This window comes from Novosphingobium anseongense, assembly GCF_037482895.1.
Lineage (GTDB): Bacteria > Pseudomonadota > Alphaproteobacteria > Sphingomonadales > Sphingomonadaceae > Novosphingobium > Novosphingobium anseongense.
Genome location: NZ_JBBHJZ010000002.1, coordinates 111,385 through 225,741, shown reverse-complemented (window position 1 = coordinate 225,741; position 114,357 = coordinate 111,385). Strand labels below are relative to the sequence as shown.

Genomic DNA, 114,357 nt, shown 5'->3' with positions numbered 1-114,357 from the left:
CCCAGGTCGCAGAGGATGAATGCCTGTTCCCCGTCTTCCGGGCCGGCCTCGATCTCGACGCAGCTCGTCGCGCCGCCATAGGTGCCGCTGACCGCGAATTCGAGTTCGTCGTCGGCGAAGGCGCGCGCCTCGTCGAGGTCGGAAAAGCGGCGTCCGTCGGCCGCGACGAGCGCGGCGGCGATCTTGTCGCGAATGGCCGCGGCCTTCTGCGCCACCGGCAGCGAGCCGCGCGTACCCCAGAACCGGACTTTCATCCCCCCTCCTGACTGTGACTGGCCGCCTGCGAGTGCCCCCCGTGCGGTTCAAACGTCATCGATGTCGTCGAAGACCTGGAAAACCTTGTCGTAGCGGCTGATCGCCAGGATCTCGCGCATGATCTGGTTGGGCCGCGCGAGCACGATTGTGATGCCGCTATCGGCCGACTGGCGCTGCGCCAGAGTCAGGCCGCGTAACCCGCGCGACGACATGTAGTCGATGCTGGCGAGGTCGATCGCCAGGCGGGTCAGGCCATCGCCCGCGGCGCCGCCGATCTCCTGCGCCAGGCGTTCGGCGAATTCGGTGGCGGTCGTCTCGTCCACGCGCCCGATCGGGGCGATCAGGCGCAGGCCCTCGCGCGTCTCGATCGTCCAGTCCAGATTGCCCCGCGTCATGCGGCAAGGTTAAGCGATCGCTAGGCACTTGGAAAGCGCCGGCTTGCCCGTCGCGTGGCCGGGTACCCCGGATCGGGACAGGCTTTAGCGGGGCTTAGGCGGAGGTGCGGGTGCGGCATCGTCCTCGCGCGGCAAGCCGGTATCGCGCGCCTCGCCCTCGATCACCAGGTCGGGCCGTCCGGTGAGCTCGCCGAGCGCGCGCTGGACCTTGCCGATCACCTTGTCGATCGCCTTCGTCGGTTTCGCTTTGGTCATGTCCGATCAACCGCGAGGACCCGACGAAAGTTCCGTCCACACGTTCTGCGGAACGGCAAAGCGGAAATGCGGTGAACTGCGGGACATCGCATTGACGTCGCAGGCATTTTGTTACGGATTCGTGATGGGATGAGTGGGTTCACTTTGCGAGGGGTCGCGGGATCATGAATCGAGACAGATTGCCGGAAGGCAGGGATGCAGCGCTTGCGGATCATCGCGATCTGGCGCTTTTCGTGGCGACGCTGTTCGAGCGTCTGGGCGGCCGGCTCGAGATCGATCGCCACGGGCGCCGTCACGTCCGCCGGCTCGAACACTCGCACCTGCGCCGCGGACCGATCCCGCAACTCGCCGATGCCGCGCCATCCGAGCGCTTCGCCTCGGTCGAGGAATGGGAAGGCGCGGTGAAGCTCGCCGAATACTGGCTGGCGCGGCTCGGAGACGCCGATCGCGAATATGTGTTCACCCTGCTCGGGCGTACCGAACTCGATCTTCCGCACCGCTTCGACTTTCGCGAGAGGCTCTAGCGATTGCCAGCGATACCGACGTTTTTTCTCTGGCAAGGCAACACAGATTAATGTCGCATGCGCGCATGATCCCTAAGCAGGGGCAAACGGGCGCGGGAATGACATGAGGCAAAAGGATATCGACGTGCTCCGCGGAGTGCGGATTCTGATCGTCGAGGACGAACCACTGCTGTCGATGGCGATGGTCGACGAGATCGAAGAAGCCGGCGCGCGGGTGGTTGGCCCGGTCGCTTCGGTCGAAGGGGCGCTGGAGATCCTGGCCACGACGCCGGTCGATGCCGCCATTCTCGACGTCGAACTGCAGAAGCAGTTGGTCTATCCCGTCGCCGATCGCCTGATCGAGCGGGACGTGCCTTTCGTGCTGACCACGGGCCACGATGCCGACGGCCTGCCCGAGCGCTATGCCGCGGTGCCGCACAGCGCCAAGCCGGCACCGGCGAGCGAGGCGCTTACGATGCTGGCGGACCTGCTCAGCCGGCGCTGAAGCCAATCAGGACGGCAGCGCCGGGTCCACGGGAACCGAGCCGATCGAAGCCAGGATGACGTCGATCACCTTGTCGGAGAAAGCGACGATCTCTTCGTCCTCGACATGGCGCTGACCGCTCTCGGCGCGGTGCCAGCCCGATATCGCCGAGTGGAACAGCTGGGCGAAGAAGCTCCAGTCGATATTGGGATCGCCATAGGCGGCCATGTCGCGCTGCAGGGCTTCGACCGAGCGCCGGGTGATGATCTCGTCCCATTCGCGCGCCAGATCGGGAAAGGCGCGAGCGGATTCTGTCAGCAGCGTCGCGATCCGGCGAAATTCGGGCCAGCTCTGCACTTTGACGATCGCACGCGCGTACTGGCGCAGGCGTGCTTCCAGGTCTTCCGGAACGGGTCGAGTCTGCGCCGAGGACCGCTGGCCCCATTCCTCGAGCTGCTGCTCGAGAATCGCGCGGAACAGCGGCTCCTTGCTCTCGTAGCGCGCATAGAGCGTGCCCTTGGAAACCTTCGCCGCGGCGGCGATGGCGTCCATGCTCGCGGCCTCGAAGCCCAGCTCGACGAACAGTTCGAGCGCAGCAGCCCGGATCTCGGCGTCGATCGCGGCGACACGCTCGGCCGTCGGACGGCCGCGCCGGCTCGGCGCCGGCTTGCCGGACGCGTCGGTCGACTGATCGGCCGGCTGCACCATCGTCTGCTCCTAGATCTTGCCCTCGCGCAGGAATTCCACGGCATGGTGGGCGGCCCGCGCGCTCAGCGCCATGTAGGTGAGCGAGGGATTCTGGCAACCGCTCGATGCCATCGCCGCGCCGTCGGTGATGAACAGGTTGGGCACCTCATGGGCCTGGTTGAACTTGTTGAGGACCGAGGTCTTGGGATCCTTGCCCATGCAGGCGGTACCCATCTCGTGGATGCCCAGGCCCGGCGTGCCGGGTTCGGTCGCGGTGCTGACGACGAAACCGCCGGCGGCCTGGATCATGGCCTTGCCATCGTCGAGTATCTGCTTGGCCATCTTCTGCTCGTTCGGACCGTGCGCGCAGTTCACCTCGACGAGCGGGATCCCCCACTGATCGACCTTGCTGGTGCTCAGGGTCACGCGGTTCTCGGGGTTGGGCAGCATCTCGCCGAAGCCCGAGATATAGGTGAACCATGGGCCGAGCTTGCGCGTACGCGCCTTGAGCTCGGCGCCGATCCCGGGCTGGCCGATGCCCGCGCGCCAGCTCATGCGCGAAACCCCGCCCTGATAGCCGTAGCCGCGCAGGAAGCCTTCGCCCGGTTCGGTGACGTTGCGGAAGCGCGGGATGTAGAGCCCGGTCGGACGGCGACCATGATAGAAGCTGTCCTTGGGGCCGTTCGGCAGCAGACCCGCCACCGAAAGCGCGAACAGGTGATCCATCAGGTTGCGGCCGACCATGTCTGAGCCATTGGCGAGCCCGCGCGGCATGGCCGCCGATTTCGAGTTGAGCAGGATCTGCGCGGTGCCGATCGTCGAGGCGTTGAGGAAGACGACCTTCGCCTCGTAGGTCTTGCCCGCCTTGGTGTTGCTGTCGATCACGCGCACGCCGCTGACCTTGCCGGTCTTCGGATCGTGGACCAGCGAGTGAACGATGGCGTCGGTGACGATCGTCAGGTTGCCCGTGCGATCGGCGGCCGGCAGCGACGAGGACAGGCTCGAATGATAGGCGCCATAGGTGCAGCCGCGGTCGCAGAGCGAGCGCGCCTGGCAGGTCATGCGACCCAGCTCCTCGTGGTGCGGCTGCGCCTGCGACAGGTTGGCGGTGCGCCCGGGGATCACCTTGCGGCCGGGGAAGGCCTTCTCGATCGCCGCCTTGAACTGCAGCTCGCCGTCGTTGAGCGCGAAGGCGGGCAGGAAATCGCCGTCGGGCAGCTGCGGCAGGCCTTCCTTCGAGCCGGCGACGCCGATGAACTTCTCGACGTGTGAATACCAAGGCGCAAGGTCGTCATAGCGGATGGGCCAGTCCGAACCGTGGCCGTCCTTGGCGTTGGCTTCGAAGTCCTGCGCCGAGAGGCGGTAGGACTGGCGCCCCCACATGATCGAACGGCCGCCCAGGTGATAGCCGCGGATCCAGTCGAACGGCTTGTCCTCGGGGGTGACGTAAGGGTGCTCGTCGTCCTTGACCCAATACTGCTGCGTCGCCCCCTGGATGAACGAATGGCCCTGAATCTTGTAGTGCCGCGCGAGATCCTCCTCGGGCACCATGCCGGCGTTGGGCACTTCCCAGGGCTGAAGATTGTCGGTGTAGGATTCGCCGTGCACGAGCTTGCGCCCGCGCTCGATGACGAGGACCTTGAGCCCCCGCTCGCAGAGTTCCTTGGCGGACATGCCGCCGCTCATGCCGGAGCCGACCACGATTGCATCGAACATCGTCATAGCCTCCTCAGAACATGCCCAACCCGCCGGTGGCGCGGGTCTCGGGGGTCACCTTGATCGACGGGGTCCAGTCGCCGGGCGAATGCTCGTAAGTCAGCTCGGTGGTCAGGGCCTCTTCCGAATAGTAGTAGAGCACGACGATCAGCTCCTTGAGCTTGGCATAGCCGGGATCGGCAACGGCCGGGCCGGCCATCATCGCCTGCATGCCCGTGAGCTTGTCGGTCCGCGGCACCGGCTTGAGCGCCGCGACGTCGTGGGCGACGAGCAGTTCCTTGCGCTGCTCGGGCGTCAGCGCGACGAAGCCCTGACCCGTCTTTTCGCGCGCCAGGCGGTCGATCGTGGCGAGCGCCCCGGTCAGCTCGGTGCGGCGCTTGGGCGCGGCCCAGTTGACCAGCAGGGCGTCGAACTTGGCGGGCACGCGCGCGTCGACCGCGCCGGGCGTATCGGTCCGGGGAATGATCGTGTCCGCAACCGCGCTCAGCAGCGCGAAGTCGCCCGCCGGGAGCGATGGCTTGGGGCTGGCCGCCGCCTTCGCGAAGGCATCGGGGCTGAAGCCCGCGGTCGCGGTCACGCCCAGAAGCAGCAGCGCGCCTTCGAGCAGCGACCGCCGATCCATGCTGGTTGTCGTCATGTCTGGCCTTTCCCATCCCGTGTGTTTTGCCGTGGCATAAGCCTGGGCAGCGAGGCCTACAAGAGAAAACGAACGAGATCGTTCGATTACCTGTTGCTGCGTTATCCCGCGATCGGTATTCGTTGAGCAACCGCAACAAGTCGGGTGAGGAAAAGTCTAATGGTCGAGGCAGTCAGCCGTCGTTCGCTGCTCGCGGGCATGGCCGCAACGGGAGCTTTCGCCATGTTCGAAGGGACCGCGCTTGCGGCCAAGGGGCGAACCTTCTTTCAACGCGTCGGGCTGCCCATAGGCTTGCAGGTCTATACCCTGGGCGACGAGGCTGGGCGTGACATCGACGCCACTTTCGCGCAGATCGCGGCGATCGGCTATCGCGAGATAGAGCTGCCCAGCCTCTACAACCGCAAGCCCGCCGATCTGCGTGCGGCCGCCGACAAGGCCGGTCTGGCGATCAGCAGCCTGCATATCCCGCCGGTGATGCGCGGCATGGGCGGGGCTGGGCTCACGCTCGGCAGTGCTCCGGCGGAGATCGCCGATGCGCTCGGCGCGCTCGGTGCCAAGCGTGCGGCCCTGCCGATCGCGCCGTTTCCCGACAACTTCCGGCCGCGGCCGGGCGAGGCGATGCAGGCGACGATCGGCCGCACTTTCGCAGAGGCGGGCGCCGATCATTGGCGTCGCACCGCCGCGCAGCTCAACGCGAAGGGTGCGGCCCTGAGGCCGCTCGGCGTGGCGCTCGGTTATCACAACCACAACATGGAATTTGCGCAAATCACCGATAAGACTGGCGGCGAGACCACGGGTTGGGACATCCTGGTCAAGGAGACCGATCCCGCCGCAGTCCATTTCGAAGTAGACGTCGGTTGGGTCGCGACGGCCGGGCTCGATCCCGCCGCGTTCCTGCGCAGGCACCGCGGCCGAGTGGCGCAGCTTCACGTCAAGGACGTGGCGGCGGGCAACGAGACCAATTTCGCGCTGTCGATGAAGCCGGCCGAAGTCGGATCGGGTACGCTCGACTGGGCGAAGATCCTGCCAGCCGCGCACGCGGCCGGCGTGCGCCACTTCTACGTCGAGCAGGAGCCGCCCTTTGCGATCCCGCGCATCGAAGCGGCGCGCAAGGGCTACGCGTTCCTGGCGCAACTGCGCGCCTAGGCCTCTTGCCAGGCGCGGCGGATGAGGTCGAAGCCCTCGGTGTAGACCTCTTCCTCGCTCGCGAAGAAATCGCGCCAGACGCGCGTCGCCGCGGCAAGGTCGGGCACGCCGCGGCCGAAGGCCTCGATTGTCAGCCAACCATCGTAGCCGAGCGCCTTGAGCGCGTGGATCGTCTCGCGGATCGGCGCGTGGCCGCGCCCCGGCGTGCCGCGATCGTTCTCCGAGATGTGGACATGGCTGAGCTGGCCCGAGGCGTGGAGCGCGTGGAGCGCGGCCAGTGGGTCCTTCTCCTCGATATTGGCGTGGAAGGTGTCGTAGAGAATGCCGATGCCGCCTTCTCCGACGCGCTCGGCATAGGCGATCGCCTGGTCGCAGGTGTTGAGCAGGTGGGCCTCGAAGCGGTTCAGCGGTTCGAGGCCGGGGGTGATCCCCGCCGCGCGCATCGCCGGCAGGACCTGGCGGTGGACCTCGGCGCAGCGGTCGAGCTCGGCCTCGCTCGGCTTCTCGCCGGTGAACACGCCGAGCGGCTGGAACCAGGGGCCTGCGACGATCTCGCCGCCGAGCGCGGCCGAGCAGTCGATCACACGCTTTAGATGATCGACCGCGCCCTGCCGCGCCGCGGCGTCGGCCGAGATGGGGCTGTGCGCCTCATCGGGAATGATCGCGACGACCGTACGTTCGAGCCCGATGTCGTCGAGCACCTTGGCAAGATCGCGGTAGTGGCCGACATCGCTCACGTCGAACACCGGGACTTCGACCCCATCGAAGCCGGTGGCCTTGAGCGCCTTGAGGATACCGTGGTGCTCCTGGGTGACGTGGCCCGTCCACAGCAGCAGGTTGATGCCGATTTTCATTCTGCAGGCTCCACGGAGTTGGTGCGGGTGATCGCGCGCGACCGGCGTTCGGCCACCCAGACCGCGCCGAAGATGACGAAAAGGACGAGCGGGATCACCGCGATCGCCTGGAACGACTGCTCGGCGGCATAGGCGAGAACCTGACCGAGCTCGGGTCCGGGCTGCAGCGCCGCGAAGGCGCTTTCGCCGCCGGCCTTCTCGAGCTTGGCGCGGTCGTAAATCGCGCCGATCTGCGGCAGGACGAAATAGATCGCCATGGCGCCGGCGAAGCCGACGATGCCGATCGACCACGAGCCGCCGCGCGGGAACCTGCGCGAGGCTGCGGCAAGCATCGTCGGCCACAGGAAGCAGACCCCGAAGGCCCAGAGCGTCGCGGCCAGTAGCGCGGTGAGCGGCGACGATGCGATCGACAGCCCGTAGAGCCCGATCGCCGCGGGCACGGTCGAGAAGAACAGCAGGCCGATATCGGAGAAACGCTTTTCGAGCGCGCCGGCGAAGTGGCGCATGACGAACATGATCGCCGAGACGTAGACCAGCACGAGGATGCCCGGCATGCCCACGGTCTGCGTCAGCGCGATGTCGACCCACGAACCCGGCGCGAGCTCGGCCGATGCGGTCAGGAACATGATCGCGGGGAAAATCCAGAAGCTCGGCCGCTTGAACGGCTCGGCGATCATCTGCGTGAACGGCACGCCCATCGCGCTGCTCTCGGTCTCGGGAAAGGGCTGGCGCAGTGCGAAGAGCGCGCAGGCGATCGCCGGCACGGGGATCAGCGCGACCGTGGCCTGCCAAGGCAGTTCCAGCTGGCTCAGTAGCAAGACCGACAGCAGCCCGCCGACGATCAGGCCGGCTGGCCACCAGGCATGGAGCGTGTTGAGCCGGTGGGTCTTGTCGTCGGGATAGAGCGCCGCCGTGACCGGGTTGACCGAGGCTTCCATCGCACCCCAGCCGAGCCCGCAGACGACCATGCCGATATTGAGCATGCGATAAACCGCGTCGATCCCGCTCATCTCGGGCGAGAGCAGGATCAGGCCGGGGCCGAGGATGAAGCAGGCGGACGAGAACAGCACGACGCGCTTGGCGCCGATCATGTCGAGCAGCGGGCTGATCGCCAGCAGGCTCAGTGCGAAGCCGAGGAAGGCGTTGCCCAGCGCGGCGGCGATCATTTCGCCCGAATGGAGCGGGGCCGGGCCGTCGAGCAGCGCCGCCTTGATCGCGCCCGAAGCGCCCGTGCGGATCGAGAACGACAGCGCCGCGGTGAAGACCAGCAAAGTGCAGATCCAGAACAGTGATCTGCGGTTATAGCCGTCGCCGGCCTCTGTCTTATCCATGTCGTCCCCTCCCGTTCTTGTTTTCTTCAGCTGAGGCCGAGCACCCTGTCGATCAGCGCCTTGTCCGCGCCGGTGCCGGCAAAGTCGTCGAAGGCCTTTTCGGCCCTTCTGATCATGTGTTTGGCGATGAACGGCGCGCCTTCGGCGGCGCCCTGTTCGGGATGCTTGAGCGCGCATTCCCACTCGAGCACGGCCCAGCCGTCGTAGCCGTACTGCGTCAGCTTGGAGAAGATCGCCGAGAAGTCGATCTGGCCGTCGCCGAGCGAGCGGAAACGACCCGGACGATCGACCCAGCCCGAATAGGAGCCGTAGACGCCGGCGCGGCCGGTCGGGCGGAACTCGGCGTCCTTGACGTGGAACGCCTTGATCCGCTCGTGGTAGATGTCGATGAACGCCAGATAGTCCATCTGCTGCAACACCATGTGCGACGGATCGTAGAGGATGTTCGCGCGCGGGTGGTTGCCGACCGCTTCGAGGAAGCGCTCGAAGGTCACGCCGTCGTGGAGGTCCTCGCCCGGGTGCAGCTCGTAGCAGGCGTTGACGTCGTTCTCGTCGAACACGTCGAGGATCGGCTTCCAGCGGCGCGCGAGCTCGGCAAAGCCTTCCTCGATCAGGCCCGCGGGACGCTGCGGCCAGGGATAGACCGTGTGCCACAGCAGCGCGCCCGAGAACGTCGCGTGGCTCGTCACGCCGAAGCGGCGGCTGGCCCTGGCGGCGAGCTTGAGCTGGCCGATCGCCCAGTCGGTGCGCGCCGCGACGTTGTCGTGGAACTGCGGCGGTGCGAAGCCGTCGAACTGGATGTCGAAGGCCGGATGGCTGGCGACGAGCTGGCCCTGAAGGTGGGTCGAGAGCTCGGTCACCTCCACGCCGTTCTGCGCGCAGATGCCCTTGACCTCGTCGACGTAGTCCCGGCTCTCGGCGGCCTTTTCCAGATCGAACAGGCGGCTGTCCCAGGTGGGGATCTGCACACCCTTGTAGCCGAGCGAGCCCGCCCACTTGGTGATCGCGTCGAGCGAGTTGAACGGCGCCTCGTCACCGGCGAACTGGGCGAGGAAGATCGCGGGACCCTTCATGTGCAGTCCTTTCAGAGATCGGTCCAGACCGCGCCGTCGCGGCTGGACTGGAGCGCGGCGCGCAGGAAGTTCATGCCCGAGAGGGCGTCGTCCATCGTCGCATAGCCGGGATCGGCGCCGGCGACCGGACCGCTGCGGATCTGTTCGCCAAAGGCGCGGTAGATGTTGGCGAAGGCTTCGAGATAGCCTTCGGGATGGCCGCCCGGCGTGCGCTGGATCGCGAGGATATCGCCGGGGACATAGGCGCGGTTGGCGCCTGCGTGGTGGACTTCGTCGGGCCGGTCGCGACGCTTGATCGTGAGGGTGTTGGGCTGCTCCTGACGCCAGTGTAGCCCGGCTTCGTCGCAATAGACGTCGATCGCCAGGTCGTTCATGTCGCCGACGCAGACCTGGCTCGCGGTCAGGGTGCCCTTGCCGCCGCCCGACAGGCGGAACAGCGCGGCACCGTCGTCGTCGATGCGGCGTCCGGGCAGCATGGTCAGCTCGGCGCAGATCTGCGCGATGCGCTCGCCGGTGATGAATTCGACGAGGTTGGCGGCGTGGGTGCCGATGTCGCCAAAGGCACCGGCCTGGCCCGACTGTGCGGGATCGACGCGCCAGGCGGCCTGCTTGTTGTCGATCAGGTCCTCGGGACGCGACAGCCAGTCCTGCACGTACTTGACCATGACGCGGCGCACCGCGCCGAACGCCCCGCCAGCGACGAGCTTGCGCGCGAGCTTGACCAGCGGATAGCCGGTATAGGTGTGCGTCACCGCGATACGGCGGCCGGTGCGCGCGGCGGCATCGATGATCGCGCGCGCGTTCTCGAGGCTGTCGGCGAGCGGCTTGTCGATGATCACGTCGAAGCCGGCCTCCATCGCGGCAATCGCGGGCGGCGCGTGCATGTGGTTGGGGGTGACGATCGCCACCGCCTCGATCCGCTGGCCGGCGGGCAGCGCCGCTTCGCGTTCGAGCATCTCGGCCCAGGAGCCGTAGGTTCGGTCTTCGGGCAGTCCGATCTCCACGCCCGAGGCCCTGGCCTTGTCGGGCGTCGAGGACAGCGCGCCGGCGACGAGCTGCCAGTTGCCGGCGATCGCCGCGGCGGTCCGGTGGACGCCGCCGATGAAGGCACCCTGGCCGCCACCGATCATGCCGTAGCGAATGGGGCTCACTTGACACCTGCCTTCTGCGCCGGATTGGCGCCGCATTCGCTGCCGTTCAACGCCCAGCCAACGGCATTCGTCAGCATCGCGCGATATTCGGGCTCGGCATAAGCGCCGGCCTGGTGGCCCATCGCCGAATAGAGCACGCGGCCCTTGCCACTGCAGTGCCACCAGGCGATCGGATGGTTCGCGCCCATGGCGATGTCGCGGCCCATGATCTTCTTGTTCGGATAGGTCCGCTCGTCGAGCGTCAGCAGGACGTGATAGCCGGGCGCGCCGACGGCCTTGTCGAACGAATACCATTCGTCGGTGCGCTGCCAAGCCTTTGGCAGGCCCTGCGTCGCCGGATGCGTGGGGTCGGCGACGTTGACCGTCGCGCGCTGGAATTGCGGGTTCAGCGGATGGCCCGTGAACTGCGCGCCGATCAGGTGATCGACGTACCATTTCCAGTCGTAGGAGAAATCGCCGCCAGCGCCGTGCACGCCGACGAAGCCGCCGCCGTTCTCGATGAAGCCCTTGAGCGCCTCGCGCTGCTTGGGCGTGAACACGTCGCCGCTGACGTTGTTGAACACGACCGCGTCGAAGCGCGACAGGATCGCCGGGTCGAAGGTGGCGCCGTTTTCGGTCTGGAAATGGCCCCAGCCCCGGTCTGCCGCCATCTTGGCGAATAGCGCATTGGCCGCGGGGATCGCCTCCTCGTGGCGGAAGCCGTTGGTCTTGGAGAAAATCAGGATCGCGGGCCGCTTGATCTCGGCGGGGAGCGGCGGGGGCGTGGTCTCGTAGACGTGCAGACCGCCGAGCATCGTGCGCTGGATCGTGTCCCAGTTGCGCGCGATCTGGATCGCGAACAGGACCAGCAGCGCGAGCAGTGCCCAGAGAACCCAGCGGATGATCTTTCGGGCCATGTCCCTTTCCCCGCTTGCCGTCAGCGTCGCGAGGCGAGGTAGTCGAGCACGGCCGCGCGTTGCGCCGGATCGGTCAGGCTGATGACCATCCGCGTGCCCGGAACGGCGCGTCCGGGCGCGGTCAGGAAGCGGTCGAGCGTCGCCCGGTTCCAGGTCAGACCCGAAGCCTTGAGCGCGGGCGAATAGGCGAAGGGCGTCGCCGCCGCCTTGCGCCCGACCACGCCGGTCAGGTTCGGCCCGAGCGGCGAAGGACGCTGCGGCGTGCCGTGGCACGACTGGCAGCGCTGGCGGAACACCGCCTCGCCATCGGGCTTGTCGGCGGCGACCGCGGGCATGGCGAAAAGCGTCGATGCGACGACGACAATGATGGAACGACGGAATGTCACGAGCCGGCTATCCTCTGGGCGACCGCCGCTGGACCTCATCGGCCCGCACGCGGAATCTTTATCGAACGATATCGTTCGTTTTATCGCATCGAGGCCGGAGTGCAAGCGCGATGAGCGTGCGGTTCCGCAAGATCAGTCTGCGATGATCAGCTCCACCCCGGATTTCCGCACGATTTCAGCCATGTCCGCAGGGATGCCGGCATCGGTGACGATGACGTCTACCTCGTCGAGCGCGCAGACGATCGCTCCGGCCGCGGTGTTGAACTTCGAGCTGTCGACCAGCAGAATCAGTCTCTCGGCGCGGTCGATCAGCCGTCGTTCGGCGGCGACGAGGATGACGTCCTGCTGCATCACCCCCTGCGGTCCGACCGTCGCCGCGCCCATGAACAGCTTGGGCGCGTGGAAGCGCGGCATCGATTCCTCGCCGGCGGGGGCGAGGATGATGTTTTGCTCGCGGAAGATCACCCCTGAGGGCACGAGCAGCCGCGTGCCCGACTGCGGCAGCAGCGCGTCGATGATGTGCAGCGAATTGGTCAGGACCTGCAGGTCGAGCCCGTCGAGATGCGGGCACATCTGCAAGGTCGTCGTGCCGCCGTCGATCATCACCGCCTCGCCCGGCTCGCAGAGCGCGGCGGCGGCGCGGCCGATCGCCTGCTTCTGCGCGAGGTTCTGGGTGATCGATTGCTCGAACGGCGTGCCGGCCAAGCCGGTGCGGCCGTTCTTCGCCTCGGTCGCGGGTTTGGCGCCGCCGTGGACGCGGACGATGGCGCCCGCCTTTTCCAGTCGGGTCAGGTCGCGGCGGATCGTCGCGGGCGATGCGTCGAGGCGCGCTTCGAGATCGCGATAGGCGATGAAGCCGCTGGCTTCGATCGCTTCGAGGATCAGGCGTTCGCGTTGTTCGGCGTGCATTGTTCTAATCCCGGTCGCACGATCAGGCCGCGCCGTGCTGCGCACAAAAGCCTATGGCCGGGATGTGCCGGGAAATCCATGGCCAGGCTATGTTGCGCTCGCCGCGCGCCAGCGCGCGCGATAGGCGCCGAGGTCGCCGGCCAGCGGCGCGACCCGCGAGAGCGAGCCCTGGGGGCGCAACTGCGGATCGACCAGCCGCAGCGCGCCGAACGACACGTCGTTGTGGGCATTGGCCGTATAGACCGTGGTCCCCGGCCGCAGCGCCGCCAGCGCGCGGACGAAGACTTGGGCCTCGGCGAAGCGGCCTTCGACCAGCAAGCGCTCGTGCGCACCGATCAGGTCGAGCGACACGTCGGCGACGAGCGCGGCATAGAGCGAGGCTGCGGCGCGGCGTTCGAAGGGATCGTCGGGCTCGGCGATCCAGCGCGGCCGGGCGTCGGGGAAGGGGCCGCAGCCCGGCGCGAGCGTCGGCAGCATCATCGCGCCGGTGGCGAGCACTGCGGGCACGGCGGCGAGCAGCGCCGGCTGATCGGGCTTGATGTCGATGCGACGCGTGTCGAATTCGATCAGCGTCTCGATCTCGCGCCCGCCCATGAATCGCGCCGAGGGCACGGGGCGGCCATGGACGTCGACATTGACCAGGCAGTCGCGCGCCTCGGGCAGGTCGGCCAGCGCCAGGGGTTCGGCTGAATCGCGCCCGGGCGTTCGTAAGGCTATGAACCAGGTGCCCGTCGACAGCACCGTCGCCTCGTTCTCGGCGATCTCGGCGAAGCCGCGCGCGGCCAGCAGCGCCGCGTTCGAATCGTGCAGCCCGGCGAGCACTTTGGCCGTTGCGGGCAGGCCGGTGCGCGCGGCCAGTTCGGGGCGCAGGGGGCCGATTGCATCGCCGGCCGCGGCCATCGGGGCAAAGCGCGCTGCCCAGCGGCGCCGCTCGGCCATTGGCGCGAAGCCCTGCCGCGACGGATCCCAGAGGTCGCTGTGACAACCGAGACTGGTCACTTCGCTGACCGCGCGGCCCGAGAGGAACCAGGCCCAGTATTGCGCCCAAGGCAGCAGCGTTGCGCCGTCGAGCGTGGCGGGATTGCGCGCTTCGAGCCAGTCCAGCTGGGCCGCAAGGTTGAGCCCGTTTGGCAGGGCCGGCGAGCCCGTGATCGCGAAAGGATCGCGCTGGCGGCGATAGGCGGCGAGCACGGTCTCGGGGATCGCCTGCTCGTAGTCTAGCGGCGCAAAGGCCAGTGAGCCGTCTCGCAGGCCGACGACACCTGCACCGTGGCCCACCGGGATCAGGTACGCGATCGGTTGACCGGCATGGCGGGCCAGCGTTTCGACCAGCCAGTCGCCGATCCCCGCCACGTCGAGCCGACGCAATCCGTCCTGCTCGACCACGGCATTGGCGCGCACTTGTCGGTCGAGCAGCCTGCCCGCGCGCGACCACAGCGTGACCTTGCTCATGGTCTTGCCGATATCGACGACGATGGCGAAAGCTTCGCTCAATTTGGCCCCTCAATGCGCGTTTATGATTGTTTGTTATCGAAAGAGATTGATTGCACAAGGCAAAATCGCTACCGCCCTAGCATGAACGTCCTGACCGTGCCGTCCCAAGCCGCCATCCCTTTCGCCGTTCCATCCAGCCGCTGGGACGATGCGATGGCCGCGAGCCTGTCGCCAGCCGAACTGCTGCTATATCGCTCGAACCTGCTCGGCTCGGATCTGACCGTGACCAATTTCGGCGGCGGCAACACCTCGGCCAAGCTGTCCGAGGTGGATCCGCTGAGCGGCAAGGCCGTCGAAGTGCTGTGGGTCAAAGGTTCGGGCGGCGATATCGGCTCGATGAAGCTCGATGGTTTTGCGACGCTCTATCAGGACAGGCTGCTATCGCTCGAGGCGCACTACGCGGGCCCGGGCGACGACGACAAGATGGTCGGCTACCTGCCGCACTGCACGTTCAACCTGAACGGCCGCGCGGCCTCGATCGACACGCCGCTGCATTCGCTGCTGCCCTTCGCCCACGTCGACCACGTCCACCCCGACGCGATCATCGCGCTTGCCGCGAGCTCCGGCGGCGAGGCGGCGACGTGCGAGATCTGGGGCGGCAAGATCGGCTGGCTGCCGTGGAAGCGCCCGGGCTATACGCTCGGCGTCCAGCTGCGCGACTATGTCGCGGCCAATCCGGGGCTCGAGGGCGTGATGCTCGCCGGGCACGGGATCATCTGCTGGGGCGACAGCGCCAAGGCCTGTTACGAACATACGATCGATCTGATCGCCCAGGCGGCAACCTATCTCAACATCAAATTCGCCGGGAAACCGGCGTTCGGCGGCGTGGTCGATTCTCTCTCCGCCTTGGATCGCGCCGCCGCCTCGGCCGACCTTATGCCCCGCCTGCGCGGTCTGATGACCGGCCAAAAACCAGGTTCTGGGCGTAAGGTCGGTCATTTTTCGGATGATGCCGAGACGCTCGAATTCGTGAACTCGCGCGATTTCCTGCGCTTGGCCGCGGTCGGCACTTCGTGCCCCGACCATTTCCTGCGCACCAAGATCGCGCCGCTGACGCTCGATGCCGCGCGGCTGACCGACGACGCCTATCTCGGTGAGCAGCTCGAAGCCTATCGCGCGCGCTATGCCGCCTATTACGAGCGCTGCAAACGCGCCAATTCGCCGGCGATGCGCGATCCCAATCCGGTGGTCGTGCTGGTTCCCGGCCTCGGTCGCATCACTTTCGCCACCGACAAGACCACCGCGCGCCTCGCGGGCGAGTTCTACGGTAACGCGATCAACGTGATGCGCGGGGCCGAGGCGCTCAAAGAAGACGGGGGCGCCGGCTATATCGGCCTCGACGAGCAGGAAGCCTTCGACATCGAATACTGGCTGCTCGAGGAAGCCAAGCTCCAGCGCATACCCGCGCCCAAGCCGATGGTCGGCCGGATCGCACTGGTCACCGGCGGCGCCGGCGGCATCGGCGCGGCTTCGGCGGCGCGGCTGCTGGCCGATGGCGCCTGCGTCATGCTGGCGGATCGCGACGCGGCGGCGGTCGAAGAGGTCCGCGCCGGTTTCGCCAAGCGCTTCGGCCAGGACGGGGTCCGTGCCGTGGTCTGCGACGTGACCGACGAGGGTCAGGTCCAGGCCGCCTTCGACGCCTGCGCGCGCGAATTCGGCGGGCTCGACATTCTCGTCGCCAATGCCGGCATCGCCTCGTCGGCGGCGATCGAGGACACCACGGTCGACCTGTGGAACCGCAATTACAGCGTTCTCGCCGAGGGCTATTTCCTGACCAGCCGCGCCGCCTGGCCGCTGCTCAAGCGGATGAAGCTGCAGGGCGGCACTTCGGTCGTGTTCATCGGCTCGAAGAACGGCGTCGCCGCGGCGACCAATGCCAGCGCCTATGCCTCGGCTAAGGCGGCGGCGAACCACCTCGCGCGCTGCCTCGCGCTCGAAGGTGCGCCCGAAGGCATCCGCGTCAACGTGGTCAATCCCGATGCGGTGATCCGCGGCTCGAAGATCTGGGACGGCGACTGGCGTCAGGAACGCGCGGGCGCTCACGGCATCGATCCGGGCGCCGAACTCGAAGCGCACTATCGCAACCGCTCGATGCTGGGGCGCGACGTCCTGCCCGAGGATATTGCCGAAGCCGTCTATTTCCTCGCCAGCGATGCATCGGCAAAGTCGACCGGCAACATGATCAACGTCGACGCGGGGAACGCGCAAGCGTTCACCCGCTAGCGACGCAAGCCGGGAGAGAAGAACCATGAGAAAAGCGACGATCTGGACGATTTTGGTAGCGCTAGCTTGCCCCGTGGCGGCTGCGGCGCAGAGCCTCGCGCCGATCGAGCCGCTGGCCGATCCGGCCGCGATCGCCCTGCCGGCGTCCAAGGGGGCGAGCCGTTCGAGCGAGGTCTGGAACATGCTCCAGGCCGGCAACCCGGTGGTCCGCAACGTCACCCAGCCGACGCTGACGCCCGTGCTGCCCGATCCGGCCAAGGCGACCGGCGCGGCGGTGATCGTCGCGCCCGGCGGCGGCTTCCTGATGCTGTCGATGCAGACCGAAGGCTTCGCCGTGGCCAAGGCGCTGGCCGATCGCGGCATCGCCGCCTTCGTGCTCAAGTATCGCCTGGAAACCACGCCGGTCGAGGGCAAGGCCTTCCTCGCCGCGATGATGGAGCGCTTCCGTTCGGCTCCGAACGATCCGGCGGCCGTCCTGGCCGTTCGGCATCCCGATCCGACCGCCGATGCCCTGGCCGCGCTGCGGCTGGTCCGCAGCCGGGCCGCCGAGTGGAAGGTCGATCCCGCACGTGTCGGTCTGATCGGCTTTTCGGCCGGCGCGATGACCGCGCTCGAACTGGTCCAGACTGTGCCGCAGGCCGAGCAGCCGGCCTTCTTCGGTTACGTCTATGGTCCTCAAGCGGTCGAGACCGTGCCCGCTGGCGCACCGCCGATGTTCGACGCAATCGCTTTCGACGATCCGCTGTTCCGCCCCATGACCTTCCCGATCGCCGCCGCCTGGCAGCGGGCCAAGCGCCCCGTCGAGCTCCATGCCTACCAGAAGGGCGGCCACGGCTTCGGAGGCCTCGGCGCGCCGGGCACGACCACGACCCTGCTGCTCGATCAGTTCACCGCCTGGCTCGCGATGCAGGGCTTTCTCAAGAAGGCCGACCGATGACCGTGCTTTCCGAAGACCTGATCGCCGAAGCCAATGCGCGCGAGATCGCCGCGCTCGACGAGGACTATGACGCGCTCGGCCGCAAGCTCGCACGCGGCGGCCTGGCGATCGACGCGATCAAGGACCGCGTCGCCGCCTTCTCGGTCGCCGTGCCGAGCTGGGGTGCGGGTCGCGGCGGTACGCGCTTCGCCAAGTTCCCGATTCCCGGCGAGCCGACCAACATCCACGAAAAGCTCGAGGACTGTGCGGTCATCCAGCAGCTGAGCCGCGTCACCCCGCGCGTCAGCCCGCATTTCCCCTGGGACAAGGTGGGCGACTACAAGGGTCTGCGCCAGGAAGCGGCGGCGCTCGGCCTCGGCTTCGACGCGGTCAATTCGAACACCTTCCAGGACCAGCCCGGCCAGGCGCGGACCTATGCCACGGGCTCGTTGTCCTCGACCGTCGCTGCCACGCGCGCCCAGGCGGTCGAGCACAACATCGAATGCATCGAGATCGGCCAGCAGCTGGGCTCGCGCGACCTCACCGTCTGGGTCGGGGACGGCACCAATTTCCCCGGCCAACAGGACTTCGCGCGCAGCCTCGATCGCTATCTCGACGCGGCGAGCCAGGTCTATGCGGCGCTGCCCGGCGACTGGCGCATGCTGCTCGAACACAAGATGTTCGAGCCGGCGTTCTATTCGACGGTGATCTCGGACTGGGGTTCGTCGATCCTCGCCGCGCAGGAGCTCGGCCCCAAGGCCAAGTGCCTGGTTGACCTCGGCCACCACGCGCCGAACGTGAACATCGAGCAGATCGTCGCCCGGCTCCACCGCTTCGGCAAGCTCGGCGGCTTCCACTTCAACGACAGTAAGTACGGCGACGACGATCTCGATTCGGGCTCGATCAACCCGCACCAGCTGTTCCTCGTATTCAACGAGCTGGTCGAGGCCGAGGCGCACCCGCGTGACGGCTTCGACCCCAGCTACATGATTGACCAGTCGCACAACGTGACCGACCCGATCGAATCGATGCTGTCCTCGGCCGAGGCGATCACGAGCTGCTTCGCCAAGGCGCTGCTGGTCGATCGCGAGGCGCTGCACGCGGCGCAGGAGGCCAACGACACGATGATGGCCTTCCAGGCGCTGCGCCGCCCTTACACCATCGACGTCGCGCCGATCCTGGCCAGGGCACGGGCCGAGGCCGGCGGCGCGATCGACGTGCTCGCGACCTATCGCGCCAGCCGCTGGCGCGAGCGCAAGGCGCAGGAGCGCAAGCCCGTCGGGCTCGGCGCCGGGATCGTCTAAAACCGGCGATAGATAAGAAGGCAGCAGGGAGAGGGCAGTGGCGGAACAATTATCCAGGCGGACGATGATCGCGGGGGCGTTGGCAGCGGGGGGGGCAGTGCCCCTCCTGGGGATCGGGACGGCAGCGGCCCAATCGCCTGCTGCGCTTACCGACGAGGAATACGTCACGCGCTACGTCCATCCCGAGTTGCGGGCGATGGCGCGGCAGTTCGTCGCGATGGGCAAGATGATGCCCGGCTTCACTGCCGCCAACCTGCCGATGATGCGCAAGGGCATGGAAGCGCAGCCGATCAAGAAGCTGGCAACCCCGGCTATCGAGAAGCGCCAGATCCCCGGCGGCCCGGGCCAGCCGCCGGTCACGGTCCATCTCATCAACGCCAGACCGGGTGCGAGCCGCCCGGTCATCGTCCACATGCATGGCGGCGGCTACATTATCGGCAACGCCACGCAAAACTATGCGGACCTTCAGGGCATCTGCCAGGCGCTCGATTGCGCGGCGGTCAGCGTGGACTACCGGCTTGCGCCCGAGACCGGCTACGCCGGCTCGACCGCGGACAACTACGCCGCGCTCAAGTGGACCCACGCCAGTGCCGCCGAATTGGGCATCGACCCGGCCCGCATCGCTGTAATGGGCGAGAGTGCGGGCGGCGGTCATGCTGCGATCCTGGTGATCGTCGCGCGCGATCGAGGCGAGGTGCCGGTTGCGTTTCAGTGCCTGGTCTATCCGATGATCGACGATCGCACCGGTAGCACCCGCCAGCCCGCGCCGCACATCGGTCGCCTGCTGTGGACGCGTGAGCGCAATGCGTTCGGCTGGCGCAGCTTCCTGGGCATGGAGCCCGGCGGTCGGCGCGTGCCGGCCGCGGCCGTGCCCGCGCGCGTGACGAACCTGGCCGGCCTGCCGCCCACCTGGATCGGCGTCGGCTCTCTTGACCTCTTCTACGACGAGGACGTCGACTATGCGCAGCGCCTCAACGCTGCCGGGGTCACGTCGGAGCTGATCGTCGTTCCCGGCGCGTTCCATGGTTTCGACACGGCCGATTCGCCCGTGTCGAAGCGCTTCGCTTCCGCCAAGATCGATGCCCTGCGCCGAGGACTTGGAATCGGCTGACGCTGGCTTCTGGCAACGAATTTCAACCAAAGAGTAGCTGGGAGTACAGGCATGAACCGTTCGATCGCGATCCGCCTTGGCCTGATCGCAGCCACGGCGTTGTCGCCGCTGCTGGCCATGGCGCAGGAAACCGAAAAGGGGGCTGCGCAATCTTCTGCCACACCCTCGCTCGAAGACCAGTTCCGCGATCCGCCGAACGCGGCGCGGCCACGCGTCTGGTGGCACTGGATGAACGGCAACGTCACCAAGGACGGCATCGCCAAGGACCTAGCCTGGATGAAGCGGGTCGGCATCGGCGGGATGCAGAACTTCGACGCCAACCTGATGACGCCGCAGATCGTCAAGGACCGGCTCGTCTACATGACGCCCGGCTGGAAGGACGCCTTCCGCTTCACCGCGAGCGAGGCCGACCGGCTCGGACTGGAACTGGCGATCGCCGCCTCGCCGGGCTGGTCGGAAACCGGCGGGCCCTGGGTCAAGCCCGAGGACGGGCTCAAAAAGCTGGTCTGGAGCGAGACCGAGGTCGCTGGCGGCAGGCCTTTCGCGGGCAAGCTCGCCGCGCCGCCCGCGGTCACCGGGCCGTTCCAGTCGCTGCCGAAAGCGAGCGGCCCGGGCGAGATGATGCAGGGCATCGAGCGCAAGGTCCCCGGCGCTGAGCACTATGCCGACGTCGCCGTCCTGGCCTTTCCGATCAGCGGGAAGGCGGTACCACTGCCGACGGCGCACGACGGCGCGGGCAAGCCGCTCGACGCCGGTCTTCTCGCCGACGACGACATCACCGCCGGCGTGACCCTGACGCAGCAGAAGGACGGTCCCGCTCCGTCGATCGTCCTCGAATATGCCAAGCCGCGGACGGTCCAGGCCGCCAGCGTCTTCGTCAAGGGCGCGGCGATGATGTTCACCGGCGCGCTCTACACGGCGCGGCTCGAAGTGAGCGACGACGGCAAGGCCTGGCGGACGGTGTCGGACATCCCGCTGGCGCAGGTGCCCAGCACTTTCGCCTTCGCGCCGGTCACGGCACGGCAATTTCGCATCGCCTTCAGTCCGGTCAAGAGCCTGGGCGTCAATCTGGGCCCGCCCGCGCCGGGCATCGCCATGGACATCGGCGCGGCCTTCGCCGGGATGGGAACGCAGCCGCTCAAGGTCAACGACTTCCGCCTGTTCGAAACCCCACGCATCGATCGCTACGAGACCAAGGCCGGTTTCGAGCTGACGCAGGACTATTATGCGCTCGGCACGTCTGCGCCCGATTCCGCGGGGGTGGCGCCCTCGGCGGTGATCGACCTGACCGCGCGGCTCAAGCCCGACGGCACGCTCGATTGGACCCCGCCCAAGGGCAATTGGCGCGTGCTGCGCCTCGGCTATTCGCTGCTCGGCACGACCAATCATCCGGCGCCGCCCGAGGCCACCGGCCTTGAGGTCGACAAGTTCGACGGTGCCGCGGTGCGCCGTTATCTCGAGCACTACATCGGCATGTACAAGGATGCCGCCGGCCCGGGCATGCTGGGCGACAAGGGCGTCCGCGCGATCCTGACCGATTCCATCGAAGTCGGCGCGGCGAACTGGACGCCGCAGATGATCGCGCAGTTCCAGCGGCTGCGCGGTTACGATCCGACGCCGTGGCTGCCGGCGCTGACCGGCGCGGTCATCGGTTCGCGCGCCGAAAGCGACAAGTTCCTCTACGATTACCGCCGCACCTTGGCGGACCTCTTGGCCAGCGAGCACTACGGCACGGTCGCCAAGGTCGCGCACGAGAACGGCCTCAAGGTCTATGGCGAGGCGCTCGAGGATCATCGTCCTTCGCTGGGCGACGACATGGCGATGCGTCGCCAAGCCGACGTGCCGATGGCGGCGATGTGGACCCATTCGCGCGCGCAGGGTCCGAAGCTGACCTATCTCGCGGACATCAAGGGGGCCGCCTCGGTCGCGCATATCTATGGCCAGAACCTGGTCGCGGCGGAATCGATGACGGCGTCGATGAACCCGTGGAACTATGGCCCCAACGACCTCAAGCGAGTCATCGATCTCGAATTCGTCCACGGCGTCAACCGGCCCGTAGTCCACACCTCGGTTCACCAGCCGGTGGACGACAAGATCCCCGGCATCTCGCTGTTCATCTTCGGCCAGTACTTCAACCGGCATGAGACCTGGGCCGAAATGGCCAAGCCGTGGGTCGACTACATGGCGCGCAATTCGCTGATGCTGCAGCAGGGCCGCAACGTCGCCGACATCGGCTACTTCTATGGCGAGGAAGCGCCGCTGACCGGGCTCTATGGCGACAAGGCCGTGGCGGATGCGCCGACGGCCTATGCCTATGACTTCGTCAATGCCGACGCGTTGAACGATGCGCTGGCGAACGAGGGTAGCGAAGTGGTGACGCCAGGCGGCGCGCGGTATCGCGCGATCTACCTCGGCGGGTCGTCGCGCAAGATGACGCTGGGTACCCTGCGCAAGCTCGCCGCGCTGGTCGAGGGCGGGGCGACGGTCATCGGCATGAAGCCCGAGGGCAACCCGGGTCTATCGGGTGAGGCCGCGGCGTGGAGCACGCTGGTCGCAAAGCTGTGGTCGGGCCGTGCCGAAACCTCGGTCGGCAAAGGCCGTGTCATCGCCTCGAACGACGTCGAGGCCGGCCTGCGGACGATCGGCGTCACGCCCGATTTCCGCTTCACCGGCGGGCAGGACGGTGCGGAAATTCCTTTCGTCCACCGCAAGCTGACCGATGGCGACAGCTATTTCCTCGCCAACCGCAAGGATCGCGCCGAGACGATCGAGGCGCGCTTCCGCGTCACCGGCAAGGCGCCCGAACTGTGGCATGCCGAGAGCGGCAAGTCCGAGGCCTTGAGCTACCGCATCGAGGGCGGCGAGACGATCGTGCCGCTGACCCTGGCGGCCGACGAGGCGGTCCACGTCGTCTTCCGCAAGCCCGCGGTGGCCGATGCGCTGGCGATCAAGAAGCTGGTGCCGGCCGAAGTCGGTAAGCTGGAAGGCGCCTGGCAGGTCGCCTTCCAGGCCGAGCGCGGCGCCCCGGCGACCGCGACCTTCGCCAGCCTCGCGCCGCTTGACGAGAATGCCGATCCGGGGATCAAGTACTTCTCGGGCGTGGCCACCTACAGCAAGGGCTTCACCGCGCCGAACGGCTGGAAGCGCGGCGAGCCACTGTGGATCGATCTGGGCGAGGCGGAGGAAGTCGCCGAAGTCTGGGTCAACGGCAAGCTCGCCGGCTCGGCCTGGCACGCGCCCTATCGCGTCGATATCGGCGCTACGGCGAAGCCGGGGCGCAACAGCCTGCAGGTCCGCGTCGCCAACCTCTGGGTCAACCGCCTGATCGGAGACCAGCAGCCCGGCGCGACGAAGCTCACCTGGACGCCGCTGCCGACCTACAAGGCCAATGCACCGCTGCGGCGCTCGGGCTTGATCGGGCCGGTGACCTTGCTCGGTCAGCCGAAGTAGGAAAGCTCTTCGCGGGCGGTCGCGCGCAGCCTCAGGCTGGCCGACCGCACCGCACCCGAGGTTAGCAGCACCGGGCCGCCGGCCTCGCGATGCAGCGCGACGATCTCGACGTCGTCGAGGTCCAGCCCGAAACCGATGTCCGCGGGCAGGGCGCGTCGGCCGAGGTTGACCAGCGATAGCGTCATCGTCAGTCCGGCCGCGTCGAGGGCGAAGGCTTGGCTGGCGATGTAGGTACAGTCGCGGCCGACGTGGTGCAGCAGCAGCGTCGCCGAACACGCGCTGCTGCTGGCCACCGACCATTTCCCGCGCCAACCGTGATCGAGCGCGCGGTTGTGCGGGCCACACGATCGTCGCAGCAGGGGCCTTCCGCGCCAGTCGAACCGCGACAAGGCCCCGCCGCGCTCGGCCGCGAGCGTCAGGGCATAATCGCCGGCCGACAGCGCCAGCATCAGAAGCGATTCACGAGGTTTTCCAGCCACTCCTGACGACCGGACTTCGGTTCGGGCGCGCGATTGCTGGTGATCGCATGTTCGGCGACCGAGGCGAGCGTCGCTTCGGGCGCGTGGATCGCCTTGCCGAGTTCGCCCTGCCAGCCGGCATAGCGCTCGGCGCGGAAGGCATCGAGCTGGCCGTCCTCGACTATCGCGGAGGCGCGCAGCAGCGCGCGGGCGATCGTATCCACGCCGCCGATGTGGCCGTGGAACAGGTCGGCCGCGTCGATCGACTGGCGGCGGACCTTCGCGTCGAAATTGAAGCCGCCATTGGTGAAACCGCCGGCGCGGATGATCTCGATCAGGGCGAGGGTCAGTTCCTCGACCGAATTGGGGAATTGGTCGGTATCCCAGCCGTTTTGCGGATCGCCGCGGTTGGCGTCGATCGAGCCGAACAGGCCGAGCGCGCGCGCCATGGCGATCTCATGCTCGAAGGTGTGGCCCGACAGCGTCGCGTGGTTGGCCTCGATGTTGACCTTGACCTCGTCCTCCAGCCCGAAGCGCTTAAGGAAGCCGTAGACCGTCTGCGTGTCGAAATCGTACTGGTGCTTCGTCGGCTCGTGCGGCTTGGGCTCGATCAGGATCGTGCCGGTGAAGCCGATGCGGTGCTTGTGCTCGACCACGAGGTTGAGAAAGCGGCCGAAATTCTGCTGCTCGATGCCGATCTCGGTGTTGAGGATCGTGTCGTAGCCCTCGCGGCCACCCCACAGGACGTAGTTCGCGCCGCCGAGACGGTGGGTGGCCTCGAGGCAGTCGCGCACCTGCATCGCGCCCCACGAATAGACTTCGGGATCGGGATTGGTCGCGGCGCCCGCCATGTAGCGCGGATGGCTGAACAGGTTGGCAGTGCCCCACAGCAGCTTGCGGCCGTGCTGGCTCTGCAGCGCTTCGAGGTGGTCGACCGCCTCGGCGAAGCTGCGACGGAAGCCCGTGGCGTCCTCGGCATCGGCCATGACGTCGACGTCGTGGAAGCAGTAGAACGGCAGGTCGAGCTTCTCGACGAAGGCCAGCGCGGCTTCGCGCTTGGCGCGCGCGCGCGTCGCGTCGTTGGGGCCGGCGTGCCAGGGGCGGTTGAAGGTGCCGCCGCCGAACACGTCGCTGCCCGGCCAGCAGAAGGTGTGCCAGAAGCACACCGCGAAGCGCAGGTGGTCTTCCATGCGCTTGCCCAGGACCACGCGGTCCTTGTCGTACCAGCGATAGGCGAAGTCGCTGGTGCTGTCGGGGCCTTCGAAGCGGACGGTGTCGAAGGCGGCGAAATAGTCGGCGGACATGGGGCTTCCTTTCAGAGATCGCGGATCGCGGCATAGGCCGCGCGGAATTTTGCGAGCTTGGGGGCGAGCGCTTCGACAAGCGCGGGATCGGGCTCGATGACCTCGGCCACGGGTGGCCGCGTGCAGGCTTCGGCGGCGGAGAGGTTGAGCGCGGCCATCCGCGCGAGCTTGGCCGCGCCGAGCGCCGGGCCGACCTCGCCGCCCTCGGGATAGGCAAGCCGCACGCGCAGCGCCGCGGCGAGAATGCGCCCCCAGTAGCGCGAGCGCGCGCCGCCGCCGATGACGAGCAGTTCCTCGACGCGGGTGCCCGCCTCGCGCAGCGCGTCGAGCCCGTCGGCATGGGTAAAGGCAACGCCCTCGAGCACGGCGGCGGCGAGGCTGCCGCGCGTGGTCTCGTTGTCGAGGCGCAGGAAACCGCCGCGCACGTGCGGGTCGTTATGCGGCGTGCGTTCGCCCGAGAGGTAGGGCAGGAACAGTTCGGGTCCGCTGGCGGGGCCGGCCTTTTCGGCCTCGGCGAACAGCGCCGCGGGGCCGTCGAGGCCGGTGAGCTGGGCGCCCCAGTCGATGCAGGCGGCGGCCGAGAGGTGGACCGCCATCTGGTGCCAGGTTTCGGGCAGCGCGTGGCAGAAGGCGTGGACCGCGCGCGCCGGATTGGGACGGAAGTCGCGCGTGGCGACGAAGATCACCCCCGAAGTGCCGAGCGAGAGCAGCGCGTCGCCCCCTCCGTCTTCCTTGGCACCGATCACACCGACCCCGGCGGCGCCGGCGGCATTGTCGCCCGCGCCGGCGACCACGGGCACGCGGTCTATGCCCCAGGCCTCGGCGACCTCGGCGCGGAGCCGGCCGGTGATCTCGCTGCCTTCGAACAGTGCGGGCATCTGCGCGCGCGTCAGGTCGGTCGCGGCGAGCATGGCGTCGCTCCAGTCGCGCGCGGCGACGTCGAGCCAGAGCGTGCCGGCGCTGTCGGACAGGTCGGAGGCCTTGTCGCCGGTCATCCTGAGGCGAACGTAGTCCTTAGGCAGCAGCACCGTGCGGATCTGCTCGAACAGCGCGGGCTCGTGCTTGCGAACCCAGGCCAGCTTGGGCGCGGTGAAGCCGGGCATGGCGACGTTGCCGGTGATCGCCCGCGATCGCGGCTCGCGCGCTTCTAGCTCTTCGCATTCGGCGAAGGAGCGACCGTCGTTCCACAGGATCGCGGGGCGCAGCGGACGATCGTCGGCACCCAGCAGCGTGGCGCCGTGCATCTGCCCGGCAAGACCGATGCAGGTCACTTGCAGGCGCGTCGCAGCGTCGAGCAGGCGCACCGCGATGTCGACAGCGGCCCACCAGTCGTCGGGTGTTTGTTCGGACCACGTTGCCTGCGGCCGGGCCACCGACAACGGCGCTGACGCTTGGGCGCGCAAGGCTCCTGCCGCGTCGAGGACGACGACCTTTACGCCCGAGGTTCCTACGTCGATCCCCAGAAACATCGCTTCTTCCACTCCCAATGTCCGTGTAGTTAGCGCTAACATTGCTGGCGAGCAAGCATCCTCTGCGGCTTGCGTCATCGCCTTCCGCCGCATAGGCAAGAGCGATGGTCGAGGCGGGGCAGACGCGAAAACGCAAGCGGCGGACGCAAAGCGCGCCGACCGTGGCCGACGTCGCCCGGCTCGCCGGCGTCTCGCCGATGACGGTGTCGCGCGTCATCAACCGTGAGACTGCCGTGATGGATGCCACGCGCGACAAGGTCCGCGAGGCGATCCGCGCGCTCGACTATGTCCCCAACTCGGCCGCGCGGAGCCTGGCCGGCGGGCGGCAGAGCCGGATCGCGCTGCTCCACAGCAACCCCAGCGCATCCTATCTGAGCGAATTCCTCGTCGGCACCCTGCAGGAGGCCGGGGCGAGCGACGCGCAGCTTGTGGTCGAACACTGTGCCGCCACCGAGAGCGCCGAAGCGCTCGCCGCGCGGTTGGATGCGCATCGGGTCGATGCGGTCCTGCTGCCCCCGCCGCTTTGCGACGATCCCGCACTGCTCGCCGTGCTTCAGGCGCGCGGCCTGCCGATGGTACAGATCGCCACGGGCCGCGCCGTGGATTTCGCCCATGCCGTCACGATCGACGACGAACGCGCGGCCTATGCCATGACCCGGCATCTGATCGATCGTGGGCACGAGCGTATCGCGTTCATCACCGGCGACACCAACCAGACCGTCAGCTCGCTACGTCTCGAAGGCTATCGGCGGGCCTTGCGCGAAGCGGGCCGGGCACTCGCGCCGGACCTCGTGGTCGAGGGCGATTTCACCTATCGCAGCGGCCTGGCCGCAGCTGAGACGCTGCTCGCGCTGGCCTTGCCGCCCACGGCGATCTTCGCGAGCAACGACGACATGGCCGCCGCCGCCTCAGCGGTCGCGCATCGCCACGGCCTCGACGTGCCGCGCCAGGTGACCATCGTCGGTTACGACGACACGCCGATCGCCACGACCGTCTGGCCCGAACTCACGACGATCCGCCAGCCGATCCAGGACATGGCGCGGCGCGGAACGCAGTTGCTGATCGCGGCGATCGAAGCCAAGCGCCTGGGGCGCGCGGCATCGGTGCATCACGAATGCCTGGATTTCGAACTGGTCCTGCGCGAATCCGACGGTGATCGCCCGCACGACTGAAGTCTTTACGTCGCGATTTTCCGAGCCGGCAGGTGATGTCACCTGCCTCGCAAACACTTTAGCGGAACTGGTAGAGCTGCTCGAGCACCATCGCGGCCGCGCCGCGCGCGTAGCTGCTGTCGTCCATCTGCTTGAACGTCACCCTGTCGCCATCGCGCAGCACGGGCAGCGTATCCTCGTGGAGCGCGGCGAAGAACGGTGCCGCGACGAGGTCGATCAATTCGCGAGACTTCGCGAGGACCACGATCCGTTCGGGATCCTGCATGTTGACGTGGTTGGCTAGGCCGCGACCCAGCAGGCGACCGGCGCGCGCGAAGAGTTCGGCCATGTCCGGATCGCCGGCCTGCGCGGCGTCCACGACATCGGCGAACCGGCGACGGAGCTGGTCGATACCCGGCCGCGGTTCGCCGCGCAGTTCGCAGGCCTGAAAGACGATCGCGCTCACCGAACTGTACGCCTGGAGGCATCCCCGGCCACCGCAATGGCAGGGCCGGCCGCCCTCCGGCACGATCTTGGTATGGCCGAATTCCGCCTCGATGCCGTGGCTGCCGATCAGCAGTTGCCCGGCCTGATACCGCGTCCCGCCGAGGCCGAGATCGAAGACGACGAGCGTGAAATCATCGACGCCGCCGTCACCGAACCAGTGCTCGGAGCGCGCCAGGATGTTGTTGTTGTTGTCGATCCGCGTCGGGATGCGGAGATCGCGCTCGATCGCCTCGGCGAAGGCGAAAGGCGCGCCTTCGAAGGTCTCGAACAACTCGACCACGCCGGTTTCGCCGACCACGATCGCGGGGAGGCCGATGCCGACCTGCGAGATCTGCGCGCGCGGGATCGGGCCGGCCGCGATGGCCGTGGCGATCGTGGCCGAAAAGGCTTCGGCCAGATCGGCGAGCCGCCGCAGCGGCGGCGCATCGGCGACGTGCGACGATACGCTCTGGCCGCGCAGGTCGACGATTTCGGCCAGCAGCTTGCCGTCGTCGGACATCGTCGCGCCGACGACGAAAGCGCCCTCGGGGTTGATCCGCAGATTGACCCGCGGCCGCCCCCGCGGCGAACCGATCCGCTCTTCGACGATCAGCCCCCGCTCGACGAGATCGCGGACGATAGCGGTTATCGTGCCGCCGTTGAGCCCGGAAAGCTGCGCTAGATCGGTCCGCGAGATCGGCTCGGCCGCGCGCAGCTTCTTGAGCACCGACAGTCGGTTGTATGCCTGATCGGACAATCGCATCGCGCCGCTGTTTCCCAGACTTGGCGCGGCCTGCCAAGCCGATTGCATGTTATTTTAGAACATAAAATAAATTTGACAGGCCGGGCGCGGCGCGGTTATCGGCTGGGTCTCAGGGGACGTTCGGCGCGTCCGATCGGGCAAAGGCCCGAAGGTCGCCCGAACCGATGATAGCGCTATCGGACCAATCGATGGGCGGCGGTGTCACAAGACCCGTCAGAGGATGCAGTCAGGGAGGCAAACAATGTCCAAGTCACACGTGCGCGCGTTTCGCGGTTTCACTTTCGCGGGGGTTGCGCTCATCGCGATAGCGCCGGGGCTGGCGCTGGCGCAGAATGAAGATCAGGATGGCGGCAAGGAGATCGTCGTCACCGGCACGCTGATCCGCGGCATCGCGCCCGTCGGATCGAACACGATCGCGATCGGACAGGAGAAGCTCGAGCAGACGGCCTCGCTGACCTCTAACGAGCTGCTGGCGACGATCCCGCAGGTCACCAACTACTTCAACAACGTGCCGGCCGCCGATCTCGCGATCGCGGTGAACCAGTTCCAGGTCTCGCGCCCGAACATCCGCCGGATCTCGCCCAACAATGCCTCGAGCTCGGGCACGCTGATCCTGATCGACGGCCATCGCATCGCGTCGGCCGGTGTCTCGCAGGCCTCGACCGATCCCGACGTCATCCCCACCGGCGCGATCGAGCGCGTCGACGTGGCGACCGAGGGCGGCTCGGCGACCTATGGCAGCGACGCGGTCGCGGGCACGATCAACTTCGTCACGCGCAAGCGGTTCGACGGCCTCAAGGCCGACGCGCACTACGGCATCGCCGACGATTACTGGCAGTGGGACGCGAGCGCGACCGCGGGCAAGGACTGGGGCTCGGGCTCGCTCTGGGTGTCCTACACCTATACCAAGAACCGCGCGCTGTTCGGCGGCGACCGCGACTTCATCCGCCGGTCGAACTATTCGGTGGCGCCGGTCAACGGCGTCTATCCGGGCCGCAGCACGCAGTGCGCCGTGCCCAACATCAACATCGCGACCAATCTGCCGGCCGCCTTCGGCGGCGGGCTGGTCTCGCAAGTCACCTATCCGTACCGCGCCGGTGCCACCGGAGCCAGCCTCGTCGCCGGCACGCCGAACCGGTGCGACGAGCTGACCAACACGGCGATCGTTCCCGCGGCCGAGCGTCACGGCGCGATGGCCGGGCTCTATCAGGAGCTCGACGACACCACGACGATCACCGCGCGCGGCTTCTTCAGCCGTCGCTCGACGCTGGGCACCGCACCGAGCCTCGGAACGGTGACGATCAGCCCCAACAACCCCTTCGCCATCGCCCCCGCCGGCGCGGCGCTCGGACCGGCGACCTGCTTCGGCACGCCGAACTTCTGCACCAACAGCGAAACCGTCGACTTCAGCTTCGCGCCGCTGCTCGGCACGGCCAGCAAGCAGCAGAAGACCTTGCTCCAGGAATGGGGCGCCAATGTCGAACTCGCCAAGAAGCTCGGCGGCGACTGGGAAGTGCGCGGCCTGTTCAACTACAGCCGCAGCAATTCGGGATTCGAGCTGATCGACGCCAACACCACGCGTCTCAACGCGGCCGGGGCGGGGACGACCACCGCGACGGCGTTCAATCCGTTCAATCTCGCGCAGACCAATCCCGCGGTCATTTCGTCGATCATGAACAACGAGATCGCCGGCCAGGCGCGAGATGAACTGCTCGACTTGCGCCTGATCGCCGACGGCAAGCTGTTCGAACTGCCCGGCGGCGACGTGCGCATGGCGATCGGCGCCGAATACATGCACGACAGCTTCCAGAAGCGCTATCAGACCGACATCGCCATCGGATCGCTGAGCCGCTTCCCGTTCATCAGCTACGATCGCAGCGTCAAGTCGGTGTTCGGCGAGATAAACGTGCCGTTGATCGGCGGCAGCGGACCCTCGCTCGTGGTCTCGGCCGCGGGTCGCTATGACGATTACAGCGATTTCGGGCACACCTTCAATCCGAAGCTCGGTGCCACGTTCAAGCCGGTCGACTGGCTCTCGCTGCGCGGCAACTGGGGGACCTCGTTCACCGCGCCGACGCCGCTCGATCAGCTGGGCTCGCTGTCGAACACGATCAACGCCTTCCCCTTCGTCGCCTTCACGCGCCCCGGCGACACGCCGGCGCCCGGTTCCTACACGATCGCGCTGCAGGGCTCGGCGGCCAATCTCAAGCCGCAGAAGGCCGATACCTGGTCGGTCGGCTTCGACGCCGACCTGCCCTTCGTGCCGGGACTCAAGACCAGCCTCAGCTACTACCGCGTGGTGTTCAAGGACATCCTCTCGACCCCTGTCGTCAACTCGCAGATCTTCGCCAACTTCGGCGCGAACATCACGACGAGCGTCGCCGGGCTGAGCGCGGCGCAGCTCAACGCCTTCGCGGCGCTGGCGCCCAACGGCGCGGCGGTGATCAATCCGCTGATCGGCACGCGCCTGGTCTATGAGACCGTCGATTTCCGCACCAACAACTACGGCACGCTCAAGGTCGGCGGGCTCGACGGATCGCTGAACTATGCGACCGCGACGGGCTTCGGCGGCGTCGATTTCGCCGTCAACGTCAACTACCAGCTCCAGCGCAAGTCGCAGGTAACGCCGACCGCGCCGGTCGTCGATCTGCTGGCGAGGGACGATGGCCCCAAGCTGTTCCTGCAGGCGATCGCCGGCATCGACATCGGCGATCTGCGGACCCAGGTCACCTGGAACCACAGCGGCGGCTACGCCATCACGCCGACGGCGAGCGTCCCGGTGCAGACCCGCATCAAGGCGTTCAACGTGATCAACCTGTTCTTCAAATACGAGGTCAAGAGCGACGCCACGGCACTCAAGGACCTGAGCTTCACCTTGAACGTCAACAATGTGTTCGACCAGGATCCGCCGGTCTCGTTCCTGACCGGCCCTGCCGACAACGGCTATGCCAACGGCTTCACCTTGGGCCGGATGTTCGTGCTCGGCGTTTCGAAGAAGTTCTGATCCGCCATATGGGGAGGCCCCTGCGCGGTGCGCGGCGGGCCTTCCTGCAGACTATCGGGATAGGGAGAATGGGAATGCTGAGCATGCGCGCGCTGGCCCGGGGGCTGGCGTTTTCTTTGGCGCTGGGCGGCATCTGCGTGGCCGTTCAGGCCCACCCGGCCCCCACGCCCGCTTCGGCCCCCAAGCCCGCTCCGGGCCGCGCCGCGCCCGCGCTCTATTCGCCCGACAGCGACCCCTTCTTTGCGCAACCCTACATCGATGTCGACGAATGGCGCGACGGACCCGTGCGCCACCGCTACGTCCACGGCGGCTTCAAGGGCACCGACACACGCTTCTCGTTCTATTTCCCGGCCAAGGGCCAGTACCAGGGCCGCTTCTTCCAGCACATCACCCCGGTGCCCGACAACGAGAACCTGGCTCAGGCGATGCCGGCCGGCGAATACAACAAGATCGGTTCGGCGATTGCCGCCGGTGCCTATTTCATCGAGACCAACGGTGGTGGCAAGATCGACCTCGCCAGGGGTTCGCTCGCGCTGTCCGATCCGACCATCACCGCCTATCGCGCCAATGCCGCGGCGGCCGCCTATTCGCGCAAGGTCGCGCTAGAGATGTACGGCGGCAAGCGGCCCTACGGCTATGCCTATGGCGGCAGCGGCGGCGCCTATCGCACGATCGGCTCGATCGAGAACACCCGCGGTGTCTGGGATGGGGTCGTACCCTATGTCCCGGGCTCGACGATGGCGATCCCCAACATGTTCACCGTGCGCATGCAGGCGCTGCGCGTGCTGCGTGACAGGTTTCCCGGCATCATCGATGCGATGGAGCCGGGCGGCAGCGGCGATCCCTATGCCGGGCTGACGCCCTACGAGGCCTCGGTGCTGCGCGAGATCGAGCAGATGGGTTTCCCGATGCAAAGCTGGTTCGGCTACAGGACCATGGGCCTGCACGGCTTCGCCGCGCTCTATGGCGGCGTCGCCCTGGCCGATCCGGGCTATTTCACCGACTTCTGGACCAAGCCCGGCTATCTCGGGCACGATCATCCCGAATACTTCACCAGGGACCGCGTCCAGTTCCAGTCGACGGTGGCCGCGCCGATCACCGCCGCCGAGGCCGCGCGGCTGGGGCTGAGCACCGATCCTTTCGCGGCGAACAACCGCGGCGGGGTCGACACCGCCTACAAGGGCTCGCCCGCGGAAGCGGACAAGGTCGTCGGCTTCCGGCTGAGCAGCATGCCGCCGCCGGTCTATTTTCTCGGCGGCGAACTCGTCGTCTCGAGCGGCGCGGCCAAGGGCAAGAAGCTGATGTTGAGCACGCTGGACGGCGATGCCGTATTGCTCGGCGTCACCGATCCGCGCGCGGTCGATCTGGTCAAGGCCGGCGACGCGGTCACGGTCGACAATTCGAACTTCCTGGCGATGGAGACTTATCACCGCCACCAGGTGCCCGGACCCGACTTCGCGGTCTGGGACCAATTCCGCAAGCCCGACGGTACGCCGATCTATCCGCAGCGACCCATGCTGCTCGGCCCGCTGTTCGTGAAGTCGACCTCGGGCTCGCTGCAGACCGGCCGCTTCGAGGGCAAGATGATCGTCGCCGCCTCGCTCTGGGATCGTGAGGCCATGCCCTGGCAGGCCGACTGGTACCGCGCGCGGGTTAAGGACCATCTCGGCGCCAAGACCGACCAGAACTTCCGCCTCTGGTACAGCGATCACGCCTTGCACGGCGACGAGCCGACGACCGAGGCCTCAAGCCGGGTGGTCAGTTACGTATCCGTGCTGCAGCAGGCGCTCAGCGATCTCGCGGCCTGGGTGGAGAAGGGCACGCCGCCGCCAGCCTCGACCGCTTACCGCATCGACAAGGGCCAGGTCGTCGTTCCGCCTGCCGCGGCTCAGCGTCACGGCATCCAGCCCGTGGTGACATTGCGCGTTGCGGGATCGGACAAGGTCGAGATCGCCGCCGGGCAGACGGTCTCGTTCCGCGGCACGATCGCGGTGCCGCCTGGCGCGGGCTCGGTGGTCGCGGCCGAGTGGGACCTCGAGGGGACCGGCAATTTCGCCCGGACCTCGCCGGTCCGGCGTGGCGCGAAGCAGGCCACCGTCACCACGACCTACCGCTACGACAAGCCGGGGACCTATTTCGCGGGCCTGCGCGGCGTGTCGCAACGCCAGGGCGACGCCGCCACCCCCTACACGCGCATCGATAACCTCGGCCGGGTTCGTGTCGTCGTGAAGTGATGCGGTTGCCACGCGGCAGCGTTCCCGCTAACGATCTATTTCGAGCATAATCGATCGAAAAAGATCATTCGGGGATGATGGAATGCAGCAGGCCGAGGCGATCGCCCCTACGCTAGACGCACCGCAGGCGGGGCCGTCGCCGATGCGCGATTCCATTCTGGCAGGCCTCGCGAACTATATCGACGCGGGTTCGATTGTCGCCGGTTCGGCCGCGCTCGCGCTCTGGGCCGAACTCTACAGCATGACCCCGACGACGATCGGCCTGATCGGCGCCTTCAGCGCCAATGCGATCTCGGCCGGCGTCGGCGCGCTGATCGGCGGCGTGCTCTGCGACCGGTTCGGGCGCAAGCGCATCTACCAGTATGACATGCTGTTCTACGCCTTCGGCATGGCCTGGCTGACCTTCGCGTCGGCGCCGTGGATGATCGTGCTCGGCTTCGTCCTCGTCGGCCTCGCGGTGGGAGCCGACATCCCCGCCTCATGGTCGCTGATCGCCGAGATCGCGCCCAAGCGCGAACGCGCGCGCTACAGCGGCATCGCGCAGATCCTTTGGTATCTCGGGCCCGTCGTGGTGCTGACCCTGGGGCTGATCCTCGCGCCCTTTGGCCTGCTCGGCATCCGCTTCATCTTCGGGCACCTGCTGGTGCTCGCGCTGGTCCTGACCTTGCTGCGTTCACGCATGCGCGAATCGCGCTATTGGGAAGAAGCCCGCGCGGCTGACGATCATGCCGAGAGATCCGATTGGCGGCAGTTGCTCCAACCGAAGTACCTCAAGTCGATGCTGTTCCTCATCGGCATGTATGGCTTTTGGAACCTCTGGGCGGGCACCAACGGCTTCTTCTTCCCCTACATCCTGCGCACCGTCGGCGGGCAGAGCCAGCAGGCCAGCGTCGCGCTGCAGGCCCTGACTTTCGGGCTCGGCATCGTGTCGATCTGGTTCGTCTTCATGAAGCTGTCGGACAAGGTCAACCAGCGTGCGCTGTTCCTGGTCTCGGCGCTGATGCAGGTGGGTGGCATGGCCCTGCTCGCGGTGCTGCCGCTGACCGGCCCGGTCGCCGTGGTGCATATCGTTATCATGGCGACGGCCATGGGCTTCGGCGCGCAGTCGTTCTTCCAGCTGTGGAGCGCCGAACTGTTCCCGACCCTGCTGCGCTCGACCGCCCAGGGCGTCACCTTCGCCGTCGTGCGCATCGGCCTCGGCGTGTTCAGCTTCTTCGTGCCGATGCTGACCGCGACGGGCTTTCACACCTTGGCTTGGATACTCGTCGGGTTCTTGCTAGTTAGCGCTATCATCGGCTGGCTCGGTGCCCCGCGTAACGAGGGCAAGAGCCTCGAAGAAATAGAGGCCGAGCGCGCCTGACGCTCGGCGGCGGGAGAGAGACTATGAAGACATTTGCCGGCCTGGTTCTGGCCGCCGCGATGGTCGCTGGTGTGGCGCAGCCTGCCACCGCCCGCCCCGTGACCGACTGCCCTTTGCGCGATGCGCCGTTCTCGGTCGACTCACCACTGGTCGACATCATGCTGAGCCCCGCGGCCAAGGCCGTGCTCGAGAAAGCAGCGCCGGGCCGCTTTTCTAAGCTGCCGCCGCGCTTTGCCGGCACCACGCCGCCGACCTTCGCGGCTATCCTGAGCCTGCGCGAAGGCGGCGCGATGACCGGGATCAAGGCCGAGGCGCTGCCCGCGATCGATGCCGAACTGCAAAAGCTGCCGGTCACCGCCGCCGACAAGGTCGCGCGTTGCGCCCGCTACGACAACGACGTGCCGCGCTTCGATCTGCCCAAGGGCAAGCCGCGGCTGCTGCTGTTCGAGAAGATCAACGGCTTCCGCGACGGGCCTTCGGTCGATGCCGCGCGCGCGGCACTGACCGCGATGGCCGAGCGCAAGGGCTGGGCTTTCGTCGTCACCGACAAAGGCGGCGCCTTCAACCCGGCGACTTTGCGTCAGTTCGATGCGGTGATCTGGAATAACATCAGCGGCGACGTCCTGACCTTGTCGCAGCGCCGTGCTTTCCAGACCTGGATCGAAAAGGGCGGAGCCTATGTCGGCATGCATGGCAGCGCCGGCGATTTCATCTATTTCTGGGACTGGTATGCCGACCGTCTGCTCGGTGCGCGCTTCATCGGCCACCCGATGGCGCCGCAGTTCCAGGACGCGCGCGTGATCGTCCAGGCGCCCGATCATCCCGCCGCACGCGGCCTGCCGCGCGAATGGACGATGAACGACGAATGGTATTCGTTCCGCACCAACCCGCGCACGATCGGCGCGACGGTGATCGCGACGCTCGACGAAAGCAGCTACAAGCCCGTGGGCATGATGAACCAGAACCTGCGCATGGGTGACGATCATCCGATCGCCTGGACCAACTGCGTGGGCAAGGGCCGCATGTTCTATTCGGCGATCGGCCATCGGCCCGAGACTTATTCAGAACCGCACCATGTGGCGCTGCTCGAAGCGGCGATCGATTGGGCGGCGATTTCCGGCAAGCAGGCCTGCGCTGCGCGGCGCTGAAGCGACGATTGAATTGACAGCGAGCGATCCGGCTGGATAGGTGGCCTGACCAATTTTTGGGAGGGTTCTGTGATCGTTGGTCGTCGTGAACTGCTGCGCGGCGGACTCGGCCTGTCCGCCGCTAGCGCCCTGCCTTCCGCCGTTTTTGCAGCATCGGCGCGCGGACGTGCCGCTCTCGGCCTCGCCGATATCACGATCATGAAGGAACTCGGCCGCGACTATTCCGGTACGCTCCGTGCGATCGCGGCGATGGGCTACAGCCACTTCGGCTTCCGCCTGGCCGGTTACGGCGGCGGAAGTCGCGAACCCTCGGCGCAAGACAAGGCGCGGATGGTGCGCGACGCCGGGCTCGAAGTGGGCGTTGTCCGCCTGCCGCCGGTGCGTCCCGATCTCGATCGCCAGATCGGCGATGCCGTGGCGATCGGCGCCAAGGTCATCGCCATGAGCGCAGCCCCGCCATTCATATCCGGACGGCTCGGCGTGGCCACACGCGCGGCTTTCGACGCCTGGCTGCCCGAACTGGCAGCCCTCGGCGCCAAGTGCCGCGCCGCGGGTTTGACCCTGGCCTATCACAACCACTGGTGGGACCTGATGCCGCTCGACGGCGGTGAGAGCCCGCTCGACATCATCCTGCGCAGCATCGCCCCGGGTGATCTGGCGATCGAGCTCGACCTCGCCTGGTGCTGGTACGGGGGCGTCGCGCCGCTCGAGCTGCTGGGCCGGCTCGGACCGCGCGTCAGCTCGATGCATTTCAAGGACATCGACCGCAAGCGCGGCAAGAGCACGACGGATCATGCCGTCGTCGTCGGCGCGGGCGAGATGGACTATGCGGCGCTGCTGCCGCGCATTCGCCGGTTGACCGCCGCGGTCGGCTATATCGAGGTCGATTCCCCGCCCGACGGCCTCGCGGCGGCCGCGGCAGGCGCGCGCTTCGTGCAGGCGCACCGCTGATGCGCACGATCAAGCACTTGCGCTGGTGGATCATCGGCCTCGTGACCCTGGGCACGGTGCTCAACTACCTCGCGCGCTCGACGCTGTCGGTCGCGGCACCGACCTTGCAGGCCGAGTTCAGCATGTCGACCGAGGAGTATTCCTGGGTCGTGCTCGCCTTCCAGGCGAGCTACACGGTGATGCAGACCGTCGCGGGCTCGGTGCTCGACGCGCTGGGCACGCGGCTCGGTTTCTTCCTCTTCGCCGTAGGCTGGGCGCTGGCGAACATGGCGCACGCCTTCGCGGTCGGCTGGCCGAGCCTCGCCCTGTTCCGGGGCCTGCTCGGTGCCACCGAGGCGGCGGCGATCCCGGCAGGGGCCAAGGCCGTGTCCGAATGGTTCCCCCCGCGTGAGCGGCCGCTGGCGACCAGCGGCTTCCAGATGGGCACGAGCCTGGGCAACATGATTGCGCCGCCGCTCGTCGCCTTCTGCATCCTCTGGTGGGGCTGGCAGGAGGCCTTCCTCGTCACCGGCGCGCTGAGCCTCGCCTGGGCCGCGCTCTGGTGGTTCGGCTATCGCACGCCCGCGCAGCACAAGCGTCTCTCGGCCGAAGAACGCGCCTATATCGAGCTCGGCCGCAGCCGCGACGATCTGGCCGACAAGCCGGCGACCCGCAAGGAAGTGCTGCGCTCGCGCGGGTTCTGGGCGATCGCCCTGCCGCGTTTCCTGGCCGAGCCGGCCTGGCAGACCTTCAACTTCTTCATCCCGCTCTACCTTGTCGCGGTGTGGAAGCTCGATCTCAAGGCGATCGCGCTCTGGGCCTGGCTGCCCTTCCTCGCCGCGGATTTCGGCTCGCTCGCCGCCGGCCTGCTGCCGCCCTGGCTGATGCGCCGGGGCGCGAGCCTCGTCACCTCACGCAAGGTCACGATGACCTTGGGCGCGGTCTGCATGATCGGGCCGGCCTGCATCGGCCTGGCCGGTTCGCCGGGCATGGCGATCGCGCTGTTCTGCGTCGGCGGTTTCGCGCATCAGTTGCTCAACGGCGCGCTGGTGACCTTGGGGTCGGACCTGTTCGACAGCCGCACGGTGGCGACGGCGACCGGGATGGCCGGGTCGGCCGCCTGGATCGGCGGGATGCTGTTCACGTTTGCGATCGGCAAGAGCGCCGACCTGTTCGGCTACAATCCGCTGTTCGTCGCCCTGGCCGCGCTCGATCTGCTGGCGGCGGCGGTCTTGTGGGGCCTGCTCAGGAAGCGGCCCGAGGATCGCCTGCCGGGATTGCCCCCGGGCGCATGATCGTCCAGCCGGCGAGCGCGTGGCCGGCGCGGGCTGCTTCCGCGATCGGAGCGCCTTTGAGGCGCGCGTCGAGATAGCCGGCGTTGAAGGCATCCCCGGCGCCGCTGGTGTCGATGGGCTGGAGTACGCGCTCGGGTGCAGAAACCGTGCCGTCGGGCAGTCGGCAGCCCTCAGCGCCGAGCTTCACGATGGTTTCCGCGCAACCCAAGGCCGTCCAGTGGCGCGCCACCGCTTCGGCGTCGGCTTCGCCTGATAGTCTGGTCTCGTCTTCCAGCGTCGGCAGGCCGATATCCGCAAGCGCGATGGCTGCGTCACGCGCCTCGCGCGTTTCGGTCAAGCTCCGCCACAGGCGGGGGCGGTAGTTCCCGTCGAACGCAACGCGGCCGCCGCGCATATGTGCGCGGTCGGCGAGCGCGAGAAGCTTGGCGCGGTCTTCGGGCAGGAGGATCGCGAGCGTGATCAGCGAAAAGACGATGAGGTCCGCCTCCTCGGCCTGTGCCAGCACGCGGCTCGTTCCGGGCAGAGCGAACATCTCCCGCGCAGCGCTGGTGTCACGCCAGTAGGTGAAGCTCCGCTCGCCCGAGGCATCGGTGGTGATCGCATAAAGCCCTGCCTGTCGCGTGGGATGTGTCAGGATCAGGCCAGTGTCGACTCCTTCGGCTTGCCACTGTTCTTTCAGCTCCGCGCTGAAAGGATCGACCCCGAGCGCGGTCAGATACGCGACATCATGTCCGGCACGCGCGAGGTGGATAGCGGTGTTGAGAGTGTCCCCGCCATAGCCGAGCCGTGAGGCCGGCTCCCGGCGCGAGAGCTCGAGCATGCCTTCGCCGATGCAGACGATCCGCGCCATCGGCTCAGCGGCAGGCGCGGTTGCCGGCGCCTGCCACGGCGACGAAGACGATGCCCTTGCCGGGCACCGTCAGGCTGCCTGCGGCGGGCACGGCGTCGAGGCCGGCAAGGCTGCCGTTGGCCGAGAGGCTTGGCGCCTGGCCGTTGACCAACAGCGCCTTGCTATCGATCGCGGGCGCGGTCAGCACCCAGGCCTGCGCGCGGGGGCCGACGGCGATCTGCTGGGGGGTATCGCCCACGTTCACCGCCGCCAGGCCGACGCCGCCCTTCTTTCCGGGCAGGCAGTGGGCATAGACGCGGAACTCGGGGCTGGGCGTGACGGGCGGCGCCAGCACGGTCGTGCCCATGGTCCGCTTCCATAGCACCGCTGCCCAGTAGTTGGGACGCGGCGAGAAGTCCTTCTCGTCGAGCAGCGCATAGTCGGAGGCGGCGAGCGTGTTGTGCATGAACACGCGCACGCCCTGGCGGGCCGAGCGGCCCAGCGTGTCGACGAAGCGGAAGCTGTCGGCGAACGTCGCCGCCCAGGGGTTGCCGCCGCAGGCGCCTTCGGCGCTCTCAGTGTTCCAGATCGGCTTGCCGGGGGCGAGGCGGTCGCGGTCATGCGTGACCAGGGCGATTGCCGCGTCCACTGAATCGAGCAGGGCCGGGCTCGCCGCCTTGGCTAGCGCCGAGCCCATCATCGCGCCGCCGCACCGCAGCGAGATGGCGGAGTAGAAATGAAAGGAGAACACGTCGGGCTTGGGCGAATCGAGTGCCAGCAGCTGTTCGTTTTCCCATACGGTCTGCGACTTGCGCATGATGCTGCGCGCGGGTTCGGCGAGTTCGGCCGTGCCCGGTGCCACGATCAGCGTTTGCGGCGAGGCCTTGCGGATCCAGCCGACGAAGCGAGCATAGTCGCGGCGATAGTCTTCGGGCGTATAGCCTTTCGGCGGCTGGGTCAGCTGGATCACGCTGGGCTCGTTGACGAACTCGGCCGCGGCAATCGTGCCGCCGATCTGCCGGGTATAGGCCAGCCAGCGCGCCGCCGTGTCGGTCTGCCATACGCCAGCCGCGTCACGCGTGCCCAGGCTCGAGGCGAAGGAGGTGACGATCTTCGCGTCCGAGGCCTTGGCGAAGCTCACCGCGCTGCGCCACTGCTGGCGGGTCAGCACGGTGTCGAAGCCCGCGGGCGCCTTGGCCGGGGCCGCTTCGGCATCGGTGAACCAAGTCGCGTTGGCCCAAGTGCCGCTGTAGCGGACATAGGCCGGCGCGAGCGCCGCGGCGAGATGGCGCAGCTTGGCCGAATCGAGATCGATCGGTCCGCGATAGGCCTTCGGGCCGCCGGCCGGCGGGGCGCTGTAGGGCTTCCAGAAGTTGCCGCCGGTAACCTCGGCCATCTCGATGTTGTACGACAGGAACCGCGGGTCGACCGTACCCGTCGCCGGTAGCGAGGACAGGCCGGAGCTCCGCTGGCCGGCGCCGAGCGCGGGGGCCGTGATGCCGGCGGCCAGGAAGGCCACCAGCGCGATGCCGGTACGTCGCGTCATGTCCTGTTTCCTCTCACCAGTTCCACATCGTCCCGTCCTCGAGCCGGGCGACCGGCAGGTAGGCGGGCTTGTAGGGATATTTCGCGGCCAGCTTCTCATCGATGTCGACGCCGTGGCCCGGGGTTTCGCCGCAGAACAGCTCGCCCTTTTCGAAGGTATAGTCGTGCGGGAAGACCGCGTCGGTCTCTTCGGTGTGGCGCATGTATTCCTGCACGCCGAAATTCGGCACCCAGGTATCGAAGTGCAGCGCCGTGCCCATCGTGACAGGTGAGAGATCGGTGGCACCGTGGCAGCCCGTGCGGATCTGGTAGAGGCTGGCGAGATCGGCGATGCGCTTGAGATGCGTGACGCCGCCGGCGCCGACGATCGTGCAGCGGATATAGTCGATGAGCTGGTTCTGGATCAGGTCCTTGGCATCCCAGATCGTGTTGAAGATCTCGCCTACGGCCAGCGGCGTCACCGTGTGCTGGCGGATCAGCTTGAAGGCTTCCTGGTTTTCGGCCGGGGTGACGTCCTCAAGCCAGAACAACTGATAGGGCTCGAGCATCTTGCCGAGGTTCGCGGCTTCCTGCGGGGTGTAGCGGTGATGGCCGTCGTGGAGCAGGTGGTGGTCGAAGCCGTAAGTTTCACGCAGCTTTTCGAACAGCTTGGGCACCGTGTTCAGCGCCTTGCGCGTGTCCCATCCGGTGACCGAGGGCAGCGCCGCGTCGGCGGGCTCATAGAACAGCTTGCCGCGGCCCACGCCATAGGCGTCCTTGATGCCGGGCACGCCGGTCTGCGCACGGATCGCCTTGTAGCCCATGTCGATGTATTGGCCGACCGCGTCGACCGTCTCGGCGATATCGCTGCCGTTGGCGTGGCCATAGACCATCACGCCGTCGCGGCTGCGCCCACCGAGAAGCTGGTAGAGCGGCATGTTCGCCATCTTGGCCTTGATGTCCCACAGCGCGACGTCGACCGCGGCGATCGCGCGCATCGTCACCGGCCCGCGCCGCCAATAGGCGCCGCGATAGAGATATTGCCACACGTCCTCGATTCGCCGCGGGTCCATGCCGATCAGGCAGGGCGCGACGTGATCCTGCAGATAGGACACGACCGACAGTTCGCGCCCGTTCAGCGTAGCGTCGCCGATTCCGTAGACGCCCTGATCGGTTTCGATCTTCAAGGTCACGAAATTGCGTCCCGGGCAGGTGACGATGACCCTGGCTGCCGTGATCTTCATATCCTAGGAGAACTCCGCTTCGCTGATGTGCCGAGCAGCGGGCTCGGGCTTGACGCCTTCGTGGCTGACTGTCATGCCCATATTGGTCAGGCCAATGGAAAGCAAGATGCAGGATTTCGCTTCACGTTCGAACGACCGCTTGTACCAGGACCTCGCGCGCAAGCTGATCGCCGAGCTGGCGTCGGGCGCCTATCCCGTCGGCAGCCGGCTTCCGGCCGAGCGCGAGCTGGCGCAGCAGCACAATGTCAGCCGCCCGACCGTGCGCGAGGCCATCATCGCGCTCGAAGTGCAGGGGCTGGTCGAAGTCCGCATCGGTTCGGGCGCCTATGTCATGCGCCTGCCGGGCAAGGGCGATATCGCCGGGTTCAACATCACGGCTTTCGAACTGACCGAAGCGCGCCTGCTGTTCGAGGGCGAGGCGGCCGCGCTCGCCGCCACGCAGATCAGCGACGAAGAGATCGCCGAGATCGAGCAGCTGGTCCGCGAGATCGCGCGCGAGAATCAGGACCCTGGCGGTACGGACAAGGCCGACCGCGCGTTCCACCTCGCCATTGCCAGGGCGACGCGCAATCATGCGGTGCTCGAGACGATCGAGCGGCTCTGGGAACTGCGCTACACCTCGCCCGAAGCCGCGCTGCTGCACGAGAAGGCGCGCACGGCCAACGTCAAACCCGTGATCGAGGAGCATTCGGCCGTGCTCGAGGCGTTGCGCGCGCGCGATCCGGCGATAGCCCGCGCGGCGATGCGGACGCATCTCGCCGCCGTGCTCGACAGCCTGCTCTTCGCGACCGAAGAAAAGGCGGTAGAGGAGGCGCGCCGCGCTGTGGCCGCCAAGCGCGCGCGTTATACCCAGGCGACGCGCTGAATCGCGATGTCTCGTCCGCTTACGCTGCATCCCGACCGGCTGCTGCCCGCCGATCCGGCCACCCGCGCCGTCGCGCGTGAGCTTTATACCGCCGTTGCCGGCCTGCCGATCGTCAGCCCGCATGGTCATACCGATCCTTCGTGGTTCGCGCGCAACGAGACCTTCGGCAACGCCGCCGATCTGCTGCTGCGGCCTGACCACTACGTCTTCCGTATGCTCCATTCGCAGGGCGTCGCGCTCGAAGCGCTGGGCATCGGCAAGGCTGGCCGCGCCGATCCTCGCGAAGCCTGGCGCCTCTTCGCCGAGCGCTATCATCTGTTCCGCGGCACGCCCTCGTCGTTCTGGCTCGACTGGGTTTTTGCGGAAGCCTTCGGCATCGCGGTGCGGCTCGAGGCCGAAACTTCGGACCTCTATTTCGACACGATCACCGCGGCGCTGGCCACCGAGGCTTTCCGGCCGCGTGCGCTGTTCGACCGATTCAACATCGAAGTGATCGCCACGACCGAGAGCCCGCTCGACACGCTCGAACATCATGCTGCCGTGCACGCCGAGAACCAGCGTCCCGGGGGTTGGCAGGGCAAGGTCGTCACCGCCTATCGTCCCGATCCCGTAATCGATCCCGAGTTTGAGGGCTTCAGGGACAATCTGGTGCGCCTCTCGGAGCTGACCGGCGAGGACGCGCTGTCGTGGCAGGGCTATCTCGCCGCCCACCGCCAACGCCGAGCCTTCTTCGCGGGCATGGGCGCGACCTCGACCGATCACGGCCATCCGACCGCGCAGACCGCGGACCTGGCCCCGGCTGCGGCCGAAGCCCTGTTCCGCAAGGTGTCTGCGGACGAATTCACCGCGGCCGAGGCCGAGTTGTTCCGCGCGCAGATGCTGACCGAGATGGCGGCGATGAGCGTCGAGGACGGGCTGGTCATGCAGATCCACCCGGGATCCTTCCGCAACCACAATGCCGATGTCTTCGCGCGTTTCGGCCGCGACAAGGGCGCGGATATCCCGATGCGCACCGAATATGTCCACGCGCTCAAGCCGCTGCTCGACCGCTTCGGCAATGCGCCGGGCCTGTCGATCATCCTCTTCACGCTCGACGAGAGCACTTACGCGCGCGAACTGGCGCCGCTCGCGGGGCACTATCCGTGCCTCAAGCTCGGCCCGGCCTGGTGGTTCCACGACAGCCCCGAGGGCATGCGCCGCTTCCGCCGCGCGACCACCGAGACCGCGGGCTTCTACAACACCGTCGGCTTCAACGACGATACGCGCGCCTTCCTCTCGATTCCCGCGCGGCATGACCTTGCGCGCCGGATCGACTGCGGCTTCCTGGCCGAACTCGTGCTCGAACATCGCCTCGAGGACTGGGAGGCGGCCGAACTCGCACAGGACCTCGCCTACAATCTCGCCAAGCAGGCCTATCGGCTGTGACTCGCCTGTCCGAAATGACGCTGGACCGGCTCACGCCGGAGGTGACGCGCTTCGGCTATGACCGTGCGGCGCAGGCGACGGGCATCGTCCATTTCGGCATCGGCGCGTTCCACCGCGCGCACCAGGCCTGGTACACCGACCGGGCGATGGAGGGCGGCGCCGACACCAAGCATGGGCGCGACTGGGCGATCGCCGGCGTCTCGCTGCGCTCGGCTGGGGTGGCCGAGCAGATGAACCCGCAGGACGGGCTCTACAGCGTGACCGAATGCTCCGCCGCGGTGCCGCGGGTGCGCGTGGTTGGCGCTGTCCGTCAGGTGCTGGTCGCGCCGCAGGATCCCGAAGCGGTGGTCGCCCTGCTCGCCGCGCCGGCGACGAAGATCGCCAGCTTCACGATCACCGAGAAGGGCTATGGTCGCGCCGCTGACGGCAGGCTCGATCCCACGCTCGCGGGCGAGGGATCGATCTACCGTTACCTCGCCGAAGGCCTTGCGCGGCGCAGGGCCACGGGCCTGCCGGGGCTCTCCCTGCTGTCTTGCGACAACCTCGCCGACAACGGCGGCCAGCTCGGTCGGCTGCTCGGCGAACATGCCGCGCGCACCGACGCCGATCTCGCCCGCTGGATCGCCGACGAATGCACGTTCCCCGGCACGATGGTCGATCGCATCGTCCCCGCTACCACTGCGGACGACGTTGCCGCGGCGGAGAGGCTGCTCGGCCTGTCCGACGCGGCCGCGGTCGTCACTGAGCCGTTCAGCCAGTGGGTGATTGAGGATCGATTCGCCCAGGGCCGCCCGGCCTGGGACAAGGTCGGCGCCCAACTTGTCGCCGATGTCGCGCCTTACGAGACCGCAAAGCTCAGGATGCTCAACGGCGCGCATTCGGCCTTGGCCTATCTCGGTCTGGGTCGCGGGCACGTCTTCGTTCACCAGGCCGTAGCCGATCCGGCGATCCGCCCACTGCTCGAGCGGCTGATGCGGCAGGAAGCCGCAGCGAGCCTGACACCGGCACCGGGTCAGGATCTCGAAGCCTATGCCACCGAACTGCTGGCGCGCTTCGCCAACCCCTCGCTCGAACACCGCCTAGCGCAGATCGCGATGGACGGCAGCCAGAAGGTCCCGCAGCGCTGGCTGGAGACGCTGGCGCATCATCAGCATCGCGGGGTCGAATGTCCCGCGATCCTTATAGCGCTCGCCGGCTGGCTGCGGCATATCCGCGGCGACAACGGCGCGGTCGAGGATCCGCTTGCAGAGAAACTGCTGGCCTGCGCGCAGGCCGTGGCACCGACGGACCTGCTCGACGCGCTGTTCGGCGCCGAGGCGCTCGTCGCAGCGGTATGGACGCCGACGGAACGGGATCGGAGTTTCGTAGCGGCGCTGCTCTAGCGCGCGGGGCAGCGAAGATCGCGACCACGTAAAATTACCAATCTCGAACGATCTCCTCGCGCGACAGATTGACACTCCCAAAATTCTAAGCAAGCTTATCAATTGCTAAACTAGGTAAGTAGTTGGGAGACTATAGATGCGTAAATTCCTCGTGGCCGCAACCGCGGCGCTGTTCGTCGTGGGCGCTCCGGTCGCGGTTCTTGCCCAGGCACCGGCCGCCGCGCCGGCCCTGACGACGGGCAAGATGATCTACACCAGCGCGGGCCAGCGCCTCGCGCCGGTCTATCGCGTGAATGCCGCAGGCGATGCGCAGATCATCCTCAACGGCAAGCTCGTGACGATCCCTGCTTCGACCCTGTCCGAAGCCGAGGGCAAGCTGACCACGTCGCTGTCGCGCAAGGAAGTCAGCCAGGCTCGGTGATCGTGTTTCGCGGTGGTGCCGAAAGGTTCGGCACCACCGCTCCCGCGCACTTATCGTCCGCCTGGGAGGCGAACGGCTTGCGCGGGGCCCCGAACGGGCCGCAACCGACGCCAGCCGATGACCACGCCCGAGACCGAGACGATCAGTCCGGCCGCCGACAACAGCCACATCAGCAGATCGCGTAGCAGCCGGTGTTCCAGCAGGAACGGCAGGTCGAAGCTATGCAGCGCCGCGAACAGCCAGCGATAGGAGCGGCTGCCCGATCCTGCTCGCCCCAGCAACCGGCCCGTGGCCGGATCGATGTGCAACCAGGTCTGGTTCGCATCGTCGAACACGAGCCGCAGCACGGGCAGCGACCGCGCATCGCGACGCGGATCACCGGTGGCGTACCAGTAGCGATCGTAGTGTTCGAGGCGTTCGGTCCGCATGAGTTTGCCGTCCGTCACCGCAGACCGCGCGATCGTTTCGATCCGCGCCTTTGCGAGCGAGATGGGCTCGGCGGTTGCACCGTCGAGCAGCCGCTTGTGCTCGGGATCGCGCCAGGCGACGATGACCGGTATACCGCCGAGATGGGTGAACTCGAGCTCGCGCGCATCGCGTGCCGTACCGGCGAGGCCGCGCAGGTCGGTGGTGGCAAAGCCCGGCTTCGCGCCGACATAGCGCTCGGCGATACCCTTGTCCTCGTCGCGGAAGCCGCCCCAGGGGCTCATCGACAACCAGCCGCTGAACACCCAGGTCACCACGAAGACACCGCCGACCAGGCCGACGACATGGTGCCATTTCATCCAGCTGCGATAGGGGCTGACCGATCCCGACTTGTAGCGCTTGCTGATCCGGACCCGCAGTAACCCGATCCAGATCCCCGCGATCGCGCCGAGCATGCCCACGCCCGAGGTCCAGAGCACGGTCTGGCGCCAGGGCTCCTGATAGACGCGCAGCGCCTCGAAGTAGATCCAGTGCGGGACCGCGCCGAGCCAGTTCCAGAAGCGCTCGTGCGCCGTGGTGTTCTGCACGATCTCGCCGGTCTGCTGCATGACGTAGACGTCGGTTGCCGCAGGATCGGCCAGGCGAATGCGCCAGAACGGCGCGATCTTCTTGTAGGCGCGCGTGACGACCCACTGGTCCTGACGAACCGCGACGATCGAGGCGACCGGTGCCTGGACGAAAGCCGCAGCGATCGCGCCGGCCTGCGGCGCGTCGACCGCACGGATTTCCTGCCCGGTCTCGGCCGAGATCGCGCGGCGCCCGTCCGCGGTGGCGACACGATAGACGGGAACGTCGCCCGACATGCCCAGCCGCATCTCTTTCGGGAACGCACTCTCGCGCAAGGTCGTGAGTACGGCATCGGGCGTGACCCTGACCCGCGCCCAGTCGATCGGTACGGCCCCCGCGATCCGCTCGGGCGCGCGGAACGACGGGAACGGGACATACATCATGACGACGCCCGAAACGAACCACACTGCGAAGAACACGCACAGGACGATGCCCGTCCAGCGGTGGAAGAAATAGAGGAAGCGCTTGGTGGCGCGCCATAGCGCTCTGGTTGAAGGGGTATGGGAACGCGCCCGCGGCGCGCTCCCATCGGTGATCGCGATGCCGTCAGAAGGCGACATGGATCGTCGCCTCCACCGTGCGCGGATCGCCGAGCACCCATTGCGAGGCGCCATAGGTCGAGCGCACATAGGTCTCGTCGAACAGGTTGCGCACGCGCAGGCTGGCGCTCGCCGCTTCGACGAACTGCCAGCGAAGGCCGATATCGGTCAGCGTATAGGCCGGGATCACGCGTGTATTCGCGGCATCCTGATAACGCTTGTCGACATAGGACACGCCGCCGTCGATCACCCAGCCTTCGAGGACTTCCCAGCTGACGAAGGCATTGGCGGTCTTCGCCGCGACATTGGTCGGACGATTGCCCGCGCGCTGGAACAGCACGCCGCCGACGGATTCGGAAAAGTCGTCATAGCGCGCGCGCAGCACGGCGCCGTTGAGCGAGATGCTGACGCCCTCGATCGGTTCGAGCGAGAACGACGCCTCGATGCCCTTCGATGATTGCTGCCCGACCTGGACCTGGATCGTCGGGATCAGCGGGTCGGAGGTCAGCAGCTTCTTCTTGACGATGTCGTAGGCGGCCAGAGTCCACTGGCCGCGCCCGCCCCAGAACACGTGCTTGATGCCCAGCTCGTACTGGCGGCCCGTCGAAAGGTCGAAGCTGCTCTGTGCGAGGCTGGTCGAAACCAGCGCGCCGACCGGATCGGCGGCCGTGGCATATTGACCATAGAGCGAGAGCGTCGGGATCGGCTGATAGACCGCACCGACGCGCCAGGTCACCGCATCGGGAGTGCCCGTGAAGTTGTTCGTCGCCGTGACATAGTCGGTCTTGGTAATCTCCGGCCGGTCGTAGCGCAGCCCGCCGACGAGCGAGAATTCGTCGCTGAGCTTCAGCCGGTCCTCGGCGAAGACCGAAAACTGGCGGATCACGTTGGTATAGCGCGGCCTGGTGGTCGCGGTCGGCTGATCGATGAACAGGCCGGGCACCGGGTTCACCACGCTGATCAGTCGCGTGGCGTTGTTGCCCGAATTGCTGACGTTCTTGTAGCTGATGTGGTTGACGTCGAAGCCCACGACGACCTGGTTCTCGACCGTGCCGAAGCTCTGCTTGAGATTGGCGGTGGTCCGGTTCCCGGTCTGCTTCTGGATATGGTAGAGTTCGAGGAAGCTCGACTGGCGGATCTGCGCCGGGCTCGTCGCCGTCGCCGCGACCCAGGTCACGTTCTCGGCGTTCTGCCAGTATTTGTTGGCCCAGAGGTGATAGAAGGTGCTGCGGATCGTCAGCGCTTCGGACGGTGTCCACTCGATCTTGCCCTGGCTCCAGTTGTCGCGGAAGCGCAGCACGGCATCGGTTACGTTGTAGTTGTTTTTGCGGATCGACGTGTCGAGCGCGCCGTTGACCAGCGGCACACCGAACCAGGTGCGCGGCTTCTGCGTGCTGAAGTCGTGCGACAGCGTGATGCTGAGATCGCTCGCGGGCTTGAACCGGATCGCGCCCGACAGCGCGAGTGCGCTGTTCTCGCCGCGCGCCATCCAGCCGTCGGAACGGCGATAGCTGGCGTCGACGCGGAAGCCGACGCTATCGTTGATCGGCCCGCCGGCACCGGCCGCCACGTTGAACGTGTCGAACGAGGCGGCACCGGCGCGGCCGGCCACTTCGAGCGTGTCGCCAGGCTGCCGCCGCACGACGTTGACCGCGCCGCCGATCGCGCCTTCGCCATAGAGCACCGAGGCCGGCCCGCGCAGGATCTCGACGCTTTGGGCCATCCATGGATCGGCCGGGAAGGTCAGCGTGTTGTTGTACATGCGCATGCCGTCGTAGAGCGTCATCACCGAGTTCTGGCCGGTGAAGCCGCGCGACGAGAGGCCGAAGCCGAACACGCCCGAGGTGTTGACGATGCCCGTCGCGCGGGCCGCGGCATCCTGGATGGTCAGGTCGCCGCGCAGGCGGATCGCATTGCCGTCGAGCGTCTCGACGCTGGCCGGCGTTTCGAGCGGCGTGAGATTGAGGCGGCTGGCGCCTTCGGTCTTAACGTTGAGGCGAAGCTGGTCGACCGTGCCGACGACGACGATCGTTTCGCCTTCGGCGGCAGTGGCATCGGCTTCGCCGGCATGGGCCAGCGCAGGCGCGCAGAGAGAGAAGGCCGCGAAAGCAGCCGGTGCAAAAGTCTTCATGATACTCCCCCGTCGGCGTCTCACGACACTGGGCAGGGGCTTGCCGTTCATGAACGGTCGGCAGCGTGCACCGGCCGGACGCCCGGGGGCAACCGGCACACGAAACCGATGCAGCCCCAGCCGCTCGTTCGTCGCTCAGACGGAGTACACCGTGCCGCGGCCATCCCCTGGACCAAGGCAAGAGCGACCAGACGCCGGCAGGTCTCCTGGCTCGCGGGTCATAGCTTGATGCACGACCTTCCCAGGCCTCGCATGATTTAGCGTCCGGCCCAGTGGTTGGCGGCTCGGGATCCTACCCGTCCGCACATGTGCATCGCGCTCGCCGCTTACAGTTGCAGGGACAGCCTCGGATTCGGAAACGCAGGATCGCTCCGGCCTTCCTCACCGCGTTCCCGTTTTAAGCCTCTTGCGAGGCACCGGCGCGATCATGCGTCCGCAATCTTTGGGATCGCGAACGGCGCGGCTGATACAATGGAGATGGGCAAATCACAAGCGCCCGACGAGCGCACTGACGATGTCGCTGCGGAAAGCCGAATCTGCGGATATATGGTGCACCCGACAGGATTCGAACCTGTGGCCTCTGCCTTCGGAGGGCAGCGCTCTATCCAGCTGAGCTACGGGTGCGGGCCGCGTGCGACTAGCAGAGGGCGGCGCACATTGCCAAGCGCAATGTCGTCTATTCCGATCAGGCTGTCGCGGGATCGGCGAGTGGGGCGTCGTGGGGCGCGTCCTCGGCATCGAGATCGGGGTAGGGGCCCAGCATCAGGAACAGCAGCATCGTGCCCAGACAGGCGGGAATCTGAGCCCAGAGTACGATGTCGTAGCTCTTGGTCACGTCGTAGATGTGGTTGGCCAGCACCGGGGCGATGCCGTTGCCGAACAGCATCAGCCCGTTCATCGTACCGAACAGCGCGCCGAAGGCACGGAGCCCGAAATGCCGTGCCGCGAGATAGGCGCAGCAGTCGACCTCGGTGCCGACCGCGAGGCCGAGGATCAGGCAGGCGATCGCGGCGACGCCGGGGCCGGGGAAGGCGAGCAGCAGCAGCACGGTGACCACCGGCATGGCGACGCTCGCGGCGGCGACCTTGGCGGCGTCGAACCGGTCGAGCAGAAAGCCGCCGACGATCCGCCCGGTGATCGAGCCCAGGCCGAGCAATCCGGCGATGCCCGCGGCGCCGGCGGGGGTCAGATCGCGGGCGATCAGCACGGGGACGAGGTTGGTGGTCAGCGCGCAGATCGTCACCGAGAACAGCAAGGTCGCGCCGGCGAGCTTGAGGAACCGCGGCTGGGTGAAGCCTTCGCGCGCCGAGACGCCCTGAACCTGGCGCGGGGTTTCGGCTGCGGCGCCGGCCTTGCCGCCCTCGGCGGGCATGCGGAACAGCAGCCAGGTCACGGGGAAGGTGAGCGCCGCGCCGATCACGCCGAGGCCGACATAGGCCTGGCGCCAACCATAGTGTTCGACCAGCCAATTGGTCAGTGTCGGCACGAAAGCGGCGGCCACGCCCGTGCCGCACAGCGCGATGGCGAGCGCGATTCCGCGGTTCCGGTCGAAATAGCCGTTGATCGCCTTGGTCCAGACCGTCGGCAGGATCAGCATGTTGCCCGCGCCGAGCAGGATCCACAGCAGCCACCAAGATTCGATGCTGGTCGCCTGCGACAGCGAGGCCAGGCCGAAGGCGAAGACGAGAATGCCTGCGAGCGCGATGCGGCGCGGACCGACCTTGTCGATCGCGAGGCCGACCAGCGGCGCCGCGACCAGCGCGATCGTCGAGATGATCATCAGCCCCATCGAGGTCTGTGCGCGCGACCAGCCCATCTCGCGTTCGAGCACCGGGATCATCACCCCCAGCGAATAGCCGTGGGTCGAGCAGAGCATGATGCCGATCATGCAGGGCGGCAGGATCCGCCAGTTCTGCCGCAGCTCACCGAAGCCCGGCCGCCCGCCGTCGATCGCCATCACTCTCTCCAATTCGTATTTTCGCGGCCAATTGACCGTGCTTTGGCAGCGCGCGCAAGAGCAAGGCAGGGGCTTTTAGCGATTTGGCAAGCAAGAATGGCTAGGTCGAACAGCCATGGACGCGACTCCGATCAACTTCGATTCGGCCACGCCGCTCGGTTCGCTTGCGCTGCCGCTGCCTGGCGACCTTCCTGACGTTGCCGTCCGGAAATGGATAGCGCTGCACGACGCGGCGGCGATCGTGGCGGCCCTCGCCGGACTGGCGCCGGAAGCGCCGACCGCAGCGCTGACCGGTTTTGCCGCGGCCATCGGCCAGGCGCCGCACTGGCGCCGCGAACTCGCGGTTCAGGGCATCGAGGATCTTGCCGCCATCATGGAGCCCGGGCTCTCGGCCCTCATCGCGGTCCAGGCTGCGCGCGGCGATGCGGTCGCACCCGCGCATGCGCTGTGGCTCGAATTCGTCGCGGCCCGCGACGCGCTGCTGACGCTCTCGCTTCCGTACGACTGACTCGCCGGGCAAATCCCGGCCCTTCCCAAGTTCGCCATATGTTCCTATGAACGGGCATGGCCGAATCCGATTCCCCGCTCGCCCTTTCGCTCGACCGCATTGCTGCTGAGGCCAACCCGGTAGGTAGCGAGGAACGCCGTGCCATGGCCGTCGCGCGGGGGATCTGCCGCCTTTTCGCGCGCAACGACACCTGGTGCCTCGCCGAGATGCCGCTGCGCTGCGGTCGCCGCGCCGACCTTATGGGCATAGACGCCAAGGGCCGGATCATCATCGTCGAGATCAAGGTCAGCCGCGCCGACCTGCTCGGCGACGGCAAGTGGCCCGACTATCTCGACTATTGCGATCGCTACTACTGGGGCCTGCCGCCCGAACTCGATCGTGGACCGCTCGACACGCCCTCGTTCCTGCCCGAGCGCTGCGGCGTGATCGTCGCCGACGGCTACGACGCCGAGATCCTGCGCCCCGCCGCGCTCGTGCCGCTGGCCGCTGCGCGCCGCAAGGTCGAGACCGAGCGGCTCGCGCGCGCCTCGCTGCGGCGGCTCGTCACCGGCGCCGATCCGCACACGGTTCAATGGGGCGTCGAGGGCTAGGCGTCCATGTCGCGCCCGGCCTCGGGATTGCCGATGCCGGTGTCGGTGCCCTTGGCGACGTGGTCGGCGACCCAGGCGCCGCGTTCGCCGAGCGGCCGTTCGGGGCCACGCGTCGTGTCGCGCGCGGTCTGGTGCTCGAGCTCCGAATTGAGCTCGGCGCCGAAGATCAGGATATAGCTCGACAGGTAGAGGTAGGTCAGCAGGATCACCACGGCGGCGAGCGAGCCGTAGGTCGCGTTGTAGTTGCCGAACTTGCCGACGTAGAGTCCGAAGCCCAGGGTCAACAGCACGAAGGCCACCGCAAACAGCGCCGATCCCGGGGTCAGCCAGGTCCAGCGCGCGCGGTGGCGCGAGGGGCCGAAGCGGTAGAGCGTCGCCGCCACGGCTGCGGCCAGCATCGCCAGGAACAGGTGTGCCGCGACCTTCGAGAGGACGACCGACAGCGATGCGGGAATGAAGGCCTCGACATAGGCGAACACCGCGATCGACAGCATCGCGACGACGGCGCCGACCACCGCGCAGGCGGTGATCGCCAGGGCCAGCAGGTTAACCCTGATGAAGCCGCGCTTCTCCTGCTCCTCATAGGCGATGTTGAGCGCGGTCACGATCGCGGCAGCGCCGTTGCGCGCGCCGTAGAGCGCGATGGCCAGGGCGATCGCCACGCCGAGGCCCTTCTTGCCTTCGGACGTGTGCACCACTTCGAGCAATTGCGCCGCCACCACCTTGGCGACCTCCGCCGGGATCACCGTCATCATCGCGGTCATGTCGTCGAGCACGGTGCTGGGATCGGCGAGCAGACCGTAGGTCAGCACGATTGCGCCGAGTAGCGGCACCAGCGCGAGGAAGCCGTAGAACGAGACGCCGGCGGCGATCAGCCCGACGTTGTCGGCATCGGCCTCCTTCCAGGTACGCACGAGCACGTCTTTCCAGGCGGACAGCGGCATCTGCCACGGCGAAGTGGCATCGCGGCCGTGGGCCCGGGGTTTCGCGATGCTGGTCAAGTTGCGCGCTCCTATGTCAGGATTTCACAACGGGAGGGGGTGGGTCAGGGTTCCGCAAGTTCCTGCTGTCGTGCGACATTCCGGCCGCTAAGGTGGGGTGGGGAGACCAGCCATGCCGTCACGCCGCGACCTGATCCGCATGACGCCCGAGGAGGTACGCAGCTACCTGTCGGGTCAGCGCCGGATCGTGCTCGTCACCATCGGGCCCGATGGCATGCCGCATCCGCTCCCGATGAACTACGGGCTCGACGATGAGGGGCGGGTGCTGATCACCAGCTTCCGCAAGAGCCAGAAGGTCAAGAACCTCGAACGCGATCCGCGCGCAACCCTGCTGGTCGAAAGCGGCGAGGCCTATGCCGAACTCAAGGCGGTCGTGCTCCATTGCGATGTCGAGCTGGTCACCGATCCCGATGCCATTGCGAACCTGATGCGCAATCTACGCGCCGATGCGGCGATGGCGGAAAGCCTCAGCGCGGGCATGAGCGCGCAGGTCCGCGCCTCGCTGGCCAAGCGCGTGGTCCTGCGCTGCACGCCGTTCCGTACCGTGAGCTGGGACCACGCCAAGCTCGACGGGTTCTACTGAGCTTCGCGTTGCCGGTCCGCGAGCCGGCGCAGCAGTGCCCGCTTTTCGGGCACCGCGAGCATGGCCCAGTCGGCGATCTCGTCGAGCGTGCGCAGGCAGCCCGCGCACCAGCCCGTCGCCTGGTCGATACGGCAGACGCCGGTGCAGGGGGAGCGGGGCTGGCCAGCATGCATCGCCGCAACCCCTAGCACCACAAACCTCGCCAGTGGTGAACTACTCCGCGTAATTTTCTTGCGTTTTGCTGCAACGCAAACTAAATGGGCGGTCAGCAACCGGCGCGCGAGCCTTTTCTCGCCGCAATCCGGCGCAGCGTGAGGTCCGCGTTTCCACGCAGGACCGCCCGGCTTAGCGGTTGTACGTATTGCTAGACGCTTCCTTCGTCACGCAGGGTCGCAAGTGAACGAACCCTTGCTTCGCGCCGCGGCCATAGCCCGGCGCGCACGCGCAATTTGAAAGATTTTCATGTCCTATTTTACCGACCTTGGTCTGGCCGAGCCCATTCTCCGTGCGCTTGGCACCAAGGGCTATTCCGATCCCACGCCGATCCAGCAGCAGGCGATTCCCGCGCTGCTCGAGGGTCGCGACATCCTCGGCATCGCCCAGACCGGTACCGGCAAGACCGCAGCCTTCTCGCTGCCGTCGCTCCACCGCCTGGCCGCCAATCCGCAGCCGCGCAAGAACGCCTCGTGCCGCATGCTCGTGCTCTCGCCGACGCGTGAGCTCGCCGCCCAGATCGCCGAGAACATGCGCGGCTATGCCAAGTATCTCGACCTGACGATCCAGTGCGTGTTCGGCGGCGTGCCGATCGGCAAGCAGTCGCGCGCGCTCGTCGGCGGTGTCGACGTGCTTGTCGCCACGCCGGGCCGCCTGCTCGACCTGATCGACCAGCGCGCGCTGACCCTGCGCAACGTCGAGATCTTCGTGCTCGACGAAGCCGACCAGATGATGGACCTCGGCTTCATCGTGCCGCTCAAGCGCGTCGCCAACATGCTCCCCAAGGAGCGTCAGAGCCTGTTCTTCTCGGCGACGATGCCCAAGGCGATCGCCGATCTGGGCAAGCAGTTCATCAACAACCCGGTCCGCGTCGAAGTCGCGCCGCAGTCGACCACGGCCGAGCGCGTCGAGCAGTATGCGATCCACATCAATCAGGCCGAAAAGCAGGCGCTGCTGACGATCTCGCTGCGCAAGGGCCTGGCCTCGCAGGAAATCGACCGCGCGCTGGTGTTCACCCGCACCAAGCACGGTGCCGATCGCGTCGTGCGCCACCTCCACGCTGCCGGCGTCACCGCCGCGGCGATCCACGGCAACAAGAGCCAGGCGCAGCGCACCGCCGCGCTCGGCGCCTTCCGCAAGGGTGACTGCCCGGTCCTGGTCGCAACCGACATCGCCGCGCGCGGCATCGACGTCACCGGCGTCAGCCACGTGTTCAACTTCGAACTGCCCAACGTCGCCGAACAGTACGTCCACCGCATCGGTCGTACCGCGCGCGCCGGCGCCGACGGCGTTTCGATCAGCTTCGTCGCGCCCGACGAAAAGCCCTACCTGCGCGACATCGAGCGCCTGACGCGCGTCACGCTGGCCTCGCTGCCGCTGCCCGAGAGCTTCCTCGCCGAGGCTGCCAAGCTGCCCGCGCCTTCGCGCAAGCCCGAAGAGCAGGCCCGCGACGCCCGCCGCGACGAGCGCGATGCGCGCGGTCGTGGTGGTGCCGGTCAGGGCCGTGGCCGCGGTGGCCAGGGACGCAACAACAACGTCAGCCGTGGCGGCCAGGCGCGCGACGGCCAGTCGCGCGACCAGCACGCCCGCAACGAGCGCCAGGCGCGCCCCGAGCGTGGTCCGGTGTTCAACCCGCTGGGCAACGATGCCCGTGGCAGCGTCGACAGCCGTCAGCCGCGCCCCGAGGGCGAACGCCGTCCGGCGCGTCCCGAGGGTGATCGCCGTCCCGCGCGTCCCGAGGGCGAGCGTCGTCCCGCACGGCCTGAGGGCGAGGGCGGCCAGCGCAACTTCCGCCGTCGTGGTGGCGGTGGTGGCCGCGCTGCCGGCTAACACTATGATCGCGGCGAGGGGCAGGGCATAAGCGCGTCATGATCGACGCCGGTCCAGCGCCCCTCGCCGCGATGCTCTATTCCGCACTCGCCATGACGGCGATCGTCGCGGTGCGCTATCTGGCGACGAGCGGGCTCTTCGCATGGCTTAGCCAGCGGCTGCGGCCCGGCATCTACGCTGGGCTCGGCCCGCAGATGCGGCGCGAGGTGGCCTGGTCGCTGGCCTCTGCGGCGATCTACGGCCTGCCCGCCGGCGTCGTCGCCTGGGGCTGGCAGGCGCGGGGCTGGACGCGGATCTACACCGATCCCGGCGCGTGGCCGCTGTGGTGGCTGCCCGCCTCTTTCCTCGTCTACCTGCTGCTCCACGACACTTGGTTCTACTGGACCCATCGCTGGATGCACCGGCCCGGGCCGTTCCGCCTGGCGCACGCGGTCCACCACGCCAGTCGCCCGCCGACGGCCTGGGCGGCGATGAGCTTCCATCCGATCGAGGCGCTGACCGGTGCTATCGTGATCCCCGCGCTGGTTTTCCTCGTGCCGATCCATGTCGGCGTGCTGGGCCTGGTGCTGCTGACGATGACCGTGATGGGCGTCACCAACCACATGGGTTGGGAGATGTTTCCGCGCCGGCTCGTCCATTCGCGCCTCGGCCATTGGCTGATCACCGCCACGCACCACCAGCGCCACCACGACGAATACCGCTGCAACTATGGTCTCTACTTCCGCCACTGGGACCATTGGTGCGGCACCGACAAAGGCCTGGCAGCGGACTGAAATTCATAAGGACGAGGGTTGCGGCTGGGGGGTGCGCCGCCTAACCGCGATGGGTGGCCGATTTCGAACCGCCTGTTCCAGCGACCTTGCGCGACCGGCTGATGCAGCCCGGGGGCACGCTGGCGCCATTCCGCTCGCAGTCGTTTCGCATGATCTGGTTCGCCAACCTCTCGTCGGCCTTGGGCTCGACGATCCAGTCGGTCGGCGCGGCGTGGCTGATGACCACGCTCACCAAGTCGCACATTCTCATCGCGACGGTGCAGGTCTCGACAACGATCCCGATCATGCTGCTCGGCATCTTCGCCGGCGCGATCGCCGACAATTTCGAGCGGCGGCGCGTCATGCTCGCAGCGCAGGTCGGTATGTTCGTCGCGGCCGTGCTGCTGGCCGTTCTGACCTGGGCGGGACTGATGACGCCGGCCTTGCTGCTGGCGCTGACCCTCGCGGTCGGCACGGGCACCGCGCTCAATTCGCCGGCCTGGCAGGCCTCGGTGCGCCAGCAGGTGGGCACGCGCGATCTGCCGCAGGCGATCTCGCTCAACACCATCGCTTTCAACCTCGCACGCAGCGTCGGACCCGCGCTCGGCGGCGTGCTGATCTCGCTGTGGAACAGCTCGGCGGCCTTCCTCGCCAATGCGATCTGCGTGATGGTCATGATCCAGGTCCTGCTACGCTGGCGGCCCGCGGGCGCCGTGCCCGAACGCAAGCCGATGCTGCCGGCGATCGCGATAGGTCTGCGCTTCTGCGCCCATTCGCGACCGATCCGCCGCATCCTGCTGCGCGGCCTGGTCATCGGCTTCGGCAGCGCCGGCTACCAGGCGCTCGTGCCCGCCGTGGTGCGCGATCGACTGCATGGCAGCGAGATCGATTTCGGCCTGATGCTCGGCCTGTTCGGCATCGGTTCGATCCTGGCGGCGCTGGTCATCGGCAAGGCGCGCCAGCGCTGGGGGACAGAGAGCGTGCTGACGATCGCCACCGTGGCCTTCATCGCCGCACAGTCTTTGCTCGGCGCGGCGCATTCGCTGACCGAGGCGCTGCCCGCCACCTTCCTCGCGGGCGCGGCCTGGGTCGCCTCGCTGACGACGATCAACGTCGCCATGCAGATGCGCTCACCCGAGGAGATCATCGGGCGCTGCCTGTCGATCTACCAGGCGATCACCTTCGGCGGCATGGCGCTGGGCTCGTGGGTCTGGGGTGCGCTCGCCGACATCGAGGACCTGCCCTTCGCGCTCCACGCCGCCTCTGCCTTCCTGCTCGTGACGCTGGTGCTGATGCGCCTGTTCGCGCCGATGCCCAAGCCCCACGAGGGACGGATCGGTTAGAGTTTCTGGCGGGCGTGGGCCGGTGCCGCTTCCGAGCAAAATAGCGCAAAAGTTCCGGCGCGACTTAACCGGTAATTTACCATGTTGCGCCACTACTCGACCCACTGGGGCAGTAGGGAAAGCCAGATGGATACTTTGCGCGGTCGTTTGGATGGCGGGCAGCCGTACGGCGACGGTTACGATTCTGGCGATGACGACACCGGTCGCGATCTGCCGCCGGCCATCATCGGTCAGGACGAGCGCCGCATGCAGGTGCGCGCCTATAATTTCTGGGCGGGCATGCTCGACGACCGCACCTTCCCCTCGGTCGACCAGCTCGATCCGGACAATCTTCCCGACTTCGGTCCTTTCAGCGTGCTGCTCGATTTCACCGACGGCATCGAGAATCCCGGCATCCGCTTCCTGGGCACCAAGCTCGCCGAAGAATGCGGGGCAGAGGGCCCGATCGCGCATCTGGCCGATGTTCCGCGTCGCTCGCTGCTGTCGCGAATCACCGACCACTACATGCAGATTCTGGCCAATCAGGCGCCGATCGGTTTCGAGGCGGAGTTCGTCAACCAGCGCGGCGCGACGATTCTCTATCGCGGCATTCTGCTGCCCTTCGCCGAGAGCGAAGAGACGATCGATTACATCTATGGCGTGATCAACTGGAAGGAACTCGCCGACCAGAAGACCACCGACGAGCTCCTGCTCGAAATCGATCAGGCGCTCGACACCGTGCCCGAGATCGCACTGTCGGCCTCGCCGTTGACCGCTTGGGCCGACGGGCCGGCTGACGATACGGGCGTGCTCGATCTCGTCACTCCGCTCGATCCCACCGATCCGCTCGTCGACTGGCCCGAACCGAGCTTCGGCAGCCTGCCTTATGCCGCGGTCGAAGACGTACCGCTGCCGGGTCTGACCGCAGCCGAGCCCGACGCGGACGAGATGGAACTGGCCGATTGGCTGGCCTCGGCGCGCGAACTCGCCGAGCGTGCTCGCGTCAGCGAGGACCGGTCGCACCAGGCGCTCTACGCGGCGATCGGCCGCGCCTACGATTTCGCGCTCGCCGCCGCGGCAGAGCCCGAACAGCTTCAGGACATGCTCGAGGACGCCGGTCTCAAGGCGCAGGAGCGTGCGCCGTTGACGCCGGTGGTCAAGCTCGTCTTCGGCGCCGACTACGACAAGACGCGCCTTGCCGAATACGCTTCGGCGCTCGGCTATGCGCAGCGTCTCGACCTCGCACGTGGCACGCTCGCCGCGCATCTCGCCGCAGCTCCCGGTGGGCTCAAAGGCGTGGTCGCCGGCGAACGCCGCCTGCGCCGCGAAGAGGCCGGCAAGCTTGTCACCCCGCGTGAGACACCGCGTAAGGCGCTCCAGCGCCAGCTGCGCAAGCTCGCGCACCAGCCGCTCGCCGAAGTCTCGGCCGAAGGCAGCGAATTCACCCTGCTCGTCGCGCGCCGCCTCGACAGCGGCGAAGTGGTCCTGCTGGGCGAAGTCGGCGACGACGTATCGCTGCTCGAACGCGCTGCGAAGCAGCTGGTCGTCTAAGCCTCCAGACCCTCTTATCCCAAGGCGACAGCGTTCATCTTGTTGCCGTCGGGATCGCGCCAATAGGCGCAATACATGCCGTTGGCGCGCGGTCCCGGCGCCCCTTCGTCGGTGCCGCCATGGGCGAGCGCGGCCGCATGGACGCGATCGACCATTGCCTGGTTCTCGGCCCCCAGCGTCGCCATCACGCCATTGCCCCAGGTCGCCGGCTCGCCATTGAACGGCAGAGTCGCCGCGAAGCCGATGCCCGTGCCGGGCTTCGACCAGTAGATCGCCGTATCGGTGGCATGGCTGCGCGCGGCACCGAGCGCTTCGGCGATCGCGTCGTAGAACGTTCCGGCCTTGGCGAGATCGCGCGTGCCGAAGCAGATGTGAATGATCATGAGCCCCTCCTAGAGCGGCCGACACTGTTCCTCGAGCCAGCCTTTGGCTTCACCATCGACCAGCGGCCCGACGACTTCAAGCACGCGTGCGTGATAGGCGTTCCACCAGGCCACTTCATCGCCCGAGAGGAGATTGCGGTCGACCAGCGCGCGTTCGATCGGCACCAGGGTCAAGGTCTCGAAGCCGAGGAACTCGCCTTCGGCCCCCGCGATCTCGCGTTCCTCGACGAGGATCAGGTTCTCGATGCGGATGCCGTATTCGCCGGTCTTGTAGTAGCCGGGTTCGTCCGAGAGGATCATGCCGGCCAGCAGCTCCTGCTCGGTGCCGGCCTGGCCGCCCGCGCCTTTGGCGATGCGCTGCGGACCTTCGTGGACCGAGAGGAACGAGCCGACGCCGTGGCCCGTGCCGTGCTGGTAGTCGAGCCCGACCTGCCAGAGGAATTGGCGTGCCAGACTGTCGAGCTGGCTGCCGCGCGTGCCCTTGGGGAAGACCGCGCGGGCGAGCGCGATCATGCCCTTGAGCACGCGGGTGAAGCGGTCCTTGACCTCGGCCGGTGCCTCTCCCGGTCCGACCCAGACGGTGCGCGTGATGTCGGTCGTGCCGTCGGGGTACTGACCGCCCGAATCGACGAGGAAGACGCTGCCCGGTTCGAGCGGGCGATTGGTTTCCGGGCTGACGCGATAGTGGACGATCGCGCCGTTGGGGCCGGCGCCCGAGATCGTGTCGAACGACAGGTCGCGCAGGTCGCCGGTGTCGCGGCGGAACTGGTGGAGGCGTTCGGCCGCGGTGATCTCGTCGACCCCACCCCTGGGGCCCTCGACGGAAAGCCAGTGGAGGAAGCGTGTCTCGGCCGCACCGTCGCGTGCCTGGGCGGCGCGGTGGCCGGACTGTTCGGCCGCGTTCTTGCGCGCCTTGGGCAGCACCGTCGGGTCGCGGTGCTCGACGATCTCGGCCCCGGCGGCTTCGAGCGCGCCGAAGATCGCCTGCACGGCATTGTCGGGATCGACCGATACGCGCTGGCCCGCAAGTTGTGCCAGAGCCGGCAGGAAGCCCGATCGTGGTGCCAGACGCACCGCGTTGCCGAGATGCTGGCGCAGCTCGGGAGTGACCTTGGCCTCTTCGATGAACAGGTCGGCGGTGCCGTTGGCGCGCGCGATCACGTAGGACAGCGTCACCGGCGTGCGCTCGACGTCGCTCCCGCGCACGTTGAGCAGCCAGGCGATCGAATCGAGCGCCGAGATAACCGCCGCGTCGAGGCCGTTCTCGGCCAGCCATTCGGAAACCTGGGCGCGCTTGGCCTCGCTCGCCTGGCCGGCGTAACGCTCCTCGTGGACGAGTGCGGGCGCGCTCGAGGGAGCGGGGCGGTCCTGCCAGATCGCATCGATCGGGTTGGTCTCGACGGGAACCAGCTCGGCGCCCTTCTCGGTCAGGGCCCGGCTTGCGGCCTGGACCCAGCCCTTGCCGTGCAGCCAGGGATCGTAGGCGATCTTCGCGCCGGCGGGCACGTGCTCGCCGAGCCACTTGGCGATGCTGGTCGCAGGTACGTTCTCGTAAGCATAGAAGCGGCCGTCGACCTGGTCGCGCACCTGCAGGGTATAGCGTCCGTCGACGAACATCGCCGCCGCCGGCGTCAGCGCGGCGTCGGTCAGGACCACGGCCGTGCCGGCCGAACCGCCGAAGCCGGTCAGCCAGGCGAGCCGCTGGGCATAGCCGCCGACATATTCGCTCATGTGCTCGTCGGAGATCGGCACGACGAAGCCGTCGAGTCCGCGCACCTTGAGCTCGCGGCGCAGCGCGTCGAGGCGCTGTTCATGGGTATTCATCAGCATGGGGAAGATGTCCGGCTTGATAGCGTCATCGTGCAAACATAGATGCAGGCGATGGCCAATTCCACCCAGACTCCCGTCCAGCCCCCTGTCGCCGCGAAAAAGCCGCACAGCTTCACCCACCACGGCCTGACCGTCAGCGACGATTACGCCTGGTTGCGGGACCCCGGCTATCCGACGGTGACCGACAAGGACGTGCTCGCACACCTCGAGGCCGAGAACGCCTGGTTCGAGGCGCGAATGGAGCCGCACAAGCCGCTCGTCGACACGCTGTTCAAGGAGATGCGCGCGCGGATCAAGGAAGCCGACAAGTCGGTACCGCAGAAGGACGGCGACTACCTCTACTGGATCGAGTTCGAGGACGGCGCCGAATACAAGAAGTGGTGGCGCAAGCCGGTCGCTGGCGGCGCGGACCAGCTGATCCTCGACGAGGTCGCGCTGGCCGAGGGCAAGAGATACTTCCGGCTGGGCGCGCTGTCGGTCAGCGCCGACGGCAAGCTGCTCGCCTATGCGATCGACGACAACGGCTCCGAGCGCTTCACCGCGCGGATCAAGGACCTGACGACCGGCGAACTGCTGCCCGACGAGATTCCGGGCACGCTCTCGGCGCTGGTCTGGGTCGCGAACGACAAGGGCCTCGTCTATTCGCTCGCCAACGAGAACTGGCGCACCGACAACGCCCGGCTGCACTGGCTGGGCCAGCCGCTCGACAGCGACGTCGAGCTCTATCACGAGGACGACGAGGGGTTCCGCGTCGGGTCGTCGCTCTCGGCCAACGAGAAGTGGCTGATCGTCTCGGCCTCGGACCACGAGACCAGCGAAGTGCGGCTGATCCCGGCGCATGATCCGCTGGCCGCGCCGATCCTGGTCAGGCCGCGCGAGAAGGGCGTCGAATACGATGTCGATGAGCGCGACGACGTGCTCTACGTCCACGCCAACGACACCCACGAGAACTTCCGCCTGGCCACGGCGCCGCTCGCCGCGCCCGGAGAATGGAGCACGGTGATCGAGGGTTCGGACGCGTTCTACCTGACCGGCTTCGACCTCTTCGCCGACTTCTACGTGATCGAAGGCCGCAAAACACTGGGCGCCGGGGCCGGGCTCGATCAGATCGAGCTGCGGCATTACGACGATCCTGCGTATGTTCAGCCGATCGTGTTCCCCGAAGCGAGCTATTCGGCGGGCCTGGCCGACAATCCCGAATGGGCGGTGGACCGCCTGCGGCTGTCCTACGAATCGATGGTCAGCCCGGCGACGGTCTATGACTACCACCTGGCCGACCGGCGCCTCGAGACGCTCAAGGTCCAGGAAATCCCCTCGGGCTACGACGCGTCGCTCTACCGCACCGAGCGGCTCGAGATCACCGCGCGCGGCAGCACCGCGATCCCGGTCAGCGTGGTCATGCGGCGCGACCGGCCTGCGGGCGGCCCGCTCTACCTCTACGGCTACGGCGCCTATGGCATATCGATCGACCCGGGCTTCTCGACCGCGCGGCTGAGCCTGGTCGACCGCGGCTTCGCTTACGCGATCGCGCATATCCGTGGCGGCGACGATCTCGGCCGCGCCTGGTACAAGGCGGGCAAGCTCGACCGCCGGACCAACACCTTCAACGACTTCGTCGACGTCGCCCGCGATCTGATCGCGCGCGGTCACACAGAGGCGGGCAAGATCGCCATCTCGGGCGGCTCGGCCGGCGGCGAGCTGATGGGCGCGGTGATCAATTCGGACCCACACCTGTTCGGCGCCGTCGCCGCGCACGTCCCTTTCGTCGACGTGCTCGCGACGATGCTCGACGAGACCCTGCCGCTGACCCCGGGCGAATGGCCCGAATGGGGCAATCCGATCGAGGACCAGGCCGCCTTCGAGCTGATCCGCAGCTACAGCCCTTACGATCAGGTTTCGGCCCAGGCCTATCCGCCGCTGCTCGTCACCGCCGGGCTCAACGATCCGCGCGTGACCTATTGGGAGCCGGCCAAGTGGGTCGCGAAGCTGCGCGAGCTCAAGACCGACGCCAACGAGCTGCTGCTCAAGACCAACATGGGCGCGGGCCACGGCGGCAAGTCGGGCCGGTTCGAGTCCCTGCGCGAAACCGCCGAGGAGTTCGCCTTCATCCTCTGGCAGCTCGGAGTGAAGGCTTGAGCAACCGTCACACCATCACGCTCACCGCGCTGCCCGAGCACATCGACGTGATGGGCCACGTCAACAACGCGGTCTGGGTGCAGTGGATGGAAGCGCTCGCGACTGCGCATTGGGAGGCCGACGCCGCGCCCGAGCACGTCGCGTCCTATGCCTGGGTCGTGACCCGGCACGAGATCGACTATCGCGGCAACATCACGGTCGGCGAGAGTGTCGAGGCCGAGACCTTCATCCCCGATCCGCCGAGCGGCGCGAAGTTCGACCGGCGGATCGATTTCCGTAGGATTGGCGAGGACGGCCAGGCCGGCAAGGCCGGCAAGGTGATCGTCTCGGCGCGGTCGACCTGGGCGATGATCGATCTCAAGACCGGACGCCTGATGCGCGTGCCGCCCGAAGTGGCGGCGCCGTTCATGCCTGATTGATCAGGCGGCGCGGGGCCTGAGGCCGCCGAAACTCTGCATCTTTTCGCGCATCGTGCGGTTGCGGCCGGCATCCTTGGCTTCGTAGAGCAGGCGGTCGCAATGGCCGTAGAGCACGCCGAACTCGGCGCGCATCCCGCCATCGTCGGGCATCTCGACCAAGCCCATCGAGGCGGTGACCATGCGGTCGAGCCCCGGCACGCGTGCGGCGATGCGCGTGGCAATGGCTTGGCGGCGGCGCTCGGCGCGGTTCACCACGTCGTCGCCGCGCAGCAGAAGCAGGAATTCCTCGCCACCGAGACGGATCGCGCGGGTATCGAGATCGGGCTCGAGCGCTTCGGCCGCGGCGCACAGCACGGCGTCGCCGGTGATATGGCCATAGGTGTCGTTGACCGACTTGAACTTGTCGAGATCGAGCACGGCCATGGCGCGATAGCCCTCGGCGCGCAGCGTCTCGAAGCGGTTTTCGAGGCCGCGGCGGTTGAGCAGCCCGGTCAGCGGATCGCGCTCCGACTGTTCCTCGATGATGCGGATTTCGGCCACGGCGAGGTCGCGCTCGCGCCGGATCGCGAGCAGGCGGTCGAACACGCCGAGCGAGGTGATGACCACTTCGAGCCCCAACGCATAATGCTGCGCGACGAGCATCTCGATCGGTCCGTCGGTCAGGCCGAGCGCCGAGCCGATGCGGATCGACGCGGTCACCATCACCGGGGTCCAGGCTGCCGCCTGATAATAGACCGCGCGGCTGCCGCGCCGCCAGGCGACAACCATGACCCAGACGAAGAGCCCCATCGGCGGCAGCAACGAGCCCAGATAGAACGGCGCGACATAGGGACGAAGGCCACCGTCGACGAAGAGGTAGATCAAGGTCACCGGCAGCATCCAGAGGCCGACGCAACGCAGCAGCCGGCGCTGGATCGGATCGAGCTTGCCCGGTTCGATGAGGTCTGCGGAAAAGGCCGAGGCGGCGGCGATCCCGCCTGCGACCGAGAAGGCCGACGCGAGGCTGAGCTGAACGATGTCGAGCGTGAGGAAACGGTTGATCAGCCCCGAGGTCACCAGGGTGTGGACCAGCATGCAGGCGGTCGCGAGGACGTGCCACAATAGGAAGCGTTCGCGCAGCACGCGGAAGAAGGCGAAGTTGAATAGCAGCGGCATGCAGAGCATCCCGCAGAGCCCCGCGATCAGCAGTTCGTGCGACAGCGAGCGGCGATCCGAGGCGCCGGTCAGCTCGGCGAAGGAGATCATGCCCGTGTGACGCGCGCCCTCGATCTCGACGACGACCGTTGCGATCGGGCCGGCGATCCGCGGTAGGTCGATCGACATCATCCAGTCGTCAGTGACCGGCGTCACCTCGTGCTCGGTGACGCGGCGCGTGGCCATGGTGCCATCCTGGCCGATCACGAGAACGCGTATCGACGCGAACCGCGTCAGCCGGGTGGAGAAGGCGGTCGGCGTTTCGGTGTCCGGGTGCAGATCGAAGCGGAGGAAGCTCTTGGCCGATGCGACCGACCAGTCCGAGGTCGTGCAGTTCCAGCGGCGCGGATCGCGAGCGATCGCGGCATAGTCCTCGGCTGCATTCCCCGTGGCGTGACAGGTGGGCCGTGCGGATGGCTCAGCGGCAAATGCCGGCTGTGTCGCCGCAAGGCCAAAGGCCGCGACGAGCCACACCACCAACAGACGTATGGGCCCCCATTCCATACACGATGGGTACGCGGCCGCTGCTCAAGAACGGGTTAACCGTATGCGACTTTGGTCTAAAAAACTTCGGCGAGCGGTTTGAATTCGTAGCCCAGTTCGCGCGCGACGGCCTCGTAGGTGACGTGGCCGGCGTGGACGTTGAGCCCGGCCGCGAGGTGCGGATCGGCCTGCAGTGCACCCTTCCAGCCACGCTCGGCGATCTGCAGGACGTGCGGCAGGGTGACGTTGTTGAGCGCATAGGTGCTCGTGCGCGCCACGGCTCCGGGCATGTTGGCGACGCAGTAGTGGACGATCCCCTCGACGATGAAGGTTGGGTTGCTGTGCGTCGTCGGATGGCTCGTCTCGAAGCAGCCGCCCTGGTCGATCGCGACGTCGACGAGCACGGCGCCGGGCTTCATCGTGGCGAGCATGTCGCGCGTTACCAGCTGCGGCGCGGCGGCGCCAGGTACGAGAACCGCGCCGATCACCAGGTCCGCCTCGGCGACAGAAGCGGCCAGGTTGGCGCGGTTCGAGAAGCGGGTCTTGGCGCGGCTCTCGAAATGGGTGCCGAGGCGTTCGAGCGCGGCGGGATCGCGATCGAGGATCGTCACGTCGGCGCCCATGCCGACCGCGACCTGCGCAGCGTTGAAGCCGACCACTCCGCCGCCGATTACCGCGACCTTGCCGGGCATCACCCCCGGCACGCCGCCGAGCAGGACGCCGCGCCCGCCGTGTTCCTTCTGCAGCGCGGTCGCGCCCGCCTGGACCGACATCCGCCCGGCGACCTGGCTCATCGGCTTGAGCAAGGGCAACGCATTGCCCGGCCCGGTCACGGTTTCGTAGGCGATCGCGGTGACGCCCGAGCGGACGAGATCCGCGGTCTGCTCGGGGTCGGGGGCGAGGTGAAGATAGGTGAACAGCACCTGGCCCTCGCGCAGCTGCGCCCGCTCGCCGGGCTGCGGCTCCTTGACCTTCACCACCAGCTCGCACTGCGCGAAGATCGCCTTGGCATCGGGAGAGATCGTCGCGCCGGCAGCCTCGTAGTCGCGGTCGGAGGCGCCAATGCCGAGGCCCGCACCGCTTTCGACCCAGACCTCGTGGCCGTGTCCGGTCAGCTCACGGACGCTCTCGGGCGTCAGGCCGACGCGATATTCGTGGTCCTTGATCTCGCGAACGGTGCCGACGCGCATACCAATTCCTTTCAGCCGCTCCCCGCCTGCCAACATGGGCAGAGCGGGCCCCGGCTTCAATCGGCGCGATTCAGGCCGTGAACCGCGCGCGGTCGATCGTTAGCGGCCGCGTATAGGAGGGATCGTCGCGGCCGCGCGTCGCGGGGACATAGGCGCTGTTGCCGGCATTGCCGTCGGGCCCCCAGATCTCGTCGCGCACTTCGACCACGCAGACGCGTTCGGCGATGGCCCAGCGGCCCTCGCGCTTCTCGAAGCGATCGAGGTAGCGCCCGCTCGAGATGTTGTACCAGGGCGGCGCGCGGTTGAGGCAGCGGAACAGGTAATAGGACTCGGTGTGGGCGACATCGCCGTCGAGCTCGCAGCGGTGGTTGGTGATGTGGTGCTGCGTGAACTCCTGATAGGTCTCGTGCATCTTGAGCACGACCTCGGCGAATTCCGTGACCGGGCCGACGAAGGTGCTGCCGTGATCGTCGATCGCATCGGGGTGATAGGCCGAGAGCAGCAGCGCGCGATCAAGCCGGTCGATGCCGCGGCAATAGCGCATCACGCAGTCGTAGATCTCGTGGCGGTCTTTCATTTCGCGCGCGATCGCGGCGGCTTCGGCGTCCATGACCTGTCTCTCCCTCGCTCGTTTCGGAGAATTTAGCCACGGCTCCGGCGATGCTGCAAAGACCAATCATGCCGGCGTGCGATGCTCATCCGGCATAGGTCGAGAGCCGGCGGTGGTCGAACAGCCACTCGGCCGGCCACTCGCCGCCGGCGACCGCCGCGGTCCATTCCTCGAAGATCACGCGCTCGACCTCGTTGTAGGTGCTGCGCGGCACGCGCCACAGTGGCTGGACCGCATAGAGCACGGTGCGGTCGATCGCCGGGTCGACGACCGCGGCCGCGACCAGCTCGCCGCGCGCGACTTCGTCGCGGCAGAGCAGCGGCGGCAGGATCGTATAGCCGGCGCCGGCCGCGACGACCTGCTTGGCGAGATCGATCGAATCGACCTCGCTGGCGACGACGAACCGGTCGTCGCCGCGCGCGGCCAGCTTTTCGAGCAGGGTCGGCAGACCGTCGGGCGCGCTCGGCAGGATCAGCGGGAAGTGGTGCAGGTCGGCGAAGGCGATCGTCTCGCGCCCGGCCAGCGCCGAACCGGGGGCGCCGACCAGCAGCAGCGGTTCGCGCAGGACCTCGCTGCGGAACACGCGGTCGTCGGGAGTGACGCCGGTGAGCACGGCGATGTCGACCGCGCCGCGCAGCAGGTCGGCGGCGAGTGCGGCCGAATCGCTCTCGACGAAGCGCAGCCGCAGGTTCGGCAGGTCGCGCGACAGCCGCAGGAACAGCCGCGGGCCGAGCAATTGCATCACGCCCGGCGGCAGGCCCATGGTGAAAAAGACCTCGGCGCGCGCGGCGAGCGCGCGGACGTTCTTGAGCGCGAGATCGAGCTGGGCGAGCGGATGGTCGAGCGCCTCGCGCAGATATTCGCCTTCCTCGGTCAGCCGCATGCCCTTGGGCACGCGGCGGAACAGCTTCACCCCGAGTTCGCTTTCGAGCAGCTGGATCTGCCGTCCGAGCGCGGGCTGCGCGACGCCGAGGCCGCGCGAGGCACGCCCGAGCGAGCCTTCGTGCGCGATGCGCAGGAAATAGCGGAGCCGGCGCAGTTCCATCGCGCCAAGGCATACCATTAGGGCATTGCTGCACCACAGATATTGTAGTGGCAGCATGGGGTCGCGCGGCGCATCCTTTCCGCAACGATCCGGCCGAAGCCGGACGTCGGGAGAACGAGGATGGCCGCGTCAGCCGAGTACAACCTGGGTGAATATGCCTTTCCGCGCGGCTGGTTCGTCGTCACGAACAGCAACGAGATCGACGGCGCGCGACCGCTGAGCGCGCGCTATTTCGGCGAGGACGTCGTGCTGTTCCGCGGCGCGAGCGGCGCGGTCGGCATGGTCTCGGCCTATTGCCCGCACATGGGCACGCATTTCGGCACGTCGAACCATTCGTACATCGTCAGCGCCGGGCTCAACGTCCAGGGCGAGGGCGTGCGCTGCCCGTTCCACGGCTGGCGCTTCAACCGCGAGGGTGTCTGCGATCACATCCCCTATTACGACGGCGCGATCCCGCAGGCGGCGCGGGTCAAGGCCTGGGCGGTCGTGGAGCGCTGGGGCGTGGTGTTTTGCTGGAACGATCCCGAGGGCGGCGAACCCGATTTCGACCTGCCGGTCTTCCCCGAGTGGGACGACCCTGCCTACGTCCGCTGGCAGGGGCTCGACCATCTCGTCGATCTGCCGTGCCATCCGGTCGAGGTGTTCGACAACAATTCGGACTATGCCCACCTCAACTACCTGCACGGCGGCAAAACGCTCTACTACGAGAACGAGGTCCAGGGCGTGCTCTACCACCAGCGCCAGTCGGTGCTCTCGTACCGTGTCGATTTCGGCGAGGAGTGGCAGCGGCATCCAGGCGTGACGCCGGCCTGGGATCAGCAGGGCGAGCAGCCGCTGTCGACCGACAACGCCTATCACGGCGTCGGGCTAAACGCCGCGCGCTTCTTCGAACTCGAGGCGGCCGAACTGATCGCGGCGACGCCGATCGACGACGGCTCGTGCCGGCTCTGGCAGGGGGCCTTGGTGCGCGCGCCGGGCGGGGTGGTCGACGAGGCCGCGCGTGAGCGGGCCAGGATGCTCAACCAGATGTTCGGCCAGGGCCTCGGCCTCCACGACGGCGAGATCTGGCAGACCAAGCGCGCGGCGACGCGGATCATGCAACTGCCCACCGATGGCCCCTTCGGGCAGGCGCGGATCTGGTACAGCCAGTTCTTCAACCCGCGCGCGCGCGCCGCCGAGATCGTCGCGCGGGTCAGCGGCGTGCATCGGGTCAAGGGTGTGCCCGGTGCGCCGGCCGTACAGGCCGCGGAGTAGCCGGCCTTACCATCTGGGGATATTATCGCGTCGCGATCTGCGGAAGGTTCGCGTCGGGCGAAGGAGAGGCCTGTTGGACTATCAGGAACTGGGCCGCAGCGGCCTGCAGGTGAGCGCCTTCGGTCTGGGCGTGATGACCTTCGGCGGCCAGACGCCCGAAGCCGACGCGCTGCGCCAGCTCGACATGGCCTTCGAGGCGGGCGTGACCCTGTTCGACACGGCCGAGAACTATCCCACGCCGACCGGACCCGAGACGCAGGGGCGTTCGGAAGAGGTGCTCGGCCGCTGGATCGCCGCGAGGGGCCTGCGTGACAAGGTGGTGGTCGCGACGAAGGTCGCCGGGCCGGGCAATGCCGCGGGCGACATGACGCATATCCGTGGAGCCCAGCGCCGGCTCGACAGCGCGAACATCCGCGCGGCCTGCGAGGCCAGCCTGCGCCGGCTGGGCACCGATCATATCGATCTCTACCAGCTCCATTGGCCCGAGCGCGCGGTGACGACGCTCGGCCGCTCGCGCTATTCGCGCGTTCCCGATGCGCCCGAGCAGGTTGCGATCGAGGAGACCTTGGCGGCGCTCGGCGAACTGGTCGCCGAGGGCAAGGTTCGCGCGATCGGCGTCTGCAACGAGAGCCCCTGGGGCGTGATGCGTTTCCTCGCCGAGGCCGAGCGTGCCAGCCTGCCGCGGATCGCCTCGGTACAGAACGGCTACAGCCTGCTCGATCGCTATTACGAGCTCGGCCTCGCCGAGATCGGCCTGCGCGAGGGGCTGGGCCTGCTCGCCTATTCGCCGCTCGCGCGCGGCACCCTGACCGCCAAGTACCGCAACCGCCCGGCCGACGCGCTGGGCCAGTCCGAGAGCTTCGCCGCGCGGATGCTGTCGGAGAACCGCAAGCACGCGATTGCCGCCTATGCCGATCTCGCTGCGGCGCACGGGCTCGAACCCGCACACATGGCCCTGGCCTTCGCGCGCCAGCAGCCCTTCATGGGCGCCGTGCTCATGGCGGCAAGCTCGGTTGACCAGCTCCGCGACAACCTCGGCGCGGTCGAGCTTTCGCTTCCCAAGGAAGTCATCCAGGCGATCAACGCGATCCACGACGCCAATCCCAATCCAAAATAAGAAGCCAGGGTGAGACGATGAACTTCGGCCTGAATGACGACCAGCAGATGCTGCGCGACACTTTCGCGCGCTTCCTCGACGAGCATGCCTCGATGCCGCGCCTGCGCGCCGCGCAGGAGACAGGTGGCTTCGACCGCGCGCTCTGGCAGGGCCTGGCCGAACTCGGCACTTTCGCGATGCGCGTGCCCGAGGAGGCTGGCGGGCTCGGCATGGGCACGCTTGACGCCGGGCTGGTTGCCGAGGAGTTGGGCCGCACACTTGCCTCGGGGCCGGTGATCGAAGCCGTGCTGGCGGCGCGGCTGCTTGGCCAGCTGGGCGCCGCAGACCTGCTCGCGGGCGTGGTCGACGGTAGCGCGGTCGCCAGCCTGGCCTTGCGCGACGTGGTCGACCATTCGCTGCAATGGCTGCCCGGCGGGGCCCAGGCCGATCTCGTCCTCGCGCGCCGCGGCGAAGACATCGTGGCGATCGCGGTGAGCGAGATCGACCGCAAGGCCGAGGACAACCTCGCCGCGAACGGCATCGGCGAACTCGATCTCGGCAAGCTCCCGGCCACGGTCCTCGCCAGCGGCCAGCAGGCGGTCGAGACCTTCGCCGGCGGGCTCGAGGAGTGGAAGCTGTTGACTGCGCTCGCGCTCAACGGCCTTGCCCGCGAGGCCGTGCGGCTCGCCGCGGCCTATGCCTGCGAGCGTCAGGCCTTTGGCCAGTTCATCGGCACCTTCCAGGCCATCTCGCACCCGCTCGCCAACTTCCAGGTCGAGGTCGAGGGCGGCAAGCACTTCGCCTGGAAGGTGATCCACGAGATCTCGGTCGGCGACGAGAGCGCCGCGGCCAATGTCAGTCTGGCCTTGTGGTGGAACGCGCAGACCGCGGTGCGCGCGGGCATCCAAGGCCTGCGCACCTTCGGCGGCTACGGCCTGACCACCGAATACGACATCCACCTCTACAACCTGCGCGCCAAGGCCTGGGGCTTGATCCTCGGCGATCCGGCGCGGCTGCTCGAGGAGGCGGGGCGGCGCATCTATGCGGGCGAGGCGGCGGCCTTGCCCGATGTCGGCCCCGTCTCGATCGACTTCGACCTCGGCGAAGAGGCCGAGAGCCTGGCGCGCGAGACCGACGAATTCTTCCGCAAGACCCTGACCCCCGAGCTCAAGAAGCACGCGCACTATTCGTGGGACGGGCATCATCCCGAGGTGCACAGGAAGCTCGCCGAGGCGCGGCTGTTGTTTCCCGAGTTGCCGCCCGAGAAGGGCGGCCGCGCCGCCTCGCCCTATGCCAGCCACGCGGTCGCCTCGGTCTGGGAGGAGCACGGCTGGACCGGACACGCCAAGGGCACGACGATGATGGTCGCGGCGATGATCGACAAGTTCGGCAGTCCCGAACTCAAGGAACAGGTGCTCAAGCCCATCCTCGCGGGCGAGACGGTCTGCTCGCTCGGCTATTCGGAACCGGGCTCGGGTTCGGACGTCTTCGCCGCGCAGACCAAGGCCACGCCCGACGGGAACGGCTGGCGGATCGACGGGACCAAGATGTTCACCAGCGGCGCCAACCTGGCCGACTACGTGATCATGCTCTGCCGGACGAATCCCGACGTCGCCAAGCACAAAGGCCTGACGATGTTCATCCTGCCGCTCAAGGCCGAGGGGATCACCGTCCAGCCGGTCCACACCTTCCAGGACGAGCGCACCAACATCACCTTCTACGACGGCGTGAAAGTGCCCGACACCTGGCGGCTCGGCGAGGTCGATGGCGGGGTGAAGACGATGAGCGCCGCGCTCGAACTCGAACACCGCGGCGGCGGCTTTTCGAAGGCGCACCACGCGATGATCAAGGCGGCCGAGGTGCTCGCGCGCGAGATCCAGTTCGAGGGCCGCCCGCTGATCGAGGACCGCGGTGCGCAAGGCCGCCTGGCGCGGGCGCGGGCGCATGTCGCGATCTCGGAGATGCTCGGCCTGCGCGCGCTGTGGGGCGCCGAGGAGCGGCAGAACCTGCCCGCGGCCGGGCCGATGGCGAAGCTGTTCTCCTCGGAGAAGTTCCTCGAGGATGGCAGCGACCTGCTCGACCTGACCGCGCCACTGTCCTTGTCGAAGCGCGAAGGCGCCGCGCTGTTCGTCAACCAGTCCTACCGCCACGCCCACGGCACGACGATCTATGCCGGCACCAGCGAGGTCCACCGCTCGATGATCGCCGAGCGCGCGCTCGGCCTGCCGAGAAGCCGCGGCTGACCAAGATCCTCCCCTCGTGGGGAGGATCGTCTACGATCGATTCCTCCGCAGAATTTTTTTCACAGATTCACTTTGACTCTTGCGCCCGGCGAGACCGCTGGAAAATCGGCGCGTCGCTTGCCCCGAGTGTGAGTCCGAAAGGCCACTCAAGGCCTTCATCAACCTTTCATTATGATTAACCCTCTTGCGCGCGACTCGGAATTTGCCACTATCGGTTGTGGTTGCGGCGCAGGGGTGCATCTAAACCTTGAATCGAGCGGAGGGGTCGCCACATTGGCCCTGTCCCGCGAAATCAAGTGTCCGGATGCGTCTTCTGACCCGCATCGGCAGTGCAATGGGGGATAAGTTTTTCCCCCAAGCCACGTCGGTATCGCTAGGTTGGGCGCTTGCCCGCTGAGTCGAACGAATGTGGAACACAGGCGAAGCGCATTTTCGAAGACCGGGGGCCGAAACGTGGAATTCAGGAACGGAAACGAGGCGGATATGGACGGTGCTGAAGCGAGCCTGTTCGCGGCGGAAACGCCCACGCTGAACAAGAAGGAGGCGGGCGCCAGCCCGGCAGTCGCGATGACGCAGAAGACCGAAGCCAGCGAGACCGATCTCGTGGCCCAGCTCGGCGCAGAGGCCCTGGCCAATGCGGTGACAGGCGCGATGAAGGCGGCGGCTTCGCCCAAGGAGGATTCGAAGGCGATCGCCGCGCGTCGCTTCACGATCGTCACCGACGACAGCCGCGACGCGCTGCTGACCGATTTCGGCAAGGACACGCTCGACGATCGCTACCTGCTGCCGGGCGAGAAGTACCAGGACCTCTTCGCGCGCGTCGCCGACGCCTATGCCGACGATCAGGACCACGCCCAGCGGCTCTACGACTACATCTCGAAGCTGTGGTTCATGCCCGCGACGCCCGTGCTGTCGAACGGCGGCACCGGTCGCGGTCTGCCGATCTCGTGCTACCTGAATTCGGTGTCGGACAGCCTCGAAGGCATCGTCAACACCTGGAACGAGAACGTCTGGCTGGCTTCGCGCGGCGGCGGCATCGGCACCTACTGGGGCTCGGTGCGCGGCATCGGCGAGCCGGTCGGCCTCAACGGCAAGACCAGCGGCATCATCCCCTTCGTGCGCGTGATGGACAGCCTCACGCTGGCGATCAGCCAGGGCTCGTTGCGCCGTGGTTCGGCCGCCTGCTACCTCGACGTCTCGCATCCCGAGATCGAGGAGTTCCTCGAGATCCGCAAGCCGTCGGGCGACTTCAACCGCAAGGCGCTGAACCTGCACCACGGCGTGCTGCTGACCGACGACTTCATGGAAGCCGTCGCCGCGGGTGACGAATTCCACCTGCGCAGCCCCAAGGACGGCTCGGTCCGCGCCACGGTCGATGCGCGCAGCCTGTTCCAGAAGCTGGTCGAGACGCGCCTGGCCACGGGCGAGCCCTACATCGTCTTTTCGGACACGGTGAACCGGATGATGCCGCAGCATCACCGCGACCTGGGCCTCAAGGTCTCGACCTCGAACCTCTGCTCGGAAATCACCCTGCCGACCGGCGTCGACCATCTCGGCAACGATCGCACGGCGGTCTGCTGCCTGTCCTCGCTCAACCTCGAGACCTGGGACGAGTGGAACGGCGACGACCTGTTCATCGAGGACGTGCTGCGCTTCCTCGACAACGTGCTGCAGGACTATATCGACCGTGCGCCCGACGAGATGGCGCGCGCCAAGTATTCGGCCGCGCGCGAGCGTTCGGTCGGCATGGGCGTGATGGGCTACCACTCGTTCCTGCAGATGAAGAACATCGGCTTCGAGAGCGCCATGGCCAAGGCCTGGAACCTCAAGATGTTCAAGCACATCGCCGCCAAGGCCGACGAGGCCTCGCTGATGCTTGCGCAGGAACGCGGGGCCTGCCCCGATGCCGCCGACATGGGCGTCATGCAGCGCTTCTCGTGCAAGATGGCGATCGCGCCGACCGCGTCGATCTCGATCATCTGCGGCGGCACTTCGGCCTGCATCGAGCCGATCCCTGCGAACATCTACACGCACAAGACGCTGTCGGGCTCGTTCGTCGTCAAGAACCCCTATCTCGAGAAGCTGCTGGCTTCGAAGAGCAAGGATTCGACGAACGTGTGGAACTCGATCCTCGAGCACGGCGGTTCGGTCCAGCACCTCGACTTCCTCAGCCCCGAGGAAAAGGCGGTCTACAAGACCTCGTTCGAGATCGACCAGCGCTGGCTGCTCGAATTTGCCGCCGACCGCACGCCCTATATCGACCAGGCGCAGTCGCTGAACCTCTACATCCCGGCCGACGTCGACAAGTGGGACCTGATGATGCTCCACTTCCAGGCCTGGGAGCGCGGCATCAAGAGCCTCTATTATCTGCGCTCGAAGTCGGTCCAGCGCGCGGGCTTCGCCGGCGGCGTCGAGGCGGACAACACCGTCGAAGCGCCCAAGTACGAGCTGGCCTCGAGCACCGACTACGACGAGTGTTTGGCCTGCCAGTAAATTGGGTCTGTCAGTGAGCTAAGTTCCTCCCCCTTAGGGGGAGGGGGACCGCCGAAGGCGGTGGAGGGGTGTCCCGGCTAGCGGTTACACCCCTCCGTCAGCGCTTCGCGCTGCCACCTCCCCTTGCAGGGGAGGATCGAAAACCTACCGCCCCCGCCGATCCACCGTCGCCGTCACCGCGACGTCCATCGTGACGTTGCCCAGCGTGCGCATGAGGTCGGGCAGCATTTCCACCGCGACGAGCAGCGCCAGCGGCTCGATCGGCACGCCCATGGCCAGCGCGATCGGGCCGATCGCGGTCACGAAGCTGATCGTGCCGGGCAGCGAAACCGAACCGAGCGTGGTCAGCAGCGCGACGCCGACGCCGGCGGCCATGCTAGCGGTGGTGATCGGCGTGCCGGTGAGCCAGGCGACATAGATCGCCACGGCCAGGTTCATCGCCGGCCCGGTCGCGCGGAACAGCGCCACGGCGAGCGGCAGCACGAAGTCGGCGCGGGCCTGGCTGACGCCGAGCGTGCGACAGGCGGCGAGCATTGCCGGAAGGCTGGCGAGCGAGCTCTGGGTCGAGAAGGCGACGGTCTGCACCGGGATCATCGCGCGCGCGAAAGCGCCCAGCGAAAGCCGCGCGCCCGCTACGGCCAGGACATAGCCCGCCGCCAGGACCACCGCGCCGATCGCACTGACGAGGCCGATATAGTGGGCCAGCGCCGCGATGACCGCCGAGCCGCTCTGCGCCGCGACCGCAAACCCCAGCGCGAAGACGCCCAGCGGGGCGAGCTTGAGCACCCAACCGATCACCACCATCATGGCCGCGGCGACGGCGGCGAAAAGTCCGGCCAGCGGATCGCGCTGCGCCGGCGGCAGTCGGGTGGCCGCCAGTGCGAACAGGGTGAAGAACACGATCACCGGCAGCATCGCGTCCTTGGCGGCGGCGTCGACGATGTTGACGGGCACCAGCGAGGCGATGACCTCGGCCAGCCCCGGTACGGCACCGGGATCGGCGCGCGTCATGCCGCCCAGCGCCGCGGTCGCCTCGACCGGAATCGGGAAGGCGCCGAGCAGGGGCGGCACGACCAGGGCGGCGAAGACCGTGCTGCTCGTCAGCACCAGCGCGAAGAGCCCGAGCGTGCGTCGCGCCAGCGCGCCAGCCTGGGCGGCCGCCACGGTCTGGACCACGCCGGTGAACAGCAGCGCCGCGACCAGGGGCAGGATCGTCATCTGCAAGGCGCGCAGCCACAGCGATCCGAGCGGTCGGGCCACGGCCAGGACCGACGTCTCGGCCGCGCTGCCACGCAGCAGCAGGCCGACAAGCAGGCCGGCGATGAGCGCGATGAAGGTCCAGAGCGCCGGAACTCGGATTTCCGGAAAGCCGATACTGGTCTCTTCAGGTGGCGCCATGGGTTTCCTGTCTTGGCTGATCGGTATGGGCCGGACGGGCTTGTCTTATGCCCGCCTCCGGCACATTAACCGCCTGTCGTTACATGGCAATCGAACGCGCAGAACACGGAAACGGGCATGGCAAAGAACTACTTCGGCACCGACGGCATCCGCGGGCGGACCAACGCCGGAGTCATGACCGCGGCCGTCGCGATGAAGGTCGGCCAGGCGGCCGGGCATCGCTTCCTGCGCGGTGACCACCGCCACCGTGTGGTCATCGGCAAGGACACACGGCTGTCTGGCTACATGCTCGAGAACGCGATGGTCGCGGGCTTCACCTCGGTCGGCATGGACGTGATCCTGCTCGGACCGATGCCGACGCCGGGTGTCGCGATGCTCACCCGCGAGCTGCGCGCCGACGTCGGGGTGATGATCTCGGCCAGTCACAACCCCTACGAGGACAACGGCATCAAGCTGTTCGGTCCCGACGGCTTCAAGCTCTCCGACGAGGACGAACTGGCGATCGAGGCGATGCTCGGCGAGGAGCAGCCGCTCGCGCCCTCCGAGGACATCGGCCGCGCCCGCCGCATCGACGATGCGCGGGGGCGCTACATCCACGCGGTCAAGGGCTCGCTGCCGCACGATATCCGGCTCGACGGGCTCAAGATCGTCGTCGATTGCGCCAATGGCGCCGCCTACCAGGTCGCGCCCTCGGCCTTCTGGGAATTGGGCGCCGAGGTCCACGCGATCGGCGTCACGCCCAACGGCAAGAACATCAACGACAAGGTCGGCTCGACCCACCTCGATCTGGTCAAGGAGACTGTGGTCGCGAGCGGCGCCGACATCGGCATCGCGCTCGACGGTGACGCCGACCGCCTGATCGTCGTCGACGAGAAGGGCCAGACCGTCGACGGCGACCAGATCATGGCGCTGATCGGCAGCCAGTGGGCCGCGCAGGGGCGGCTTTCGGGCGGCGGCGTGGTGGCCACGGTCATGTCGAACCTCGGGCTCGAACGCTTCCTTCAGGGGCAGGGGCTCGAACTGTTCCGCTCGAAGGTCGGCGATCGCTACGTTCTGGAGCTGATGAAGGCGCGCGGCTGCAACTTCGGCGGCGAGCAGTCGGGCCACATGATCCTGCTCGATCACGCCACCACCGGCGACGGCACGATCGCCGCGCTGCAGGTCCTCGCCGCGCTGGTGCGCTCGGGCAAGCGCGCGAGCGAACTGCTTCACCTGTTCGATCCCGTGCCGCAACTGCTCAAGAACGTGCGCTTTTCGGGCGGCAAGCCTTTGGAGGATGCGCGCGTCCAGGCGGTCATCGCCGACGTCGAGGCTTCGCTCGCAGGCAAGGGTCGCCTGGTGATCCGACCCTCGGGCACCGAGCCGGTGATCCGCGTCATGGCCGAAGGCGACGATGCGGCGCAGGTCCAGCAATCGGTCGACGCGATCTGCGCGGCCGTGGCCGAGGCGGCTGCCTAAATCTTCCAGAGGGAAGAGGAACGAGAATTCCTTTCCTTCCCTGAACCCCGCTCGCCTAAAGGAGGCACTAGGAGACCTGGCATGCTCGAAATGCGCCCCGATTGCGAGAAATGCGGCACCGACCTTCCTGCCGAGGCGCCCGGCGCCTTCATCTGTTCGTTCGAATGCACTTACTGCGCCGAATGCGCGGAAAGCCTCGACGATCGCTGCCCCAATTGCGGGGGCGAGCTAATGGACCGCCCGACGCGCGCGAAGAAGCATCACGCCAAGAGCCCGCCCTCGACGCAGCGCAAGTTCCAGGGATGACCACACCCCCGCGCATTCTCTCGATCGCCGGTTCGGACAGCTCGGGCGGCGCCGGCATTCAGGCCGACATCAAGACGATCACGATGCTCGGCGGCTATGCGATGACCGCGATCACCGCGATCACCGCGCAAAACACCTTGGGCGTCACCGACGTGATCGCGCTCTCGCCCGAGATGGTCGGCGCGCAGATCGATGCCTGCGTCGGCGACATCGGCGTCGATGCGGTCAAGATCGGCATGCTCGGCTCGCCCGAAATCGCCGCGATCGTCGCCGATCGGCTGGCAGCGTTGGATGCGCCCGTGGTGTTCGACCCGGTGATGATCGCCACCAGCGGTTCGGTCCTGGCCGACGCCGCGACGATCGCGGGCTTCGAGCGGCTGATGGCGCTCGCCACCCTGACCACGCCCAACGTGTCCGAGCTCGAGGCGCTGGGGGGGCGGGCCGGTTTCGCCGCGCGCGGCGTGACCTATCTGGCCAAGGGCGGCGATGCCGAGGGCGACGTCGTCGAGGACAGCCTGTGCTTTCCCGGCCACGCCCCCGTCGCCTGGCGGGCGCAGCGCATCGTCACGCGCCACACCCACGGCACCGGCTGCACCTTGTCGAGCGCGATCGCGACCTACCTGGGCAAGGGCCTGGAGCTCGAGGAAGCGATCTTCGCAGCGCGCCAGTTCGTCCGCGCCGCGCTGGCCGCGGCCCCCGGCTTCGGCCAGGGCCACGGCCCGCTCGGGCATCAGGCGGTGCGACCCGACTGACGTCAGCAGTCGAGGTCGTAGAACTCGACGATCTTCTGCCAGCCGTCCTCGGCGGTTTCGACCCAGTGGAACAGCGCGGTGTCGTTCTCGTTGATCACGCCTTCCTCGGCGAGCGCCTGGAAGTTGATCACGCGGTTCCAGTATTCGCCGCCGAACAGCAGGATCGGGATCGGCTGCATCTTGCCCGTCTGGATCAGGGTCAGCAGCTCGAAGAATTCGTCGAAGGTGCCGAAGCCGCCCGGGAACACCGCCACCGCGCGCGCGCGGAGGAGGAAGTGCATCTTGCGCAGCGCGAAGTAGTGGAACTGGAACGAGAGATCGGGCGTGACGTAAGGGTTGGGTGCCTGCTCGTGCGGCAGGACGATGTTGAGCCCGATCGAATCGGCGCCGGCCTCCATCGCGCCGCGGTTGGCGGCTTCCATGATCGACGGGCCACCGCCCGAGCAGACCACGAACTGGCGCATGCCCTTCTCGACGATCGCGCAGGTGCTGGCGATATGCGCGAGCTTGCGCGCTTCCTCGTAATACTTCGACTTCGCGATCAGGCTCTCGACCACCTTGGCGCGTTCGGGCGTGGTCGCCGTGGCGCGGACGGCCTCGACATGCTCGGGCGAGGGGATGCGCGCGGAGCCGTAGACCACCAGCGTCGAGCCGATGTTCGCCTCTTCCATGAGCATCTCGGTCTTGAGCAGTTCGAGCTGGAAGCGCACCGGACGCAATTCCTCGCGCAGGAGGAAGTCGGTGTCACGGAAGGCGAGGAGGTAGGAAGGGCTTTCGGTCTGCGGCGTCGTGTTGAGCTTCGCATCGGCGAAAGAGGCTTCTTCGCCGGCCTTGTAGAAGCGGCGGTTGGTGAGTTTCTTTTCTTCGTCGGTCATTTCATCCCCAATGCTCCTCCCGACAGGCCGCGTCGAGACAAAATGGCATGGCTTTGGTGGTCGAGCCGGATCAGCTAAGCCTTAACCATGCCCGACTATTGCGACACTATCGGGGAACTGCGAGGGTTGAGAATGGCGACGCGTGAAGAGCTGCTGGCGGCTGCGGGAGCCTTGGGCACGCCGCTCTACGTCTACGACCTCGACCTGATCCGCGCGCGGCTGGAGCGTCTGCGCGACGCCTTCGGCCGCCACTTCGGCGTGAGCTTCGCGGTCAAGTCGAACCCCAACGTCGCGCTGCTCAAGGCGCTGGCGCCGCTGGTCGACAGCTTCGACGTCAGCGCCTTCGCAGAGGCCGAGCGCGCGATCGCCGCGGGCATGGAGCCCGAACGGCTGACCTTCTGCGGTCCCGGCAAGCGGCCCGAGGAGATCCGCCGCGCGGTGCGCATCGGTCTGGGGGAACTCGTCGTTGAATCGCTGCACGAGGCGCGGCTCGCCGATCGCTTCGCCGGCGAGCTCGGCACGCGCCAGACCGTGTTGCTGCGGATCAACCCGGCGACGAGCCCGCGCGCCTTCGGCGTCAACATGTCGGGCAAGCCCAGTCAGTTCGGGATCGACGAGGAGGAGATGGCGGCCGCGATCGACGCGCTGGCCGTGCTGCCGAACCTCGATCTGGCCGGCTTCCACATCTATTCGGGCAGCAACAGCCTATCGCACGAAGGTCTGGCCGAGAACTTCGGCATCCTCACCGACATTTTCCGCCGCGCCACCGCCCATTGGGGGCAGAAGCCGCGCAAGCTGGTCTTCGGCGCGGGCTTCGGCGTGCCCTACCTGCCGACCGATGCCGAGATCGACCTCGCTGCCCTGGCCGCCGAGGTCCTGCCCGGCATCGACGCGCTCAAGGCCGAGCCCGCCTTTGCCGAAACCGAGCTCGAGCTCGAACTCGGTCGCTGGCTGGTCGGTCCCTGTGGCTGGCTGCTGTCATCGATCATCGGTGCCAAGGCGAGTCGCGGCACCGAGCTGCGCATCTGCGACGCGGGCTTCAACACGCACCTCGCGGCTTATGGCATGATGGGCTCGGTGATCCGCCGCAATTGGCGCATCGCGAACCTCTCGAACCCGGAAGGTTCGATCGAGCGCTATACCGTGGTCGGGCCGTTGTGCACGACGATCGACACCCTGGCGACCAAGCTCGAGCTGCCCGCGACCTCGATCGGCGACGTCATCGCGATCGAGAACTCGGGCGCCTATGGCCTGACGTCGAGCCCGACGCGCTTCATCAGCCATCCCGAGCCGCGCGAGGCCCTGCTCGACGGCGGCAGGCTGACCGAGGTCAGCGAAAGCCTGCTCAACCACTGGCGCCTCGCCGACAATTGAGCCGTTTCGGGCTGACGCGCGAATGTCGGTCGCGGTAAACGATTCTTTACCTCGTTTTGCTAGGTAGCGCTCAGGGAGGCTCTATCCTTGCAAATGGAACGCCGTCAGTTCGATCGCGAGACAGCGACTATCGCCGCGGCATGCCGCGTGCGCGGTATCGCCTATCGTGCGCGGCTGAGCGAGGTTTCGCAGCAGGGATGCTGTGCCGAGATGGCTCGCGACGTCGCCGCACCGGGCGAGCGCGTTCTGCTTCAGCTCGGTAGCTTGCTGGTGCTGCCCGCGGTCGTACGCTGGGTGACGGGTGAAAGGACGGGTCTCGAATTCGCCCATCCGCTGCATGGCGCCATGCTGACCCAATACGCTCTCCGTCAGGTCGAACACCGGTCCGACCTGCACTGAAAATTATTTCTCTTCGGGTATCTCCCGAGGGGCGAGTTTAACCGAAATGCACTTTGGAGTGGGTATGCACGCGAACGTGGACACTTCCAATTCCTCGGGAACACTGTTGGGTATGCTGGGCCTGCGCACCAAACCTTCCGATTCCAAGTCGACCAAGTCGGACGTGATGAAGCAAGCGCGTCGGCAGGTGCTCGACGCGATCTGCGACTTCCTGCTCGACAACGACCTGGCGATCACGCCCGACAACCTGCTGGCGGCGCATGGCGCCTTCGCCGGCGGCAACCCGGGGCTTGCGCGGCAGATCGCCGCGCGGCAGCAGAGCGGCGCCCGGGTCGAACAGGACTGGCTCGACGAGGTCACCGCCAACCAGGCGACCGAGCGCAAGGACGTCGCGATCGAGCGGCTGATCGGCAAGCTCGAACAGAACCTCGATGCCTTCACCAAGAGCTCCAAGGCCGCGCACCGTGCCTCTTCGGACTACAGCACGAAGCTCGAGGCGCATGTGGTCGAGCTCGAGCAGGTCGAGGACACCGGCCAGATCATCACCGGTCTCGCCGATCTCGCCAAGGCGATGGCCGAGCGCACGCGCCAGGTCGAGCAGGAGATGCGCAAGAGCGAGGAAGAGGCCAAGTCGCTGCGCCGCCACCTCGACCGCGCCAAGCGCGATGCCGAAGTCGATCACCTCACGGGCCTGCCCAACCGCCGCGCCTTCGAAGCGCTGCTCGACAAGCATTACCGCGAGGCCCAGGCCGAGGTCGACTCGCTGAGCGTCGCGTTCTGCGACATCGACCACTTCAAGAAGGTCAACGATACGCACGGCCATGACGCCGGCGACCGCGTGATCAAGCTGATCGGCGAAGCGCTCGCGCGCATTTCGAACGACAATTGCCACGTCGCCCGCCACGGCGGCGAGGAATTCGTCATGCTGTTCCGCGGGCTCACCACCCAGGAGGCCAAGCAGCGGCTCGACGAGGCGCGCGAGGAAATGGCCGCGCGCAAGCTGATCAACCGCCGCACCGACGAGCCGATCGGCCAGATCACATTCTCGGGCGGCGTCGCCAACGTCTTCGGTTACGAGAACCCGCGTGCTGCGCTCAAGGCCGCCGACGAGGCGCTCTACAAGGCCAAGCAGGGCGGCCGGAACCAGGTCCATCTGGCCTGATACCGCTGCGGCGCGTTACAGCGCCTTGCTGAAGCCGAGCGTCATGCTTGCACCGCGCTTGCGCACGCGATCCTCGCTGCGCAGGACCGGCCCGGTGAGGTCGTTCGCGAAGAACCGCCTTAGCCGATCGTTGCGCAGGCCGTTTATCGCGTTGACCGTGAGCGTGGTCTTCACGCCGCGTATGGCCGTGCTTTCGAGGTAGGCCGCCCAGGCACCGCGTTCGCGCCGCGACGAATCCTCATCCACGAAATAGTAGTCCTCGCGCACGGTCGAGACATAGCGGACCCCCCAGGACATCTTGCCGCGGTCGAGGTCCTGCCGGAATTCGGCGTTCCACGAGGATTCGACCACGCCGTTGATCGGCCGCGACCGGCGCAGCGCGAGATCGAGGACGTCCGATCGCTGGAACAGTCCGTCGAACTTGACCTGGCCGCCGGGCACGAGAGGTCCGAGCGCCAGGGTCGCCTGCGCGCTGAGTCCCCAGACGCGGCCGTCGCCGATCGCGCCGAGTGCCTGGCCGCCGTCCGGTAAGGCGATGAAACCGAGCACGCCGCTGCGCCACTCGTGGAAGCCTTCCGCGGCGATCGCGCTGCCCGTGCCCCAGCGGTGATCGACGCGCAGCGAGGCGCGCTGCTTGCGCGTGGGACGCAGCAGGGCGTTGCCGCCGATCGGGCGGTCGTCGATGACGTTCGTCGAGGCCGCGAAGTCGCTGAAGTCGAGCTGATCGACGGTGCGGCGGATCGCCAGCCGGACCTGCGTCTTGGGCCCGGCGTTCCAGACCAGTGCCGCCGAGGGCTTGAGATAGGAGAGATCCTGGCGATTCGCCTGATCGCCGGTAACGGTGATCCGCGACAGCTCGACCGCCAGACCGGCTTCGAGCGCCAGTCCCGGTCGGAGCGTCGCGGTCAGATTGGCGAAGGCTTCGCCGCGCCATTCCGCGGCGCGTGTGTCCGCACCCGGCAGCGGAATTTCAACAAGTCCGGTGCCCGCGTCCTCGGCGTAGTCGAGCGTGCTGGCCAGCCGATTGTAGGCGATTTCACCGCCGATCTCGGGACGGACCCGGTGTTTGCCACCGCGTACCACGGTCGCGCGCATGACGGCCTCGAGCGGCTTCTGGCTCTGGCGAGAACGGCTGCGTCTGGCCCCGTCGCGGTCGTCCTGATCGATGTCGATACCTTCCTGGCGGACCAGGGCGACGAGTTTCGTCGTCCAGTCGCGACCCAGCGATCGCGTCCAGTCCGCGCCGAGTTCGGCCTCGTGATACCGTTCGGCATAGTCGAACTGCCGCGAACCGAGCACGGGGCCGTCGATCGTCCCAGCGCGGCGGACGATGGCCTGCACCGAGCTGTATTCGTCGATCCCGAAGCGGCCATTGATCGTGAAATCGCCGCCGCCGACGCTGCGCGACGCCGACGCCGCGATGGCGGCTTCCGGGCTTTTCAGCGGCAGGTTTTCGAGCAAGGTTTCGATCGGTGTTCCGGCGCCATCGCGGATGATGTAGCGGCTGTTCAACCGCTCGCGCTCGTATTCGGCGGAAAGTTCGACATTGGTCTGCCAGCCGCCGACCTTGCGGTTGTAGCTGATCGAGCCTTTGCCGCCGAGCAGCCCCCCGGGCATGAGCGTGGCCGATCCGGCGAGCGTTCCCGAGCCCGCGGCATCGGCCTTGAGCACGACATTCGCGACGAGCGCCTGGCCCGCCGCCTGGGCCACGTCGCCGCCGCCGCGGAGCAGCACGATACGTTCGACCTGCCCTGCGGGTATCCGGCGCAACACGTCGGTGATGCCGTTGCCCGCCTTGACCGTCGGCCGCTGGCCATTGATCAGGACGTTGCCTGCCGCGCCGCCGAAGCCGCGCACGTAGTCGCCGGCGTCGACCGTGAAGCCCGGTGTCCGCTCGAGCATGTCGAAAGCGGTCTGCGGCTGAAACGGCGCATAGAAGCTGCCTGGGTAGACCGGATTGTCGGCGGCGCCGGTCGCGGGCGACTCTGTCGCGGAGGCTTCCGCCGCGACGGCTTCGGCCGACCCGGCGCGCTGCCGATCCTGAGCCAGCGCTGGAGCGGTGGTGCAACCCAGGCTCATGACCAAAGCGTGGGACAGATGGAGATGGCGAGAGGCCGTCGTGCGCTGGCTAACCCGTCCTGTCATCCCGCCTTCATATCTTGCTGCGAACGATTTGCAACAAGTCGCCTAAGCGGAGCCGATCGCTTCGAGCAACTGATCGGGATCGATCGGCTTGGTCAGGAAGGCGGTCGCCCCTGCGGCGATACCCTGTTCGCGCGTTGCCGCGGTGGCATAGGCGGTCATCAGGATAACCCTATGGTGCCAGCCGCGGCGGGCCATTTCGGCCTGAAGCTCGAGTCCGGTCATCCCCGGCATGTTGATGTCGGTGACGACGCAATCGAAAGCGGCTTCGTCGGCCGCGAGCAGGTCTGCGGCGCAGGCAAAGCTGCGGCAGGCGATGCCGGCAGAGCGCAGCAGGCTGTCGAGGCTGCGTCGCACGTCGGGGTCATCATCGACGACGGCAATCACGATCGGTGAACTCAACCTTCTGCTCCGGCTGGCGTGGGACTTCGCAGTTGCGGGAATGCCCGCACTGCCAGGTCGGCGCCATCATACTCAGATGTTATAGGCCATATCGATGGATGGTCTCGTCGCGCACGCCGAGCTGCTCGGCCATCCGGACGAGGTCCGCCAGCGACTGCGCCTCCATCTTGCGCATGACGTTGCCGCGGTGGATCTTCACCGTGATCTCCGAAAGGTTGAGCCGACCGGCCACCTGCTTGTTCATCAGCCCCGTGACGACCAACCCCATGACTTCGCGCTCGCGCGGGGTCAGGCGCGCGAAGGCGCTGCGCAGGCGATCGTTGTCGCTCGCCGTGGCCCGTCGGGCGCGATCGGTCTCTATCGCCCGGAGCACGGCGGCGAGCATGTCTTCGGTGCCGAATGGCTTGGGCAGGAAGTCGATCGCGCCGGCGCGCATGGCGCGTACGGTCATGGGGATGTCGCCGTGGCCGGTCATCATCACGATCGGGATCGCGATGGCGCGTTCGGTCAGCAGATCCTGGAAATCGAGCCCGCTCTCGCCGCGCAGGCGGACGTCGAGCACCAGGCAGCAGGCGCAATCGGGCAGACCCGCTTCGAGAAACGCGCTCGGACTCTCGTAGACCAGCGCGGTCAATCCCGCCGAGCGGAACAGGCTGGCCAGGGCGCCGCGCACCTCGTCGTCGTCGTCGATCACGCAGACGCAGCGTTTGTCCGCATCGGTCATGCGCCGCTCCCCTGCAAGATAGGAAGCGTGAAGCGGAAGCTGGCGCCGCCTTCGGCGCGATTGGCCGAGGTGAGACGGCCTGCGTGCCGTTCGATGATCGCGCGGCTGATCGACAATCCCATGCCCATGCCGTCGGGCTTGGTCGAACGGAACGGTTCGAACAGCGGCTCGGTGTCGTTGGGCAGGCCGGGCCCGCGATCACTGACCGCGACGGTGACCTCGCCGCCGTCGCGCGCGGCCTCGAGCAGCAGCTCGCGCCGGCTCGCGGGGGTCTGCGTCATGGCCTGGTCGGCGTTGAGCATGAGGTTCATCAGCACCTGCTGGATCTGCACGCGATCACCCCAGAGCACGGGCAGATCGGGGGCGATCGCGGTGCGGATGACGACGTCGTGCGACTGCAGGTCGCGCTGCAGCAGGGCGACCGTCTCGCTGACCAGTGCTGCCAGGGCGAAATGGTCCTGTCGCGGCTCGGCTCGGCGCGCGATGTCGCGGATCCGGCCGATGATGTCGGCCGCCCGGGTGGCATTGGCGGCGATATGGTCGAGACAGTCGGCCGCTTCGGCGGCATCGGGTTCGGCGCGCGCCAGCCAGCGCTGGCCCGACTTGGCATAGGTGACGATGGCCGAAAGCGGCTGGTTGATCTCGTGGGCGATCGAGGCGCCCATCTGCCCGAGCAGGTTGAGCCGCGAGACGTGGGCGAGTTCGGCCTGAGCCTGATCGAGCCGCGCCTGGGTGCTGCGGCGCTGGTCGATCTCGGCCAGGTGGCGGATCGAGAGAAAGGTCGTGATGCCGTTGGCGACGAGGCTCACGGTCAGGCGCATGGCGGGGGAGCCGAGCGGCTCCGCGCTGTGCGAGATCAGATAGGCGATGGCGGCGAGGCCCGCGCCGACCGTCCCCGCGGCGATCACCAGATCGCGTTTGCCCGTGCGCGCCGCGAGCAGGACGACCGTGGTGTAGAGCACCGCGACCGCGCCCTGGAGCGGGCTCAGCACGTCTAGCGCGAAGATCGCCAGGGCAACGATCGCCGCGCCTGCCAGCCGCAGGTGGATCACCAGTCGCTGTCCCCGCGCGTCGCCGCGCATGATTGCCTCCCGCCAGATCCCGATCCGGCTGCCCCATAACGACGAGAGGCTTACCCGAGCGAGCGGGCGCGGCAACGGGAAAGATGCGAAATCGGCCTCGCTCATCGCGCGGCCACCTCGAGCACGAAGCGCGTGCCGGGCGCGGCATCGTGATAGGCGCAGGTCGCGCCGAGCCGCTGCGCGAGGAGCCGGATCAATTCGGTACCGAGCCCGGTGCCGCGTGCGCCCCGCGCGACCCCGCGGCCGCGATCGGCAACCTCGACCCGATATCCGCCCGCGCCGTGCCGGCACAGCGCCACGGCGACGCCGCCGGGCTCGTGCGCGGCATAGGCGTGCTTGGCGGCATTGTTGACGAGCTCGGACAGGATCATGCCGACGGCTCCGGCCTCTTCGGCGGGCACGGGTACCGGTTCCGCCTCGAGCACGACGGCGCGGTTGCCCATCGCGGTCAGGCCTTTGACCAGGTCCCCGACATAGGCTGCCAGATCGATCGTGCCGCCGGCCGGTCCGTGACAGAGCAGGCGATGCACCCCGGCCATGGCGGCGATGCGGCGCCCGATTCCCTGGATCGCGGCGAGCCCGGCCGGATCGGAGAGTGCCCGCGCTTCGGCGGCGACCATCGCCGAGAGCAGCTGGAGACTGTTTGCGATCCGATGATTGGCTTCGTCGGCCGGGCTCGGTTCGCGCCGCCCGGGGAGCACCGTGATCGTCGCATCGTTCGCTGCGGAGGCTGCCTGCATGATCCCTTACCTCTCGTCCGCATCCACGGTTCGTCGGGCATCATGATCCTGCGATCTGTGTGCGAAAGGTATCATACGCAGGTATGGGAAAGGTGGGCGATCGGGACCCAATACTTAGCTCGATGTTAACCCCCGGAACCTAATCACCTCTCGCCTATGAGAGGATGACCATGTTCGACGTCTTGCTGTGCATTCATGAAAAGCATGACGAGTGGCTCGTCCTCCTGGCTGCGGTTATCTGCATAATTTCGACGATGAGCGCGGTGCTGTTGCTGCGCCACGCCCGGCATTTCGCAGGGATGGTCGCCGCCAAATGGGTGGGTGGCGCCGCGGTCGCGATCGGCTTCGGCATCTGGGCCACCCATTTCGTCGCGATGCTCGGCTACGATCCGGGCGTGGTCGCCGGCTATCACATGCCTGCCACGCTGCTCTCGCTGGTTATCGCTATCGCGATGACGGCGATGTCGTTCTTCGTCTGCCTCGCCTATCCGGGCACGCGCGGACTGGCGGCGGCGAGCCTGCTGAGCGGCGGCGGGGTGGCCGCGATGCACTATCTGGGGATGTCGGCGCTCGAACTGCCTGCCGAGATCACCTGGCGCAGCGGCTATGTCGCGCTCTCGCTCGTCTTCGCGGTGCTGCCGATGTACCCCGCGCTGGCCTTCGCGGTCGGCGGGCGCAGCGTGCGCAGCGGTGTGGCGGCGGGCCTGCTGATGACGCTGTCGATCGTGCTCCTGCACTTCACCGCGATGACCGCGGTCGTGCTCGTGCCGGCGCCGCTCGACGCGCGCACGGCGATGCTGCTTTCGCCCAAGAGCATGGCCATGGCCATTGCCGCGGGTTCGATCGGGCTGCTGACGGTCTGCATCGCGGTGCTCAGCATCGCGCGGACCGCGCGCATCGCGGTCCATGCCAGCCAGCGCGATCTTGCGATCCTGGTCAAGGGCGTGACCGACTGCGCGATCTACATGCTCGATCGCGACGGCAAGGTCGCCAACTGGAACCCCGGCGCGCAACGGCTCAAGGGCTATTCCGCGGACGAGGCGATCGGCCTGCCGCTCGCGCAGTTCTACTCGCTCGAAGATCGTGAGGCCCGATTGCCCGAGAAGGCGCTGGGCATCGCGATCGAGCAGGGCAAGTTCTCGGGCGAAGGCTGGCGCACGCGCCGCGACGGCTCGCGGTTCTGGGCTCATGTCACGATCGAGCGCATTTCCGACGATGGCGGCAACCATATCGGCTTCGCCAAGATCACCCGCGACATGAGCCGCTTCAAGGAAGATCAGGACCGGCTGCAGGAGATGGCCGCACACCTCGACGCGGCGCTCAGCAACATGCATCAGGGTCTCTGCCTGTTCGACGCCGAAGAGCGGCTGGTCATGGCCAATGCGCGTTTCCTCGAGATATGGGGGCTCGACCGGTCGGCCTGCGTGCCGGGCATGACGCTGAATGCGGTGGCGCACCTCGCGCTAGCTTCGCGCACGGGCGGTCCGGTGGCGCAGGAGCGCGTCGACGACCTGCGGCTGACCTTGCGCCAGGCGCTCGACGATCACAGCTTTCCGCCGGTCGTGTCCGAATTCGGCAACGGGCTGATCGTTTCGATGATCAGCCGCCCGATCGCCGACGGCGGCTGGGTAACGACCTTCGAGGACGTCACCGAACGCCGCCGGTCCGAGGAAAAGATCGCCCACATGGCGATGCACGACGGCCTGACCGGCCTGCCCAACCGCTCGAGCTTCAACCAATGGGTCGACGCCGAGCTCGAGCAGGCACGTCATTTCCACCACAATCTGGCTGCGGTGGTCATCGATCTCGATCGGTTCAAGGAGATCAACGACACGCGCGGCCACGGCGCCGGCGATGCCGCGCTGCAGCTCCTGTCGCGCCGGCTGATCGACATTCTCGACGACGGCGAAATCGCCGCGCGTGTCGGCGGCGACGAGTTCTCCGCGGCCAAGCGCTTCCGCGACCAGGCCGAACTCGCGGGGTTCCTCGATCGCATCGAAAGCTGCTTCGCGACCCCCGTGGGCAGCGAGGACAACCGCTTCTATCTCGGCGCTTCCATCGGCGTCTCGGTGTTCCCCAACGACGGCACGCTGCGCGAGCAGATCCTCAACAACGCCGACCTGGCGATGTATCGGGCGAAGGGCAGCCTGGGCGAGCGCATCGCCTTCTATGAGCCCGAGATGGACGAGACCGCACGCGCGCGCCGGCAGCTTTCCAACGATCTGCGCCATGCTCTCGCCCGCGACGAGCTGAACCTGCTCTACCAGCCGCAATACGATCTCAGAACCGGCGAGCTCAGCGGCTACGAGGCTCTACTGCGCTGGCATCATCCCAAGCGCGGGACGGTGGCGCCCGACTATTTCATTCCGCTGGCTGAGGAAACGGGCGAGATCCTCGCCATCGGCGAATGGGTGCTGCGCCAGGCCTGCCTGGAAGCGCGCACATGGCCCGACGATCTCAAGATCGCGGTCAATCTCTCTGCCGTACAGCTCATGCAGACCGAACTCGTCGAAATGGTCAAAGGCATATTGATCGAGACCGGTCTGTCGCCGACCCGACTCGAGCTCGAGATCACCGAGACCGCGATCATATCGGACAAGCTGCGCGCGCTACACCTGCTGCGCCAGATCAAGGCGCTGGGCGTCAGCATCGCGATGGACGATTTCGGCACGGGCTATTCGTCGCTCGACACGCTGCACTCGTTCCCGTTCGACAAGATCAAGATCGACAAGTCGTTCCTGCTCAAGTCGCAGCAGAGCCCCGAAGCGCGTGCGATCATCAAGGCCGTGCTCGCGCTGGGGCAGAGTCTGAACGTGCCCGTGCTTGCCGAAGGCGTCGAGACCGAGTTTCAGCTCGGCCTGCTGCAGGAGCAAGGCTGCGACCAGGCCCAGGGCTATTATTTCGGCCGGCCGGCACAGGCGCCGAGCATTTCGGCCGAAGACGAGGAAGCGCGCCGGGCGCAACCCTAGGTTGCTGGAGACGCTCTCGATTTAGAGCGGATTGCCGTCGCGGTCGCGGTAGATGTCGCGACGGCCGACGTGGTTGGCCGGACCGACGAAACCGTCGGCTTCCATGCGCTCGACCCATTTCGACGCGGTGTTGTAGCCCACCCCCATCTGGCGCTGGATCCAGCTCGCCGAGACCTTCTGGCTCTCGAACACGAGCTGGCAGACCTGGCGGTACTTGCGCTCCTCGGGGTTGTCCGAAGCCGCGTCGATGTCGTCGAAGCCGAAGCCGCCGTCCTCGGGCTCCTCGGTGACCGAATCGATGTAGTCGGGCTTGCCCTGGGTGCGCCAGTAGTCGGCGACGCGCTCAACCTCTTCGTCGCTGACGAAAGGTCCGTGGACGCGTTTGATCGGGTCCGTGCTCGGCTTGTAGAGCATGTCGCCCTTGCCCAGCAGCTGCTCGGCGCCCTGTTCGCCCAGGATCGTGCGGCTGTCGATGCGGCTGGTGACGGCGAAGGAGATGCGCGTCGGCATGTTCGCCTTGATGACGCCGGTGATGACGTCGACCGAGGGACGCTGCGTCGCCATGATCATGTGGATGCCCGCGGCGCGGCTCTTCTGGCTGAGCCGCTGGATCAGGACTTCGATTTCCTTGCCGACGGTGATCATGAGATCGGCGAGTTCGTCGACGATCAGCACGATCTGTGGCATGGTTTCGTAGTCGAGCTGGCGGTCCTCGTAGAGCTCCTCGCCGGTGTCGGGATCGAAGCCGATCTGGATGCGGCGACCGAGCGGCTTGCCCTTGGCCGCGGCGGCGCGGACCTTCTCGTTGAAGCCCGCGAGGTTGCGCACCGAGATCTCGCTCATCATGCGATACCGGCGCTCCATCTCCTCGACCGCCCACTTGAGCGCGCGCACGGCCTTGGGCGGCTCGGTGACCACGGGCGAAAGCAGGTGCGGAATGTCGTCGTAGGACTTGAGCTCAAGCACCTTGGGATCGACGAGGATCAGGCGGCACTGCGCCGGGGTCAGGCGATAGAGCAGCGACAGCAGGATCGTGTTGAGCCCGACCGACTTGCCCGAGCCGGTGGTGCCGGCGACGAGCAGGTGGGGCATCGTCGCGAGGTCGGCGACGATCGGCTCGCCGGCGATGTCCTTGCCCAGGATGATCGGCAGCAGGCCTTTGTGGTTGGCGAAGGTCTCCGAGCCGACCATTTCCTTGAACGAGACCATCTGGCGATCGGCATTCGGCAGTTCGATGCCCATGACCGTGCGGCCGGGAATCGACGAGACGCGCGCCGAGATGGCACTCATGTTGCGCGCGATGTCGTCGGCAAGGCCGATCACGCGGCTGGCCTTGATGCCCGCGGCGGGTTCGAGCTCGTACATCGTCACGACCGGGCCGGTGCGCACCGCGGTGATCTCGCCCTTGACGTTGAAGTCGTCGAGCACGGTCTCGAGCAGGCGCGCGTTGCGTTCGAGGCTGAGCTTGTCGACCTTGGGCGCCGAATTGGGGGGCGGGTCGGCGAGCAGGTCGAGCCCGGGCAGCTCGTATTCGTCGAACAGGTCGCCTTGCTTGGCGGCAACGGTACTGAACTGCGCGGGCTTGGCCGGCTGGCCGGGTTCGACGATCTCGGTCGGCCGGCGCGGGGCTTCGTTGAATTCGACCGGCGCGGCATTCCCGACGGGCTTGGCTTCGCGGACTTTCTTCTCGCGCGGTGGCGAGATGAAGGGCACACCCTCGGGCATAGTCATGCCGCGCGCGCCGCGGAGACGGCCGGGAAGCGTGAGCAGCGCCGCCCAGTCGAGCGCGAAGACGCGGCCCGCGAGCATCGCGCCCGAGGCCAGGCAGGCGAGCGCGAGCACGAGAATCAGCCAGCCGCGGAATGCCTCGGGCAGCAGGTTGGCGACGCCGCGGATCGTGCCCGAGCCGAGCAAGCCGGCGAGCCCGCCCATGGAGGCCGGCAGACTTCCGCCGGGCTCGGTGAAGGTCAGCGACAAGACGGTGGAAAGCAGGGTCATGCCCAGAAGCAGCACGCCGATCGGGCGCCACCAGCGCTGGTCGCTGTGTTCGAGCGTGCCATCCTCTTCCTCGACCATGCGCCATAGCTTGCGCGCGAAGACGTAGAGCAGCGGCAGGAACAGCACCGAGACGGGGCCGAAGAGGAACAGCGCGCGTTCGGCCGCATAGGCGCCGAGCGGGCCCATCCAGTTGCGCACCTCGCCGCCAGCGGCGGTCGAACCCGACGGGTCGGTCTGGTGATAGCTGGTCAGGGCGAGCGCGAGGAACACCATGCCGCCGAACAGCAGTACGGCACCGCCGATCTCGGTGGACCGGCGCAGCGCACGGCGCAGCACCGCGCGCCAGTCGGGCGCGGCGATCCGTCCGCCGGTCGTTATGGGCCGTGTCGCCATGTCATTCCCCTGCTCAGGTGCGAATTATGCGCCTCGGGGTGACTCCCCGTCAAGAATCCTTGGGAATCAGCCCGTCGATTGCCGCCCAGGCCGGGCTGCCGAGGTGCCGCGCGCGGTCTCTTGTCATGCCCCCCAGCGCAATCACCGGCAGATCCGTCCGCCTTGCGAGCTGGCGAAAACGCAGTGGGCCCAGCCAGCGCCCTCCCGGATGCGATCGCGTCGCGAAGACGGGCGATAGCAGGATCGCATCGGCGCGTGCGCGCCGCGCCGCGGCGATCTCGCGCAGCGAATGCGCGGTGACGAGGCGCATGCCGGCCGGACCGCTGGCGAGCGCGGCAGGCGAACCATAGGCGCCGTCGGCACGCCAGGCGCGGGCATTCGCGATGCTCCCTGCGAGGATCAGCCAGTGGCTGCGACGGCGCGCCAATGCGGCCAGCCGTTCGAACCGCACGCGGCGCTCCGCGGGGGGCAGGTGGTGGTGACGATAGATCAACCCCGAACCGCGCGGCAGGCGGGCCAGCGCTGCTTCCAGCGCGGCATCGTTGCGCGCGTCGCTGACCAGCCACACCTCGGGCCACACGGTTGGCAATGCAGACTGGCGCTTGGGCATCGCCTCGCTATAGCAGCGCGCCATGGAGGAACCAGCCACCCTGCTCGCGGCCGTCAACGACCGCATCGCCGCCGCCGCCGGGCTCGCCCGCCGCAAGCCCGAGGACGTGACGCTCGTCGCGATCAGCAAGACGCAGCCGGTCGAGCGGATCGCGCCGCTGATCGCCGCCGGCCAGCGCGTGTTCGGCGAGAACCGTGTCCAGGAAGCGCAGGACAAGTGGCCGGCGCTGCGCGAGGCGCATCCCGATCTGGCGCTGCACCTCGTCGGCCAGCTCCAGTCGAACAAGGCCGACGATGCCGTCGCGCTGTTCGACTGCATCCATTCGCTCGATCGCCCTTCGCTGGTCGGGGCCTTGGCCCGGGCGATGGACAAGGCCGGGCGACTGGTGTCCTGCTTCGTCCAGGTCAACATCGGCGCCGAGGAGCAGAAGGGCGGCTGTGCGATCGCCGACCTGCCCGCACTGCTGACCGAAATCCGTGCGACGGCGATTCCCGTTGCCGGGCTGATGTGCGTACCGCCCGCGGGCATCGAGGCTGCACCGTTCTTCGCGCTGCTCGGCAAGTTGGCCGACGACAACGGCATTACCGGCCTGTCGATGGGCATGAGCGAGGACTTCGAGACCGCGATCACCCTCGGCGCCACCGACGTCCGCGTGGGTTCGGCGCTGTTCGGCGCGCGCGGCTAGTCGCGCGCGCTGCCGGCGGCGTGGCGCTTCAGCTCGTCGCCGCTCAAGGTCACCACGTGCAGGAGGTTCGTCGCGCCGGGGGTGCCGAACGGCACGCCCGCCAGCGCGATCAGCTTCGAGCCGGCCGTGCCGAAGCCGTGGCGCAGCGCCATGCGGCGGCCCTTGGCGATCATCTCCTCGAACGAGCCGATGTCCTTGGTCAGCACCGGATAGGCGCCCCAGAGCAGCGCCACCTTGCGCGCGGTCTTGATCGAGGGCGTCAGCACCAGAATCCGCACGCCCGGCCGCTCACGCGCGACGCGGCGCGCGGTCGAGCCCGAACCGGTGAAGACGATGACGCCGGCGATCGGCAGGGTCTGGGTGATCTGCGCGCAGGCTTCGGCCAGCGCGTCAGCGGTGGTGGCGTCGGGGCGGACCTCGGTGAAGTGGACGCGCTCGCCATAGCCGGGATCGCTTTCGACCTGGGTGGCGATGCGGTGCATGATCGTCACCGCTTCCTCGGGCCAGGCGCCCGCGGCGGTCTCGGCCGAGAGCATGACCGCGTCGGCGCCGTCGTAGACCGCGTTGGCGACATCGGACACCTCGGCGCGCGTCGGCGCCGGGCTCTCGATCATCGATTCGAGCATCTGCGTGGCGACGATCACGGGCTTGCCCGAGCGGCGCGTCGCGGCGACGATGCGCTTCTGCAGCGGCGGCACTTCTTCGGGATTGAGCTCGACGCCGAGGTCGCCGCGCGCGACCATGATGCCGTCGGCGAGTTCGATGATCTCTTCGAGCCGGTCGATCGCCGCGGGCTTCTCGATCTTGGCAACGAGCGCGCCGTAGCCGCCCATCAGGCGGCGCGCCTCGGCGACGTCCTCGGGCCGCTGGACGAAGGATAGCGCCACCCAGTCGGTGCCATGCTCGACCGCGAAGGCCAGGTCGCGGCGGTCCTTCTCGGTCAGCGCCGGCACCGGCACGACCGCGTCGGGCACGTTCACGCCCTTGCGGTCGGAGATCACGCCGCCGACTTCGGCCGAGCAGAGGATCGCGTTGTCGTCGGCGCGAATCACGCGCAGCCGCAGCTTGCCGTCGTCGATCAGCAGGCGCTGGCCTTTCTGCAGCACGCCGAACAGTTCGGGATGCGGCAGATAGACGCGCGTCTCGTCGCCCGGCGTGGGATCGCGGTCGAGCGTGAAATGGCTGCCGTGGCGGATCACCGTGCGGCTCTCGGCAAAGGTGCCGACGCGCAGCTTGGGCCCCTGCAGATCGCAGAGAATCCCGATCGGTCGGCCGAAGTCCTTCTCGGCCGCGCGAATCGCGGCGATCGTCGCGGCATGGGTCGCGTGGTCGCCGTGGCTCATGTTGACGCGGAAGGCGTCGGCGCCGGCACGCAGCAGCCGGCCGATCATCTCGGGATTGGCGCTGGCGGGGCCGAGCGTGGCGAGGATCTTCACCTTGCGGCCCGCGAGGCTCACTTCGGGGACTTCGGGCTTGGCCAAAACGCTACCTCTTTTGCAATCGCGGCGTCCTATGGCAAAGCCTGCCGCAAAGACCAAGGATGAACGGCATGAATGACACGTTGGATACGCTGGATGACGCACAGGCCGCCGCCGCCTTCCGCCGGCTCGTCCGCCACCTGCAGCACCGCCACGATGCGCAGAACGTCGATCTGATGGGCCTGGCCGGCTTCTGCCGCAACTGCCTGGCCGACTGGATCCGCGATGCCGGCTACGCGGGCGACAAGGCGCAGGCGCGCGAGCTGATCCACGGCATGCCGGCGGGCGAATGGAAGGACAGGCACCAGACCGAAGCCACGCCCGAACAGCTGGCGCGGATGGAGGAAAGCCTGAAGAAGAACGGCGGGTCTCACTGAGGCCGCGGCACTAATCCACAGGCACCGCTTTCTCCGGCAGGCTCGCCCCGCTAAAGGCGCGGGCAACCGATTCACCCTAGCTTCTGGAGACATCCCCGATGGCCGAAACCGACGACCGCCTGCGCCTTCTCATCGAGCGCATCGAACGCCTCGAGGAAGAGAAGAAGGGCATCAGCGACGACATCAAGGACGTCTACAACGAGGGCAAGGCCGTCGGTTACGACGCCAAGATCATGCGCCAGGTCGTCCGCCTGCGGAAGATGCCGCCCGACGATCGCCGCGAGATGGAAACCGTCCTCGACCTCTACAAGGCGGCGCTGGGCCTCGAATAGTTTGCCGTAAAGCCTTCACCGTCATTCCCGCTTGCGCGGGGATGACGCGAGCGGGGCGGGGGTGACGGGCAAGGCCGGATTGCCCGGAACGCCTCTCTGCGCTAGGGGCGCCTCAACGCCCCACCAGCAGACGAAAAGATCGCGAAGGCACTCAGATGGCAGGCCATTCCAAATTCAAGAACATCATGCACCGCAAGGGTGCGCAGGATAAGAAGCGCTCGGCGCAGTTTTCCAAGCTTTCGCGCGAAATCACCGTCGCCGCGAAGATGGGCATGCCCGATCCGGACATGAACCCGCGCCTGCGCGCCGCGGTCAACGCCGCCAAGGCGCAGTCGATGCCCAAGGACAACATCCAGCGGGCGATCGACAAGGCCAGCAAGGGCGATGCCGAGAACTACGAGGAAGTGCGCTACGAGGGCTACGGTCCCGGCGGCGTCGCGATCATCGTCGAGGCGCTGACCGACAACCGCAACCGCACCGCCACCAACGTACGCACGGCCTTCGCCAAGAACGGCGGCAACCTCGGTGCTTCGGGCGCGGTGAGCCACGGTTTCGAACGGCTCGGCCTGATCGAATATCCGGCCAAGGTCGGTGACGAGGAGAAGGTCCTCGAAGCCGCGATCGAGGCCGGTGCCGACGACGTCGAGAGCGATACCAGCGAAGACGGCCTGCACTCGATCTGGACCAGCGTCGAGAACCTGCACCCGGTCTCGCGCGAGCTCGAGAAGGTCCTGGGCGAAGCCGAGGCGGTCAAGCTCGCCTGGCGTCCGAGCCTCAAGGCCGAAGTCGGCGAGAGCGACGCGGCGACGCTGCTCAAGCTGATCGACGTGCTCGACGATGACGACGACGTCCAGACCGTCTGGGGCAATTACGAGATCTCCGACGAAGTCATGGAGAAGTTGGGCTGAGCCGGCGGCGCAGCCCCTTTCCATGATCATCATCGGCATCGACCCCGGCCTCACCTGCACGGGCTGGGGGCTCGTCGCCAAGGCTGGCAGCCGACTGAGCCACGTCGCCAACGGCCAGATCCGCACCGATGCCTCGGCGGGCATGGCCGACCGGCTCGTCGAACTCGACGCCGAACTGACGCGGGTGATCCTCGAGCATCGGCCCGATGCCGGTGCGGTCGAGGAGGTCTTCGTCAACGTCAATCCGCAGTCGACGCTCAAGCTCGGCCAGGCGCGCGGCGTCGCCATGCTCAGCCTCGCGCGCGCCGGGCTCAAGGTCGCCGAATATTCGACCAAGGTGGTCAAGAAGGCGCTGGTCGGCACGGGCGGCGCCGAGAAGGCGCAGGTCCAGGCCATGCTCAAGGTGCTGCTGCCCGGCGTGAAGCTCGCCGGCGCCGACGCTGCCGACGCGCTGGCCGTGGCGATCACCCACGCCAACATGATGGGTAGTCATCGCTAGATTTCCAGCTGACGCTGGGCGGCACCGACCCGCGCCGGTGCCGTTTGCGCTTCAGCCTAGGCGCCCGCCTTCTTCGCCAGCGCTATCGCCACGTCCTTGCCCGCAGCGCCGTCGGGCACCTTTTGCGCGGTGACGACGATCATCCGCGCGTCGTCGATGAAGACCGTGAGCTGATCGATGCCGGGCGCGAAGAAGGCGGCCTTGCCGAGGCCGGGAACGTCTTCGAGCGTCTTGCCGAAGGCCTTGAGCGTCGCCTCGCTGGTCGAGCGGGCCGCGGCGATCGTTTCGGCGGTGTTGTCGTTGATCGGCGACCAGCGTGCCGACAGACTGGCGACATTGCCGTCAGGCCCCGAATAGGTGCATTCGGACGTGCCCGCCTCGGCCGTGCCGGGCTCGTGCACCAGCGACAGGCCCGTCTCGCTGACGTCGCGCTTGAGAATTTCGGCGACGGTGGCCTTGTCGAGGATCGAACAGGCGTCGGTCGCCTTCCAGTTCGCCGGCACGCCGCCGCTGGTGGCCTGTCCGCCACTCGCGGCCGGCTTGTCGGCGGGCGCCTCGTTGGCGCTGCCGCAGGCCGCCAGGGCGAGAGCGCCGCCGAGCGCCGCAAGGGTTAGTATCCGGTATTGCGCCATCGTTCGTCCTTCCTGAAGCGATAGCGACCCGCGTTGTCTTGTCGTTGTGCCGCGAAACTGGCGCATGGCCCGCGGTTTGGCCAGCGCTAGCGGGCGAATTTTCCGGCAAGCGCGTTGCAAGAGAGAGATTCCCTTTTCGTTCCGACATGCTATCAGGCGCGCATGATCGCCAAGCTCACCGGCACGCTCGACGATACCGGCCCTGACTGGGCGGTGATCGACGTTTCGGGCGTCGGCTATTTCGTCCATTGTTCGGCCAAGACGCTGACCGCACTCGGCATCACCGGCGACCTGGTGACCGTGCACACCGAAATGCAGGTCAGCGAGAACGACGTGCGGCTGATCGGTTTCGCCAGCGGCGCCGAGCGCGCCTGGTTCCGCCTGCTTACCGCGGTCCAGGGCGTGGGCAGCAAGATGGCGCTGGCCGTGCTCTCGGCGCTTTCGACCGAGGAGCTGCAGCGCGCCTGCGCGGGCGGCGATGCGGCCACGGTGGCGCGCGCGCAAGGGGTCGGCCCCAAGCTCGCGAGCCGTATCGTCAACGAATTGAAGGACAAGGCCGGGGGCCTGCCGACCGCGCCGGGCGCCGTCGGTGGTGCCGTGGCGCTGCCCGCGGGCCTGGCCAGCGCCGATGCCGTCTCCGCTCTGCAGAACCTCGGCTTCAAGCCGCCGGTCGCGACCCAGGCGGTGGCGCAGGCGCTCGACGAGCTCGGCGAGGATGCCTCGCTCGACGCGCTGATCCGTGCGGCTTTGAAGAGGGCGACACGATGAGGCCCCGTGCTATCCTGTTCCGTCACCCTGAACTTGTTTCAGGGCCCATTTTTCCGCGCGCCCGGCGTCAGCGGAGGCATGCCCAGCCCCACCGCCAGATCAACCCAATGCGGATTGCCGGCATTGATCAGATTGATTTTCCATTGCCGGTGCCAGCGTTTGAGCTGCTTCTCGCGCAAGATGGCCGGTGCCATTTCGCCGAACAGCTCGTAGTGGACCAGGCAGTGCACGCCGAACCTGGCGGTGAAGCCTGGCAAGGCGTCGTTGCGGTGCTGCCACAATCGGCCGATGAGGTCGGAAGTCACGCCGATATAGAGCGTGCCGTAGGGCCTGCTCGCGAGGATGTAGACGCAAGGAACTCGCTCCTCTCGCACGGGGCTGAGCTTGCGGCGCCATGGGCCCCGAAACAAGTTCGGGGTGACGAAGAAGGGTTGGTTTTGGATTCGGTTGTCTGGATCGCTCACGATGGATGACGCGCGCCTGACCGGCCCCGAGCGCCAGCCCGAGGACGTCGACGCGGCGCTGCGGCCCAAGACGCTTGGCGAATTCGTCGGGCAGATCGCGGCCAAGGACAACCTGCGCGTGTTCATCGAAGCCGCGCGGGCGCGTCGCGAGGCGATGGACCACGTGCTGTTCTTCGGCCCGCCGGGGCTGGGCAAGACCACGCTCGCGCAGATCGTCGCGCGCGAGCTCGGCGTGGGCTTCCGTGCCACCTCGGGGCCGGTCATCGCCAAGCCCGGCGATCTCGCCGCGCTGCTGACCAATCTCGAGCACGGCGACGTCCTGTTCATCGACGAGATCCACCGGCTCAATCCCGTGGTCGAGGAAGTGCTCTATCCGGCGATGGAAGACCGCGCGCTCGACCTGATAATCGGCGAGGGGCCTTCGGCGCGCTCGGTGCGGATCGACCTGCCGCCCTTCACCCTGGTCGGCGCGACCACGCGCCAGGGCCTGCTGACGACGCCGCTGCGCGATCGCTTCGGCATTCCCGTAAGGCTCAACTTCTACACGGTCGAGGAGCTCGAGAGCGTCGTCACGCGCGGCGCGCGGCTGCTCGGCATGACGGTCGAGCCCGAGGGCGCGCGCGAGATCGCGCGGCGCGCGCGCGGCACGCCGCGCGTCGCCGGACGGCTGATGCGCCGCGTCCGCGACTTTGCCCATGTCGCCGGCAGCCAGGTGATCGACCACGCGCTGGCCGACGACGCGCTGACCCGGCTCGAGGTCGATTCGCTGGGGCTCGACGCGCAGGATCGGCGCTATCTGCGGATGATCGCCGGCATCTACAAAGGCGGACCCGTGGGGGTCGAGACCCTGGCCGCGGGGCTGTCCGAACCGCGCGACACGATCGAGGAGGTGATCGAGCCCTACCTGATCCAGCTGGGCCTCGTGGCGCGCACGGCGCGCGGGCGCTGCCTCAACGATCTGGGCTGGCAGCACCTGGGAATCACCCCGCCGAGCCGGAGCCAGACCGGGCTTTTCGATTCTCCCGGTGACGATCAATCGTAACCACGCCGGCGAGATTCCTTCGGGTTCGGGCTTCGAACAGTTCCGTTTCGGGACAGTCACATAACTATCGATGTGAATAAGGCGCCATTCTCACTTCGGGACAGGCGAATCACAGTTAACGGCGTTGTCGCATTAATCACTCTCTGCGTTTTTGGTGGCACAGGGTGTGTTGGCTTGGGTGCTTACCAAAGCCTTCGCACGGGGAAACGAAGAGAGCACGCTTATGTCGGTTCGTATGGCCATCGCGAAATTGTCCGCCGCAGTTGCGGGCGGTGCGCTGATCGGGGGTGGAGCGGTTCACGTCGCTGAGCCGCCGGCCAAAAACCCGCAATACGTCAAGCACGTGAAGCAGCCGAAGGCGCGTCGCGTGGTGCAGCGTCGGCAACCGCCGGCACGCCGCGTCGTGGCACCGCCGCGTACGGCCCGTGTCGAGCCGCCGGCGCGCCGCCAGATCGAGCCCCCGGTGGCTATGCCTTACGTTGCACCGCCGCCGCAGGTGGTGGTGACCACGTCGGGTGGCGGGGCGCCGACGATCATCGGCGGTTCGGGCGGCGGCGGCTTCGGCGGCGGCTTCTTCGGCGGCTTCTTCGGTGGCGGCAGCGGTGGCGGCGGTTCGGGCGGCAACATCGTCATCACCTCGACCAGCACCGGTGGTTCGACCTCGACGTCGAGCGGCGGTTCGAGCACCAGCGGCGGGTCCACCTCGACCAGCGGTGGTTCGACCTCGAGCTCGACCGGTGGCGTGACCAGCACGACCGGCGGCATCACCTCCACGACGACCAGCTCGTCGGGCGGTTCGAGCAGTTCGTCGTCGAGCTCGTCGTCCTCCTCCTCGTCTTCGTCGAGCTCCTCGTCGTCGAGCGGCAGCAGCGGCGGCAAGCCCGATCACCCGCATCATGGTTCGAGCGGCAGCTCGGGTTCGAGCGGCTCCTCAGGGTCTTCGGGCAGCAGCGGTTCGTCGGGTTCGAGCGGCAGCTCGGGTTCGTCGGGTTCCAGCTCCTCGTCCTCGTCGAGTTCTTCGTCCAGCTCGTCCTCGTCGTCGGGCAGCAGCGGCGGCTGCGGCAAGCACTGCGGTGCGACCTCGGGCGGATCGTCGTCGAGCTCCAGCTCGGGTTCGTCGGGTTCCTCGTCTTCGACCGGCTCCACCGGTGGGTCGAGCAGCACGTCTTCCTCTTCGTCGAGCAGCACCTCCTCGTCGAGCTCGTCCTCGACCTCGTCGACGGGCAGCACCAGCGGCGGCCACGAAGTGCCGGCTCCGCCGATGCTGATCCTGTTCGGCGCGGCAGCCGCGACGGTCTTCGCACGGCGCAAGATGGCCAAGCGCCAGGACGCCGATTGACGGCCTAGACCGTCTCATAATCGTACAAGTTGAAAAGGGCGGCCCTAGCGGTCGCCCTTTTTGCTGTGATTTCCGCGTGTTCGATCAGGCTTTTACCACGAAACCACCAAAACGGATTCTTCCCAGGGGTGCCTCGCGTCCGGCGAGGCATACACTTTTCCACAGACCGTCCAAGAACGGGCGAGTCGATGATGGGAAAGGTGATGAGCCCGGGTTTCATACCTCAGGTTCGAGCGTCTGCCTTGCAGACCTTCATGAACGTGGCGCGCTTCGTACGCCTGGATCCGTACAGCCTGCTTCGCCAGAACAAAATCCGTCCCGAGGATCTCGAAGATCCGGAGACGATGATTGCCGCCAGTGCACTGGTGAAACTCTACGAAGACAGCGCCGCGCAGTCGGGCCGCGAGGATTTCGGCCTGCTGATCGCGGGCAGCCGCAGTGTCGGCACGCTCGGACCGATCAGCCTGCTGCTGCGCTACCAGCCGACCGTGCGCTTGATCATCGAAAAGGTGATCGGCAACATGAAGCTGCTCAACGACATCGTTTCGGCCAACGTGGATGACGATGGCCATCATGCCATGATCCGGATCGAGCACCTGCCCGGCTTCGCCCAGCGGCAGATCATCGAATCGACCGTGGCGATCGCATGCCGCTCCTGGCGGGAACTCATGGCCGGCGCCTGGCAGCCCGAAAGCGTCCACTTCCGCCATTCGGCGCCGACCATGCTCAACACCCATCGTCGCGTGTTCGGCTGCCCCGTGGTGTTCGACAGCGAGTTCGACGGCATCGGCTGCAGCTCGGCTTCGCTCGACCTCGCCAATCCCTGGAGCGATCCGGCGATGGCGGCGCACGCCCAGCGCTTCATCGACATGCTCTCGCACCAGCGGCCGACGAGCTCGGTGACCGAGCAGGCGCGCCAGGCGATCTTCCTGCTGATCAGCAGCGGCAATGCCACCAAGGAAAAGGTCGCCGAAAACCTCGCTCAGCATCCGCGCGCGCTGCAGCGAATGCTGAGCCGCGAGAACACCAATTTCGGCGAACTGCTGAACGAGGCGCGGCGCGAGCTCGCGATGCGCTATCTCAACGGCTCGAAGCAGACGGTAACCGACATCGCGCTCCTGCTCGGCTATTCGACGGTCAGCTCGTTCACGCGCTGGTTCACCGAGGAATTCGGTAAGTCGCCCGCCGCCTGGCGCAAGTCCTCGCCCGAGGACAACATCACCAAGGTGACCGCGAAGGCGGCTTGAGACCTATTGTGGCGAAAGCGGCGCGTGCTCGGCCCAGCGGCCGCTCGCCGAGATGGCCGCCAGTTCGGTCAGGTGCGTGCTCGATACGGCCCGGCTGAAATAGAAACCCTGCCCATAGCGGACGCCCAGTCTGCGCAGGATGGCGACGTGCTCGGCCGTCTCGATGCCCTCGGCGACGATCTGCAGCCCCATCCGCGTGCCGAGCATCGACATGGCGGCCACGATCGAATCGTCGGTCTCGCTGCCCAGCCCGCTGACGAAGCTGCGATCGATCTTCAAGGCCGAAATCGGCAGCTGCTTGACGTTGGTCAACGAAGCATAGCCGGTGCCGAAATCGTCAAGCGACACGCGCACGCCGGCTTCGGCCAGTTCGACGAGCGCGTGGCGCACATGATCGCGGCCCGAGCCGAGCGCGACGGTTTCGGTCACTTCGACCTCGATCATCGACGGCGCGATGCCGCGCAGCGCGAGGCGGGCGAGCAGCCGGTCGGCGAAGTCGCCCGTGGCGAAATCGAACGAGGTGGTGTTGATCGCGACATGGCCGACGTCGATGCCGCGTGCTCGCGCGTCGGACAGGTCGCACAACACGCTCTCGATCATGCGATCGGTCAGCGCGATGGCGAGCTCGCGGTCCTCGAAGGCGGCGGCGATCGTGCCGGGCAGGGTGATGTCACCCTCGCGCGTGACGACGCGCAGCAGTGCTTCGTGGCCGACGAGCTGGCCCGTCTCGAGATCGACCTTGGGCTGGTAGAACGGCAGGATGCGCCCTTCCGCCAGTGCCGCGCGCGCCTGCTCGAGCATGTCGCGCTCGCTGTCGTAGGCGCGAGCGAGAGCGCTGCTGAAGGCCCGGGCACAGCCGCGTCCGGCGGCCTTGGCGCTCGCCAGGGCCTGGTCGGCCTTGCGGTGGAGCGTGGCGAAATCGTCCGCGTCCTGCGCCGCGGCATAGCCCAGGCTGATGCGGCAGTTGAGGTTCCGTCCTTCGTGCAGGAAGGGCAGATTGGCGGCGTGCAGCAGGGTACCGGCGATCTCGGCGGCTTCGACGATCGAAGGGCACTGCCGCAGCATCACCGCGAATTCGTCCCCGCCGATGCGCGCGGCCAGGGCATCGGGGCCGAGCGTCTCGCGCAGGCGATTGGCCAGCTCGGTCAGCACGAGATCGCCCGCGGCATGGCCGAAACCGTCGTTGACGCGCTTGAGGTTGTCGACGTCGATCAGGACGAGCGCCGGCGGATGCGCATAGTCGAGTGGTGCGCCCACGCATTGTTCGAACGCGCGGATCAGCTGGCTCCGGTTGCAGAGGCCGGTCAGCCCGTCGTGGTTGGCGGCGTGGTCGAGCTTGCGCGAGAGGCGGCGCTCGCGCTCGATCCGCGCTTCCTGGACGAGGATCGCCCGGCGCAGCTCGAGCTGCGCCTCGACCTGCTTGCCGAGCACGGTCAGCGTGTGTGCCTGCACGGCATCGAGGCCCTGCGGACGTGCCGCGTCGTCGACCACGCAAAGTGCGCCGAGCGGCACCCCGTCGCGCGAGAGGATCGGCACGCCGGCGTAAAAGCGCAGCAGGCCGCCGCCGCGGACGAGCGGATGATCGCGAAACAGCGGGTGCTGCGAGGCATCGGGGACAACGAAGAGTCCCGCGCCCCGGATCGTGTGGGCGCAGACCGAATGCTCGATCGGCGTCTCGCTGAGGCTCAGGCCATGGCCGGCCTTGATCCACTGGCGATCGTCGCAGACCAGCGAGATGGCGCTCATCTTGGTTCCGCAGATTTGGGCGGCGAGTTCGACGATCGCATCGAAAGCGGGTTCGGTCGGGGTGTCGAGGATCGCATATTCGGCGAGCGCGCGCATCCGCTCGGCGGCGTCGCCGGCTCGGGCAAGCCCGCGCGTGTCCTTGGCGCCGGCGGCGAGGAACTGCGAGAATGGCGCTTCGAACATGTCCGTCAGGCCCCGGGACATGCGTCCGCCGGTGTGACGATGACGCTAGGATGACGCCGACCCGCCATGGGAGGAGACGGATCGGCGCGCTATCGTGGATGGCACATCGCGCGCCCAGGCGCTCGCCAATCGCCGACAGGGCCTTAGCAGTTCGAGACTCGTCAGCCGGCGGCGGCGCTGTCCCATTCGACGCCCGGATCGGCCGTGCCGATCACGTCGGCGAGTTCCCAGACGTTGCGGTAGCCGTAGCCGTGAAGGTTGACGAAGGTCGGAATATTGAGCGCCAGCGGCGCGCTCTTGAGCGGCACCGGCGCGCGGTGGTCGCGGAAGTTGTTGTTGCAGTAGATGTAGACGGGCCGGTCGCCGGCGGGGCCCAGTGCCGCGCGCAGACTCTCGGCGGTGAAGTCGGTGAAAGGCAGGTTGATCGCACCCTTGATATGACCGCGCGCGAAAGCCGCCGGCGTGCGCGCGTCGAGCAGGATTGCGCCCTCGGCGCGGGCGCGGCGGACGAAGTCGGGCCAGGCCAGGCGATGGCTCGCACGCACCGGGGCGAGTTCGGTGACGAGTCGCGCGAAACCGTCGTAATCGACCTGGGGATTGGCGGGGGCCTGCTGGGCGAACGCCGGCGTGGCGAGGGCCAGGCTCATGAGGGCAATGGCGTGCTTCATCGCGTGTCTCCCAACCCTGAGGATGTCGGAAACTGCGGCCGGCCGGTTTTATCGGAGCTGAACGCGAAAACGCCGCCCCGGGGCGAACCCGGCGCGGCGCTTCGTCGTTCGGTCGGACTTAGGCGGCGAGCTTGCGCAGCACGTAGTGCAGGATGCCGCCGTTGTTGAAGTATTCGATCTCGTTCGCCGTATCGATGCGGCAGAGCGCGGTGAAGGTGAAGGTCGAGCCGTCCTTGCGGGTGACCTCGACGGTCACGTCCTGGCGCGGCTGCAGGCTGGCGACGCCCGTGATCGTGAAGGTGTCGTCGCCGGTCAGGCCGAGCGAGGCGCGGGTGTCGCCATCCTTGAACTGCAGCGGCAGCACGCCCATGCCGACCAGGTTCGAGCGGTGGATGCGCTCGAAGCTCTCGACGATGACGACGCGGACGCCGAGCAGGTTGGTGCCCTTGGCCGCCCAGTCGCGCGACGAACCCGTGCCGTATTCCTTGCCGGCGATGACGATCATCGGCACGCCGTCGGCCTTGTTCTTCATCGCGACGTCGTAGACCGCGCCGACTTCCTCGCCGTAGCGGCTGAAGCCGCCCTCGACGCCGGGGACCATCTCGTTCTTGATGCGGATGTTGGCGAAGGTGCCGCGCATCATGACTTCGTGGTGGCCGCGGCGCGCGCCGTAGGAGTTGAAGTCCGCCTTGGCGACCTGGTGCTCCTGCAGCCACTGGCCGGCCGGGCTGTCGGCCTTGATGTTGCCGGCGGGGCTGATGTGGTCGGTCGTGATCGAGTCGCCCAGGATCAGCAGCGGCTTGGCCTCGATGATGTCCTGCACCGGCGCCGGAGTCATCGACATGCCCTCGAAGTAGGGCGGGTTGGCGACATAGGTGCTGCCCGCGCGCCACTGGTAGGTTTCCGAACCGGTGACGTTGATCGCCTGCCAGTGCTTGTCGCCCTTATAGACGTCGGCATAGCGTGCCTGGAACATCTGGCGGTCGACCGCGCCGGCCATGGTGGTGGCGACCTCGAGGTTGGTCGGCCAGATGTCCTTGAGATAGACGTCCTGGCCGTTGCTGCCCTGGCCGATCGGGGTGGTGGTGAAATCGTCGATCACCGTGCCCTTGAGCGCATAGGCGACGACCAGCGGCGGGCTGGCGAGGAAGTTGGCGCGCACGTCGGGGCTGACGCGGCCTTCGAAGTTGCGGTTGCCCGAGATCACCGAGGCGGCGACGATGTTGTTGCCGTTGATCGCGGCGCTGATCGGCTCGGCGAGCGGGCCGGAGTTGCCGATGCAGGTGGTGCAGCCATAGCCGACGAGGTTGAAGCCGATGTTGTCGAGGTGCTCCTGCAGGCCGGCCTTCTCGAGGTAGTCGGTGACGACCTGCGATCCGGGGGCGAGGCTGGTCTTGACCCAAGGCTTGGGCTTCAGGCCGAGCTTGTCGGCCTTCTGCGCGACGAGGCCGGCTGCGATCAGCACGCCCGGGTTCGAGGTGTTGGTGCAGCTGGTGATCGCCGCGATCACGACGTCGCCGTCGCCGATGTCGTGGTCCTTGCCGGCCACGGGAACGCGCGACTGCTGCTTCTTGTAGACTTCACCCAGGTCATGGTTGAACACGTCGTCGACGTGGGTCAGCACGACCTTGTCCTGCGGCCGCTTGGGACCGGCGAGCGATGGGACGACGGTGCCGAGGTCGAGCTCGAGGCTCGACGAGAAGATCGGCTCGATCGCGGGATCGATCCAGAAGCCCTGCTCCTTGGCATAGGCTTCGACGAGCGCGATCTGGCCTTCCTCGCGGCCGGTCAGGCGCAAGTAGTCGAGCGTCTTGTCGTCGATGCCGAAGAAGCCGCAGGTCGCGCCGTATTCGGGTGCCATGTTGGCGAGCGTCGCGCGGTCGGCAAGGCTCAGCGAGGCGAGGCCGGGGCCGAAGTATTCGACGAAGCGGCCGACGACGCCGTGGGCGCGCAGCATCTGCGTGGCGGTGAGTACGAGGTCGGTGGCGGTGACGCCTTCCTGCAGCTCGCCGAACAGCTTGAAGCCGACGACTTCGGGGATCAGCATCGACACGGGCTGGCCGAGCATCGCGGCCTCGGCCTCGATGCCGCCGACGCCCCAGCCGAGCACGCCCAGGCCGTTGATCATCGTCGTGTGGCTGTCGGTGCCGACGCAGGTGTCGGGATAGGCCACGGTGACGCCGTTCTGGTCGGTCGAGGTCCAGACGGTCTGGGCGATGTTCTCGAGGTTGACCTGGTGGCAGATGCCGGTGCCCGGGGGCACGGCATAGAAGTTGTTGAGCGACTTCGAGCCCCACTTGAGGAAGTCATAGCGCTCGAAATTGCGCTGATACTCGATCTCGACGTTCTGCTCGAAGGCCTTGGGGTGGCCGAACTCGTCTACCATGACCGAGTGGTCGATGACGAGGTTCACGGGGACCAGCGGGTTGATCTTGCTGGTGTCGCCGCCGAGCGTGGCGATGGCGTCGCGCATTGCCGCGAGGTCGACCACGCAGGGCACGCCGGTGAAGTCCTGCAGCAGCACGCGCGCCGGGCGATACTGGATCTCGTTCTGCGATTCCGCGGGGTTCTTCTGCCAGTCGACCAGCGCCTGGATGTCGGCCGTGGCGACGGTGAAGCCGCCGTCCTCGAAGCGGAGCAGGTTCTCGAGCAGCACCTTCATCGAGAAGGGCAGGCGGCTGATGTCGCCGAGCTTTTCGCTCGCCTTCTTCAGCGAATAGTAGGCGATCTCCTTGCCGCCGACGTTCATGGTGCTGCGGGTGCCGAGCGTGTCCTGTCCGACCTGGGTCATGCGCCTATGTTTCCCTCGATGGTTTTTTGTCTGTCCGTGCCGTCGGCCGCGACAGCATGCTGCAACGCGGAAAGTGACGGATTCGTCGCGCCGCCGATGCGCGTTCCGGGCCGCTAGGTCAAGGGGCGCGGGGGATTTCGAGGGACATGCCTCGGGTCTCACAAGCCGCGCGATCTTGGCCCCAAATGCAAAGCGATCGTCGTGATCGGTCAAACCCGCGCGCGAAATCTCTGCTTTGAGCGGGCTATGCGGGGTTCTCTCATCCCCCTTCTCCGCATCAACCCATAAAAATCTTCTCCATCCCCCAACTCGAGTACGGGGAGAGCCCAGGCTCTCCCCGTTTCTTGTCGTGCCCCGATCGAGCCGTCGGTGCGACTTTGGTGGGTTAATTGGGCTTAACCGTCGAATTTGCCCTGGAAGTAACTGCGCCGGCCGCACCAGAGTGGCATGCGCCAGATCGCCTCCCTCTTGCTTCCGCTCTTCGCCCTGCTGCCGCAGCCATCGGCCGCACAGGTGCTGCCCTACGACCTCGATTTCGCCGAGAGCGAGCCCGCGACGGTTCCCGCTGCCGAGCCCGGCAGCGAACGCGCGGTCGACGTGGCGAAGGCGCCGGTTGCCAACAGCGAGGCCGCCTATGGTCCGTTCCGCGTGCTCGACGCCCAGCGCGTCGCGCTCGTCGGCATCACCGACAGCGACTCGGTCGCGCACTTCGAGACCCTCCTGCGTGACAATCCGGGTATCGCAACGATCGAGATGGTCGATTGCCCCGGCACCGGGGACGACCGCGCCAATCTGCGTCTCGGCCGCCTGATCCGCGCCAAGGGCCTGGCCACCCACGTTCCGGCGAACGGCTTCGTGGCTTCGGGGGCGGTCGAGCTCTATCTGGCCGGCCAGCGCCGCTCGGCCGAGAACGGCGCCGAATTCGCCGTGCACTCGTGGGAAGACGACGCCGGCCACGAGCCGAGCGACTTCGCCGCCGACGCCCCGCAGAACCGCGCCTATCTCGACTATTACCAGGCGATGGGGATGAGCGACGACGAAGCGCGTTCGTTCTATGCCATGACCAATTCGGTGCCGTTCTCGAGCGCCAAGTGGCTCTCGGCGCGCGAAATGGACCGCTGGGCGCGGTTCGACGTGCCGGCCGCAGTGCCCGCCACCGCGCCGGCCCAGGTTACCGCGCCGCAATATGCCCGCGCCGCGCGTCCGGCCTCGCTGGGCTTCCGTGCGCGAAACTACGGTCCGTTCCGCGTGCTCGACGATACGCGCGCCGCGATGGTGGGCGTGACCAACGCCGCCACCCCCGCCGCTTTCAACGCCATGCTGCGCGACCATCCGGGCATCGCGACGATCGACATGGTCGAGTGCCCGGGCACCGACGACGATCGCGCCAACCTGCGCCTCGGCCAGATGATCCGTGCCAAGGGCATCGCCACCCACGTCCCCGCCAATGGCTGGGTCGCTTCGGGCGCGGTCGAACTGTTCCTCGCGGGGGTCAAGAAGTCGGCCGAGCCCAGCGCGCGCTTCGCCGTCCACTCGTGGGAAGACGATACCGGCCGGGGGCCGAGCGACTATTCGATGAATGCGCCCAAGAACCGCGCCTATCTCGACTATTATCGGACCATGGGCATGAGCGATGGCGAGGCCCGTGCCTTCTACGCCATGACCAATTCGGTGCCCTTCTCGCGGGCGCGCTGGCTGAGCGCTGCCGAACTCGCGCGCTGGACTCGGATCGAACGCGCCAACCCGGCGCGCGGCCGCTTCGCCCAGGCCGCGATCGGTGGACGCGCCGCCTTCTGAATCGGGCGCGAGCGGAAAAAAGGATGTTCGCCGATCTGTCGGCGCAAAGACCTGATTTTGTCCCTGCGGGGGCCTTGTTTTCGGAGCTTACGACCAACGTCGCATGGAATCCGGCCATTGGGACCTAGCCTTGAGGGGCGGAGTCTCCGATTGGCAATCCGGTGTCGTTGAAAGCGAAGGTCACTCGGTCCGGCTCGGATAGTCAGACATGGTTAACGGCGAATCGCTGTCGCCGAATCAAATCCTGTGCGGAGTTCTCGGAATGGGCGTTGCAGACTACAAGGTTGCAGTACAGGGGGCAGAACAGCAGGGCTTCGCTACTGAATTCCATCAGATGTCGCAGGATCTCCGCAATCCGCTGAACTCGATCAGCGGCTTTGCCGAACTTCTTCTTCTGGACGACGGCCTCAGCCCCGCCAGCGCCGAATACGTCCGCGCTATTCTTTCCGGTAGCCAGGCGCTGACCGACGCCGTGCTGACCTATCTCGACCGCGAGGAAGCGCGTGAGCCCACGCTTGCCATTGCCGCCGCCCACAGCCCCTTCGCCGAAACCAAGGCCGCTTCGCGCCGCGCCATGTTCAAGCGCGCGCGCCACGGAAGCGCGCCGCACAAGCTTCGCAGCGTGGAACGCTGAGCGACCGAAAATGGCTGCCACGGAAGCATCCCGTCCAGAATCGGTTGTCGGCCCCATGGGGCTGCCGCTTACGCTTGCCTCGCTTCCGCCGCGTGACACCAAACGCTGGATCGCCCACCGCAAGGCCGAACTCGTGGCCGCGGTCGACGGCGGCCTGCTGACGATCGAAGAAGTCTGCGAGCGCTACGGCATCGAACTCGAGGAATTCGTCTCCTGGCAGCGCGGTGTCGAACGTCTCGGCATGCGGGGTCTTTGGGTGACTCACTCGCAAAAGCATCGCGACATGTTCGAGCGACGTCAGCGTTACTGAAGAAGAAGCGATTCGAATTGGGACGGTGCCGGATTTCACGCCGCTATCGGCTTGATGCACCCCGCGACTAGGCATAGTCTCCCCCAAAACAAGTTGGGGTGATGCTTGTACATTCACATAGTCGACGATGAACCCCAGCTTCTGGCGTCGCTATCGTTGATCCTGCGCCGCGAAGGCCATGACGTACAAACATTCTCCACTGGTGAAGCCTTTCTCGCAGAAGCCGCGGATCTGCCATCGGGCTGCGTACTGCTCGATCTGCGGTTGCCGGATCTCGACGGGCTCGAAGTGCAGAGCCGGTTGAGCGCGCTCGATACCGACCATGCCGTCGTTCTGCTCACCGGCTTCGGCGAAGTGCCGGATGCGGTTTCGGCGATGCGGGCGGGCGCGATCGACTTCCTCAGCAAGCCCTATCGCCGCGAGAAGCTGCGCGATGCGCTCACGCGAGCGAGCGAGCGCATCGAGGAAAACCGCCACCAGCGTGCCGAGCGCGAGAAGCTGGGCGCTGTGCATTCGCTGTCGGAGCGCGAACTCGAGGTGCTGCGGGCCCTCGCCACCGGCAAGCAGAGCAAGGTCGTCGCCTTCGAACTGGGCCTCAGCACGCGGACGATCGACATGCATCGCGCGCGGATCATGAAACGGCTGAACGTCGCCAACATCGGCGCGGCGCTGGTGCTCGCCAAGGAAGCGAAGCTGATCTAACCGCCCGTCAGCGCACGCCGTCCAGCGCCTGACGCAAATGCGCGGCCAGTTCCTTCTTGCGATAGGGCTTGCGCAGGAGCAGCGCGCCGAGTTCTGC

General features: G+C 67.3%; 101 protein-coding genes, 1 tRNA gene and 1 riboswitch (2 of these 103 cut by a window edge). Of the genes, 51 read left to right on the top strand and 51 right to left on the bottom strand.

Going from position 1 to position 114,357, the window contains the following annotated elements; genetic code table 11:
- From WG901_RS09740 to WG901_RS09730, 3 genes are all read right to left on the bottom strand, one after another.
- A protein-coding gene (locus WG901_RS09740; protein WP_339586874.1) for an MBL fold metallo-hydrolase crosses the window boundary here: on the bottom strand, nt 1–254 show its beginning. It extends 721 nt beyond the left edge of the window; 254 of the gene's 975 nt are visible here — the first part of the coding sequence; the start codon lies at nt 252–254; the stop codon falls past the left edge of the window.
- 48 nt (nt 255–302) lie between these two features.
- Nucleotides 303–650 (bottom strand): STAS domain-containing protein, encoded by a 348-nt coding sequence (locus WG901_RS09735; RefSeq protein ID WP_339586873.1) that lies wholly within the window; start codon nt 648–650, stop codon nt 303–305.
- Between the two features lie 84 nt (nt 651–734).
- Nucleotides 735–905, bottom strand: a complete 171-nt coding sequence (locus WG901_RS09730) for a hypothetical protein (RefSeq protein ID WP_339586872.1) — start codon at nt 903–905, stop codon at nt 735–737.
- A 179-nt stretch (nt 906–1,084) separates the two neighbouring features.
- On the opposite strand from WG901_RS09730, the gene WG901_RS09725 reads away from it, so the two are divergent.
- Both WG901_RS09725 and WG901_RS09720 read left to right on the top strand, forming a co-directional pair.
- Nucleotides 1,085–1,429, top strand: coding sequence for a hypothetical protein (locus tag WG901_RS09725; RefSeq protein WP_339586871.1), 345 nt, complete (start codon nt 1,085–1,087; stop codon nt 1,427–1,429).
- A gap of 103 nt (nt 1,430–1,532) precedes the next feature.
- A complete protein-coding gene (locus WG901_RS09720; RefSeq protein ID WP_339586870.1) occupies nt 1,533–1,913 on the top strand; it encodes a response regulator in 381 nt (126 codons plus the stop codon).
- A 6-nt stretch (nt 1,914–1,919) separates the two neighbouring features.
- Here the strand turns inward: WG901_RS09720 and WG901_RS09715 are convergent, their stop codons facing one another.
- Genes WG901_RS09715 through WG901_RS09705 form a run of 3 tightly spaced genes read right to left on the bottom strand, consistent with a single transcriptional unit; the run spans nt 1,920 to nt 4,932 of the window.
- Nucleotides 1,920–2,600 carry a TetR/AcrR family transcriptional regulator gene (locus WG901_RS09715; protein WP_339586869.1) on the bottom strand — a complete coding sequence of 227 codons (681 nt, stop codon included), beginning with the start codon at nt 2,598–2,600 and terminating at the stop codon, nt 1,920–1,922.
- A gap of 9 nt (nt 2,601–2,609) precedes the next feature.
- The gene (locus WG901_RS09710) at nt 2,610–4,295 is read right to left on the bottom strand and encodes a GMC oxidoreductase (protein ID WP_339586868.1); all 1,686 of its coding nucleotides are present in this window, start codon (nt 4,293–4,295) and stop codon (nt 2,610–2,612) included.
- A gap of 13 nt (nt 4,296–4,308) precedes the next feature.
- Nucleotides 4,309–4,932 carry a gluconate 2-dehydrogenase subunit 3 family protein gene (locus WG901_RS09705; protein WP_339586867.1) on the bottom strand — a complete coding sequence of 208 codons (624 nt, stop codon included), beginning with the start codon at nt 4,930–4,932 and terminating at the stop codon, nt 4,309–4,311.
- A gap of 159 nt (nt 4,933–5,091) precedes the next feature.
- Between WG901_RS09705 and WG901_RS09700 the strand changes: the two genes are divergently transcribed.
- A complete protein-coding gene (locus tag WG901_RS09700) occupies nt 5,092–6,078 on the top strand; it encodes a sugar phosphate isomerase/epimerase family protein (RefSeq protein ID WP_339586866.1) in 987 nt (328 codons plus the stop codon).
- Here the strand turns inward: WG901_RS09700 and WG901_RS09695 are convergent.
- From WG901_RS09695 to WG901_RS09660, 8 genes are all read right to left on the bottom strand, one after another.
- The gene (locus WG901_RS09695; RefSeq protein WP_339586865.1) at nt 6,075–6,932 is read right to left on the bottom strand and encodes a sugar phosphate isomerase/epimerase family protein; all 858 of its coding nucleotides are present in this window, start codon (nt 6,930–6,932) and stop codon (nt 6,075–6,077) included. The genes WG901_RS09700 and WG901_RS09695 overlap by 4 nt on opposite strands.
- On the bottom strand, nt 6,929–8,263 hold the full coding sequence (locus WG901_RS09690) for an MFS transporter (RefSeq protein ID WP_339586864.1): 1,335 nt from the start codon (nt 8,261–8,263) through the stop codon (nt 6,929–6,931). Before WG901_RS09690 ends, WG901_RS09695 begins: the two co-directional genes overlap by 4 nt.
- A gap of 26 nt (nt 8,264–8,289) precedes the next feature.
- Nucleotides 8,290–9,336 carry a sugar phosphate isomerase/epimerase family protein gene (locus tag WG901_RS09685; RefSeq protein ID WP_339586863.1) on the bottom strand — a complete coding sequence of 349 codons (1,047 nt, stop codon included), beginning with the start codon at nt 9,334–9,336 and terminating at the stop codon, nt 8,290–8,292.
- An 11-nt stretch (nt 9,337–9,347) separates the two neighbouring features.
- Nucleotides 9,348–10,487, bottom strand: a complete 1,140-nt coding sequence (locus WG901_RS09680; RefSeq protein WP_339586862.1) for a Gfo/Idh/MocA family protein — start codon at nt 10,485–10,487, stop codon at nt 9,348–9,350.
- On the bottom strand, nt 10,484–11,383 hold the full coding sequence (locus WG901_RS09675; protein ID WP_339586861.1) for a ThuA domain-containing protein: 900 nt from the start codon (nt 11,381–11,383) through the stop codon (nt 10,484–10,486). The genes WG901_RS09680 and WG901_RS09675 overlap by 4 nt, the downstream gene beginning before the upstream one ends.
- 20 nt (nt 11,384–11,403) lie before the next feature.
- Nucleotides 11,404–11,769 carry a c-type cytochrome gene (locus WG901_RS09670; protein WP_339586860.1) on the bottom strand — a complete coding sequence of 122 codons (366 nt, stop codon included), beginning with the start codon at nt 11,767–11,769 and terminating at the stop codon, nt 11,404–11,406.
- Nucleotides 11,770–11,901: 132 nt separating this feature from the next.
- Entirely contained in the window at nt 11,902–12,678 is a 777-nt protein-coding gene (locus tag WG901_RS09665; protein WP_339586859.1) for a DeoR/GlpR family DNA-binding transcription regulator, read from the bottom strand.
- A gap of 87 nt (nt 12,679–12,765) precedes the next feature.
- The gene (locus tag WG901_RS09660) at nt 12,766–14,172 is read right to left on the bottom strand and encodes an FGGY-family carbohydrate kinase (protein ID WP_339586858.1); all 1,407 of its coding nucleotides are present in this window, start codon (nt 14,170–14,172) and stop codon (nt 12,766–12,768) included.
- An 81-nt stretch (nt 14,173–14,253) separates the two neighbouring features.
- Between WG901_RS09660 and WG901_RS09655 the strand changes: the two genes are divergently transcribed.
- From WG901_RS09655 to WG901_RS09635, 5 genes are all read left to right on the top strand, one after another.
- Nucleotides 14,254–16,395 carry a bifunctional rhamnulose-1-phosphate aldolase/short-chain dehydrogenase gene (locus WG901_RS09655; RefSeq protein ID WP_339586857.1) on the top strand — a complete coding sequence of 714 codons (2,142 nt, stop codon included), beginning with the start codon at nt 14,254–14,256 and terminating at the stop codon, nt 16,393–16,395.
- A 25-nt stretch (nt 16,396–16,420) separates the two neighbouring features.
- Complete coding sequence (locus tag WG901_RS09650) at nt 16,421–17,332, top strand: alpha/beta hydrolase (protein WP_339586856.1); 912 nt, start codon at nt 16,421–16,423, stop codon at nt 17,330–17,332.
- Entirely contained in the window at nt 17,329–18,615 is a 1,287-nt protein-coding gene (gene rhaI, locus WG901_RS09645) for an L-rhamnose catabolism isomerase (protein ID WP_339586855.1), read from the top strand. The genes WG901_RS09650 and rhaI overlap by 4 nt, the downstream gene beginning before the upstream one ends.
- Before the next feature lie 97 nt (nt 18,616–18,712).
- Nucleotides 18,713–19,726: an alpha/beta hydrolase gene (locus WG901_RS09640; RefSeq protein WP_339586854.1), complete on the top strand. Its 1,014-nt coding sequence runs from the start codon at nt 18,713–18,715 to the stop codon at nt 19,724–19,726.
- A 51-nt stretch (nt 19,727–19,777) separates the two neighbouring features.
- Nucleotides 19,778–23,176, top strand: coding sequence for a glycosyl hydrolase (locus WG901_RS09635; RefSeq protein WP_339586853.1), 3,399 nt, complete (start codon nt 19,778–19,780; stop codon nt 23,174–23,176).
- Here WG901_RS09635 and WG901_RS09630 read toward each other — a convergent pair.
- The 3 genes from WG901_RS09630 to xylB are packed head-to-tail and all read right to left on the bottom strand — an operon-like array spanning nt 23,164 to nt 26,407.
- Complete coding sequence (locus WG901_RS09630; RefSeq protein WP_339586852.1) at nt 23,164–23,625, bottom strand: aldose epimerase family protein; 462 nt, start codon at nt 23,623–23,625, stop codon at nt 23,164–23,166. The two genes, WG901_RS09635 and WG901_RS09630, sit on opposite strands and share 13 nt — an antisense overlap.
- On the bottom strand, nt 23,625–24,938 hold the full coding sequence (gene xylA, locus WG901_RS09625; protein WP_339586851.1) for a xylose isomerase: 1,314 nt from the start codon (nt 24,936–24,938) through the stop codon (nt 23,625–23,627). Before xylA ends, WG901_RS09630 begins: the two co-directional genes overlap by 1 nt.
- An 11-nt stretch (nt 24,939–24,949) precedes the next feature.
- Nucleotides 24,950–26,407 carry a xylulokinase gene (gene xylB, locus WG901_RS09620; RefSeq protein ID WP_339586850.1) on the bottom strand — a complete coding sequence of 486 codons (1,458 nt, stop codon included), beginning with the start codon at nt 26,405–26,407 and terminating at the stop codon, nt 24,950–24,952.
- Between the two features lie 104 nt (nt 26,408–26,511).
- Between xylB and WG901_RS09615 the strand changes: the two genes are divergently transcribed.
- Complete coding sequence (locus tag WG901_RS09615) at nt 26,512–27,579, top strand: LacI family DNA-binding transcriptional regulator (RefSeq protein ID WP_339586849.1); 1,068 nt, start codon at nt 26,512–26,514, stop codon at nt 27,577–27,579.
- 58 nt (nt 27,580–27,637) lie between these two features.
- Here WG901_RS09615 and WG901_RS09610 read toward each other — a convergent pair whose 3' ends face one another.
- Nucleotides 27,638–28,801, bottom strand: coding sequence for an ROK family transcriptional regulator (locus tag WG901_RS09610; protein WP_339586848.1), 1,164 nt, complete (start codon nt 28,799–28,801; stop codon nt 27,638–27,640).
- A gap of 247 nt (nt 28,802–29,048) precedes the next feature.
- On the opposite strand from WG901_RS09610, the gene WG901_RS09605 reads away from it, so the two are divergent.
- The 6 genes from WG901_RS09605 to WG901_RS09580 all read left to right on the top strand — a co-directional run bounded on the left by WG901_RS09605 (nt 29,049) and on the right by WG901_RS09580 (nt 38,778).
- Complete coding sequence (locus WG901_RS09605; RefSeq protein WP_339586847.1) at nt 29,049–31,811, top strand: TonB-dependent receptor domain-containing protein; 2,763 nt, start codon at nt 29,049–29,051, stop codon at nt 31,809–31,811.
- 74 nt (nt 31,812–31,885) lie between these two features.
- Nucleotides 31,886–34,045, top strand: a complete 2,160-nt coding sequence (locus WG901_RS09600; RefSeq protein WP_339586846.1) for a hypothetical protein — start codon at nt 31,886–31,888, stop codon at nt 34,043–34,045.
- A gap of 82 nt (nt 34,046–34,127) precedes the next feature.
- Entirely contained in the window at nt 34,128–35,405 is a 1,278-nt protein-coding gene (locus WG901_RS09595; protein WP_339586845.1) for an MFS transporter, read from the top strand.
- Nucleotides 35,406–35,428: 23 nt separating this feature from the next.
- Nucleotides 35,429–36,553 carry a ThuA domain-containing protein gene (locus WG901_RS09590; RefSeq protein WP_339586844.1) on the top strand — a complete coding sequence of 375 codons (1,125 nt, stop codon included), beginning with the start codon at nt 35,429–35,431 and terminating at the stop codon, nt 36,551–36,553.
- A gap of 69 nt (nt 36,554–36,622) precedes the next feature.
- On the top strand, nt 36,623–37,504 hold the full coding sequence (locus tag WG901_RS09585) for a sugar phosphate isomerase/epimerase family protein (protein WP_339586843.1): 882 nt from the start codon (nt 36,623–36,625) through the stop codon (nt 37,502–37,504).
- Entirely contained in the window at nt 37,504–38,778 is a 1,275-nt protein-coding gene (locus WG901_RS09580; RefSeq protein ID WP_339586842.1) for an MFS transporter, read from the top strand. Before WG901_RS09585 ends, WG901_RS09580 begins: the two co-directional genes overlap by 1 nt.
- On the opposite strand, the gene WG901_RS09575 is transcribed toward WG901_RS09580, so the two are convergent.
- The 3 genes from WG901_RS09575 to manD are packed head-to-tail and all read right to left on the bottom strand — an operon-like array spanning nt 38,729 to nt 42,375.
- Entirely contained in the window at nt 38,729–39,628 is a 900-nt protein-coding gene (locus tag WG901_RS09575; protein WP_339586841.1) for a sugar kinase, read from the bottom strand. The genes WG901_RS09580 and WG901_RS09575 overlap by 50 nt on opposite strands.
- Nucleotides 39,629–39,632: 4 nt before the next feature.
- The gene (locus tag WG901_RS09570) at nt 39,633–41,153 is read right to left on the bottom strand and encodes a hypothetical protein (protein ID WP_339586840.1); all 1,521 of its coding nucleotides are present in this window, start codon (nt 41,151–41,153) and stop codon (nt 39,633–39,635) included.
- A 13-nt stretch (nt 41,154–41,166) separates the two neighbouring features.
- A complete protein-coding gene (gene manD / locus WG901_RS09565) occupies nt 41,167–42,375 on the bottom strand; it encodes a D-mannonate dehydratase ManD (protein ID WP_339586839.1) in 1,209 nt (402 codons plus the stop codon).
- Between the two features lie 106 nt (nt 42,376–42,481).
- On the opposite strand from manD, the gene WG901_RS09560 reads away from it, so the two are divergent.
- The 4 genes from WG901_RS09560 to WG901_RS09545 all read left to right on the top strand — a co-directional run bounded on the left by WG901_RS09560 (nt 42,482) and on the right by WG901_RS09545 (nt 46,468).
- Nucleotides 42,482–43,240, top strand: a complete 759-nt coding sequence (locus tag WG901_RS09560; protein WP_339586838.1) for a FadR/GntR family transcriptional regulator — start codon at nt 42,482–42,484, stop codon at nt 43,238–43,240.
- Between the two features lie 6 nt (nt 43,241–43,246).
- Nucleotides 43,247–44,665 (top strand): glucuronate isomerase, encoded by a 1,419-nt coding sequence (gene uxaC / locus WG901_RS09555; protein ID WP_339586837.1) that lies wholly within the window; start codon nt 43,247–43,249, stop codon nt 44,663–44,665.
- A gap of 14 nt (nt 44,666–44,679) precedes the next feature.
- Entirely contained in the window at nt 44,680–46,047 is a 1,368-nt protein-coding gene (locus WG901_RS09550; protein WP_339586836.1) for a mannitol dehydrogenase family protein, read from the top strand.
- 136 nt (nt 46,048–46,183) lie between these two features.
- Nucleotides 46,184–46,468, top strand: coding sequence for a hypothetical protein (locus tag WG901_RS09545; RefSeq protein WP_339586835.1), 285 nt, complete (start codon nt 46,184–46,186; stop codon nt 46,466–46,468).
- Nucleotides 46,469–46,518: 50 nt separating this feature from the next.
- On the opposite strand, the gene WG901_RS09540 is transcribed toward WG901_RS09545, so the two are convergent.
- The 4 genes from WG901_RS09540 to WG901_RS09525 all read right to left on the bottom strand — a co-directional run bounded on the left by WG901_RS09540 (nt 46,519) and on the right by WG901_RS09525 (nt 52,148).
- Complete coding sequence (locus tag WG901_RS09540; RefSeq protein WP_339586834.1) at nt 46,519–48,081, bottom strand: PepSY domain-containing protein; 1,563 nt, start codon at nt 48,079–48,081, stop codon at nt 46,519–46,521.
- Entirely contained in the window at nt 48,068–50,191 is a 2,124-nt protein-coding gene (locus tag WG901_RS09535) for a TonB-dependent receptor (protein ID WP_339586833.1), read from the bottom strand. Before WG901_RS09535 ends, WG901_RS09540 begins: the two co-directional genes overlap by 14 nt.
- Nucleotides 50,192–50,370: 179 nt before the next feature.
- A riboswitch (cobalamin riboswitch) is annotated at nt 50,371–50,627 on the bottom strand.
- Nucleotides 50,628–50,738: 111 nt separating this feature from the next.
- Nucleotides 50,739–50,815 (bottom strand) — tRNA-Arg (locus tag WG901_RS09530).
- 61 nt (nt 50,816–50,876) lie between these two features.
- Nucleotides 50,877–52,148: an MFS transporter gene (locus WG901_RS09525; RefSeq protein WP_339586832.1), complete on the bottom strand. Its 1,272-nt coding sequence runs from the start codon at nt 52,146–52,148 to the stop codon at nt 50,877–50,879.
- 115 nt (nt 52,149–52,263) lie between these two features.
- On the opposite strand from WG901_RS09525, the gene WG901_RS09520 reads away from it, so the two are divergent.
- Complete coding sequence (locus WG901_RS09520) at nt 52,264–52,656, top strand: hypothetical protein (protein ID WP_339586831.1); 393 nt, start codon at nt 52,264–52,266, stop codon at nt 52,654–52,656.
- 56 nt (nt 52,657–52,712) lie between these two features.
- Nucleotides 52,713–53,246 carry an MmcB family DNA repair protein gene (locus tag WG901_RS09515; protein ID WP_339586830.1) on the top strand — a complete coding sequence of 178 codons (534 nt, stop codon included), beginning with the start codon at nt 52,713–52,715 and terminating at the stop codon, nt 53,244–53,246.
- Here WG901_RS09515 and WG901_RS09510 read toward each other — a convergent pair.
- Nucleotides 53,243–54,247 (bottom strand): YihY/virulence factor BrkB family protein, encoded by a 1,005-nt coding sequence (locus WG901_RS09510; protein WP_339586829.1) that lies wholly within the window; start codon nt 54,245–54,247, stop codon nt 53,243–53,245. The genes WG901_RS09515 and WG901_RS09510 overlap by 4 nt on opposite strands.
- A gap of 112 nt (nt 54,248–54,359) precedes the next feature.
- Here WG901_RS09510 and WG901_RS09505 point away from each other — a divergent pair, with 112 nt between their 5' ends.
- The gene (locus WG901_RS09505; protein WP_339586828.1) at nt 54,360–54,830 is read left to right on the top strand and encodes a pyridoxamine 5'-phosphate oxidase family protein; all 471 of its coding nucleotides are present in this window, start codon (nt 54,360–54,362) and stop codon (nt 54,828–54,830) included.
- Here the strand turns inward: WG901_RS09505 and WG901_RS09500 are convergent.
- Nucleotides 54,824–55,003, bottom strand: a complete 180-nt coding sequence (locus WG901_RS09500; protein ID WP_339586827.1) for a DUF1289 domain-containing protein — start codon at nt 55,001–55,003, stop codon at nt 54,824–54,826. The two genes, WG901_RS09505 and WG901_RS09500, sit on opposite strands and share 7 nt — an antisense overlap.
- Before the next feature lie 289 nt (nt 55,004–55,292).
- Between WG901_RS09500 and WG901_RS09495 the strand changes: the two genes are divergently transcribed.
- From WG901_RS09495 to WG901_RS09480, 4 genes are all read left to right on the top strand, one after another.
- Nucleotides 55,293–56,873, top strand: coding sequence for a DEAD/DEAH box helicase (locus tag WG901_RS09495; protein ID WP_339586826.1), 1,581 nt, complete (start codon nt 55,293–55,295; stop codon nt 56,871–56,873).
- A 38-nt stretch (nt 56,874–56,911) separates the two neighbouring features.
- Nucleotides 56,912–57,646: a sterol desaturase family protein gene (locus WG901_RS09490; protein WP_339586825.1), complete on the top strand. Its 735-nt coding sequence runs from the start codon at nt 56,912–56,914 to the stop codon at nt 57,644–57,646.
- Between the two features lie 53 nt (nt 57,647–57,699).
- Entirely contained in the window at nt 57,700–58,968 is a 1,269-nt protein-coding gene (locus tag WG901_RS09485; RefSeq protein ID WP_339586824.1) for an MFS transporter, read from the top strand.
- Nucleotides 58,969–59,094: 126 nt separating this feature from the next.
- On the top strand, nt 59,095–60,498 hold the full coding sequence (locus WG901_RS09480) for a PAS domain-containing protein (protein ID WP_339586823.1): 1,404 nt from the start codon (nt 59,095–59,097) through the stop codon (nt 60,496–60,498).
- Nucleotides 60,499–60,512: 14 nt separating this feature from the next.
- Here WG901_RS09480 and WG901_RS09475 read toward each other — a convergent pair whose 3' ends face one another.
- Both WG901_RS09475 and WG901_RS09470 read right to left on the bottom strand, forming a co-directional pair.
- Nucleotides 60,513–60,881, bottom strand: coding sequence for a VOC family protein (locus WG901_RS09475; protein WP_339586822.1), 369 nt, complete (start codon nt 60,879–60,881; stop codon nt 60,513–60,515).
- Between the two features lie 9 nt (nt 60,882–60,890).
- Nucleotides 60,891–62,705, bottom strand: a complete 1,815-nt coding sequence (locus WG901_RS09470) for an aminopeptidase P family protein (protein WP_339587695.1) — start codon at nt 62,703–62,705, stop codon at nt 60,891–60,893.
- A gap of 57 nt (nt 62,706–62,762) precedes the next feature.
- On the opposite strand from WG901_RS09470, the gene WG901_RS09465 reads away from it, so the two are divergent.
- Both WG901_RS09465 and WG901_RS09460 read left to right on the top strand, forming a co-directional pair.
- Nucleotides 62,763–64,847, top strand: a complete 2,085-nt coding sequence (locus WG901_RS09465) for a S9 family peptidase (protein WP_339586821.1) — start codon at nt 62,763–62,765, stop codon at nt 64,845–64,847.
- Nucleotides 64,844–65,266 carry an acyl-CoA thioesterase gene (locus WG901_RS09460; protein WP_339586820.1) on the top strand — a complete coding sequence of 141 codons (423 nt, stop codon included), beginning with the start codon at nt 64,844–64,846 and terminating at the stop codon, nt 65,264–65,266. Before WG901_RS09465 ends, WG901_RS09460 begins: the two co-directional genes overlap by 4 nt.
- On the opposite strand, the gene WG901_RS09455 is transcribed toward WG901_RS09460, so the two are convergent.
- From WG901_RS09455 to WG901_RS09440, 4 genes are all read right to left on the bottom strand, one after another.
- The gene (locus WG901_RS09455; protein ID WP_339586819.1) at nt 65,267–66,964 is read right to left on the bottom strand and encodes a sensor domain-containing diguanylate cyclase; all 1,698 of its coding nucleotides are present in this window, start codon (nt 66,962–66,964) and stop codon (nt 65,267–65,269) included.
- A 56-nt stretch (nt 66,965–67,020) separates the two neighbouring features.
- Nucleotides 67,021–68,133: an alanine dehydrogenase gene (gene ald / locus WG901_RS09450; protein WP_339586818.1), complete on the bottom strand. Its 1,113-nt coding sequence runs from the start codon at nt 68,131–68,133 to the stop codon at nt 67,021–67,023.
- Nucleotides 68,134–68,203: 70 nt separating this feature from the next.
- Complete coding sequence (locus tag WG901_RS09445; protein WP_339586817.1) at nt 68,204–68,743, bottom strand: nuclear transport factor 2 family protein; 540 nt, start codon at nt 68,741–68,743, stop codon at nt 68,204–68,206.
- Between the two features lie 85 nt (nt 68,744–68,828).
- Entirely contained in the window at nt 68,829–69,788 is a 960-nt protein-coding gene (locus tag WG901_RS09440) for a LysR family transcriptional regulator (protein WP_339586816.1), read from the bottom strand.
- 120 nt (nt 69,789–69,908) lie between these two features.
- Here WG901_RS09440 and WG901_RS09435 point away from each other — a divergent pair, with 120 nt between their 5' ends.
- The 4 genes from WG901_RS09435 (at nt 69,909) to WG901_RS09420 (ending at nt 76,874) form a co-directional block, all read left to right on the top strand.
- Nucleotides 69,909–71,042, top strand: a complete 1,134-nt coding sequence (locus tag WG901_RS09435; protein WP_339586815.1) for a Rieske 2Fe-2S domain-containing protein — start codon at nt 69,909–69,911, stop codon at nt 71,040–71,042.
- Between the two features lie 73 nt (nt 71,043–71,115).
- Nucleotides 71,116–72,159, top strand: a complete 1,044-nt coding sequence (locus WG901_RS09430) for an aldo/keto reductase (RefSeq protein ID WP_339586814.1) — start codon at nt 71,116–71,118, stop codon at nt 72,157–72,159.
- A 17-nt stretch (nt 72,160–72,176) separates the two neighbouring features.
- On the top strand, nt 72,177–74,381 hold the full coding sequence (locus WG901_RS09425) for an acyl-CoA dehydrogenase family protein (protein WP_339586813.1): 2,205 nt from the start codon (nt 72,177–72,179) through the stop codon (nt 74,379–74,381).
- Between the two features lie 567 nt (nt 74,382–74,948).
- On the top strand, nt 74,949–76,874 hold the full coding sequence (locus WG901_RS09420) for a ribonucleoside-diphosphate reductase subunit alpha (protein ID WP_417603045.1): 1,926 nt from the start codon (nt 74,949–74,951) through the stop codon (nt 76,872–76,874).
- A 144-nt stretch (nt 76,875–77,018) separates the two neighbouring features.
- Here the strand turns inward: WG901_RS09420 and WG901_RS09415 are convergent, their stop codons facing one another.
- Nucleotides 77,019–78,272 (bottom strand): dicarboxylate/amino acid:cation symporter, encoded by a 1,254-nt coding sequence (locus WG901_RS09415; RefSeq protein WP_339586811.1) that lies wholly within the window; start codon nt 78,270–78,272, stop codon nt 77,019–77,021.
- A gap of 117 nt (nt 78,273–78,389) precedes the next feature.
- On the opposite strand from WG901_RS09415, the gene glmM reads away from it, so the two are divergent.
- The 3 genes from glmM to thiD all read left to right on the top strand — a co-directional run bounded on the left by glmM (nt 78,390) and on the right by thiD (nt 80,788).
- Nucleotides 78,390–79,730, top strand: coding sequence for a phosphoglucosamine mutase (glmM, locus tag WG901_RS09410; RefSeq protein WP_339586810.1), 1,341 nt, complete (start codon nt 78,390–78,392; stop codon nt 79,728–79,730).
- 81 nt (nt 79,731–79,811) lie between these two features.
- Nucleotides 79,812–80,036 carry a DUF1272 domain-containing protein gene (locus WG901_RS09405; RefSeq protein ID WP_339586809.1) on the top strand — a complete coding sequence of 75 codons (225 nt, stop codon included), beginning with the start codon at nt 79,812–79,814 and terminating at the stop codon, nt 80,034–80,036.
- Entirely contained in the window at nt 80,033–80,788 is a 756-nt protein-coding gene (gene thiD / locus WG901_RS09400) for a bifunctional hydroxymethylpyrimidine kinase/phosphomethylpyrimidine kinase (RefSeq protein ID WP_339586808.1), read from the top strand. Before WG901_RS09405 ends, thiD begins: the two co-directional genes overlap by 4 nt.
- Nucleotides 80,789–80,790: 2 nt before the next feature.
- Here the strand turns inward: thiD and WG901_RS09395 are convergent, their stop codons facing one another.
- Nucleotides 80,791–81,663 (bottom strand): LOG family protein, encoded by an 873-nt coding sequence (locus WG901_RS09395; protein WP_339586807.1) that lies wholly within the window; start codon nt 81,661–81,663, stop codon nt 80,791–80,793.
- Between the two features lie 132 nt (nt 81,664–81,795).
- Between WG901_RS09395 and WG901_RS09390 the strand changes: the two genes are divergently transcribed.
- The 3 genes from WG901_RS09390 (at nt 81,796) to WG901_RS09380 (ending at nt 84,598) form a co-directional block, all read left to right on the top strand.
- Nucleotides 81,796–83,037 (top strand): alanine racemase, encoded by a 1,242-nt coding sequence (locus tag WG901_RS09390; RefSeq protein WP_339586806.1) that lies wholly within the window; start codon nt 81,796–81,798, stop codon nt 83,035–83,037.
- 93 nt (nt 83,038–83,130) lie between these two features.
- Nucleotides 83,131–83,436 carry a PilZ domain-containing protein gene (locus tag WG901_RS09385; protein WP_339586805.1) on the top strand — a complete coding sequence of 102 codons (306 nt, stop codon included), beginning with the start codon at nt 83,131–83,133 and terminating at the stop codon, nt 83,434–83,436.
- A 112-nt stretch (nt 83,437–83,548) separates the two neighbouring features.
- Complete coding sequence (locus WG901_RS09380; protein WP_339587694.1) at nt 83,549–84,598, top strand: GGDEF domain-containing protein; 1,050 nt, start codon at nt 83,549–83,551, stop codon at nt 84,596–84,598.
- Between the two features lie 15 nt (nt 84,599–84,613).
- Here WG901_RS09380 and WG901_RS09375 read toward each other — a convergent pair whose 3' ends face one another.
- From WG901_RS09375 to WG901_RS09355, 5 genes are all read right to left on the bottom strand, one after another.
- Complete coding sequence (locus tag WG901_RS09375) at nt 84,614–86,677, bottom strand: TonB-dependent receptor plug domain-containing protein (protein ID WP_339586804.1); 2,064 nt, start codon at nt 86,675–86,677, stop codon at nt 84,614–84,616.
- Between the two features lie 108 nt (nt 86,678–86,785).
- The gene (locus WG901_RS09370; protein ID WP_339586803.1) at nt 86,786–87,142 is read right to left on the bottom strand and encodes a response regulator transcription factor; all 357 of its coding nucleotides are present in this window, start codon (nt 87,140–87,142) and stop codon (nt 86,786–86,788) included.
- 79 nt (nt 87,143–87,221) lie between these two features.
- The gene (locus tag WG901_RS09365) at nt 87,222–87,866 is read right to left on the bottom strand and encodes a response regulator transcription factor (protein ID WP_339586802.1); all 645 of its coding nucleotides are present in this window, start codon (nt 87,864–87,866) and stop codon (nt 87,222–87,224) included.
- Entirely contained in the window at nt 87,863–88,948 is a 1,086-nt protein-coding gene (locus WG901_RS09360) for a sensor histidine kinase (RefSeq protein ID WP_339586801.1), read from the bottom strand. Before WG901_RS09360 ends, WG901_RS09365 begins: the two co-directional genes overlap by 4 nt.
- A 101-nt stretch (nt 88,949–89,049) precedes the next feature.
- Nucleotides 89,050–89,688: a sensor histidine kinase gene (locus tag WG901_RS09355; protein ID WP_339586800.1), complete on the bottom strand. Its 639-nt coding sequence runs from the start codon at nt 89,686–89,688 to the stop codon at nt 89,050–89,052.
- Between the two features lie 170 nt (nt 89,689–89,858).
- Between WG901_RS09355 and WG901_RS09350 the strand changes: the two genes are divergently transcribed.
- Nucleotides 89,859–92,657 (top strand): bifunctional diguanylate cyclase/phosphodiesterase, encoded by a 2,799-nt coding sequence (locus WG901_RS09350; protein WP_339586799.1) that lies wholly within the window; start codon nt 89,859–89,861, stop codon nt 92,655–92,657.
- A 21-nt stretch (nt 92,658–92,678) separates the two neighbouring features.
- Here the strand turns inward: WG901_RS09350 and WG901_RS09345 are convergent, their stop codons facing one another.
- Both WG901_RS09345 and WG901_RS09340 read right to left on the bottom strand, forming a co-directional pair.
- Nucleotides 92,679–95,048, bottom strand: coding sequence for an FtsK/SpoIIIE family DNA translocase (locus WG901_RS09345; RefSeq protein ID WP_339586798.1), 2,370 nt, complete (start codon nt 95,046–95,048; stop codon nt 92,679–92,681).
- A gap of 49 nt (nt 95,049–95,097) precedes the next feature.
- Nucleotides 95,098–95,682: a thiamine phosphate synthase gene (locus WG901_RS09340; RefSeq protein ID WP_339586797.1), complete on the bottom strand. Its 585-nt coding sequence runs from the start codon at nt 95,680–95,682 to the stop codon at nt 95,098–95,100.
- Here WG901_RS09340 and WG901_RS09335 point away from each other — a divergent pair.
- Nucleotides 95,681–96,343, top strand: coding sequence for a YggS family pyridoxal phosphate-dependent enzyme (locus WG901_RS09335; RefSeq protein ID WP_339586796.1), 663 nt, complete (start codon nt 95,681–95,683; stop codon nt 96,341–96,343). The two genes, WG901_RS09340 and WG901_RS09335, sit on opposite strands and share 2 nt — an antisense overlap.
- Here WG901_RS09335 and pyk read toward each other — a convergent pair.
- Nucleotides 96,340–97,824: a pyruvate kinase gene (pyk, locus tag WG901_RS09330; protein ID WP_339586795.1), complete on the bottom strand. Its 1,485-nt coding sequence runs from the start codon at nt 97,822–97,824 to the stop codon at nt 96,340–96,342. The genes WG901_RS09335 and pyk overlap by 4 nt on opposite strands.
- Nucleotides 97,825–97,883: 59 nt before the next feature.
- Between pyk and WG901_RS09325 the strand changes: the two genes are divergently transcribed.
- The 4 genes from WG901_RS09325 to ruvC all read left to right on the top strand — a co-directional run bounded on the left by WG901_RS09325 (nt 97,884) and on the right by ruvC (nt 99,937).
- Complete coding sequence (locus WG901_RS09325) at nt 97,884–98,198, top strand: DUF1244 domain-containing protein (protein ID WP_339586794.1); 315 nt, start codon at nt 97,884–97,886, stop codon at nt 98,196–98,198.
- A 98-nt stretch (nt 98,199–98,296) separates the two neighbouring features.
- Nucleotides 98,297–98,530 (top strand): DUF2312 domain-containing protein, encoded by a 234-nt coding sequence (locus WG901_RS09320; RefSeq protein ID WP_339586793.1) that lies wholly within the window; start codon nt 98,297–98,299, stop codon nt 98,528–98,530.
- Between the two features lie 155 nt (nt 98,531–98,685).
- Nucleotides 98,686–99,438 (top strand): YebC/PmpR family DNA-binding transcriptional regulator, encoded by a 753-nt coding sequence (locus WG901_RS09315; protein WP_339586792.1) that lies wholly within the window; start codon nt 98,686–98,688, stop codon nt 99,436–99,438.
- Between the two features lie 22 nt (nt 99,439–99,460).
- The gene (gene ruvC / locus WG901_RS09310) at nt 99,461–99,937 is read left to right on the top strand and encodes a crossover junction endodeoxyribonuclease RuvC (protein WP_339586791.1); all 477 of its coding nucleotides are present in this window, start codon (nt 99,461–99,463) and stop codon (nt 99,935–99,937) included.
- A gap of 56 nt (nt 99,938–99,993) precedes the next feature.
- Here the strand turns inward: ruvC and WG901_RS09305 are convergent, their stop codons facing one another.
- A complete protein-coding gene (locus WG901_RS09305; RefSeq protein ID WP_339586790.1) occupies nt 99,994–100,569 on the bottom strand; it encodes a hypothetical protein in 576 nt (191 codons plus the stop codon).
- 162 nt (nt 100,570–100,731) lie between these two features.
- On the opposite strand from WG901_RS09305, the gene ruvA reads away from it, so the two are divergent.
- On the top strand, nt 100,732–101,337 hold the full coding sequence (gene ruvA / locus WG901_RS09300) for a Holliday junction branch migration protein RuvA (protein ID WP_339586789.1): 606 nt from the start codon (nt 100,732–100,734) through the stop codon (nt 101,335–101,337).
- Between the two features lie 38 nt (nt 101,338–101,375).
- Here the strand turns inward: ruvA and WG901_RS09295 are convergent, their stop codons facing one another.
- Complete coding sequence (locus tag WG901_RS09295) at nt 101,376–101,711, bottom strand: GIY-YIG nuclease family protein (RefSeq protein ID WP_339587693.1); 336 nt, start codon at nt 101,709–101,711, stop codon at nt 101,376–101,378.
- Nucleotides 101,712–101,802: 91 nt separating this feature from the next.
- Between WG901_RS09295 and ruvB the strand changes: the two genes are divergently transcribed.
- Complete coding sequence (gene ruvB / locus WG901_RS09290; protein ID WP_339586788.1) at nt 101,803–102,843, top strand: Holliday junction branch migration DNA helicase RuvB; 1,041 nt, start codon at nt 101,803–101,805, stop codon at nt 102,841–102,843.
- A gap of 474 nt (nt 102,844–103,317) precedes the next feature.
- Here ruvB and WG901_RS09285 read toward each other — a convergent pair whose 3' ends face one another.
- Entirely contained in the window at nt 103,318–103,722 is a 405-nt protein-coding gene (locus WG901_RS09285; protein WP_339586787.1) for a hypothetical protein, read from the bottom strand.
- Nucleotides 103,723–103,737: 15 nt separating this feature from the next.
- A complete protein-coding gene (locus tag WG901_RS09280; RefSeq protein WP_339586786.1) occupies nt 103,738–104,163 on the bottom strand; it encodes a hypothetical protein in 426 nt (141 codons plus the stop codon).
- 222 nt (nt 104,164–104,385) lie between these two features.
- Between WG901_RS09280 and WG901_RS09275 the strand changes: the two genes are divergently transcribed.
- The gene (locus tag WG901_RS09275) at nt 104,386–105,429 is read left to right on the top strand and encodes an AraC family transcriptional regulator (RefSeq protein ID WP_339586785.1); all 1,044 of its coding nucleotides are present in this window, start codon (nt 104,386–104,388) and stop codon (nt 105,427–105,429) included.
- A 3-nt stretch (nt 105,430–105,432) separates the two neighbouring features.
- Here the strand turns inward: WG901_RS09275 and WG901_RS09270 are convergent, their stop codons facing one another.
- The 3 genes from WG901_RS09270 to acnA form a co-directional block, all read right to left on the bottom strand.
- Nucleotides 105,433–107,379, bottom strand: coding sequence for a putative bifunctional diguanylate cyclase/phosphodiesterase (locus WG901_RS09270; protein ID WP_339586784.1), 1,947 nt, complete (start codon nt 107,377–107,379; stop codon nt 105,433–105,435).
- A 140-nt stretch (nt 107,380–107,519) separates the two neighbouring features.
- On the bottom strand, nt 107,520–108,026 hold the full coding sequence (locus tag WG901_RS09265; RefSeq protein WP_339586783.1) for a rhodanese-like domain-containing protein: 507 nt from the start codon (nt 108,024–108,026) through the stop codon (nt 107,520–107,522).
- Nucleotides 108,027–108,144: 118 nt separating this feature from the next.
- Complete coding sequence (gene acnA / locus WG901_RS09260; RefSeq protein WP_339586782.1) at nt 108,145–110,817, bottom strand: aconitate hydratase AcnA; 2,673 nt, start codon at nt 110,815–110,817, stop codon at nt 108,145–108,147.
- A 468-nt stretch (nt 110,818–111,285) separates the two neighbouring features.
- Between acnA and WG901_RS09255 the strand changes: the two genes are divergently transcribed.
- From WG901_RS09255 to WG901_RS09240, 4 genes are all read left to right on the top strand, one after another.
- The gene (locus WG901_RS09255) at nt 111,286–112,614 is read left to right on the top strand and encodes a hypothetical protein (protein ID WP_339586781.1); all 1,329 of its coding nucleotides are present in this window, start codon (nt 111,286–111,288) and stop codon (nt 112,612–112,614) included.
- Nucleotides 112,615–112,822: 208 nt separating this feature from the next.
- A complete protein-coding gene (locus tag WG901_RS09250) occupies nt 112,823–113,248 on the top strand; it encodes a histidine kinase dimerization/phospho-acceptor domain-containing protein (RefSeq protein WP_339586780.1) in 426 nt (141 codons plus the stop codon).
- Between the two features lie 10 nt (nt 113,249–113,258).
- Nucleotides 113,259–113,558, top strand: coding sequence for a CtrA inhibitor SciP (gene sciP, locus WG901_RS09245; RefSeq protein ID WP_339586779.1), 300 nt, complete (start codon nt 113,259–113,261; stop codon nt 113,556–113,558).
- Nucleotides 113,559–113,663: 105 nt separating this feature from the next.
- Nucleotides 113,664–114,260: a response regulator transcription factor gene (locus tag WG901_RS09240; protein WP_339586778.1), complete on the top strand. Its 597-nt coding sequence runs from the start codon at nt 113,664–113,666 to the stop codon at nt 114,258–114,260.
- A gap of 7 nt (nt 114,261–114,267) precedes the next feature.
- Here WG901_RS09240 and WG901_RS09235 read toward each other — a convergent pair whose 3' ends face one another.
- Nucleotides 114,268–114,357: the final stretch of a PAS domain-containing protein gene (locus tag WG901_RS09235; RefSeq protein WP_339586777.1), read on the bottom strand. Its footprint extends 2,364 nt past the window's final position; 90 of the gene's 2,454 nt are visible here — the last part of the coding sequence; its start codon lies beyond the right edge, outside the window — the gene reads right to left on this strand; its stop codon occupies nt 114,268–114,270.

Bases quoted from the DNA above. Each gene is read 5' to 3' on its own strand.
- WG901_RS09675 (WP_339586861.1), bottom strand. From the start codon at position 11,383: ATGGCCCGAAAGATCATCCGCTGGGTTCTCTGGGCACTGCTCGCGCTG.
- WG901_RS09385 (WP_339586805.1), top strand. From the start codon at position 83,131: ATGGAACGCCGTCAGTTCGATCGCGAGACAGCGACTATCGCCGCGGCA.
- sciP (WP_339586779.1), top strand. From the start codon at position 113,259: ATGGCTGCCACGGAAGCATCCCGTCCAGAATCGGTTGTCGGCCCCATG.
- WG901_RS09605 (WP_339586847.1), top strand. From the start codon at position 29,049: ATGTCCAAGTCACACGTGCGCGCGTTTCGCGGTTTCACTTTCGCGGGG.
- WG901_RS09690 (WP_339586864.1), bottom strand. From the start codon at position 8,263: ATGGATAAGACAGAGGCCGGCGACGGCTATAACCGCAGATCACTGTTC.
- WG901_RS09250 (WP_339586780.1), top strand. From the start codon at position 112,823: ATGGTTAACGGCGAATCGCTGTCGCCGAATCAAATCCTGTGCGGAGTT.
- WG901_RS09415 (WP_339586811.1), bottom strand. From the start codon at position 78,272: ATGGCGCCACCTGAAGAGACCAGTATCGGCTTTCCGGAAATCCGAGTT.
- xylA (WP_339586851.1), bottom strand. From the start codon at position 24,938: ATGTCCGCCGACTATTTCGCCGCCTTCGACACCGTCCGCTTCGAAGGC.
- WG901_RS09650 (WP_339586856.1), top strand. From the start codon at position 16,421: ATGAGAAAAGCGACGATCTGGACGATTTTGGTAGCGCTAGCTTGCCCC.
- WG901_RS09505 (WP_339586828.1), top strand. From the start codon at position 54,360: ATGCCGTCACGCCGCGACCTGATCCGCATGACGCCCGAGGAGGTACGC.
- WG901_RS09540 (WP_339586834.1), bottom strand. From the start codon at position 48,081: ATGTCGCCTTCTGACGGCATCGCGATCACCGATGGGAGCGCGCCGCGG.
- WG901_RS09520 (WP_339586831.1), top strand. From the start codon at position 52,264: ATGGACGCGACTCCGATCAACTTCGATTCGGCCACGCCGCTCGGTTCG.
- WG901_RS09435 (WP_339586815.1), top strand. From the start codon at position 69,909: ATGGCCGCGTCAGCCGAGTACAACCTGGGTGAATATGCCTTTCCGCGC.
- WG901_RS09470 (WP_339587695.1), bottom strand. From the start codon at position 62,705: ATGAATACCCATGAACAGCGCCTCGACGCGCTGCGCCGCGAGCTCAAG.
- WG901_RS09590 (WP_339586844.1), top strand. From the start codon at position 35,429: ATGAAGACATTTGCCGGCCTGGTTCTGGCCGCCGCGATGGTCGCTGGT.
- ald (WP_339586818.1), bottom strand. From the start codon at position 68,133: ATGCGCGTCGGCACCGTTCGCGAGATCAAGGACCACGAATATCGCGTC.
- WG901_RS09500 (WP_339586827.1), bottom strand. From the start codon at position 55,003: ATGCATGCTGGCCAGCCCCGCTCCCCCTGCACCGGCGTCTGCCGTATC.
- WG901_RS09360 (WP_339586801.1), bottom strand. From the start codon at position 88,948: ATGCGCGGCGACGCGCGGGGACAGCGACTGGTGATCCACCTGCGGCTG.
- WG901_RS09305 (WP_339586790.1), bottom strand. From the start codon at position 100,569: ATGGCGCAATACCGGATACTAACCCTTGCGGCGCTCGGCGGCGCTCTC.
- WG901_RS09345 (WP_339586798.1), bottom strand. From the start codon at position 95,048: ATGGCGACACGGCCCATAACGACCGGCGGACGGATCGCCGCGCCCGAC.
- WG901_RS09550 (WP_339586836.1), top strand. From the start codon at position 44,680: ATGACGCTGGACCGGCTCACGCCGGAGGTGACGCGCTTCGGCTATGAC.
- WG901_RS09595 (WP_339586845.1), top strand. From the start codon at position 34,128: ATGCAGCAGGCCGAGGCGATCGCCCCTACGCTAGACGCACCGCAGGCG.
- WG901_RS09635 (WP_339586853.1), top strand. From the start codon at position 19,778: ATGAACCGTTCGATCGCGATCCGCCTTGGCCTGATCGCAGCCACGGCG.
- WG901_RS09340 (WP_339586797.1), bottom strand. From the start codon at position 95,682: ATGGCGCGCTGCTATAGCGAGGCGATGCCCAAGCGCCAGTCTGCATTG.
- thiD (WP_339586808.1), top strand. From the start codon at position 80,033: ATGACCACACCCCCGCGCATTCTCTCGATCGCCGGTTCGGACAGCTCG.
- WG901_RS09270 (WP_339586784.1), bottom strand. From the start codon at position 107,379: ATGTCCCGGGGCCTGACGGACATGTTCGAAGCGCCATTCTCGCAGTTC.
- WG901_RS09315 (WP_339586792.1), top strand. From the start codon at position 98,686: ATGGCAGGCCATTCCAAATTCAAGAACATCATGCACCGCAAGGGTGCG.
- glmM (WP_339586810.1), top strand. From the start codon at position 78,390: ATGGCAAAGAACTACTTCGGCACCGACGGCATCCGCGGGCGGACCAAC.
- WG901_RS09695 (WP_339586865.1), bottom strand. From the start codon at position 6,932: ATGAAAATCGGCATCAACCTGCTGCTGTGGACGGGCCACGTCACCCAG.
- WG901_RS09480 (WP_339586823.1), top strand. From the start codon at position 59,095: ATGGATACTTTGCGCGGTCGTTTGGATGGCGGGCAGCCGTACGGCGAC.
- rhaI (WP_339586855.1), top strand. From the start codon at position 17,329: ATGACCGTGCTTTCCGAAGACCTGATCGCCGAAGCCAATGCGCGCGAG.
- WG901_RS09420 (WP_417603045.1), top strand. From the start codon at position 74,949: ATGACGCAGAAGACCGAAGCCAGCGAGACCGATCTCGTGGCCCAGCTC.
- WG901_RS09265 (WP_339586783.1), bottom strand. From the start codon at position 108,026: ATGAAGCACGCCATTGCCCTCATGAGCCTGGCCCTCGCCACGCCGGCG.
- WG901_RS09490 (WP_339586825.1), top strand. From the start codon at position 56,912: ATGATCGACGCCGGTCCAGCGCCCCTCGCCGCGATGCTCTATTCCGCA.
- ruvC (WP_339586791.1), top strand. From the start codon at position 99,461: ATGATCATCATCGGCATCGACCCCGGCCTCACCTGCACGGGCTGGGGG.
- WG901_RS09735 (WP_339586873.1), bottom strand. From the start codon at position 650: ATGACGCGGGGCAATCTGGACTGGACGATCGAGACGCGCGAGGGCCTG.
- WG901_RS09335 (WP_339586796.1), top strand. From the start codon at position 95,681: ATGGAGGAACCAGCCACCCTGCTCGCGGCCGTCAACGACCGCATCGCC.
- WG901_RS09355 (WP_339586800.1), bottom strand. From the start codon at position 89,688: ATGCAGGCAGCCTCCGCAGCGAACGATGCGACGATCACGGTGCTCCCC.
- uxaC (WP_339586837.1), top strand. From the start codon at position 43,247: ATGTCTCGTCCGCTTACGCTGCATCCCGACCGGCTGCTGCCCGCCGAT.
- WG901_RS09495 (WP_339586826.1), top strand. From the start codon at position 55,293: ATGTCCTATTTTACCGACCTTGGTCTGGCCGAGCCCATTCTCCGTGCG.
- WG901_RS09615 (WP_339586849.1), top strand. From the start codon at position 26,512: ATGGTCGAGGCGGGGCAGACGCGAAAACGCAAGCGGCGGACGCAAAGC.
- WG901_RS09685 (WP_339586863.1), bottom strand. From the start codon at position 9,336: ATGAAGGGTCCCGCGATCTTCCTCGCCCAGTTCGCCGGTGACGAGGCG.
- WG901_RS09465 (WP_339586821.1), top strand. From the start codon at position 62,763: ATGGCCAATTCCACCCAGACTCCCGTCCAGCCCCCTGTCGCCGCGAAA.
- acnA (WP_339586782.1), bottom strand. From the start codon at position 110,817: ATGACCCAGGTCGGACAGGACACGCTCGGCACCCGCAGCACCATGAAC.
- WG901_RS09705 (WP_339586867.1), bottom strand. From the start codon at position 4,932: ATGACGACAACCAGCATGGATCGGCGGTCGCTGCTCGAAGGCGCGCTG.
- WG901_RS09665 (WP_339586859.1), bottom strand. From the start codon at position 12,678: ATGCACGCCGAACAACGCGAACGCCTGATCCTCGAAGCGATCGAAGCC.
- ruvB (WP_339586788.1), top strand. From the start codon at position 101,803: ATGGATGACGCGCGCCTGACCGGCCCCGAGCGCCAGCCCGAGGACGTC.
- WG901_RS09445 (WP_339586817.1), bottom strand. From the start codon at position 68,743: ATGGACGCCGAAGCCGCCGCGATCGCGCGCGAAATGAAAGACCGCCAC.
- WG901_RS09515 (WP_339586830.1), top strand. From the start codon at position 52,713: ATGGCCGAATCCGATTCCCCGCTCGCCCTTTCGCTCGACCGCATTGCT.
- WG901_RS09395 (WP_339586807.1), bottom strand. From the start codon at position 81,663: ATGACCGACGAAGAAAAGAAACTCACCAACCGCCGCTTCTACAAGGCC.
- ruvA (WP_339586789.1), top strand. From the start codon at position 100,732: ATGATCGCCAAGCTCACCGGCACGCTCGACGATACCGGCCCTGACTGG.
- WG901_RS09720 (WP_339586870.1), top strand. From the start codon at position 1,533: ATGAGGCAAAAGGATATCGACGTGCTCCGCGGAGTGCGGATTCTGATC.
- WG901_RS09560 (WP_339586838.1), top strand. From the start codon at position 42,482: ATGCAGGATTTCGCTTCACGTTCGAACGACCGCTTGTACCAGGACCTC.
- WG901_RS09575 (WP_339586841.1), bottom strand. From the start codon at position 39,628: ATGGCGCGGATCGTCTGCATCGGCGAAGGCATGCTCGAGCTCTCGCGC.
- WG901_RS09475 (WP_339586822.1), bottom strand. From the start codon at position 60,881: ATGATCATTCACATCTGCTTCGGCACGCGCGATCTCGCCAAGGCCGGA.
- WG901_RS09440 (WP_339586816.1), bottom strand. From the start codon at position 69,788: ATGGAACTGCGCCGGCTCCGCTATTTCCTGCGCATCGCGCACGAAGGC.
- WG901_RS09655 (WP_339586857.1), top strand. From the start codon at position 14,254: ATGAACGTCCTGACCGTGCCGTCCCAAGCCGCCATCCCTTTCGCCGTT.
- xylB (WP_339586850.1), bottom strand. From the start codon at position 26,407: ATGTTTCTGGGGATCGACGTAGGAACCTCGGGCGTAAAGGTCGTCGTC.
- WG901_RS09570 (WP_339586840.1), bottom strand. From the start codon at position 41,153: ATGACGCGACGTACCGGCATCGCGCTGGTGGCCTTCCTGGCCGCCGGC.
- WG901_RS09425 (WP_339586813.1), top strand. From the start codon at position 72,177: ATGAACTTCGGCCTGAATGACGACCAGCAGATGCTGCGCGACACTTTC.
- WG901_RS09730 (WP_339586872.1), bottom strand. From the start codon at position 905: ATGACCAAAGCGAAACCGACGAAGGCGATCGACAAGGTGATCGGCAAG.
- WG901_RS09715 (WP_339586869.1), bottom strand. From the start codon at position 2,600: ATGGTGCAGCCGGCCGATCAGTCGACCGACGCGTCCGGCAAGCCGGCG.
- WG901_RS09405 (WP_339586809.1), top strand. From the start codon at position 79,812: ATGCTCGAAATGCGCCCCGATTGCGAGAAATGCGGCACCGACCTTCCT.
- WG901_RS09375 (WP_339586804.1), bottom strand. From the start codon at position 86,677: ATGAGCCTGGGTTGCACCACCGCTCCAGCGCTGGCTCAGGATCGGCAG.
- WG901_RS09325 (WP_339586794.1), top strand. From the start codon at position 97,884: ATGAACGGCATGAATGACACGTTGGATACGCTGGATGACGCACAGGCC.
- WG901_RS09700 (WP_339586866.1), top strand. From the start codon at position 5,092: ATGGTCGAGGCAGTCAGCCGTCGTTCGCTGCTCGCGGGCATGGCCGCA.
- WG901_RS09365 (WP_339586802.1), bottom strand. From the start codon at position 87,866: ATGACCGATGCGGACAAACGCTGCGTCTGCGTGATCGACGACGACGAC.
- WG901_RS09320 (WP_339586793.1), top strand. From the start codon at position 98,297: ATGGCCGAAACCGACGACCGCCTGCGCCTTCTCATCGAGCGCATCGAA.
- WG901_RS09600 (WP_339586846.1), top strand. From the start codon at position 31,886: ATGCTGAGCATGCGCGCGCTGGCCCGGGGGCTGGCGTTTTCTTTGGCG.
- WG901_RS09710 (WP_339586868.1), bottom strand. From the start codon at position 4,295: ATGTTCGATGCAATCGTGGTCGGCTCCGGCATGAGCGGCGGCATGTCC.
- manD (WP_339586839.1), bottom strand. From the start codon at position 42,375: ATGAAGATCACGGCAGCCAGGGTCATCGTCACCTGCCCGGGACGCAAT.
- WG901_RS09275 (WP_339586785.1), top strand. From the start codon at position 104,386: ATGAGCCCGGGTTTCATACCTCAGGTTCGAGCGTCTGCCTTGCAGACC.
- WG901_RS09535 (WP_339586833.1), bottom strand. From the start codon at position 50,191: ATGAAGACTTTTGCACCGGCTGCTTTCGCGGCCTTCTCTCTCTGCGCG.
- WG901_RS09630 (WP_339586852.1), bottom strand. From the start codon at position 23,625: ATGCTGGCGCTGTCGGCCGGCGATTATGCCCTGACGCTCGCGGCCGAG.
- WG901_RS09350 (WP_339586799.1), top strand. From the start codon at position 89,859: ATGTTCGACGTCTTGCTGTGCATTCATGAAAAGCATGACGAGTGGCTC.
- WG901_RS09380 (WP_339587694.1), top strand. From the start codon at position 83,549: ATGCTGGGCCTGCGCACCAAACCTTCCGATTCCAAGTCGACCAAGTCG.
- WG901_RS09390 (WP_339586806.1), top strand. From the start codon at position 81,796: ATGGCGACGCGTGAAGAGCTGCTGGCGGCTGCGGGAGCCTTGGGCACG.
- WG901_RS09545 (WP_339586835.1), top strand. From the start codon at position 46,184: ATGCGTAAATTCCTCGTGGCCGCAACCGCGGCGCTGTTCGTCGTGGGC.
- WG901_RS09525 (WP_339586832.1), bottom strand. From the start codon at position 52,148: ATGGCGATCGACGGCGGGCGGCCGGGCTTCGGTGAGCTGCGGCAGAAC.
- WG901_RS09455 (WP_339586819.1), bottom strand. From the start codon at position 66,964: ATGGAATGGGGGCCCATACGTCTGTTGGTGGTGTGGCTCGTCGCGGCC.
- WG901_RS09580 (WP_339586842.1), top strand. From the start codon at position 37,504: ATGCGCACGATCAAGCACTTGCGCTGGTGGATCATCGGCCTCGTGACC.